The sequence below is a fragment of the Guptibacillus sedimenti genome, assembly GCF_028610665.1.
Lineage (GTDB): Bacteria > Bacillota > Bacilli > Bacillales > Guptibacillaceae > Guptibacillus > Guptibacillus sedimenti.
The window spans coordinates 1,421,062-1,536,404 of sequence record NZ_JAQQWV010000001.1; the positions used below are offsets into that span (position 1 = coordinate 1,421,062).

The 115,343-nt window shown below is 39.5% G+C and carries 124 protein-coding genes, 8 tRNA genes, 4 riboswitches and 1 other annotated feature (2 of these 137 only partly in view); of the genes, 112 read left to right on the forward strand and 20 right to left on the reverse strand.

The annotated features are described in order from the left end of the window. Positions 1-513: the 3' portion of a metal ABC transporter permease gene (locus PQ578_RS06945; protein ID WP_098444265.1), read on the forward strand. The gene continues 327 nt to the left of window position 1, outside the view; only the last 513 of its 840 coding nucleotides appear in the window; its start codon lies off the left edge, out of view; the stop codon is at positions 511-513. A 17-nt stretch (positions 514-530) separates the two neighbouring features. Beyond that, on the forward strand, positions 531-947 hold the full coding sequence (locus tag PQ578_RS06950; protein WP_098444264.1) for a Fur family transcriptional regulator: 417 nt from the start codon (positions 531-533) through the stop codon (positions 945-947). A gap of 12 nt (positions 948-959) precedes the next feature. Here PQ578_RS06950 and PQ578_RS06955 read toward each other — a convergent pair whose 3' ends face one another. Next, positions 960-1,538 carry a hypothetical protein gene (locus PQ578_RS06955; RefSeq protein WP_273832753.1) on the reverse strand — a complete coding sequence of 193 codons (579 nt, stop codon included), beginning with the start codon at positions 1,536-1,538 and terminating at the stop codon, positions 960-962. Between the two features lie 151 nt (positions 1,539-1,689). Here PQ578_RS06955 and PQ578_RS06960 point away from each other — a divergent pair, with 151 nt between their 5' ends. After that, positions 1,690-2,091, forward strand: a complete 402-nt coding sequence (locus tag PQ578_RS06960) for a DUF4190 domain-containing protein (protein WP_159783226.1) — start codon at positions 1,690-1,692, stop codon at positions 2,089-2,091. Positions 2,092-2,161: 70 nt separating this feature from the next. Here the strand turns inward: PQ578_RS06960 and ispG are convergent, their stop codons facing one another. Further along, complete coding sequence (gene ispG, locus PQ578_RS06965) at positions 2,162-3,280, reverse strand: flavodoxin-dependent (E)-4-hydroxy-3-methylbut-2-enyl-diphosphate synthase (protein WP_098444261.1); 1,119 nt, start codon at positions 3,278-3,280, stop codon at positions 2,162-2,164. A gap of 140 nt (positions 3,281-3,420) precedes the next feature. Further along, complete coding sequence (locus PQ578_RS06970) at positions 3,421-3,750, reverse strand: hypothetical protein (RefSeq protein ID WP_224883955.1); 330 nt, start codon at positions 3,748-3,750, stop codon at positions 3,421-3,423. A 184-nt stretch (positions 3,751-3,934) separates the two neighbouring features. Here PQ578_RS06970 and PQ578_RS06975 point away from each other — a divergent pair, with 184 nt between their 5' ends. From PQ578_RS06975 to PQ578_RS07020, 10 genes are all read left to right on the forward strand, one after another. After that, positions 3,935-4,810, forward strand: a complete 876-nt coding sequence (locus PQ578_RS06975; RefSeq protein ID WP_160918757.1) for a DUF1002 domain-containing protein — start codon at positions 3,935-3,937, stop codon at positions 4,808-4,810. A 71-nt stretch (positions 4,811-4,881) separates the two neighbouring features. Further along, entirely contained in the window at positions 4,882-5,538 is a 657-nt protein-coding gene (locus PQ578_RS06980; protein WP_160918758.1) for an NfeD family protein, read from the forward strand. Positions 5,539-5,654: 116 nt separating this feature from the next. Beyond that, positions 5,655-5,760, forward strand: a riboswitch (SAM riboswitch). Between the two features lie 96 nt (positions 5,761-5,856). Continuing rightward, positions 5,857-6,000: a YezD family protein gene (locus PQ578_RS06985; RefSeq protein ID WP_098444257.1), complete on the forward strand. Its 144-nt coding sequence runs from the start codon at positions 5,857-5,859 to the stop codon at positions 5,998-6,000. A 98-nt stretch (positions 6,001-6,098) separates the two neighbouring features. Then, entirely contained in the window at positions 6,099-6,821 is a 723-nt protein-coding gene (locus PQ578_RS06990; RefSeq protein ID WP_273832759.1) for a phosphoadenylyl-sulfate reductase, read from the forward strand. Next, positions 6,818-7,882 (forward strand): sulfate permease, encoded by a 1,065-nt coding sequence (gene cysP, locus PQ578_RS06995; protein WP_273832761.1) that lies wholly within the window; start codon positions 6,818-6,820, stop codon positions 7,880-7,882. Before PQ578_RS06990 ends, cysP begins: the two co-directional genes overlap by 4 nt. 25 nt (positions 7,883-7,907) lie before the next feature. After that, entirely contained in the window at positions 7,908-9,056 is a 1,149-nt protein-coding gene (gene sat, locus PQ578_RS07000) for a sulfate adenylyltransferase (protein WP_273832762.1), read from the forward strand. Between the two features lie 14 nt (positions 9,057-9,070). Further along, entirely contained in the window at positions 9,071-9,676 is a 606-nt protein-coding gene (gene cysC / locus PQ578_RS07005; RefSeq protein ID WP_273832764.1) for an adenylyl-sulfate kinase, read from the forward strand. Between the two features lie 51 nt (positions 9,677-9,727). Continuing rightward, entirely contained in the window at positions 9,728-10,513 is a 786-nt protein-coding gene (gene cobA, locus PQ578_RS07010; RefSeq protein WP_273832766.1) for a uroporphyrinogen-III C-methyltransferase, read from the forward strand. A 13-nt stretch (positions 10,514-10,526) separates the two neighbouring features. Next, entirely contained in the window at positions 10,527-11,270 is a 744-nt protein-coding gene (locus tag PQ578_RS07015) for a sirohydrochlorin chelatase (protein ID WP_273832768.1), read from the forward strand. Further along, a complete protein-coding gene (locus PQ578_RS07020; RefSeq protein WP_273832770.1) occupies positions 11,267-11,848 on the forward strand; it encodes an NAD(P)-dependent oxidoreductase in 582 nt (193 codons plus the stop codon). The genes PQ578_RS07015 and PQ578_RS07020 overlap by 4 nt, the downstream gene beginning before the upstream one ends. A gap of 89 nt (positions 11,849-11,937) precedes the next feature. Here the strand turns inward: PQ578_RS07020 and metH are convergent, their stop codons facing one another. The 5 genes from metH to PQ578_RS07045 form a co-directional block, all read right to left on the reverse strand. Then, positions 11,938-15,381, reverse strand: coding sequence for a methionine synthase (metH, locus tag PQ578_RS07025; RefSeq protein WP_273832772.1), 3,444 nt, complete (start codon positions 15,379-15,381; stop codon positions 11,938-11,940). Beyond that, positions 15,362-17,218, reverse strand: coding sequence for a bifunctional homocysteine S-methyltransferase/methylenetetrahydrofolate reductase (locus PQ578_RS07030; RefSeq protein ID WP_273832774.1), 1,857 nt, complete (start codon positions 17,216-17,218; stop codon positions 15,362-15,364). Before PQ578_RS07030 ends, metH begins: the two co-directional genes overlap by 20 nt. Further along, positions 17,215-18,408, reverse strand: coding sequence for a cystathionine beta-lyase (gene metC, locus PQ578_RS07035; protein WP_273832777.1), 1,194 nt, complete (start codon positions 18,406-18,408; stop codon positions 17,215-17,217). The genes PQ578_RS07030 and metC overlap by 4 nt, the downstream gene beginning before the upstream one ends. Then, positions 18,398-19,525 carry a methionine biosynthesis PLP-dependent protein gene (locus PQ578_RS07040; RefSeq protein ID WP_273832779.1) on the reverse strand — a complete coding sequence of 376 codons (1,128 nt, stop codon included), beginning with the start codon at positions 19,523-19,525 and terminating at the stop codon, positions 18,398-18,400. Before PQ578_RS07040 ends, metC begins: the two co-directional genes overlap by 11 nt. Positions 19,526-19,599: 74 nt before the next feature. Further along, a riboswitch (SAM riboswitch) is annotated at positions 19,600-19,710 on the reverse strand. Positions 19,711-19,804: 94 nt separating this feature from the next. Beyond that, positions 19,805-20,602, reverse strand: a complete 798-nt coding sequence (locus tag PQ578_RS07045) for a DUF1189 domain-containing protein (RefSeq protein WP_273832780.1) — start codon at positions 20,600-20,602, stop codon at positions 19,805-19,807. A 237-nt stretch (positions 20,603-20,839) separates the two neighbouring features. Between PQ578_RS07045 and PQ578_RS07050 the strand changes: the two genes are divergently transcribed. The 10 genes from PQ578_RS07050 to PQ578_RS07095 all read left to right on the forward strand — a co-directional run bounded on the left by PQ578_RS07050 (position 20,840) and on the right by PQ578_RS07095 (position 25,075). Then, positions 20,840-22,468 carry a Na/Pi cotransporter family protein gene (locus PQ578_RS07050; protein ID WP_273832782.1) on the forward strand — a complete coding sequence of 543 codons (1,629 nt, stop codon included), beginning with the start codon at positions 20,840-20,842 and terminating at the stop codon, positions 22,466-22,468. A gap of 120 nt (positions 22,469-22,588) precedes the next feature. Continuing rightward, positions 22,589-23,071: a DUF456 domain-containing protein gene (locus tag PQ578_RS07055; RefSeq protein WP_273832784.1), complete on the forward strand. Its 483-nt coding sequence runs from the start codon at positions 22,589-22,591 to the stop codon at positions 23,069-23,071. Positions 23,072-23,204: 133 nt separating this feature from the next. Beyond that, a tRNA-Asn gene (locus tag PQ578_RS07060) sits at positions 23,205-23,279 on the forward strand. Between the two features lie 3 nt (positions 23,280-23,282). Next, a tRNA-Met gene (locus tag PQ578_RS07065) sits at positions 23,283-23,359 on the forward strand. A 26-nt stretch (positions 23,360-23,385) separates the two neighbouring features. Next, positions 23,386-23,461 (forward strand) — tRNA-His (locus tag PQ578_RS07070). A 12-nt stretch (positions 23,462-23,473) separates the two neighbouring features. Then, positions 23,474-23,550, forward strand: a tRNA-Ile gene (locus PQ578_RS07075). 10 nt (positions 23,551-23,560) lie between these two features. Then, positions 23,561-23,653, forward strand: a tRNA-Ser gene (locus PQ578_RS07080). Positions 23,654-23,836: 183 nt separating this feature from the next. After that, positions 23,837-23,913, forward strand: a tRNA-Met gene (locus PQ578_RS07085). Positions 23,914-24,115: 202 nt separating this feature from the next. Then, positions 24,116-24,191, forward strand: a tRNA-Phe gene (locus tag PQ578_RS07090). 272 nt (positions 24,192-24,463) lie between these two features. After that, positions 24,464-25,075, forward strand: a complete 612-nt coding sequence (locus PQ578_RS07095; protein ID WP_098444242.1) for a superoxide dismutase — start codon at positions 24,464-24,466, stop codon at positions 25,073-25,075. 47 nt (positions 25,076-25,122) lie between these two features. On the opposite strand, the gene PQ578_RS07100 is transcribed toward PQ578_RS07095, so the two are convergent. Further along, complete coding sequence (locus tag PQ578_RS07100; protein WP_273832787.1) at positions 25,123-25,410, reverse strand: hypothetical protein; 288 nt, start codon at positions 25,408-25,410, stop codon at positions 25,123-25,125. Positions 25,411-25,511: 101 nt separating this feature from the next. Here PQ578_RS07100 and PQ578_RS07105 point away from each other — a divergent pair, with 101 nt between their 5' ends. The 16 genes from PQ578_RS07105 (at position 25,512) to PQ578_RS07180 (ending at position 41,753) form a co-directional block, all read left to right on the forward strand. Further along, a complete protein-coding gene (locus PQ578_RS07105) occupies positions 25,512-26,762 on the forward strand; it encodes an MFS transporter (protein ID WP_273832789.1) in 1,251 nt (416 codons plus the stop codon). A 113-nt stretch (positions 26,763-26,875) separates the two neighbouring features. Then, complete coding sequence (locus PQ578_RS07110) at positions 26,876-28,897, forward strand: peptidoglycan D,D-transpeptidase FtsI family protein (protein WP_273832791.1); 2,022 nt, start codon at positions 26,876-26,878, stop codon at positions 28,895-28,897. Positions 28,898-29,189: 292 nt separating this feature from the next. Continuing rightward, on the forward strand, positions 29,190-30,149 hold the full coding sequence (locus PQ578_RS07115) for a PstS family phosphate ABC transporter substrate-binding protein (protein WP_273832793.1): 960 nt from the start codon (positions 29,190-29,192) through the stop codon (positions 30,147-30,149). Positions 30,150-30,228: 79 nt separating this feature from the next. Beyond that, positions 30,229-31,161 carry a phosphate ABC transporter permease subunit PstC gene (gene pstC, locus PQ578_RS07120; RefSeq protein ID WP_098444237.1) on the forward strand — a complete coding sequence of 311 codons (933 nt, stop codon included), beginning with the start codon at positions 30,229-30,231 and terminating at the stop codon, positions 31,159-31,161. Further along, positions 31,161-32,039, forward strand: a complete 879-nt coding sequence (gene pstA, locus PQ578_RS07125; RefSeq protein WP_160918775.1) for a phosphate ABC transporter permease PstA — start codon at positions 31,161-31,163, stop codon at positions 32,037-32,039. The genes pstC and pstA overlap by 1 nt, the downstream gene beginning before the upstream one ends. 41 nt (positions 32,040-32,080) lie before the next feature. Further along, positions 32,081-32,902 carry a phosphate ABC transporter ATP-binding protein PstB gene (gene pstB / locus PQ578_RS07130; RefSeq protein WP_273832796.1) on the forward strand — a complete coding sequence of 274 codons (822 nt, stop codon included), beginning with the start codon at positions 32,081-32,083 and terminating at the stop codon, positions 32,900-32,902. Between the two features lie 21 nt (positions 32,903-32,923). After that, entirely contained in the window at positions 32,924-33,583 is a 660-nt protein-coding gene (gene phoU / locus PQ578_RS07135; protein WP_098444234.1) for a phosphate signaling complex protein PhoU, read from the forward strand. Between the two features lie 116 nt (positions 33,584-33,699). Next, on the forward strand, positions 33,700-35,682 hold the full coding sequence (locus PQ578_RS07140) for a glycoside hydrolase family 15 protein (protein WP_273832800.1): 1,983 nt from the start codon (positions 33,700-33,702) through the stop codon (positions 35,680-35,682). A 76-nt stretch (positions 35,683-35,758) separates the two neighbouring features. Beyond that, on the forward strand, positions 35,759-35,908 hold the full coding sequence (gene rpmG, locus PQ578_RS07145) for a 50S ribosomal protein L33 (RefSeq protein WP_048308894.1): 150 nt from the start codon (positions 35,759-35,761) through the stop codon (positions 35,906-35,908). 78 nt (positions 35,909-35,986) lie between these two features. Then, on the forward strand, positions 35,987-36,553 hold the full coding sequence (locus PQ578_RS07150; protein WP_224884000.1) for a 5-formyltetrahydrofolate cyclo-ligase: 567 nt from the start codon (positions 35,987-35,989) through the stop codon (positions 36,551-36,553). Further along, positions 36,550-37,320 carry a DUF92 domain-containing protein gene (locus tag PQ578_RS07155; protein ID WP_273832806.1) on the forward strand — a complete coding sequence of 257 codons (771 nt, stop codon included), beginning with the start codon at positions 36,550-36,552 and terminating at the stop codon, positions 37,318-37,320. The genes PQ578_RS07150 and PQ578_RS07155 overlap by 4 nt, the downstream gene beginning before the upstream one ends. Beyond that, a complete protein-coding gene (gene mobA / locus PQ578_RS07160) occupies positions 37,317-37,913 on the forward strand; it encodes a molybdenum cofactor guanylyltransferase (protein WP_273832807.1) in 597 nt (198 codons plus the stop codon). The genes PQ578_RS07155 and mobA overlap by 4 nt, the downstream gene beginning before the upstream one ends. Beyond that, complete coding sequence (locus tag PQ578_RS07165; RefSeq protein WP_273832810.1) at positions 37,914-38,933, forward strand: ThiF family adenylyltransferase; 1,020 nt, start codon at positions 37,914-37,916, stop codon at positions 38,931-38,933. A gap of 113 nt (positions 38,934-39,046) precedes the next feature. After that, positions 39,047-39,243 (forward strand) — a binding site (T-box leader). Between the two features lie 86 nt (positions 39,244-39,329). Then, positions 39,330-40,691: a Na+/H+ antiporter NhaC gene (gene nhaC / locus PQ578_RS07170; RefSeq protein ID WP_273832812.1), complete on the forward strand. Its 1,362-nt coding sequence runs from the start codon at positions 39,330-39,332 to the stop codon at positions 40,689-40,691. Between the two features lie 67 nt (positions 40,692-40,758). Then, positions 40,759-40,932: a hypothetical protein gene (locus PQ578_RS07175; protein WP_224884010.1), complete on the forward strand. Its 174-nt coding sequence runs from the start codon at positions 40,759-40,761 to the stop codon at positions 40,930-40,932. Between the two features lie 113 nt (positions 40,933-41,045). After that, positions 41,046-41,753 (forward strand): HAD family hydrolase, encoded by a 708-nt coding sequence (locus PQ578_RS07180; protein WP_273832814.1) that lies wholly within the window; start codon positions 41,046-41,048, stop codon positions 41,751-41,753. Positions 41,754-41,766: 13 nt separating this feature from the next. On the opposite strand, the gene PQ578_RS07185 is transcribed toward PQ578_RS07180, so the two are convergent. Further along, a complete protein-coding gene (locus PQ578_RS07185; protein WP_273832816.1) occupies positions 41,767-42,675 on the reverse strand; it encodes a hypothetical protein in 909 nt (302 codons plus the stop codon). Positions 42,676-42,782: 107 nt separating this feature from the next. Between PQ578_RS07185 and PQ578_RS07190 the strand changes: the two genes are divergently transcribed. From PQ578_RS07190 to PQ578_RS07260, 15 genes are all read left to right on the forward strand, one after another. After that, positions 42,783-43,835 (forward strand): M42 family metallopeptidase, encoded by a 1,053-nt coding sequence (locus tag PQ578_RS07190; protein WP_273832818.1) that lies wholly within the window; start codon positions 42,783-42,785, stop codon positions 43,833-43,835. 108 nt (positions 43,836-43,943) lie between these two features. Continuing rightward, positions 43,944-45,407, forward strand: coding sequence for a spore germination protein (locus tag PQ578_RS07195; protein ID WP_160918787.1), 1,464 nt, complete (start codon positions 43,944-43,946; stop codon positions 45,405-45,407). Between the two features lie 92 nt (positions 45,408-45,499). Then, positions 45,500-45,703, forward strand: a complete 204-nt coding sequence (locus tag PQ578_RS07200) for a YqgQ family protein (RefSeq protein ID WP_273832823.1) — start codon at positions 45,500-45,502, stop codon at positions 45,701-45,703. Further along, positions 45,696-46,445 (forward strand): oxygen-insensitive NADPH nitroreductase, encoded by a 750-nt coding sequence (gene nfsA, locus PQ578_RS07205; RefSeq protein ID WP_273832824.1) that lies wholly within the window; start codon positions 45,696-45,698, stop codon positions 46,443-46,445. The genes PQ578_RS07200 and nfsA overlap by 8 nt, the downstream gene beginning before the upstream one ends. A gap of 21 nt (positions 46,446-46,466) precedes the next feature. Then, the gene (locus tag PQ578_RS07210) at positions 46,467-47,444 is read left to right on the forward strand and encodes an ROK family glucokinase (RefSeq protein ID WP_420541536.1); all 978 of its coding nucleotides are present in this window, start codon (positions 46,467-46,469) and stop codon (positions 47,442-47,444) included. A gap of 293 nt (positions 47,445-47,737) precedes the next feature. Continuing rightward, complete coding sequence (locus PQ578_RS07215; RefSeq protein ID WP_273832829.1) at positions 47,738-49,606, forward strand: LTA synthase family protein; 1,869 nt, start codon at positions 47,738-47,740, stop codon at positions 49,604-49,606. Positions 49,607-49,775: 169 nt separating this feature from the next. Beyond that, on the forward strand, positions 49,776-50,963 hold the full coding sequence (locus tag PQ578_RS07220; protein WP_273832831.1) for a M14 family metallopeptidase: 1,188 nt from the start codon (positions 49,776-49,778) through the stop codon (positions 50,961-50,963). 50 nt (positions 50,964-51,013) lie between these two features. Beyond that, positions 51,014-51,130: riboswitch (TPP riboswitch) on the forward strand. A 109-nt stretch (positions 51,131-51,239) separates the two neighbouring features. Beyond that, positions 51,240-51,875, forward strand: a complete 636-nt coding sequence (gene thiE / locus PQ578_RS07225) for a thiamine phosphate synthase (RefSeq protein WP_273832833.1) — start codon at positions 51,240-51,242, stop codon at positions 51,873-51,875. Next, positions 51,872-52,069, forward strand: a complete 198-nt coding sequence (gene thiS, locus PQ578_RS07230; protein ID WP_273832835.1) for a sulfur carrier protein ThiS — start codon at positions 51,872-51,874, stop codon at positions 52,067-52,069. Before thiE ends, thiS begins: the two co-directional genes overlap by 4 nt. 4 nt (positions 52,070-52,073) lie before the next feature. Next, positions 52,074-52,835 (forward strand): thiazole synthase, encoded by a 762-nt coding sequence (locus tag PQ578_RS07235; RefSeq protein WP_224881188.1) that lies wholly within the window; start codon positions 52,074-52,076, stop codon positions 52,833-52,835. Positions 52,836-52,851: 16 nt separating this feature from the next. Then, positions 52,852-53,943, forward strand: coding sequence for a glycine oxidase ThiO (gene thiO / locus PQ578_RS07240; protein WP_273832839.1), 1,092 nt, complete (start codon positions 52,852-52,854; stop codon positions 53,941-53,943). 15 nt (positions 53,944-53,958) lie between these two features. Then, complete coding sequence (gene thiD, locus PQ578_RS07245) at positions 53,959-54,771, forward strand: bifunctional hydroxymethylpyrimidine kinase/phosphomethylpyrimidine kinase (protein ID WP_273832841.1); 813 nt, start codon at positions 53,959-53,961, stop codon at positions 54,769-54,771. Positions 54,772-54,902: 131 nt separating this feature from the next. Then, complete coding sequence (locus PQ578_RS07250) at positions 54,903-55,598, forward strand: ABC transporter ATP-binding protein (protein ID WP_273832844.1); 696 nt, start codon at positions 54,903-54,905, stop codon at positions 55,596-55,598. A gap of 3 nt (positions 55,599-55,601) precedes the next feature. Beyond that, positions 55,602-56,375, forward strand: coding sequence for an ABC transporter permease (locus PQ578_RS07255; protein ID WP_273832846.1), 774 nt, complete (start codon positions 55,602-55,604; stop codon positions 56,373-56,375). Further along, a complete protein-coding gene (locus PQ578_RS07260) occupies positions 56,375-56,680 on the forward strand; it encodes an MTH1187 family thiamine-binding protein (RefSeq protein ID WP_273832848.1) in 306 nt (101 codons plus the stop codon). The genes PQ578_RS07255 and PQ578_RS07260 overlap by 1 nt, the downstream gene beginning before the upstream one ends. Positions 56,681-56,741: 61 nt before the next feature. Here the strand turns inward: PQ578_RS07260 and PQ578_RS07265 are convergent, their stop codons facing one another. Both PQ578_RS07265 and PQ578_RS07270 read right to left on the reverse strand, forming a co-directional pair. Next, complete coding sequence (locus PQ578_RS07265; RefSeq protein ID WP_098444211.1) at positions 56,742-56,927, reverse strand: DUF2759 domain-containing protein; 186 nt, start codon at positions 56,925-56,927, stop codon at positions 56,742-56,744. A 143-nt stretch (positions 56,928-57,070) separates the two neighbouring features. Beyond that, entirely contained in the window at positions 57,071-57,556 is a 486-nt protein-coding gene (locus PQ578_RS07270; protein ID WP_273832850.1) for a hypothetical protein, read from the reverse strand. Between the two features lie 67 nt (positions 57,557-57,623). Here PQ578_RS07270 and PQ578_RS07275 point away from each other — a divergent pair, with 67 nt between their 5' ends. Both PQ578_RS07275 and PQ578_RS07280 read left to right on the forward strand, forming a co-directional pair. Further along, on the forward strand, positions 57,624-58,265 hold the full coding sequence (locus PQ578_RS07275; protein WP_273832852.1) for an MBL fold metallo-hydrolase: 642 nt from the start codon (positions 57,624-57,626) through the stop codon (positions 58,263-58,265). Positions 58,266-58,340: 75 nt separating this feature from the next. Next, a complete protein-coding gene (locus PQ578_RS07280; RefSeq protein ID WP_273832854.1) occupies positions 58,341-59,357 on the forward strand; it encodes an SAM-dependent methyltransferase in 1,017 nt (338 codons plus the stop codon). 23 nt (positions 59,358-59,380) lie between these two features. On the opposite strand, the gene PQ578_RS07285 is transcribed toward PQ578_RS07280, so the two are convergent. After that, a complete protein-coding gene (locus PQ578_RS07285; protein ID WP_098444207.1) occupies positions 59,381-59,626 on the reverse strand; it encodes a DUF2626 domain-containing protein in 246 nt (81 codons plus the stop codon). 248 nt (positions 59,627-59,874) lie between these two features. Between PQ578_RS07285 and PQ578_RS07290 the strand changes: the two genes are divergently transcribed. Next, entirely contained in the window at positions 59,875-60,258 is a 384-nt protein-coding gene (locus tag PQ578_RS07290) for a Spx/MgsR family RNA polymerase-binding regulatory protein (RefSeq protein WP_098444206.1), read from the forward strand. On the opposite strand, the gene PQ578_RS07295 is transcribed toward PQ578_RS07290, so the two are convergent. Further along, positions 60,259-60,330 (reverse strand) — tRNA-Gln (locus tag PQ578_RS07295). 263 nt (positions 60,331-60,593) lie between these two features. On the opposite strand from PQ578_RS07295, the gene PQ578_RS07300 reads away from it, so the two are divergent. The 12 genes from PQ578_RS07300 (at position 60,594) to PQ578_RS07355 (ending at position 66,792) form a co-directional block, all read left to right on the forward strand. After that, positions 60,594-60,788, forward strand: coding sequence for a hypothetical protein (locus tag PQ578_RS07300; RefSeq protein ID WP_273832862.1), 195 nt, complete (start codon positions 60,594-60,596; stop codon positions 60,786-60,788). After that, on the forward strand, positions 60,769-61,083 hold the full coding sequence (locus tag PQ578_RS07305; RefSeq protein ID WP_166001603.1) for a YbjQ family protein: 315 nt from the start codon (positions 60,769-60,771) through the stop codon (positions 61,081-61,083). Before PQ578_RS07300 ends, PQ578_RS07305 begins: the two co-directional genes overlap by 20 nt. A 46-nt stretch (positions 61,084-61,129) precedes the next feature. Beyond that, positions 61,130-61,966, forward strand: coding sequence for an alpha/beta fold hydrolase (locus tag PQ578_RS07310; RefSeq protein ID WP_273832866.1), 837 nt, complete (start codon positions 61,130-61,132; stop codon positions 61,964-61,966). Positions 61,967-62,066: 100 nt separating this feature from the next. Next, complete coding sequence (gene comGA, locus PQ578_RS07315) at positions 62,067-63,149, forward strand: competence type IV pilus ATPase ComGA (RefSeq protein ID WP_273832868.1); 1,083 nt, start codon at positions 62,067-62,069, stop codon at positions 63,147-63,149. Beyond that, positions 63,124-64,152 carry a competence type IV pilus assembly protein ComGB gene (gene comGB / locus PQ578_RS07320; RefSeq protein WP_273832870.1) on the forward strand — a complete coding sequence of 343 codons (1,029 nt, stop codon included), beginning with the start codon at positions 63,124-63,126 and terminating at the stop codon, positions 64,150-64,152. Before comGA ends, comGB begins: the two co-directional genes overlap by 26 nt. A gap of 14 nt (positions 64,153-64,166) precedes the next feature. Next, positions 64,167-64,496, forward strand: a complete 330-nt coding sequence (comGC, locus tag PQ578_RS07325; protein WP_273832872.1) for a competence type IV pilus major pilin ComGC — start codon at positions 64,167-64,169, stop codon at positions 64,494-64,496. Further along, positions 64,496-64,948 (forward strand): competence type IV pilus minor pilin ComGD, encoded by a 453-nt coding sequence (gene comGD, locus PQ578_RS07330; protein ID WP_273832874.1) that lies wholly within the window; start codon positions 64,496-64,498, stop codon positions 64,946-64,948. Before comGC ends, comGD begins: the two co-directional genes overlap by 1 nt. Further along, positions 64,902-65,252 (forward strand): hypothetical protein, encoded by a 351-nt coding sequence (locus PQ578_RS07335; RefSeq protein ID WP_273832876.1) that lies wholly within the window; start codon positions 64,902-64,904, stop codon positions 65,250-65,252. The genes comGD and PQ578_RS07335 overlap by 47 nt, the downstream gene beginning before the upstream one ends. Then, positions 65,245-65,658 carry a competence type IV pilus minor pilin ComGF gene (gene comGF / locus PQ578_RS07340; protein WP_273832877.1) on the forward strand — a complete coding sequence of 138 codons (414 nt, stop codon included), beginning with the start codon at positions 65,245-65,247 and terminating at the stop codon, positions 65,656-65,658. The genes PQ578_RS07335 and comGF overlap by 8 nt, the downstream gene beginning before the upstream one ends. After that, complete coding sequence (gene comGG / locus PQ578_RS07345) at positions 65,618-66,037, forward strand: competence type IV pilus minor pilin ComGG (RefSeq protein ID WP_273832880.1); 420 nt, start codon at positions 65,618-65,620, stop codon at positions 66,035-66,037. Before comGF ends, comGG begins: the two co-directional genes overlap by 41 nt. Positions 66,038-66,039: 2 nt before the next feature. Further along, positions 66,040-66,537 (forward strand): shikimate kinase, encoded by a 498-nt coding sequence (locus PQ578_RS07350; RefSeq protein ID WP_273832882.1) that lies wholly within the window; start codon positions 66,040-66,042, stop codon positions 66,535-66,537. A gap of 57 nt (positions 66,538-66,594) precedes the next feature. After that, complete coding sequence (locus tag PQ578_RS07355) at positions 66,595-66,792, forward strand: YqzE family protein (protein WP_273832883.1); 198 nt, start codon at positions 66,595-66,597, stop codon at positions 66,790-66,792. 12 nt (positions 66,793-66,804) lie between these two features. Here PQ578_RS07355 and PQ578_RS07360 read toward each other — a convergent pair whose 3' ends face one another. Both PQ578_RS07360 and PQ578_RS07365 read right to left on the reverse strand, forming a co-directional pair. Next, a complete protein-coding gene (locus tag PQ578_RS07360) occupies positions 66,805-67,605 on the reverse strand; it encodes a YqhG family protein (RefSeq protein WP_165996639.1) in 801 nt (266 codons plus the stop codon). Further along, positions 67,583-69,253, reverse strand: a complete 1,671-nt coding sequence (locus PQ578_RS07365; protein WP_273832887.1) for a DEAD/DEAH box helicase — start codon at positions 69,251-69,253, stop codon at positions 67,583-67,585. Before PQ578_RS07365 ends, PQ578_RS07360 begins: the two co-directional genes overlap by 23 nt. 209 nt (positions 69,254-69,462) lie before the next feature. Continuing rightward, positions 69,463-69,551: riboswitch (glycine riboswitch) on the forward strand. 212 nt (positions 69,552-69,763) lie between these two features. On the opposite strand from PQ578_RS07365, the gene gcvT reads away from it, so the two are divergent. Genes gcvT through gcvPB form a run of 3 tightly spaced genes read left to right on the forward strand, consistent with a single transcriptional unit; the run spans position 69,764 to position 73,688 of the window. Continuing rightward, entirely contained in the window at positions 69,764-70,864 is a 1,101-nt protein-coding gene (gene gcvT / locus PQ578_RS07370) for a glycine cleavage system aminomethyltransferase GcvT (RefSeq protein ID WP_273832889.1), read from the forward strand. 26 nt (positions 70,865-70,890) lie between these two features. Continuing rightward, positions 70,891-72,234 carry an aminomethyl-transferring glycine dehydrogenase subunit GcvPA gene (gene gcvPA / locus PQ578_RS07375; RefSeq protein ID WP_224881159.1) on the forward strand — a complete coding sequence of 448 codons (1,344 nt, stop codon included), beginning with the start codon at positions 70,891-70,893 and terminating at the stop codon, positions 72,232-72,234. Beyond that, a complete protein-coding gene (gene gcvPB, locus PQ578_RS07380) occupies positions 72,231-73,688 on the forward strand; it encodes an aminomethyl-transferring glycine dehydrogenase subunit GcvPB (protein ID WP_273832895.1) in 1,458 nt (485 codons plus the stop codon). The genes gcvPA and gcvPB overlap by 4 nt, the downstream gene beginning before the upstream one ends. A 64-nt stretch (positions 73,689-73,752) precedes the next feature. Here gcvPB and PQ578_RS07385 read toward each other — a convergent pair whose 3' ends face one another. Further along, complete coding sequence (locus PQ578_RS07385) at positions 73,753-74,124, reverse strand: rhodanese-like domain-containing protein (RefSeq protein WP_273832897.1); 372 nt, start codon at positions 74,122-74,124, stop codon at positions 73,753-73,755. A 266-nt stretch (positions 74,125-74,390) separates the two neighbouring features. On the opposite strand from PQ578_RS07385, the gene PQ578_RS07390 reads away from it, so the two are divergent. The 4 genes from PQ578_RS07390 to PQ578_RS07405 all read left to right on the forward strand — a co-directional run bounded on the left by PQ578_RS07390 (position 74,391) and on the right by PQ578_RS07405 (position 79,860). Next, positions 74,391-75,221: a lipoate--protein ligase family protein gene (locus PQ578_RS07390; RefSeq protein WP_420541520.1), complete on the forward strand. Its 831-nt coding sequence runs from the start codon at positions 74,391-74,393 to the stop codon at positions 75,219-75,221. 414 nt (positions 75,222-75,635) lie between these two features. Continuing rightward, positions 75,636-78,200, forward strand: coding sequence for a vitamin B12-dependent ribonucleotide reductase (locus tag PQ578_RS07395; RefSeq protein ID WP_273832899.1), 2,565 nt, complete (start codon positions 75,636-75,638; stop codon positions 78,198-78,200). A 181-nt stretch (positions 78,201-78,381) separates the two neighbouring features. Further along, positions 78,382-78,828 (forward strand): transcriptional regulator MntR, encoded by a 447-nt coding sequence (mntR, locus tag PQ578_RS07400; RefSeq protein ID WP_273832901.1) that lies wholly within the window; start codon positions 78,382-78,384, stop codon positions 78,826-78,828. A gap of 117 nt (positions 78,829-78,945) precedes the next feature. Then, positions 78,946-79,860, forward strand: coding sequence for a patatin-like phospholipase family protein (locus PQ578_RS07405; RefSeq protein WP_273832903.1), 915 nt, complete (start codon positions 78,946-78,948; stop codon positions 79,858-79,860). A 77-nt stretch (positions 79,861-79,937) separates the two neighbouring features. Here the strand turns inward: PQ578_RS07405 and PQ578_RS07410 are convergent, their stop codons facing one another. Together PQ578_RS07410 and PQ578_RS07415 are read right to left on the reverse strand one after the other, a co-directional pair. After that, a complete protein-coding gene (locus PQ578_RS07410) occupies positions 79,938-80,375 on the reverse strand; it encodes an SA1362 family protein (protein ID WP_273832905.1) in 438 nt (145 codons plus the stop codon). Next, positions 80,350-81,297 (reverse strand): DUF1385 domain-containing protein, encoded by a 948-nt coding sequence (locus tag PQ578_RS07415; protein WP_273832906.1) that lies wholly within the window; start codon positions 81,295-81,297, stop codon positions 80,350-80,352. Before PQ578_RS07415 ends, PQ578_RS07410 begins: the two co-directional genes overlap by 26 nt. Before the next feature lie 223 nt (positions 81,298-81,520). On the opposite strand from PQ578_RS07415, the gene PQ578_RS07420 reads away from it, so the two are divergent. The 30 genes from PQ578_RS07420 to spo0A all read left to right on the forward strand — a co-directional run bounded on the left by PQ578_RS07420 (position 81,521) and on the right by spo0A (position 106,923). Beyond that, positions 81,521-82,051 carry a YqhR family membrane protein gene (locus PQ578_RS07420; protein WP_273832908.1) on the forward strand — a complete coding sequence of 177 codons (531 nt, stop codon included), beginning with the start codon at positions 81,521-81,523 and terminating at the stop codon, positions 82,049-82,051. 94 nt (positions 82,052-82,145) lie between these two features. Further along, complete coding sequence (gene aroQ / locus PQ578_RS07425) at positions 82,146-82,565, forward strand: type II 3-dehydroquinate dehydratase (RefSeq protein WP_273832910.1); 420 nt, start codon at positions 82,146-82,148, stop codon at positions 82,563-82,565. 20 nt (positions 82,566-82,585) lie between these two features. Beyond that, a complete protein-coding gene (locus PQ578_RS07430; RefSeq protein WP_273832912.1) occupies positions 82,586-83,653 on the forward strand; it encodes a M24 family metallopeptidase in 1,068 nt (355 codons plus the stop codon). 19 nt (positions 83,654-83,672) lie between these two features. Further along, positions 83,673-84,230, forward strand: a complete 558-nt coding sequence (gene efp, locus PQ578_RS07435) for an elongation factor P (RefSeq protein WP_273832914.1) — start codon at positions 83,673-83,675, stop codon at positions 84,228-84,230. A 133-nt stretch (positions 84,231-84,363) separates the two neighbouring features. Then, on the forward strand, positions 84,364-85,086 hold the full coding sequence (locus PQ578_RS07440; protein WP_273832915.1) for an ABC transporter ATP-binding protein: 723 nt from the start codon (positions 84,364-84,366) through the stop codon (positions 85,084-85,086). Beyond that, the gene (locus PQ578_RS07445; protein ID WP_273832917.1) at positions 85,083-86,096 is read left to right on the forward strand and encodes an ABC transporter permease; all 1,014 of its coding nucleotides are present in this window, start codon (positions 85,083-85,085) and stop codon (positions 86,094-86,096) included. Before PQ578_RS07440 ends, PQ578_RS07445 begins: the two co-directional genes overlap by 4 nt. Before the next feature lie 15 nt (positions 86,097-86,111). Next, positions 86,112-86,771 carry a TetR/AcrR family transcriptional regulator gene (locus tag PQ578_RS07450; RefSeq protein ID WP_273832919.1) on the forward strand — a complete coding sequence of 220 codons (660 nt, stop codon included), beginning with the start codon at positions 86,112-86,114 and terminating at the stop codon, positions 86,769-86,771. A gap of 110 nt (positions 86,772-86,881) precedes the next feature. Then, positions 86,882-87,142 carry a DUF2619 domain-containing protein gene (locus tag PQ578_RS07455; RefSeq protein ID WP_160918824.1) on the forward strand — a complete coding sequence of 87 codons (261 nt, stop codon included), beginning with the start codon at positions 86,882-86,884 and terminating at the stop codon, positions 87,140-87,142. Between the two features lie 76 nt (positions 87,143-87,218). Beyond that, positions 87,219-88,154, forward strand: coding sequence for a stage III sporulation protein AA (spoIIIAA, locus tag PQ578_RS07460; RefSeq protein ID WP_273832925.1), 936 nt, complete (start codon positions 87,219-87,221; stop codon positions 88,152-88,154). A 1-nt stretch (position 88,155) separates the two neighbouring features. Then, positions 88,156-88,668, forward strand: a complete 513-nt coding sequence (spoIIIAB, locus tag PQ578_RS07465) for a stage III sporulation protein SpoIIIAB (RefSeq protein WP_273832927.1) — start codon at positions 88,156-88,158, stop codon at positions 88,666-88,668. 19 nt (positions 88,669-88,687) lie between these two features. Beyond that, positions 88,688-88,894, forward strand: coding sequence for a stage III sporulation protein AC (gene spoIIIAC, locus PQ578_RS07470; RefSeq protein WP_048308951.1), 207 nt, complete (start codon positions 88,688-88,690; stop codon positions 88,892-88,894). A 12-nt stretch (positions 88,895-88,906) separates the two neighbouring features. Then, positions 88,907-89,296, forward strand: coding sequence for a stage III sporulation protein AD (gene spoIIIAD / locus PQ578_RS07475; RefSeq protein WP_273833307.1), 390 nt, complete (start codon positions 88,907-88,909; stop codon positions 89,294-89,296). A gap of 25 nt (positions 89,297-89,321) precedes the next feature. Continuing rightward, positions 89,322-90,506 (forward strand): stage III sporulation protein AE, encoded by a 1,185-nt coding sequence (spoIIIAE, locus tag PQ578_RS07480; protein ID WP_273833309.1) that lies wholly within the window; start codon positions 89,322-89,324, stop codon positions 90,504-90,506. A gap of 10 nt (positions 90,507-90,516) precedes the next feature. Continuing rightward, complete coding sequence (gene spoIIIAF / locus PQ578_RS07485) at positions 90,517-91,119, forward strand: stage III sporulation protein AF (protein ID WP_224881127.1); 603 nt, start codon at positions 90,517-90,519, stop codon at positions 91,117-91,119. 5 nt (positions 91,120-91,124) lie between these two features. Beyond that, on the forward strand, positions 91,125-91,763 hold the full coding sequence (gene spoIIIAG / locus PQ578_RS07490) for a stage III sporulation protein AG (RefSeq protein ID WP_273832932.1): 639 nt from the start codon (positions 91,125-91,127) through the stop codon (positions 91,761-91,763). A 1-nt stretch (position 91,764) separates the two neighbouring features. Further along, the gene (locus PQ578_RS07495) at positions 91,765-92,322 is read left to right on the forward strand and encodes a SpoIIIAH-like family protein (RefSeq protein ID WP_160918829.1); all 558 of its coding nucleotides are present in this window, start codon (positions 91,765-91,767) and stop codon (positions 92,320-92,322) included. A gap of 333 nt (positions 92,323-92,655) precedes the next feature. Next, positions 92,656-93,144: an acetyl-CoA carboxylase biotin carboxyl carrier protein gene (gene accB / locus PQ578_RS07500; RefSeq protein WP_098444169.1), complete on the forward strand. Its 489-nt coding sequence runs from the start codon at positions 92,656-92,658 to the stop codon at positions 93,142-93,144. Positions 93,145-93,155: 11 nt separating this feature from the next. After that, positions 93,156-94,523, forward strand: a complete 1,368-nt coding sequence (accC, locus tag PQ578_RS07505; protein ID WP_273832936.1) for an acetyl-CoA carboxylase biotin carboxylase subunit — start codon at positions 93,156-93,158, stop codon at positions 94,521-94,523. A 10-nt stretch (positions 94,524-94,533) separates the two neighbouring features. Then, positions 94,534-94,929, forward strand: coding sequence for an Asp23/Gls24 family envelope stress response protein (locus PQ578_RS07510; protein WP_098444167.1), 396 nt, complete (start codon positions 94,534-94,536; stop codon positions 94,927-94,929). Positions 94,930-95,141: 212 nt separating this feature from the next. After that, positions 95,142-95,528: a transcription antitermination factor NusB gene (nusB, locus tag PQ578_RS07515; RefSeq protein WP_159783062.1), complete on the forward strand. Its 387-nt coding sequence runs from the start codon at positions 95,142-95,144 to the stop codon at positions 95,526-95,528. A 21-nt stretch (positions 95,529-95,549) separates the two neighbouring features. Next, positions 95,550-96,908, forward strand: coding sequence for an exodeoxyribonuclease VII large subunit (xseA, locus tag PQ578_RS07520; protein ID WP_273832941.1), 1,359 nt, complete (start codon positions 95,550-95,552; stop codon positions 96,906-96,908). After that, a complete protein-coding gene (locus PQ578_RS07525; protein ID WP_098444164.1) occupies positions 96,895-97,131 on the forward strand; it encodes an exodeoxyribonuclease VII small subunit in 237 nt (78 codons plus the stop codon). Before xseA ends, PQ578_RS07525 begins: the two co-directional genes overlap by 14 nt. Then, a complete protein-coding gene (locus PQ578_RS07530; protein WP_273832946.1) occupies positions 97,128-98,009 on the forward strand; it encodes a polyprenyl synthetase family protein in 882 nt (293 codons plus the stop codon). Before PQ578_RS07525 ends, PQ578_RS07530 begins: the two co-directional genes overlap by 4 nt. Positions 98,010-98,777: 768 nt before the next feature. Next, positions 98,778-99,386: a CNNM metal transporter family protein gene (locus tag PQ578_RS07535; RefSeq protein ID WP_098444162.1), complete on the forward strand. Its 609-nt coding sequence runs from the start codon at positions 98,778-98,780 to the stop codon at positions 99,384-99,386. Positions 99,387-99,404: 18 nt separating this feature from the next. Further along, the gene (gene dxs / locus PQ578_RS07540) at positions 99,405-101,297 is read left to right on the forward strand and encodes a 1-deoxy-D-xylulose-5-phosphate synthase (protein ID WP_224881115.1); all 1,893 of its coding nucleotides are present in this window, start codon (positions 99,405-99,407) and stop codon (positions 101,295-101,297) included. Positions 101,298-101,303: 6 nt separating this feature from the next. After that, on the forward strand, positions 101,304-102,110 hold the full coding sequence (locus tag PQ578_RS07545; protein WP_273832950.1) for a TlyA family RNA methyltransferase: 807 nt from the start codon (positions 101,304-101,306) through the stop codon (positions 102,108-102,110). Positions 102,111-102,277: 167 nt separating this feature from the next. Next, entirely contained in the window at positions 102,278-102,727 is a 450-nt protein-coding gene (ahrC, locus tag PQ578_RS07550; RefSeq protein WP_098444159.1) for a transcriptional regulator AhrC/ArgR, read from the forward strand. Between the two features lie 33 nt (positions 102,728-102,760). Further along, positions 102,761-104,458 (forward strand): DNA repair protein RecN, encoded by a 1,698-nt coding sequence (gene recN, locus PQ578_RS07555; protein WP_273832955.1) that lies wholly within the window; start codon positions 102,761-102,763, stop codon positions 104,456-104,458. 124 nt (positions 104,459-104,582) lie between these two features. Beyond that, complete coding sequence (gene spoIVB, locus PQ578_RS07560; RefSeq protein ID WP_273832957.1) at positions 104,583-105,878, forward strand: SpoIVB peptidase; 1,296 nt, start codon at positions 104,583-104,585, stop codon at positions 105,876-105,878. Between the two features lie 244 nt (positions 105,879-106,122). Next, positions 106,123-106,923: a sporulation transcription factor Spo0A gene (gene spo0A / locus PQ578_RS07565; RefSeq protein ID WP_165996585.1), complete on the forward strand. Its 801-nt coding sequence runs from the start codon at positions 106,123-106,125 to the stop codon at positions 106,921-106,923. 225 nt (positions 106,924-107,148) lie between these two features. Here spo0A and PQ578_RS07570 read toward each other — a convergent pair whose 3' ends face one another. After that, on the reverse strand, positions 107,149-107,388 hold the full coding sequence (locus PQ578_RS07570; RefSeq protein ID WP_273832964.1) for a DUF2627 domain-containing protein: 240 nt from the start codon (positions 107,386-107,388) through the stop codon (positions 107,149-107,151). 175 nt (positions 107,389-107,563) lie between these two features. On the opposite strand from PQ578_RS07570, the gene PQ578_RS07575 reads away from it, so the two are divergent. The 6 genes from PQ578_RS07575 to PQ578_RS07600 all read left to right on the forward strand — a co-directional run. Then, entirely contained in the window at positions 107,564-109,639 is a 2,076-nt protein-coding gene (locus tag PQ578_RS07575) for a sigma-54 interaction domain-containing protein (RefSeq protein WP_273832965.1), read from the forward strand. A gap of 116 nt (positions 109,640-109,755) precedes the next feature. Beyond that, complete coding sequence (gene yqiS, locus PQ578_RS07580) at positions 109,756-110,652, forward strand: phosphate butyryltransferase (protein ID WP_273832966.1); 897 nt, start codon at positions 109,756-109,758, stop codon at positions 110,650-110,652. Positions 110,653-110,683: 31 nt separating this feature from the next. Next, positions 110,684-111,781 (forward strand): branched-chain amino acid dehydrogenase, encoded by a 1,098-nt coding sequence (bcd, locus tag PQ578_RS07585; protein WP_273832968.1) that lies wholly within the window; start codon positions 110,684-110,686, stop codon positions 111,779-111,781. Positions 111,782-111,795: 14 nt separating this feature from the next. Then, positions 111,796-112,899: a butyrate kinase gene (gene buk, locus PQ578_RS07590; protein ID WP_273832970.1), complete on the forward strand. Its 1,104-nt coding sequence runs from the start codon at positions 111,796-111,798 to the stop codon at positions 112,897-112,899. Between the two features lie 84 nt (positions 112,900-112,983). Next, positions 112,984-114,405 carry a dihydrolipoyl dehydrogenase gene (gene lpdA / locus PQ578_RS07595; RefSeq protein WP_273832972.1) on the forward strand — a complete coding sequence of 474 codons (1,422 nt, stop codon included), beginning with the start codon at positions 112,984-112,986 and terminating at the stop codon, positions 114,403-114,405. 30 nt (positions 114,406-114,435) lie between these two features. Then, positions 114,436-115,343: the 5' portion of a thiamine pyrophosphate-dependent dehydrogenase E1 component subunit alpha gene (locus tag PQ578_RS07600; RefSeq protein ID WP_098444149.1), read on the forward strand. 85 nt of this gene lie beyond the right edge of the window; only the first 908 of its 993 coding nucleotides appear in the window; its start codon is at positions 114,436-114,438; its stop codon lies off the right edge, out of view.

The following is a 115,343-nucleotide window of genomic DNA, read 5'->3' on the forward strand; positions in this document are numbered from 1 at the left end:
CTAGGGGTTGTCTTTTTATCTTTAGCAGATGGATTTAATTCGGATTTGTTTAATTATTTATTCGGAAGTGTTATTGCTATTAGTCGAAGTGACTTAATGGCAGTTGCAATCATTAGTGTGATTGTCGTTATTGTCGTAACGCTATTATATAAAGAACTGTTTTTCCTTTCATTCGATGAAGAACAAGCAATTGTATCAGGAGTAAGGGCAAAATGGATCCATTTCATTTTTATTTTACTCGTGGCATTTGTAATTGCTGTTTCAATGCAAATTGTAGGGGTCTTATTGGTTTCTGCACTAATGACGCTTCCTGTGGCCGCCAGCATTCGAATTGCACGTGGATTTAAGCAGACGATTGCCTATTCAATCATTTTCGGTGAGATGGCTGTACTTGGAGGACTTGTACTGGCCTATTATCTTGATATCGCGCCAGGGGGAACGATCGTTCTTTTATCAGCTTTTATTTTACTGTTCGTACTTTTGGTAAAACGAATTAAACAATGGAAATCTTAACATGATGAGGTGGAAGTATGAATGTCTCTACAGCATTGCGTATTTTAAAAGAACAAGGCTATAAATATACGGAGAAGCGCGAAGATCTTGTGACGTTATTTGCTAAAGAGAAGAGGTATCTCTCCGCGAGAGATGTACTGAACCATATGCAGAGAAGTTATCCTGGGATGAGCGTAGATACGATTTACCGAAATTTGACGCTATTTACCGACCTGGCTATTTTAGAAGAGACGGAATGGAATGGTGAAAAGCGCTATCGACTTAGCTGTGCAACACAAAGTCATCATCATCACCTCATTTGCCTGGACTGCGGAAAAACACGTCATATTGATTCTTGTCCTATGGAAGCTATTCCAGTGGGGGATACAGGGTTTGAAGTAACTGGTCATAAATTTGAGGTGTATGGACGCTGTGACGAATGTCAAGCAAATTAAAAGCGGTAGAGCTCAGGCTCTGCCGCTTTTGTTGTGTAGTTGAATCCATTGACTTGCTTCATGCCACGACTCTAATCGGGAAACATTAGAAGGAACGGTTCCTTGATTATAAGGTGTATTAAAAAGAATAACAGGAATTTGACACTCCTCTGCAATGGCACAAGCATTATCATGTTTGTCTTCAAAAAATACGTCAACACCATGTTTTTTTATCGCGTCAATTTTATCATGTTTTCCAATAAGCTCAATGTGATGGAACGGAACAGAATTTGCAGCAAACCAATTTTTTGTTGTGTCTAGAAGGTGATTCCCTCTGGCACTGATGTAGAAAAGGTCGTACTTTCCTTCCCAAGATTTTAATATTGGATGAGCATCATCAGCGATTATTGCGTTAGCATAAATGTTTTTCTCATTTGCTTTTAACCACTTGAAGAATTCATCTTTATGAATGCCGAGGATATTCGCAAGATTATACTCTGTTAGATCATCAAGTGACAATTTCTTATTAAATGATGAGTTTAAGTATGGAAGGAATGTTTTAGGACTTGTGACTGTTCCATCAATATCAAGTCCGAGTCTTTTGATAGTCATGATAAAACCCCTTTTTGTGATCTCACGTATTATCATAACACAGAAGCAATGGCCTTGAGTTGGAAGGATCTTACTGAAGAATGAAACATAATCTTTGGTTTCCTTACGAATACTAAGCATGCTCCACAACAAGGCAAAGTGAGGGATGTATATGACAGAAGACAGACAAGATGAGGATCTGGACCTAATCGAGGAGCGAGAGGTACGCGCTGAAGAGGATTACTATGAAGAAGCAGCAGCGGAAGTAGCTCCCGGTGTAATGGACCGCCCTTATTTACAGTCACCTGAAAATGAACGTCCAACTTCTGAAGAGCATCATGAACACTTTGAAGCTAAAAGACAGGAACAAGAAAAAACGGGAGTAGGTATTGGTGTAGCAGCTCTTGCTCTGTCCGTTATTTCTTTGTTTATTCTTCCCGTGATTCTTGGAGCAGCGGGAATTGTCGTAGGATTTGTTGCTAGGAGAAAGGGACTGACAACGCTTGGATCATGGGCGATAGGTGTCGGTGCCGCTTCAATGATCATCAGCTTATTCTTCGCACCGTTCTTTTAGTTAAGTAACAGAAATAGAAAAGCCAGGCACTCTTTCGTGCCTGGCTTTTTGTGTTTACAGGAACAGTTTCTTAAGAGTTAGCTTCCGCTTTCTCTTTTTCTTCTGCCATTTTTTTGTAGTGTTCTTCTGCTATTTTATCTACTTCTTTTTTCAATTCTTCTACCATTGTTTCTTCAGGAACCTTGCGTATGATTTCTCCGTGACGGAAGAGAAGACCTTCACCTCTAGCGCCTGCAATACCAATATCAGCTTCACGTGCTTCCCCAGGGCCGTTTACGGCGCAGCCAAGCACAGCTACTTTAATTGGTGCTTTGATCGTTGAAATATATTCTTCAACTTCATTTGCAATCGAAATTAAATCAATTTCAATCCGTCCACATGTTGGACAAGAAATTAATGTTGCAGCGTTCGCAGCGAGACCAAATGATTTAAGAAGTTCTCTAGCTACTTTAACTTCTTCAACAGGATCAGCACTTAGAGAGATACGTGCCGTATTTCCAATACCTTTAGAAAGAATAACACCTAAACCAGCGGCACTTTTTACTGTACCAGCAAATAGCGTTCCAGATTCTGTGATCCCAAGGTGTAATGGATAATCAAACGAGCGAGCTGCGAGCTCATAAGCTTCTGTAGCAAGTTGTACATCAGATGCTTTCATTGAGACAATGATATCGTAGAAATCAAGGTCTTCAAGAATTTTAATGTGGTGAAGGGCACTTTCAAGCATACCTTCAGCCGTTGGGTATCCATATTTCTCAAGGATTTTACGCTCTAGTGAACCAGCGTTTACCCCAATACGAATTGGAATACCTTTTTCTTTAGCTGCCTTTACAACTGCCTCCACTTTTTCACGACGCCCAATGTTACCTGGGTTAATTCGAATCTTGTCAGCTCCACCTTCAATTGCTTTAAGGGCAAGCTTGTAATTGAAATGGATGTCAACGACAAGAGGAATATTGATTCTTTTTTTAATTTCTGGAATCGCATCTGCAGCTCGATCATCTGGACAAGCAACACGTACGATCTGACAACCAGCTTCTTCAAGACGATTAATTTCAGCTACTGTTGCTTCCACATCGTGCGTTTTAGTGGTTGTCATACTTTGAATAATAACTTCATCGTTACCGCCTATCGTTAAAGGACCTACTTTAACAGGTCTTGTTTTACTACGGTGGGTAATTTCATTCATGCGAAAATCGCTCCTTTTACATGTAGGATTGCTTACCTCATGATTTAGATCGCTTTTATATGCTTCCCTAGTAGGGAATAAGACTCATCTGTAATACTATCCCATTGTAGCAACTTTACAGAGCTATTGACAAGAAATAATCACTGAGCAGATGTGTTGGGATAAGTTGGTATCTTATATTCTTTTCCTATTTGTATCCCTGTAGGATGAATTTTGTTTAATGTTTCAAAATCGTGAACAATCGTTTCAATTGCTACAGGCACCGATCCATTTGCCTTTTCCACTAAAGAAAGAACGGTATCACCAGCGCTAATTTTGTAAACCACATAGGGAGCATCGTCTTTGGGTGGAGCGAGTACTTCTGCTGCTTCAGACTCCACTCTGGGTGAGGGGAGTGTCCCAGTTGTTAAATCATAGTAAGTGGTGTGAAGAATTAGGAGTAAAAGGATTCCCATTAGCAACTTTTTCATCGCTCTCACCTTCCTATCGTGTTTATTTCTTTTATATAAAGGTATGCTTGTCCTTCCATGATATGACAGGTTTCTTAATGAATTATCTTTTCTTTCGAGCAACTGTCGAGTAGAATACAAGGAGATGAGAAGTCTTAACATCTACTCATCGAGCAAGCCTTACGTTAAAAAAGGAGATCAAAACATGTTTAAAAAAGTAATGCCATTTTTTCTGTCAATGTTGTTGATCATGTTCATTGTGCCAATTGTAACGTTCGCTGATGCTAGCGTTGGTGATGTCATTGTGACACTTGGTGAAGATTTATCAGAAGAGCAAAAGCAAACGCTATTAGAAGAAATGAAAGCACCAGACGATGTCATGACCGTGACAGTATCAAATGAAGAAGAGCATAAATACCTTGGCAACTATATTAGTAAAGCCTTAATTGGAACGCGTGCCTTGTCTTCCTCCTCGATTACAATTGGTGAGAAAGATGCTGGGTTAAGTGTGGAAACAAAAAATATCAACTGGGTTACAGATGAGATGTATGCCAATGCTTTAATAACAGCGGGAGTAAAAGACGCTGATATCTACGTAACAGCACCAACGGAAGTATCCGGTACGGCAGCTTTAACTGGTTTGATTAAAGCGTATGAGTTAAGTTCAGATGAAGTCATTCCTGAGGAACAGAAACAGGTTGCAAATGAGGAATTAGTAACGACTGCTCAATTAAGTGATAGTATTGGTGCTGATAAAGCAACAGAGTTAATGACGAAAATTAAAGATGAAATTGCTACAAATCCCCCTGAGACAGAAGAAGACATGAGAACGATGATTAAACAAACGGCTAGCGATTCAGGAATTGAACTAACTCAAGAAGAACTAGATGGACTTGTGGCACTGTTTAATCGAATGAAGAATCTCGATATCGACTGGGATCAAATGAAGAGTCAGCTCGAGAATGCGAGAGAAAATCTTGATGAATTTTTAAACAAAGATGAAACACAATCTTTTATTAAGAAAATAATTGATTTCTTTATTGCGCTTATTGATGGAATAAAAGGGGTATTTCAATCGTAAAGTGACAATGGACTGAAACTTTCTTCTCTCGTTATACGTATTAAGAGTGGAAAGAAAAGGAGGGAGCGAGGATGGAAATCCTATCTTTGCCTGCAGTTGGTTTTCTTGTTGTCTTACTTAGCGTGCTTTTCTTATTCGGAGAGTTGCTTGTTCGAGTAAAAGGGATTTTTGGATTGATTGGAATCCTAATCCTTACATTCTATTTCAGTTACCATTTAACATCATTATCATCTATGGTTTGGATGGGTCTTGTGTTTGCAGTTGGTCTAGGATTAGTTATTCTAGACGGAAAATTATTGAATGACGGAACGTTTGGCCTGATTGGATTAGCAATGATGGTAACGGCAGTTGCTATACCTTCCCCAACTTTTCTATATGGACTGCTTGTTTCAAGTGGATTTTTAATTGGAACTGCGGCGTCCTTTCTGTTTTTAAGAGTATTTCCTGCCAGGTCCATGTGGACGAAGATGACGCTAAAAGATCGTCTTAGTAGTGAAATGGGGTACAACTCAATGAATGTGGAGTATAAAAAATTAGTTGGAGAAACAGCTATCGCCCTTACTCCGTTTCGCCCGAGTGGTACAATTGAAATGAACGATAAAAAGTATAGCGCGATTTCAGCAGGAAGCTGGATCGATAAGGATACGGTAGTTGTAGTAACCTCGGTTGATGGAACGCGCATTGTAGTGGAAGAAAAGAAGGTAGAAAGTAAACGTCATCCGATATAAAACTGAGCCTCGAGTCATAGATTCGGGGTTTTTTTCATATTCTTTACTAATCCGTTTATCCCGATCTCTAAACTAGGGTTGACAGATTGTTAGATAATAGTTAAGATTTAGAAAATAACTTATCAAGAGAGACCGAGGGACTGGCCCGATGACGTCCAGCAACCTGCCTTCGAGGCAAGGTGCTACTTCCAGCAAAATGGAGTCCATTTTGGAAGATAAGGTGAATTAAGGTAACCTAATCTGTCTTTCCAATTTGGGAAGGCTTTTTTAGTTGTTTAGCCTCTCCTATAGATTATGATGAGCAAGGGAGGTTGCAAGATGGGAAGCAAGGAGCAGAACTTTTCAGACGTTGCAGCGCGTATTGAACGAATGCTAAGCACGTTGAAGTATGGATCGATTACACTTGTCATTCAAGATGGAAAGGTGATTCAACTTGAAAGAAAAGAAAAAGAACGACTTTAATTTTAGCGCTGACTAGAGACACTAGAGGCGGTTCTAACCACGGTGGTTAGGACTGCCTCTTTTTTTAGGATAATTTGATTGCCATAGGAGGTTTTGTAATGGAATGGTTATATGAGAACTGGTCAGGCGAGGAGCCGGAATTCAATCAGGATTCAGATACAAAAGGAGCATTGGAAGTTCTTAATTGGGCCTATCAAACTTATAAAGAAGACATCGTATATGCATGTAGTTTCGGTGTGGAAGGTATTGTTCTCATTGATTTGATTTCTCATGTAAATGAGGAAGCTGAAATTGTTTTTTTAGACACCGGACTTCACTTTAAAGAAACGTATCAATTGATTGAGAAAGTAAAAGCAAGATATCCAAAGCTTAAGATAAAGATGAAGCAACCAGAAGAGTCTGTAGAAGAGCAAGCATTAAGTAAAGGGGAGGCACTTTGGGAGAAGGATCCAGGGCAATGCTGTAATTTACGAAAAATTGTTCCTTTACATGAAGAATTAGATGGCGTAAGTGCCTGGATATCGGGCTTAAGAAGAGAACAGTCGCCTCTAAGACAAAAAACGAATTATTTAAATCGAGATAAAAAATTTCAGTCCATAAAAGTTTGTCCACTCATTCATTGGACGTGGAAAGAAATTTGGCGCTACGTCTACGAGAAGGATCTACCATATAATCCCCTTCATGATCAAGGCTATCCCAGTATCGGCTGTGCCGTATGCACAGAAAGAGTTTTGAGTGGAAGCGATTCTAGAGCGGGGAGATGGGCAAGTCAGGAGAAAACAGAGTGCGGGTTGCATCTTGATTCCGCATCAAGCCGATGACGATTGTAGTGATTACAGTTGCGCTGTTCTTTGCCATGAATATTGGAGCAAGTGGCGCAGCTGCATCAATGGGGGTGGCCTATGGAGCTGGTGCCATAAAAAAAAGACGCACAGCACTAGCTTTATGTGCTTTCGGAATAGTAGCCGGGGCCATTTTTGGTGGAGGGAACGTCATTAAGACGATGGGCAGTGGAATTATTCCCACCTCAGTGCTTAGTTTAAAAGTGATTCTAATTATATTCATTTCAGCGACAACGGCACTTTTTCTAGCAAATATTATGGGGATCCCTTTATCAACGAGTGAAGTTACTGTTGGATCAGTTGTAGGGGTAGGCATTGCATACCGTGCATTGTTTTTTTCAAATGTTATGGTCATTATGCTTTTGTGGATTATTATTCCAGTAATTGCTTTTGTGACAGCCTTAATAGTAGGGAAAGGGTTGAAGGCTCTCAAAAAGCGTTTTCACCTTACAACAAAATGGCAAAAAACGCTTACTATCGTTTTAATTGCAGCTGGGTTTCTTGAAGCATTCTCTGCAGGAATGAATAATGTGGCCAATGCAGTAGGCCCTTTAGTCGGAGCGGGAGTTCTTTCCCTTTCTCACGGTGCCTGGTTAGGGGGAGCATTTGTTGCTTTAGGTGCGCTTGTCTTTGGAAGCCGCGTACTTGAAACGAATGGATACCGCATTACACGTTTTTCGCTAGGTGAAGGGTGTGCGATATCGGGAACGAGCGCTGGGCTAGTAATCGGTGCTTCAATGTTTGGGATTCCAGTCCCACTTACACAAATTACAACTTCTTCAATCATTGGAATTGGTACTGCAAAAGATGGTTTTCAACTCTGGCAAAAAGATGTCATCACGAAGATGTTAAAGGTATGGGCCGTTTCACCAGTTTTTTCACTAGTTATTTCTTACAGTATGATTAAGCTTTTTCTAGAAAGTGACCTTTACACGTTAATAGCAATCGGAAGCGTTATTCTTGCAACGGTAGGATCAGGAAGTTTGATTCGATCAATTCGTACACAAAAAAGAACCTTACAAGAAAAAGAAAGTTTATAATACATTTTATTTTGGAGGAATTATCATGACAACAATTCATGCACATGGTGGAAAATTAATCGATCGTTTTAACCCAGATAAAAAGATAGAAGGAATTCAAAAAGAAATAGAATTAGATAAAACCGCTTTAAGCGATCTGGAATTGATTGGAACTGGAGCATATAGTCCATTAACCGGTTTTCTTAATGAAAGTGATTACACATCAGTTGTTCATAATCTTAAATTAAAAAACGGTTTGCCATGGAGTATTCCTATTACGTTACCAGTAACGGATGACGTCGCTAAAAAAATCTCTCTTGGCGATGAAGTGAAGCTTATAAGCGAAGGAACCGTATATGGTACTGTGACCGTTGAATCGATCTATCAACCAGATAAGGTTATAGAAGCAAAACATGTTTATTTAACAGAGGATAAAGATCATCCGGGTGTCAAAAAAGTCTATGATCGACCTAATGTATACATTGGTGGACCTATTTCGCTTATTAAAAGAAGCGAAAAAGGTCAGTTCAATCGTTATCATTTTGATCCAGCTGAAACGAGAGCTTATTTTGAAGATCAAGGTTGGCAGACAGTGGTTGGATTTCAGACGAGAAACCCAGTTCATCGAGCCCATGAGTATATTCAAAAAACAGCTCTTGAAACAGTGGATGGGCTTTTCTTAAATCCACTTGTAGGTGAAACGAAATCAGATGACATTCCAGCAGAAATTCGCATGGAGAGCTACGAGGTATTACTTGAGAATTATTATCCTGCTGATCGTGTTCATCTCGGAGTTTTTCCTGCTGCAATGCGCTATGCAGGACCTAGAGAGGCAATTTTCCATGCAATTGTACGTAAAAATTTCGGGTGCACACATTTTATTGTTGGAAGAGACCATGCTGGTGTAGGTGATTATTATGGTACGTATGACGCACAGAAAATCTTCAGTCGATTTACAAGCGAAGAATTAGGGATCATTCCGCTCTTCTTTGAACATAGTTTCTATTGCAAGAAGTGCGATAGCATGGCTTCAGCGAAGACGTGTCCTCATGGTAAGGAGCATCACGTCATTTTATCAGGTACGAAAGTAAGGGCGCTTTTACGAAATGGTGAGCAACCGCCTGCAACGTTCAGTCGTCCTGAGGTAGTTGAGATACTTATTAAAGGAATGAGCAAAAATGCAGTTAAAGCATAAGGAGGAGATTTGTCATGACAGTAAACAATAATTTAACATGGCACGATACAGTAGTAACGAAGGAAATGAGACAGAAGAGAAACCAGCACAAAAGTGCTGTTCTCTTCTTTACGGGATTGTCAGGGTCGGGAAAATCTACTTTAGCGAATGACGTATCACGAAAGCTCCATGAATTAAATGTTCAAAGCTATGTACTTGACGGAGATAATATCAGACAGGGATTAAACAAAGACCTTGGTTTCAAAGAAGAAGATCGTAAGGAGAACATAAGGCGTATTGGAGAGGTATCAAAGCTCCTTGTTGATAGCGGTCAATTTGCAATTACTGCGTTTATTTCTCCTTACCAAAGTGATCGACAAGTTGTGCGAGAACTCCTTTTGAAGGATGAGTTTATTGAAGTGTATGTAAAGTGTCCTTTAAATGAGTGTGAGCTTCGAGATCCTAAAGGGTTATATAAAAAAGCTCGTAGTGGAGAAATCCCTCACTTTACAGGGGTGTCCTCTCCTTATGAAGAGCCTGTTAATCCTGAATTGATTATTGATACGTACAATGAAACAAGAGAGAGGTGCGCAGAAATCGTTCTTTCTTATCTAGTAGATCATCAGTTAATCACAACATGAGTATCAAAAAATAGGGTCTATTGACATAAATCGTATCGAGGAGGAAGTGAAATGGGGAAAGTTTTCCTAGTTGGAGCAGGGCCAGGTGACATTGATTTAATTACAGTAAAAGGTGTGAAATGCATTGAGCAAGCAGATGTCATCCTTTATGATCGACTAATTAACAAAGAATTATTAGAGTACGCCAAGGAAGGCGTTGAGCTTATCTATTGTGGAAAGCTACCAGACTATCATACCCTAAAACAGGAAACCATTAATCGTTTTCTCGTGAAGCATGCGCTAAAAGGAAAGGTCGTGACAAGATTAAAAGGAGGAGATCCTTTTGTATACGGGCGAGGAGGTGAAGAAGCTGAAGCTCTTTCGAACCATGGGATTCCGTTTGAAATTGTACCTGGTATTACTTCCGGGATTGCTGCACCTGCCTATGCTGGCATACCGGTGACACATCGCGATTTAAGTTCAACATTTGCGTTTGTAACAGGACATCGTAAAGATGGTGAAGAGGAAGAATTACGCTGGGAGAGCCTCGCAAAGGGAATCGATACCCTTGCCATTTATATGGGAGTGAAAAATTTACCGTATATATGCTCAATGCTTCGTAAGTATGGTAAGAAGAAGGAGACCCCGGTTGCCCTCGTCCATTGGGGTACAACTCATACTCAACAAACAGTTACAGGCACTCTTGAAACAATTACAGACGATGTGAGAAATGCAGAAATTCAAAATCCAAGTATGATTATAGTAGGGGAAGTTGTGAACTTAAGGGCGAAGTTAAACTGGTTTGAAAAAATGTCGCTGGATAAACAAACCACGAAGACTATCGTAAGTGCATTATAGGAGGTGAATGATAGTGAAAGCTGTTCTCTATATTTGTCACGGTAGCCGCGTAAAAGAGGGAAGGAATCAAGCTTTAGAATTCGTTAATAGATGTAAAGAAGAACTTTCGTACCCAATTCAAGAGACCTGTTTTCTTGAGCTTTCAGAGCCTGATATTTTCGGGGGAATCTCCGCATGCGTCGAAAAGGGTGCGCTCGAAATTGTAGTCATACCGGTTTTGTTACTTGCTGCTACTCATGTGAAGAAAGATATTCCGAATGAAGTAGAGCGTGTCTCTAAACAATTCCCGTGGGTAACTTTTCACATAGGGCGTCCACTAGGTATCCATGATAAGTTGATCTCTGTCATTGAAGAAAGAGTAATGGAAACGAATGTCTCCCCTCGAAAGGATGCTAGTGCGCTTCTTGTGGGGAGGGGAAGTAGTGATCCTGATACACTAAGCGATTTAGATCAAATCGCAAATCGAATACTTGAGAAGATACCGTTTCAAAAAGTGTCTGTGTGCTATCTTGCAGCAGCGAACCCAACCTTTGATGAGGGGATTAAACAGGCTCAATCAGACAACAATAGTCAGGTTTTTGTCATTCCATACCTTTTATTCACAGGGATACTAATGAAAGAAATGGAACAAAAAATAAGTAGGCTAGAAAAAAGTGGTCCAGATTTTTATCTTTGTCACTATCTTGGCTACCATAAATTATTGATAGATGTATTGAAAGAAAGGGTTGTAGAAGCATTTGAGGGAGGAAGCGGATGAGCGAATATCCTGTTTCTCTAAACTTGACAGAAAAAAGAATCGTTATAGTTGGGGGAGGTCGTATCGCACTGAGAAAGCTTAAAGGTTTACTTGGGTGCGGTGCTTTTCTTACAGTGGTTAGTCCTGAAATTAATGAAGAGATTAAAAATCTTGTGGATTTTGACACTATCACTTTCGTTGAACGAGAAGTTAGAGGTAGTGATTTACAAGACGCATTTTTGATTATTGTAGCGACAAACTCGTTTGAAGTGAATGAATTTGTCATTAATCAAGCGGGAGATAATCAACTAGTCAATGCTTCTCATCAGGCTGATCGAGGGAACGTGTCTTTACCTGCTACGTTAAAGCGAGGAAGACTAATTATTTCTGTTTTTACAGGTGGAGCAAGTCCACTGCTCGCAAGAAAAATCCGAGATGATCTCTCTTCTAAGTATGATGAGTCATATAGCCAACGTTTGGAGTATTTATATGAAAAACGGTTGGCAATAAAGAGCGAAAACATAAGCGAAAGCGAAAAGAGGAAAGTGTTGGAAAAAGCTATGAATCATGCATTAAACGAAGCACCTGAAATTGATTAGTCTAGACTTTTACATAATAGGTTTGTCATGATGGTATTGATGATGTAATAAGAAGTAAAAAGAGGAGCCCAGGCTCCTCTTTTTACTTCTTATAAAACGTTAAAGTATCTTCCTTCAGGGTGCGCAAAAACCATCGCAGTAACAGAAGCTTCTGGTTCCATCATACATCCATCTGTGAGCTCTACCCCAATATCTTCAGGTTGGATAAGTTTAAAAAGTTTTTTCTGGTCGTCTAGCTCAGGGCAAGCGGGGTAGCCAAAAGAAAAGCGCTGTCCCTGGTATTTAGCTGAAAAGCGATTTTGCATTGTAAAATCCGTTGGATCTGGGAATCCCCATTTATCACGCATCAACTGATGGACGTGTTCGGCAAGACCTTCAGCTGTTTCAAGCGCAAGGGCTTGTAAAGCATGACTTTCGAGATAATTCCCTTGATTTTTTAACTCTACTGAACGTTCTCGAATACCTCTTCCTGCTGTAACCGCAAAAAATCCAACATAGTCCATCTCGCCGCTAGATACTGAACGAAGGTAATCGGCAAGACACAAGAAAGGTTCTTTTTGTTGACGGGGAAATGAAAATCGTTCAATGATCGTTTGATGATCATTAGGAGAGTAAATGATGACATCATTTCCATCAGATTGTGCTGGGAAGAACTGATATTTTGCTGAAGGTTGTATCCAACTTTCATTTTTGGCTCGTGTTAAAAGCTGATCCACCACTTCTTTTAAATGAACGGCTTTCTCGTTTTTTTCTGCAAGTAGTCTTGATACTTTTCCTTTAAGGCCGAGATGATGACCGATTAGCATTTGCATGTTGATGTATGGTTCGATGTGTGCAACAGAGTAGTTTCTTAAAATATGAGACTCTAGATCGTAAGGTTGATAAACTCGTACATCAGTCGATACAGTAGAAACTGGTTTAATGGCAACCGCTGTTCCGCCGTTTGAAATCGGTTTTGTTTGCAACTCAGAAGAAGCTTTTTTAATCGCATGTTCTTCTACAAGTTTTCTTTTTTCTTCTTCGTTACTTAACTGATTTGAAAGGGCTAATCCTTCCATAGCGTCTTTTGCATAGAAAACAGGTCCGTCATATTCAGATGAAATTTTATTGTCAGTAAATTTTCGCGATAAGGCGGCACCACCTACCATAATGGGTATCGAGATTTTAGCTTGCTTCATATCTTGAGCAGTCAATACCATTTGCTGAGCAGATTTAACAAGTAGTCCAGAAAGACCGACAAAGTCTGGCTGGTGGTCTTGAACCTGTTTAATGAGGTCTGTTGGAGTAACCTTAATGCCAAGATCAACAACTTCAAACCCATTATTACTTAAAATAATTTCAACAAGGTTCTTGCCAATGTCGTGCACATCACCTTTTACAGTCGCTAAAAGTACTTTTCCTTTAGAACTAGAAGAATCTTCTTTTTCCATATGAGGTTCAAGGAAAGCGACAGAGGCCTTCATGACTTCTGCGCTTTGGAGTACCTCTGCAACAATTAATTGATTATCATTAAATAACTTTCCAACCTCTGCCATTCCTTTCATTAGAGGACCATTAATGATTTGAAGCGGCGAATGATATTCAATTAAGGCTTTTTCTAAATCTGGTAGAAGTCCTTCTTTGGTGCCTTCGACGACATATAAAGCTAGACGTTCTTGCAGTGTGAGTGTGGAAGTTTGCACTTTACTTTCTTTCTTTTTACCTCGATAGAATGCAGTGAAATCTGCTAATGTCTGATCATTTGTTTGAAAAAGGAGGTCGTTGGCAAGCTGGACTTCTTTATCAGAAATAGAAGCGTATCTTTCCAGTTTTTCAGTGTTCACGATCGCATAATCTAATCCGGCTTTTGTACAGTGGTACAAGTAGGCAGCGTTTAGTACTTCTCTCCCTACTGGAGGAAGACCAAAAGAGACGTTACTTATCCCGAGGATTGTCTGACATTCTGGCAATTGCGATTTAATGAGTCTAATCCCCTCGATGGTTTCGGAAGCTGAGCCAATGTATTGTTCATCACCTGTGCCGATTGGGAAAACGAGAGGGTCAAAAATAATATCAGATGCGTTAAGGCCGTATTTTGTAACAAGTAAGTCATGAGAGCGTTTCGCGATTTCGAGCTTGCGTTCTGCTGTAATCGCCATGCCGGTTTCGTCAATTGTGCCAACGACAATGGCAGCGCCGTACTTATGAATAAGAGGAACGACAGCTTCAAAGCGTTCTTCACCATCTTCAAGATTAATGGAATTAATGATCGCTTTCCCTTGTGAATAAGAGAGAGCTTTTTCGATAACTGCATCATCAGTAGAATCGATGATAAGAGGGGTTTTAACCTTATTTACAACATATTTCATGAAATTCTCAATATCTCTAAGTTCGTCACTATCTGGATTTGCCAGGCAAATATCGATCACCTGTGCACCTTTTTTTACTTGTGAACGCGCAATTTCAGACGCTTCTTCAAATTTCTCCTCTGCTATAAGACGTTTGAACTTACGCGATCCAATGACATTTGTTCGTTCTCCAACGAGTACAGGTCTAGTGCTATCATCGTATATAAATGGTTCAATTCCAGAAACAGCGTGAGGATGACTCACAGGAGCTTTTCTCGGGTGTAGTCCTTTTATAGCTTCTGAAATGGCTTTTATATGAGCAGGAGTTGTTCCGCAACAGCCACCGACAACGTTAAGCCAACCTTTTTCTACAAATCCTTGAATTTTAGCTGCTAAGCTTTCAGGCGTTTCGTGATAATTTCCTTCTTCGTCAGGAAGACCCGCATTGGGATAGCAGCTTACTGAAGTTGTGGCAAGATCAGAAAGGGAGCGGAGGTGATCTCTCATAAACTCTGGTCCTGTTGCACAATTTAGTCCAACGACTGCTGGATTCATATGTTCAAGCGATAAATAAAATGCCTCAATACTTTGACCAGCGAGTGTTGTGCCCATCGGTTCAATAGTCCCCGAGATCATTAAAGGAATGGTCCTCCCCAATTCCTGAAATACTTTCGAAATACCAATATAAGCAGCTTTTACGTTAAGCATGTCCTGACTGGTTTCAATTAATAGAAGATCCACGCCTCCGTTAAGTAAGCCTCTAGCCTGAATGGCATATGAGTTAGAAAGTGATTCAAAAGTCGTTCCGCCCGTGACGGATAATGTTTTGGTAGTTGGTCCCATGGCGCCTGCAACAAAACGTGGTTTATTCTGCGTAGTTAATTTAGCAGCAGCCTCCTTTGCAAGCCTTGCAGAGGTGTAGTTTAGCTTTTCTGCAAGATGACCGAGATCATATTCATCTAAGACAAGATCTGTTGCTCCAAAGGTGTTCGTCTCAATAATATCTGCTCCGCTAGCTAAGTACTCTTCATGGATAGAGGAGATAAGCTCTGGCCTAGTTAAGGATAAGTATTCATTACAGCCTTCATATTCTTCACCACCAAAATCAGTAGCTGTCAGATTAGCTTGTTGAATCATTGTTCCCATAGCTCCATCAAGAACAAGGATTCTTTTCGTAAGTAGATCTTCAAATGAGGTGTAGGCCATTTCGGTTCTTCCTTTCTTCTTCAAGGCGAGTTTTCTCGTTAATGTATCGCGTTAATTCTACGGTTAATTCATAACGCAAGAAGGGCGTGATTAAATAAATTCCATTAAACAAATCAAAAGCAGCATCAATTAGCGACTTCGCAATTGCAAGCCCTGCTTCAATTGATTGCGTTGAATCTTTAGCGTGTAACATATGATTGCGTATGGAATCGGATAGTTTAATTCCCGGTACTTCATTATGGAGAAATTCAGCATTTCGGTAGCTTGTAAGTGGCATGATCCCAATGTAAATGGGACAAGTTAAATGTTTCGTCGCTTCATAGACTTCTAGTAACTGTTCTTCACTGTAAATGGGCTGACTGATAAAATAATCCGCTCCACACTTCTGTTTTTTTTCAAGTCGTTCGACAGCGCGATCTAGATGGCGTACATTCGGATTAAAGGCGGCTGCTATTGAAAATGAAGTTTTAATTCCAAGTGATTTACCAGAATAAGAACGTCCTTGATTAAATTGTTTCATTAAACGAATTAGGTCAAATGATGAGACGTCGTAAACCGAAGTAGCGCCAGGGAAATCGCCGATTTTAGTAGGGTCGCCTGTTACGGCAAGAACTTGATTAATTCCAAGTGTATGAAGCCCCATTAAATGGGATTGTAAGCCAATTAAATTCCGATCACGACAGGCAACATGAACAAGTGGTCGAACATTATGCTGAGCTTTAATCGTAGAAGCCATGGCGGTATTGCAAATTCGCGGTGAGGCAAGAGAGTTATCAGCCAGCGTAATCGCATCAACGCCAACTTCTTGTAGCGCTTTTGTTCCCTCAAGATATTTATCAATCGATAATTTCTTTGGAGGGTCGAGCTCAACGATAACAGATCGCTGTTTTCTTGCTATTTCATGTAAGTGAGGGAGCCTTTCTTCCTCAAAATCGATGATCCCAGCCTCTTTTTCGTTAACGGTTACTTCTTTCGTTGTAATAGGTTTTAAACCCTTTAGTGCATTAGCTGCAGCAGCTATATGCTCAGGGGTTGTGCCGCAGCAACCACCAATAAGTCTAACGCCTTGTTGACGTAGGGCTTCTGCGCTTTGTTTGAAATAGTCTGGCGCGGTAGGATAAACAAGACGTCCCTCTTCATAATCAGGTAAACTAGCGTTAGGATAGGCAGAAAGAAAACGACCTGAGAGAGGCACTTGTTCTAATGATTGAATCATATGATAAGGGCCGAGTCTGCAGTTAACGCCTATTACATCCGCTCCGGCATTCTCAATCTGTTCTAAGGCAGCAGCAAGAGAAGTGCCATCTTGCAAAATGCCTGGCTCATGCATGGAAACTTGTGCAATTAAAGGCAAATCCGTTTCCTTTCGAGCTATTTTAAGTACGGTTATGATCTCTTCTAGATCGTAATACGTTTCCAATAAAAGACCATCGACTCCTTCTAATAGAAGGCAATATAGCTGTTCTCTAAAGCTACGCTTAATTTCATCAAGGGGAGTCGATCGTGTATTTATTCCTCGTATTCCTCCTATTGTCCCAAGAACGTAAGTAGAGTCTGTCGCAGCCTTTCGAGCGAGTTTAACGCCTTCCTTATTGATCTCTTTTACTAGATCTTCAAGTCCATATCGTGATAGCTTGCTATAGTTCGCGCCGTACGTATTGGTTTGAATCACATCTGAGCCGGCATGAATATAAGCTTGGTGAACATTTAATACTTGATCCGGATGTGAAAGATTCAGCGCTTCAAAACATTGGTCGATGCCGTATGAATAAAGAAGGGTCCCCATCGCACCGTCACCAATCAAAATTTTGTGCTCGAGATCTTCAAGTAAGCTCATCCTTTAGCACCTCCGGCTGTAGGAGCGTAAAGTTTAGTAATGGCAGCAAAACCTTGTTTAAAGTCTTGAAGCAAATCATCAGCATTTTCAAGCCCCACAGATAAGCGTAACAAGCCATCTGTAATCCCGCGTTTGTTTCGTTCGGCAGCTGACATAGATGCATGAGACATTCTCGCTGGATAAGAGAGAATCGATTCAACCGCACCAAGACTAACAGCGTAAACTGGAAGTTGCACGTTCTTTGTAAACAATCGAACCGCGTTTTCATCAGGTAGTCGAAAAGAAAGAACAGCCCCAGGACCCGCTGCTTGGTAAAGGTGAGTCGAATGTCCCTGATGGAAAGAGAACCCAGGATAATAAACTTCTTCTACAAGCGGCTCTTTAAGGAGTGCATGAGCAAGCCGGAAAGCCGATCTTGAAGATTGATCGAGCCGACAATGTAATGTTTTTAATCCGCGAAGAACTAACCAGGAATCATGAGCACTTAAAATGGATCCGAAAGAGTTTTGCAAAAAAGCAAGGTTTTCGCCCAGCTTTTCATTTTTAACTGCGGCAAGACCTGCAACAACATCGCTATGTCCTGCAATAAATTTTGTGGCACTATGAAGAACGATATCCGCGCCGAAGTCCAGTGGTCTTTGGAGGGCAGGTGTCATGAAGGTGTTATCAACGAACGTTAAACAATGATTCGCTTTCGCTAATTTAACGACGGCTTGAATATCAGTCACTTTAAGTAACGGATTAGAAGGTGTCTCGATGTAGATCACTTTTGTATTGGATTGAATCCCGTTCGCAACTTTATTTAAATCAGTCATATCGACAAAAGTATGACTAATTCCAAATCTGCAGAGAACATCGTGGATCATCCGATACGTCCCGCCATAAACATCTTCTGAAATCAAAACATGGTCATTTTGTGAAAGGAGCATAAAAGAAGTAGCGATAGCGGCCATACCAGAAGCAAATGCAAACCCTCTAACGCCACCTTCAAGGTCTGCAATCGTTTCTTCTAGAGCTTCACGGGTAGGGTTACCAGAGCGACTGTAATCATATTTTCCGGGCTGATCAAAATCCAATTGATGAAAGGTAGATGCTTGTTGAATTGGAACACTGACGGCTCCTGTGCTTTTATCAAATTTATGTTCGTTGTGAAGAAGTTTTGTTTGAAATGTATATGAATTAGTCGTCATGTCGCACACCATCCTCTTTGAAAATTGCTAGCGTTTGATCTAGATCTTTCACTAAATCGTTGATTTGTTCAATTCCTACTGAAAATCTGAGAAGTCGATTACAAACACCTTTCTCGAGTCTGATCTTTTCTGGGATATCGGCGTGTGTTTGTGTGGCTGGATAAGTAATAAAGCTCTCAACGCCTCCAAGACTTTCCGCAAAGGTAATCAGTTTCAAATTCCTTAGAAATGGATCAACCCATGCTTCAGACTGTAATCGAAACGACAGCATACCGCCTTTTTCAGGATAGAAGACGTCAGTTATTGCGTCGTGATTTCTTAAGTATGTTGCGATGGCTCGAGCATTCTCCTCATGTTGCTTTAGTCGAAGAGGTAATGTCTTCATTCCTCGAATGAGAAGCCAGGAGTCGAACGGAGAAAGAACCGCTCCAGCACCGTTTTGATATTGTTCAATCTCAGCACAGAGCTTTTCACCTTTGGCAATGACAAGTCCTGCAAGCACATCATTGTGACCCCCAAGGTATTTCGTTGCGCTATGAATAACAATATCAGCCCCTAGTAAAAGAGGGTTTTGTAGAAGAGGAGTGAATAACGTATTGTCTACGATTGACAATAAATTGTATGTCTTGGCAATCGTCACAATCTCTTCAACATCGGTTAACTTCATTAGGGGATTTGAAGGGTTTTCGATAAAGATTGCCCTAGTAGACAGAGTTATTAATGGTGCGATGCTATCAATATTTTGGCTGTCAAAATAGGTGAATGATATGTTGAAATGCTTTTCTGCGTGAGCAAATAATCGATATGTGCCACCATATAGGTCATCTGAAACGAGTATATGATCTCCGGTTTTAAATAAAGATATAATTGATTGGATGGCGGCCATGCCGGAACTAAATGCGAAGCCCTGGTCACCATGTTCGAGTTCATTTACTGCAGACTCTAGAATCGAGCGAGTAGGGTTTTTTGTTCTTGAATAATCAAACCCTGTTGATTGCCCAATTCCTTCATGCCTATAGGAGGTGGAAAAATAAACAGGAGGATTTACAGCGCCTGTTTGTGGATCTGATTTATTACCTAGTTGAACAAGTAGCGTATTGTAATGGTTATTTGTCATAATCAATCTCCTTTTCATTAAGTAAGGGCAATAAAAAAAAGCCCTCTATAAGAAGAAGACTTTGGTTGCTCTTCTTCTTATCTTCCAAGTTGAATTCAACTTGCTGGAGTTAGCACCTTTCCAGAAAATATCCGGTGGTTGCTGAAGCTTCTTCGGGCCAGTCCCTCTGCTTCTCTTGATAAGAATTGAAAGTATATGGAATTTTAATGTGTCGCTTTTTACATAATCTACATTACTTTAAAGCGAAAATCAAGTGATTTGATAAAATAATCAAAATTTTTACTCAGGTGAATTAGGTCTTTCGTTCGTTACACGTTTTTTCGGAAGAGGAATTTCCTTAATGGTTAAGTAGAGTAGCATGATGGCTACAAACCAATAGAGAAGAAATCCAAATGGGACGGTTGTTTTTACTAAAGCCATAATAGTAAAGAAAAGGGTTGGAATCGTAGCGGAATAAACCGATAGGACCCAGAGTTGTTTATAAGATGCTTTTCTACCCGCGAGTGACTTTAATAATAAACCGATTGTCGCTAGAACGGTAATTCCGATAAATTTGAGGCCAGTCTGGAATAAATAGACGACAAAGATTAAGAGTGGGATAAAGATCGGGAGCAAGTTATCTAAATTTTGCGTGAGTTCACTTACATCTTGTTTTGTAAAAGTCATTGAACTGAAATTACTATAATTAAACTCTTGTCTTGTCCCACTATCCATTACGATAATTCGATCTTTTAGGAACGCAATAGCCGATTCATAGGAATCAACATCGTCGGGCTTTATTTCATCTGTAGCATCAAAAATAAACGTGTTTCCATCTTCTTTTTTTATAAGTGGTTCAGATTGGTCACTTTTTAGTGTGCCATCTTCTAAAGTAAATTCAGGTAAATCTCCCATATGTGTTTTAAGGTCTTCGTAAGCATTGGTAAACGAAACCGCGGTAATAATCCCTATAGGTACAGAAGAAAGTAGCATTAGGAGAAACACATACAATATCGGCTTCCCTAGTTTTTGAAAACGGAATCGCGCCATCATTTTTGGAGAAAATAAGCTATAATACAGTTGTTTAAAAACGTTCAAATTGAAAATCTCCTTTCTGGTATGTGAGGGTAATCCCACTAAACCAGTTTATCTTATATAAGTAGATGGGAACAATAAACTAGCTGAAACTTTCTTGAAACAAAATTGATTTCATCATAATATCATTACAATTCTATATTAACTCTTTACAAAGAGGGGAGCGATGTAGATAATAGACAAGGGACTTTGTTGAGTATTGTCGAAAAAAATAAAACATGAGTGCAAGGGGTTGAAATGATGGAACTCAACGTTCAGGAGATGATCTTTCAGTTTGTGGGAGGTCTTGGTATTTTCCTGTTTGGACTAAAGTATATGGGAGATGGCCTTCAACGATCTGCAGGTGATCGATTAAGAGACATTCTTGATCGCTTTACGACGAACCCATTTATGGGTGTGCTAGCCGGGATCATTGTTACGATTCTCATCCAAAGTAGTTCAGGGACAACGGTTTTAACAGTCGGTCTTGTTAATGCAGGATTTATGACTCTCAAGCAAGCGATTGGTGTTGTAATGGGAGCTAACATTGGAACAACTGTTACAGCATTTATTATTGGTTTTCCTATTAAAGATTACGCTCTACCAATCATTGCTATTGGTTCTCTATTAATTTTCTTCTTTAAAAACAAGAAAATTAATTACGCAGGGCAAATTGTTTTTGGTTTTGGTGCGTTATTCTTTGGACTTGAATTAATGAGTGCAGGAATGAAGCCACTTAGAAGTCTTGAGGCTTTCCAAGAACTCACAGTGAGCATGAGTTCAAACCCGTTATTAGGCGTTGTAATTGGTACGGTATTTACAGTTATTGTGCAAAGTTCTAGTGCTACAATTGGTGTATTACAAGGACTTTATTCACAGAATGCGATGGATATTCAAGCTGCATTACCAGTTCTGTTTGGAGATAACATTGGAACAACAATTACAGCAGTTCTTGCTTCGATCGGTGCCTCTGTTGCAGCTAGACGCACGGCGCTGACTCACGTTATTTTTAATTTAATTGGTACGGCGATATTCTTAATTTTCTTGTTCGCCTATACACCATTTATTGAGTATCTTAGAGATTCGTTAAATTTGACACCAGAAATGACAATTGCATTTGGACACGGGATCTTTAACATTACGAATACTGTGATCCAATTCCCGTTCATTGCTGGACTTGCTTATCTTGTAACAAAAATTATTCCTGGTGATGATGCAACGATAGAATATAAACCGAAGCATCTTGATCCAGTATTCATCGAACGTTCTCCTTCTGTCGCTTTAGGACAGGCTAAAGAAGAAGTAATTCGAATGAGTGAATTTGCTTATAAAGGTGTTAAGGAAGCATCCAACTACTTAATATCTAAAGGTCAGAAGAGCGCAGAAAAAACCGCTCAATATGAAGAAGCCATTAACAATTTAGATACTAAGATTACAGACTACCTTATTCAGCTATCCGCAACTTCTCTGTCAGGTGATGAGTCAACACGTCACGGTATGTTAATGGACTCTGTTCGTGATATCGAGCGTATTGGCGATCATATGGAAAATATTGTTGAATTGGTTGATTATCAAATCAGCAATAAAGTAAAAATGACTGACGTTGCTATGCAAGACCTTGATGAAATGTTCAATCTAACCCTTTCTGCACTTCATGAAGCCTTTGATTCACTTGATAAGTGGGATATAGCGAAGGCACAGGAAGTTGTGAAACTGGAAGATAAAATTGATAAAATGGAACGAACACTTCGTAAACAGCATATCCTTCGCCTAAATGAAGGTGAATGTACTGGAAGTGCTGGAATCGTTTTTGTTGATATCATCAGTAACCTTGAGCGTATTGGTGATCATGCGGTAAATATCGCAGAAGCCGTTATTGGAGAAGAGTAAACGATAGAAGCAGAGGATTGCCTCTGCTTCTTTTTATTTTCACAGGGATTTTATATATTATATAGAAGGAAAATACTATTTACTATAAAATAGATTACAGTTAGAGGGGAGAGAGAAGGTATGGATATTTTATTTTGGTCTTTAATCGTTGCCTCATTTATTATCGCATTTGTTGGATTGATTTACCCAATTATTCCAGCGGTCTTATTTATTTATACTGGTTTTATTTTGTACGGTATATTTTATGATTTTGGTTCAATGACATTATCTTTCTGGATCATTCAGGTAATGCTCACGCTTTTATTATTTGCAGCAGATTATGCGAGTAATTTGTTTGGTGTTAAAAAGTATGGAGGCTCTAAAGCGGCGATTTGGGGGAGTACGATCGGTTTGTTAGTCGGCCCGTTTATTATTCCATTTGCGGGAATTATTCTTGGTCCATTTATTGGAGCGGTGGTAGCAGAGTTAGCGATTCATCGAAAACCATTTAAAGAGTCTGTGCAAGTTGGTGTAGGATCTTTACTTGGTTTCCTTGGGGGGGCAGTTATGAAAGGGGTTCTTCAGGCCATCATGATTACCGTATTTTTGGTCTACGTTTTGTAGATCTTGATGGTGAAATGAAAGAGTGATATAGTATTTTCATGATTGATTTGCAAAGTGATGAAATTTAATTCACAAAAAGCATTGACGCTTTAATTGATCATATGGTATATTAGTTCTTGTCGTTAAGAGATATTCCACAGTAGCTCAGTGGTAGAGCTATCGGCTGTTAACCGATCGGTCGTAGGTTCGAATCCTACCTGTGGAGCCATATGGCGGTGTAGCTCAGCTGGCTAGAGCGTACGGTTCATACCCGTGAGGTCGGGGGTTCGATCCCCTCCGCCGCTACCATATCATTTAAAGTATAACTAGTCATGGCGGTTGTGGCGAAGTGGTTAACGCACCGGATTGTGATTCCGGCATTCGTGGGTTCAATTCCCATCAGCCGCCCCACTATTTACATAAGGACCCTTAGCTCAGCTGGTTAGAGCTGACGGCTCATAACCGTCCGGTCGCAGGTTCGAGTCCTGCAGGGTCCACCATATGCATATCGGAGGAATACCCAAGTCTGGCTGAAGGGATCGGTCTTGAAAACCGACAGGGGCTTAGTCGCCCGCGGGGGTTCGAATCCCTCTTCCTCCTCCATTTTTCTATAATGGGTTACACAGTATCTTACATTCAAATTGTCGCGGGGTGGAGCAACGAGCGTTACTTCCAAGAACCAACATCGAGTTGTTTCGACGGATACACATCGAAGCTTAATCTTGTAGAGGAAGAAACAGTGCACAGCATATTGAAGCAGGTTAAGCATTATTACATTTATATCGTCGCGGGGTGGAGCAGTTCGGTAGCTCGTTGGGCTCATAACCCAAAGGTCGCAGGTTCAAATCCTGCCCCCGCAACCAATTTTAAATTCTGACTACGTCGAATTTACTTCTTCGAAAGAATTTAATGGTAGTGCCTTTGGTGCAACCAATTTTAAATTCTGACTACGTCGATTAAACCTCGAAGCTAAAATTTAATCGGAGTCCCCTAGGGGCAACCTAAACTCATAACAAGGTGTTATTACTATTAAAAGTAAATGTACAATACACGATATACATATTTGGCTCTGTAGCTCAGTCGGTAGAGCAGAGGACTGAAAATCCTCGTGTCGGCGGTTCGATTCCGTCCGGAGCCACCACTCAATAAAGATCCCACTCGTCATTTAATGACGAGTTTTTTTATGTTTTAAGTGTACTAGTTCCCACTGTTAATTAGTGATTTTTTTATTTAAAATGTTTAATTCCATATAATGAGGGGAAACTTTACCTGTGTTGCGGACATTCAAATGTTTATTATTTGAAAACGCATGACAATTCTGCTAATGTAAACTTGTGACGTCATCATGTTTAAGTGGCAATTTACGTTGCCCTAACAGCAAGTTACATATTATATTTGAGGAGGAGATTCACAATGGCTAAATTTGAACTACCAGAACTACCTTACGACTATAATGCACTAGAACCACACATCGATGAAGAAACAATGAAGATCCACCATGACAAGCACCATAACGCATACGTAACAAAACTAAATGGTGCACTCGAAGGTCATGAAGAACACGCATCAAAAAGCCTTGAAGAACTTCTTGGCAATCTAGATGCGCTTCCTGAAGGCATTCGCACTGCTGTTCGTAACAATGGTGGCGGACACGCTAACCACTCACTTTTCTGGCAACTTCTTAGCCCTAACGGTGGCGGAGAGCCGTCAGGTGATTTAAGCGAAGCACTTAAAAAGAAATTTGGTAGCTTTGAAAGCTTTAAAGAAGATTTCGCTAACGCTGCTGCTGGTCGCTTTGGCTCAGGCTGGGCTTGGCTTGTAGTAAAAGGCGGAGAGCTTGAAGTAACAAGCACCCCTAACCAGGATACTCCAGTTATGGAAGGTGTTACACCAATCCTTGGATTAGATGTTTGGGAGCATGCTTATTACCTGAAGTATCAAAACAAACGTCCTGATTACATTAGCGCATTTTGGAATGTCGTTAATTGGGATGAAGTTGCTAAGCGTTACGAAGCAGCTAAATAAAATAGGTTATCTTAGCCCTCGGCACTTTGCTGGGGGCTTTTCATTTCTCATTCAATCAGTGTATAAATAGGTCCTAATTGATAAAGGATATGATTTATTAAATAATCGGTGAAATCACAACCATTTTCGAAGTCGGTAGGTGAACCTACAAGTAGTTGTTGATCAGATAAGGTGATTGACACTTCTTTATTTCGATAACTAATAAGGAAATAGTGCGTCATCTTAGAAATGAAAAAAGAACATTTATCCTCATTTACTACAGTTTCAATGCTTTGAATTAGTTGGTTACGTAGCTGTTTAGTCAGATAATCTGTTCGATATAAAAAGTAATACATACATAGTCCCCTTTCAAACATAGTTTATCCTTTTTGATTCTTCCGCATAACGAGGAAGAATTAAGTCAAAATAAGGGTGGATGAAAAAAGGGGAGTTTCTAATGAAAGTGATAAAACATATGATTGGTGAGATAGAAGTAACAAAAGATCTGTTGTTATTGCTAACAATCGGTGGTTTATATGCCCTGAGCATTGCACTTTCAAATACGTTTGTGAATGTGTATTTGTGGAAGCAATCCGGAGAGTTTGCTGATATCGGTATATATAACCTTTCCGCTGTTATTAGCCAGCCACTTACCTTTATTCTTGCAGGCAGGTGGGCGAAGAAAATGGATAGAGTGATCGTCTTACGAATAGGCGTCATTTTTCTAGCCCTCTTTTATATAACGGTTCTTTCTTTAGGTCAAAATGCGAGTCATTTATTAGTCTTACTTGGATCCTTACTTGGAATTGGGTTTGGCTTTTATTGGCTAGCGTTTAATGTGTTAACATTTGAAATTACTGAGCCAGAAACGAGGGATTTTTTTAATGGTTTTCTCGGCTTACTAACTTCTTTTGCAGGTATGATTGGTCCGATTTTTGCGGGTGTGATTATTTCCAGTCTCGAAGCATTTACGGGGTATAAGGTGATTTTTGGAGTTTCACTATCCTTGTTTTTTGCAGCCGTCATCTTAAGTTTCTTTCTTGAAAGGCGATCTGCGAAAGGCAACTTTTCATTTACCCGAATTTTCCAAGAAAGAAAAGCGAATGCCGATTGGCTCAATATATTGCACGCGCATTTTTTTCAAGGGATAAGAGAAGGTACTTTTATTTTTATTATCGTCGTTCTTGTTTTTATAACGACGGAAAGTGAACTTGCTATCGGTACATTCGGACTTGTAAACTCGGCAGTGTCCTTTTTAGCGTATTACTTGGCGACCCGTCTAATAAAACCAAGGTTTCGAAAAAAAGCAATCTTATATGGGGGGCTGATTCTTTATGCATCGGTATTCTTACTTGTAACAGACCTAACATTTGCGCGATTGTTAATGTACGGTGTTTGTATCTCGCTTGCATATCCATTACTTCTTGTTCCGTACATTTCACTAACTTATGATGTCATTGGTAAAGCATGGAATGCTGCAGAAATGCGTATTGAGTATATTGTTGTTCGAGAGGTTTACTTAAACCTGGGTCGAATTGTATCAATCCTTTTATTCCTACTAACAGTGTCGCTGTTTAACGATGAAAAAAGTATTCCAATTTTGTTATTAATTGTTGGAGCGGGACATACGTTTATTTACCTATTCGTAAGAAAACTTCAAACGACTTCAGCAACCGTGACAGAACCGTCTCCTGACCCATTACAATAGCTCATTAGTCCCTTTACTTTTTTATTATCACTAAGTATAGTAAGGAGAAGAGAGATCAGAGACACCTGTCTGAAACAGGTGTCTATATTTGTTTAAGGGGAAGGGAGTTTATTGTGAAAGCTAAGAAAAAGAAAAATCATGTACCTTTTAGACTAAATATATTATTTTTATCGGTTTTCCTTTTGTTTTCTACCTTAATTCTTCGACTGGGTGTTATTCAGATTGTAAATGGAGAAGAATACGAGCGTGTTTCTGAACAAACTGAAAACGTGACTGCAGAGTCAACTGCACCTCGTGGGAAAATGTATGACCGTTACGGACGAGTTCTTGTAGATAATAATCCGCAGTTTGCTCTTACATATATTCGAACACAGAATACAAAACAAGCTGAAAGGCTTGAACTAGCTCAAAAATTAGCTGAATATATTGAGATGGATACTGAAGATGTTATAGATCGAGATTTAAAAGATTATTGGATTGTTACGAATCCAGAAAAAGCGAAGGCGAAGTTAACCGAAAAAGAATGGGAAGAGATGGAGTCTAGTGAAGCTTATCAGCTACAAATTGAACGCATTAGTGATAAAGATCTAGAAGAAATTAAAAACAATCCACAAGAGCTTGAAGTTGCTGCTATAAAAAGAGCAATGGACACTGGTTATGCTTTGTCGTCTCAGACAATTAAAATCGGTTTAAATGAAGATGAAATTGCTAAAGTGAGTGAAAATCTTGGTTCTTTACCAGGCATAGAGATACAAGCAGACGCCACAAGAGAATATCCTTATGGAAACACCCTTCAAACCATTTTTGGGAGAGTCGGACCTATTCCTAAAGATGAATTGAGTTATTATGGATTAAGAGATTATGAGCGAAATGACAAAGTTGGCATTAGCTATCTTGAAAAAGAATACGAAGAGTACCTTAAAGGTCAAAAAGAAAAGCAAACTTACGTCACAGATAAATCAGGTGAGCCAATAGGCGAGCCAAAAGTGATTGAAGGACAAAGAGGAAATGATTTGGTACTCTCATTAGACATTGATCTTCAAAAAGAAGTTGAGAAAATTCTTGATGAAGAGCTTAACGATGCAAGGCAATATGGAGCAACGAGAGGCTATGTTGTGATGATGGATCCAAATACTGGGGAAATCTTGTCGTTTGCAGGGAAAGAATATAATAATGGCGAGTTCAAAGATCGCACTTTTGGTGTGATTGGAGACTCTTATGCGATGGGATCAACAGTTAAAGGAGCAACGGTTTTAACAGGTTATCAGTATGGAGTAATTAATCCAAATACAACTCTTGTAGACGAAGTCTTATACTTTAAGGATGAAGGTAAAAAGTCATCTTATACGGCTAATGCAATGGGACCTATTTCAGATCTTGTTGCTTTACAAAGATCCTCAAACGTATATATGTGGAAAATTGCGATGAGCATGGCTGATTATGACTACGCTCCTTATGAAAGTAGTGGTTATGACCCGGCAGCTTATAATGAGCTAAAAGAATCATTCTCTCAGTTTGGTTTAGGAGTGAAAACAGGAATTGACTTGCCTGGCGAAAGTTCAGGGTTAAATGGTGGGATAAGTGAATTCGGTAAAATTCTAGATTTTGCGATTGGACAGTACGATACGTATACACCAATGCAAATGGCTCAATATACTTCTACAATTGCAAATGGAGGTTATCGTATTGAACCCCATCTATTAAAAGAAGTTCATGAACCTTCTGAAAAAGATGGTTTGTCTGATACGATTCTGTTCCAAAATACTCCGGAAGTGTTAAACAAAATTAAAATGAGTGAAGAAGAAGTGGCTCATGTCCAAAAGGGAATGTGGATGGTTATGAATACTGAAAATGGTACTGCAGGCACACACTATCCTTACTTCCAAAGTGATGACTATCAAGCAGCTGGAAAGACTGGGACAGCTCAGATTGGAGATGGGTATAATTTAACTCTAGTTGGCTATGCCCCTTATGACAATCCAGAAGTTGCGATTTCGGTTGTTGTGCCAGAAGTGAATGATTCTTCTTCTGGTTCCGTGAACAAAAAAATAGGTGGTCGAATTCTTGATGCCTATTTTGAACTGAAAGATGAAGCTAAGAAACCAATTGGGTATGAAGAAAAAGAAACTGAATAAGCAAGAATAAAAAAACCGCTGAAAAAGCGGTTTTTTTTTATATTATAAGGACAAATTAACAACAGAATCATCCTGGATGAAATGTAATTTAAAGCTAATAGAAGGGAAAAATCTATCATTTCCCCAAAAAAAGAGAAATTAAAACGTTTTCCGACAAGCATTTACAATCTCTTTACAATTGGTTTATACGACATTAATATCTGGGCTGTATTCTAAGAATTGTGATTGAGAGGCCAGTACACAAACAACCTGGTTAGTCACAAGTACAAACATCCATTTAGGGGGAAATAACATGAAGTTCAAAGGCATTATGCTTATGGTAGTTATGTCGATGGTAATGATTTTCGCAGCAGCTTGCGGAAATAACTCTGGTAACACAAACAGCGGCGGAGAAGCTTCAGGTGATGAAGTATCTGGCGAAGTTCTAATGGACGGATCTTCTACAGTATTCCCAATTATGGAAGCAGTTGCTGAAGAATACGCTTCTGTACAACCTGATGTAAAAGTTAGTGTAGGTGTTTCAGGTTCTGGTGGTGGATTTGAGAAATTCTCTGCTGGTGAAACAGACATGAGTAACGCTTCTCGTCCAATCAAGGAAGAAGAAACAGCTGCACTTGAAGAAGCTGGTATTGACTTCACAGAATTTGAAATTGCAAAAGACGGTCTTTCTATCGTTGTTAACTCTGAGAATGATTGGGTAGATCAGCTTACAATTGACGACCTAAAGAAAATCTGGTTAGGTGAAGCAACAATGTGGAGCGACGTCAACCCTGAATGGCCTGAAGAAAAAATCGAATTATTTAGCCCTGGTACAGATTCTGGAACGTATGACTACTTTAATGAAGTAGTACTAGAAGATGAGCAAATGGTGAAAGAAGCAACACTTTCTGAAGATGATAATGTACTTGTAAATGGTGTAACTGGTTCTAAAAACGGTATGGCATTCTTCGGTTATGCTTACTACCTAGAAAACAAAGATAGCCTTAACATTGTTCCAATTGTTAATGGTGATGGTGAAGCGGTAGAGCCGAATGCAGAAACTATTCAAGACGGATCTTATGAACCACTTTCTCGTCCACTATTCACGTATGTGAAGCATTCAGCTGTAAAAGATAACCCGGCAGTTTACGATTTCACTAAATATGCACTAGAAAACGCTGGTGAAATGGCAGAAGCAGTTGGATATGTAGCTCTTCCAGAAGAAAAGTATACAGAAGATATGAACAAACTAGAAGAAATCGCTGGTAAGTAAGAATAAAATGAAACAGATTGGTGAGGAGTTACGGCTCCTCACTTTATCCTGTTTTGCTCTTTGTGAGGGGGAGTAATAAATGCAAAGCTCTGTTCGTCAGATGATTAAAGACAAAAAAGAGAAAAATCAATCACGAGCGAAGTTTATGGAGAAACTTGTACCGGGCTTATTGCTTTTATGTGCAATTATCTCTGTATTAACAACGCTTGGTATTGTTTTTACATTGATTGTAGAAACAATTACGTTTTTCAACCGTGTTTCAATTATTGAATTCTTTACGAATAAAGATTGGTACCCGTTTTTTGGAGACAACCCTGATTATGGAATTTGGCCACTGATTTCTGGAACATTAATGATTACCGGGATCGCCATGCTCGTTGCCATTCCGTTAGGATTAGCAGCAGCCATTTATTTGAGTGAATATGCAAGTGATAGCGTTAGAAGAATCATTAAGCCGATTCTGGAAGTATTAGCAGGTATTCCTACGATTGTATATGGTTTCTTTGCTTTAACTTTTGTTACACCAGTTCTACAAAATATTATTCCGAGTCTTCCTATTTTCAACGCATTGAGCCCCGGTATCGTTGTAGGGATTATGATTATTCCTATGGTTGCATCTCTCTCCGAGGATGCGATGAGTTCTGTACCGAACGCAATTCGAGAAGGTGCACTCGGACTTGGCGCTACACGATTTGAGGTTGCTGTGAAAGTAGTTCTACCAGCTGCATTATCAGGGATTATTGCATCCTTTGTACTTGCGATTTCAAGAGCAATCGGTGAAACAATGATCGTAACAGTCGCAGGTGGTGCAACACCAAAACTTACTCTAGATGTAACGGAGTCTATACAGACAATGACATCTTATATTGTGCAGGTAAGTCTGGGGGATGCTGGTTATGGAACAACAATTTACTACAGCATTTATGCTGTTGGGATGACGCTCTTCCTTTTCACACTTATCATGAACCTTATCGCGCAATATATTTCTCGTAGATTCAGGGAGGAATACTAATGCAATTAGTAGATCAGGCAAAAGTAAAAAGTAAAATGCAAACCAGATTAGCACAAAATAAGATTCTTAAAGGAATCTTCTTTGGTGCAACAATGCTAGCACTCGTAGTGCTTGTTATCTTGTTATATCGGATATTCACTCAAGGAATTGGTTACTTAAATCTTGAGTTCTTTCAAAATTTCGCGTCTCGTTTCCCTGAAAAAGCAGGGATTAAAGCAGCGTTTTTCGGTACTTTATGGATGATGGCAGTAATAGCTCCGGTGGCACTTACAATTGGAGTTGGAACCGCGATTTATCTTGAAGAATATGCAAAGAAAAATAAGTTTACAACGTTTATTCAAATAAATATTTCAAATTTAGCAGGTGTGCCCTCGATCGTTTTTGGTTTACTTGGACTTACTGTATTTGTTCGGATGTTGGAAATGGGGCGCAGTGTTCTAGCCGGTGGTTTAACGATGAGTTTATTAATTTTGCCAATAATCGTTGTTGCTGCTCAAGAAGCTGTACGTTCGGTTCCAAAAGAGCTTCGAGAGGCTTCTTATGCCATGGGTGCTACGAAATGGCAAACAATCAAAAAGGTTGTATTACCAGCTGCGATCCCTGGGATTTTAACAGGAGGAATTCTTGCGCTATCACGCGCAATCGGTGAAACAGCGCCACTTCTTATGATTGGTGCATTAACGTTTGTAGCTTACTTGCCTGAGAATTTCTTGTCCGGCTTCACCGTTATGCCAATCCAAATTTTCAACTGGACAAGTCGACCTCAGACAGAGTTCCATGATGTTGCAGCAGCTGGAATTATCGTTCTTCTTGCGATGTTGCTCATTATGAATTCAATTGCTGTCTTAATTCGAAATAAGTTTTCTAAAAGACTGTAGCTACGTAAAACTCTCATCAATGAGTAAAGGGGATTTTGAAAATGAAAACAGTTATGGATGAAAAGAAAGTCGTAAAAGCTCCGCGGTCAGAAGAACAGACAAAAGAAAAAGATTCTGTATATAGCATTCAAAATTTTAATTTATGGTACGGAAAAGACCAGGCTCTAAAAGATATTAAATTCGAAATTCCAGAAAAACAGGTAACAGCAATTATCGGGCCATCCGGTTGTGGTAAATCCACGTTTATTAAAGCTCTTAATAGAATGGTTGAAATGGTGCCAATTGTAAAAATGTCTGGTGATATTAACTATCGTGGGAAAAACATTTTTGAGAACAAATACAAAGTAGAAGATTTGCGTACAAAAGTTGGAATGGTTTTCCAAAAGCCGAATCCATTTCCAAAATCAATCTATGAAAATGTCGTTTATGGTCCCAAAATTCACGGCATTAAAAACAAAAAAGTACTTGATGAAATTGTCGAAAAAAGCTTAAAAGGTGCAGCGCTTTGGGAAGAAGTAAAAGATCGTCTTAGCGAAAATGCTTACGGTTTATCTGGTGGTCAGCAACAGCGCCTTTGTATCGCTCGCTGTCTAGCAATTGAGCCTGATGTTATCTTGATGGATGAGCCAACATCTGCGCTTGACCCAATCTCTACTCTTAAAGTAGAAGAACTTGTTCAAGAATTAAAGAAAGATTTCAGTATTATTATCGTAACGCACAACATGCAACAAGCAGCTCGTATCTCTGATAAAACGGCCTTTTTCTTAAACGGTGAAGTCGTAGAGTTTTCTGATACGAACCAGTTATTCTCTAATCCTACAGATAAGCGAACAGAAGACTATATTACAGGCCGTTTCGGTTAATTATTTCGGGGGTGAGCATTTATGGTAGTGAGAGAAAATTTCCAAGAACAATTAGATGAAATAAAAACTAAGCTTCTTGAGCTAGGCTCTTTAGCGCAGGTGGCGGTTGACGATGCGATTACTGCATTAAAGAATCAGGATGTTGATAAAGCACTTGAAATCATTGATAATGATTATAAAATTAACCGCCTTGAGGAAGAAATTAATGAAACAGCGATTTGGTTAATTGCGAAAGAGCAGCCGCTTGCAACTGATCTAAGAAGACTTATTTCTGCATTGAAAATAACAACGGATGTTGAGCGCGTTGGCGATCTTGCTGTTAATATTGCTAAGTCAATTATTCGAATCGGGGACAAACCTTTTGTTAAACCGATTGAAGAAATTCCAGCATTAGCTCAAAAAGCGAATAATATGTTAAAGGAAGTACTTGCTTCCTTTTATGATGAAGATGTGAATCAGGCAATGGCTGTGGCGGATGCTGATGATGAAATTGATAACATGTACGGACGTCTGGTAAAAGAACTACTTGAGTTGATGACAGAACATCCTGAAAGTGTTAGCCAAATTCAACAGCTTTCTTTTATCTGCCGCTATGTAGAACGTATTGGAGACCATTGCACAAATATTTCAGAAAGCGTGATCTACGTTGTGAAGGGGAAGCGCTACGACTTAAATGCTTAATCAAAAAACCACACTCTAAAAATGAGTGTGGTTTTTTAATCTATTTAGAAAGGTTAAGTAATGACCTGTCCACTTCTGCAATAGACTAGTGTAGGAGATGGATAGGGGGGAGCAAAATGCCAAGACATTTAGTCATTGGAAACGGTCAACTGCTTATCAATATGGATCAATTTCTACAAATTCGAGATATTTATTACCCTTATGTAGGTCAGCAGAATCACGTTCAGGGTCATGCAAATCGAATCGGGGTTTGGGTAGATGGGAAGTTTTCATGGCTCCACTCATCGGAATGGGATATCCAGCCAAATTATGATCAGGATACGCTCGTGACGTATAGTACTGCGGTACATCCTCATCTTGGAATTAAACTGGTTTTTGAAGAAGGCGTACATCAACGTGAAATGCTAATGATTCGTAAAATTACGATTGTTAATTTAGAAAATCAAAGTCGCGATGTAAGACTATTTTTTCATCAAGATTTAAATATTTATGAAACAGAAGTAGGCGACACAGCTTACTTTTGTCCAGATACAAAGTCTGTGATTCATTATAAACGCTACAGGTATTTTCTGTTCAATGGCGAGCTAGATGGAGAGGGAATTGAACAGTACACGACAGGAGTAAAGCGATTTCAGGCTGCTGAAGGCACGTGGCGTGATGCTGAAGATGGTCATTTACACGTTAATCCAATTGCGCAAGGTTCAGTTGATAGTACTTTTTCACTCGAGACAAAGTTGGAACCGCATCAACAAAAAACAGCTTATTACTGGATGACAGTAGGTAGAACTAAAGAAGAAGTCAGTAGCATTCATGAATATGTGAGCGAGATTGGTACTCAATTAACGGTTGAAAAAATTCGTATGTATTGGAATCGATGGGTAAACAAATCCGTGCTTCCGGAGACTGATTTAGGTCCTAATATCCTATCTCTTTATAAAAGAAGTCTATTAATTGTGCGAACGCAAACAAATCAAAATGGTACGATTATCGCAGCGAATGACTCAGATATTTTGCATTATAACCGCGATCACTATAGCTATATGTGGCCTAGAGATGGTGCGCTAATTGCTTCTGCCATGTCTAAAGCAGGGTATCATGGAATGGTTACAAACTTTTATCGCTGCTGTGCAGAACTTCTTTCAAAAGAAGGGTATTTACATCATAAATACAATCCTGATGGCTCTGTAGGGTCGAGCTGGCATCCTTATGTCGATCGTTTAAAGAAAACTCAGCTTCCGATACAAGAGGATGAAACGGCTCTTGTTCTCTGGGCGTTCTGGGAACATTACCAATCAACAGGTGATATTGAATTTGCTCAATCGCTTTATAAGTTTTTAGTTCGACCTGGTGCAAAATTTCTGTTGCAATTTATGGATGAAACCCTCGACCTGCCACTTCCTTCTTATGATCTTTGGGAAGAAAGGTTTGGTGTTTTTAGTTTTACAGCGTCCGCTTGCTATGGTGGTCTTATGGCTGCTCATTCGTTTGCAAGGTTGTTCGGAGAAGATGATCGTGCTGAGAGCTATTATAAAGGGGCAGAGCGGATTAAAAAGGGGATAGAGGAACATCTCTATGACGAAACACGTTCCTGCTTCTTAAGGGGGCTTTATCGAAATAATGAAACAGGTGAAATAACGAAAGATTATACAATCGAAAGCAGCCTATTTGGATTATTTGCATTTGGGGTTTTTCCTGCTAATGATCCTCGTATGGTTCGAACGATGGAAGAGATTGAAAAAAGACTTTCTGTAAAAACGAGCATTGGCGGCGTAGCGCGTTATGTTAGCGATTATTATTTTCAACAATCGCAAAATGTTGAAGAAGTACCCGGTAATCCTTGGGTAATTTGTACTCTGTGGATCGCTAAATGGAAAATTTCCCGTGCCCAAACCCTGAAACAATTACGTGATGCGAAACATCACATAGATTGGGTATATAAACAGGCTCTTTCAAGTGGTATACTACCAGAGCAGGTACATCCGTATACAGGAAAACCATTATCAGTAGCGCCCTTAACATGGTCGCATGCTACGTTTGTGGATGTTGTGAAAGATTACCTTGAAAAGTATGAAGCACTTTCCACAACAAAAACAACTTGATTGAATGAGATTTGTTTGTTATCATAATAAAGTATGTTGTTAAATGAACAGTTTGATAGGATTTGGAGGGATATTCATGCGCGTACAAATTACATTGGCTTGCACTGAAACAGGCGATCGTAACTACATCACGACGAAGAACAAACGTACTAACCCTGATCGTCTTGAACTTAAAAAATACAGCCCAAGACTTAAAAAGCAGACGTTACATCGCGAAACAAAGTAAGCAGTAGGTTATCCTACTGCTTTTTTATTTGCTCATTTTCCCGTAAACTAGTAAGTAAGAAAAGTAGGAGGAATGATGATGCAATCAAAACACGAGTGGCGAACAAATATGAAAATAAAATTAAAAGAAATAACTGCTGCTGATAAAGGGAAGCTTGATCAACAAATACTTGATCGTCTATATACATATAAACCGTACACAAATGCAGAAACGATCGGCTTAACGGTGGCAATGAAAGGTGAAATAAATACAAAAAAAATTATAGAACGAGCATGGAGTGAAGGGAAAAGAGTAGCAGTACCGAAGTGTAATCCAAAAACCAAACAGATGACTTTTTATTATTTAACGGAATGGGATCAATTAGAAATAGTATATTTTGGTCTAGAAGAACCACGTCCCGAAAAAACAGAAATGTGTCCTCCTGACGAAATAGAACTTTTGCTTGTACCAGGCCTCATTTTTGATCGAAATGGGTTTAGAATTGGTTTTGGTGGTGGCTACTATGATCGCTATTTGAAGAACTATTCAAACTCAACCGTTTCGCTTGCTTACCAATTTCAAGTTGTCGAAAATGTGCCAACCGAAACGTTTGATTTGCCTGTAGAGGCAATAATCACGGATGAACAGATTGTTAACGTTAAATGAGTATTTATTTTTTTATATGTGCTTTGACAGGTTTTCTAGGTTACAAAGCTAAAGCCCTTTCGAAAAGAGGAGCAGTTGCTGCTACAGGAATAGGGTGCGCCATTGCACTTGGTTTTGCATGGAAAGGGCTTTTGCTTCTCGGTCTCTTTTTTCTATCTTCAACGATTTGGAGTAAGTATAAAACGGAGTTGAAAGATAACGTAGAAGAAATTGTAGAGAAAGGTTCGTCAAGAGATGAATATCAGGTCCTTGCTAACGGTGGGATCGCCGCCTTTGCTGGAGTAATGATGGTTATTTCCCCTGGAGAAGCATGGTTGTTACTTTTTCTAGGAGCGATTGCAACTTCTAATTCTGATACCTGGGCATCTGAACTTGGCGTTCTATCGGCGCGAAGACCGCTTCATATAAAAACATTGAAATTCGTTCAACCAGGCACTTCTGGAGCAGTTAGTATGCTTGGTTTATTAGCATCTATTCTAGGAGCGGGTTTAATTGGTGTTGTTGGTGCTTTCGTTTTTGACTTATCTTTTCAAGCAATAGCCTTTGTTACGCTCGCAGGCTTTGTCGGTTGTTTAAGCGATACGTTATTTGGAGCAACCTTGCAAGAAGAGTTTCAATGCCAAAGGTGTGGAACAAAAACCGAGCGCCATATTCATTGTGAAAATAAGACCGACAAAATAAAAGGCTTAAAAGGCTTGAATAATGATGTAGTCAATTTCGTCTCGTCTATTATTGGCGCACTCGTTGGAGGTGCAGCGTTGTTATGAAAATAACTGGTATATTGCTAGCAGGAGGGGAGTCTCGAAGATTTGGGTCTCCAAAAGCATTTGCTACTTATTGTGACAAACCATTTTATCAAGTGGTGTTAAATCAGCTTCATCCTGTAGTAGATGAAGCCATGATCGTAACCAAAATGAATTTATTAAAGCAGTTTAACATGCAGGTAGCTGAAAATATAAGAGTAATAAAAGATGAGGAAGCTTTCGAGGGGATGGGTCCGTTAGCAGGGATCTATTCTGGGATAAATCAATCGAACGGGGATTATTATCTTACCGTAGCTTGTGATATGCCGTTTGTAACAGATGGTTTATTTTCGCTTTTAATAGAAGAGCAATTAATTCATCGCGATGCAATGGCTATTATACCTGTCAGTTCAGGAAGGCGCCAACCTCTTTGTGCTCTTTATCATTCTTCATGTCAGCCTGTTATCGAAGAACTACTCATATCAGGGAAAAGAAGAATGAATGATCTTCTCCAATCAATTGATGTCCATTTTGTAGAAGTTGAAAATCGAGAAAGACAATTTTTAAATGTAAATACACGTGAAGAATTTAAACTTGTTCAAGGGGAGATAGATTAAATGGATGACTTTAAAAGATATTCTAGACAAATGCTTTTTTCTCCTATCGGCGAGGTTGGACAAAAGAAATTCAGTCAGTCGCGAGCTCTTATTGTCGGAATGGGTGCGCTCGGCACTGCTATAGCGAATCATCTTGTTCGAGCAGGCTTCGGCTACATAAGAATAGTCGATCGAGATTATGTAGAAAAAAGTAACCTTCAAAGACAGATGCTATTTGACGAAGAGGATGTTGCAGCGGCATTACCTAAAACAGTTGCTGCTAAAAATAAATTAACAAAAATGAATTCCGCTGTTGAAATCGAAGCCATTACAGCCGACGTAAATCCAAGTAACATTACTGAATTTATTGACAGTATGGATTTTGTAATGGACGGTACGGATAACTTTTCGACGCGATTTCTTCTAAATGATGCTTGTTTTAAAAATAAAATTCCATTTGTTTATGGGGGAGCTGTTAGTTCGAGGGGGATGACAGCTCTATTTGTCCCAGATGAAACTCCTTGCCTACGGTGCTTTATTCAGGGAGGAGAAGGAACGACAGGTGAAACGTGTGATACGATCGGTGTTATCTCTCCGATTGTAGATATTATCGCATCGTATCAAGTGACTGAAATTATGAAATATATAGCAGGAGATCATGAAAAGCTCCATCGTAGTCTACTGACTATGGATATTTGGCAGAATCACAGTTATGCTATGAAGTTTGCTTCTCCAAAGAAAGATTGTCCAACTTGTCAAACGAACGAGTATCCTTCTTTAAAGACAGGAGTAATGCAGGATATAACCTCTTTATGTGGGAGAGAAACGATTCAGATTCAGCTTGAAAGTCATTTTGATCTAAAAGAATGGGCAGAAAAACTTGAAAAAACGACAAAAGTAAAGAAAACTCCTTTCCTACTTAAAGCTCAGTTGGAAGAAGGGGAGAGGCTTGTGTTATTTCCAGACGGTCGGGTTCTTGTTCAAGGAACAGAAGATAGCGGAAGAGCAAAAGCACTTTATGCAAGATATATTGGAATGTAAAAAAAGCATCAGCCACATGGCTGGTGCTTTTTTACATCCCTCATTTTCTTGACAGAAGTATGGATTCAAGTATAAAATAACGATGTTACTTAAACGCACAAAAGCATAAAAGTACAAAAGTGAAGATTCAGACAAGTAACTTCTTTAGAAGAGCAGCAGAAGAGATCTGGTGGTTGCTGTAAACCAGAGCGTCTAGAAGTGAAATTACATCTGATGAACTAGTACGCGGCATCCCCGCCGTTAAAAGGGAGATAAGTGGGCAGCTAATGTTGTCAATAAGGGTGGTACCGCGAAGAACTTCGTCCCTTCAATTAAAGAAGGGCTTTTTTTAATGGAAAAATACAGATAGAGCAAAACTAATCGATAAGAACACATAGATTAAGGGAGAGAAAGAAAATGAAAAAAGTATCATTTCCAATCGCGCTTGTTGTTATTGGTTTACTAATGAGTTGGATGTTATTTAGTATTATTGGGTTAAAGGTGGAGCCTCATATTCCTCTCCTTGCGGGCGTAGTTGGCATGGGAATAATGGGACTTTTACTCGGTATGAAGTGGGAGGCAATTGAGAAGGCTCTTTTAGAGAGCATTACAACGGGGTTAAAACCGATTTTAATACTTTTTGTCGTTGGTATGATGATTGCTGTCTGGATGCAAAGTGGAACGGTACCAACATTATTGTATGGAGGACTTCAATTTATACAACCTGAATGGTTCTTAATAAGTGCGTTAATTGTTACAATTATCGTATCAACCTTTACGGGGAGCTCTTTTACAACGATAGGTACAATTGGAGTTGCGATGATGGGGATTGGTGCTGCAATGGGAGTAAGTCCCGCGCTAGCAGCAGGAGCTGTTATTTCTGGTGCATGTTTTGGTGATAAAATGTCTCCTCTTTCTGATACAACTAACTTCGCACCTGCAGTGGCAAAAGTAGATTTGTTTACGCATATTCGACACATGATGCGAACAACAATTCCAGCGATTATCTTAACGGTTATTTTCTTTTTTATTATGAGTAAAAACTTATCTTCTTCTGTTGATCCGGAGGATCTAAACAACGCAATGGTGGTTCTAAAAAGCGAGTTTCATATATCGCTATGGACGTTAGTCCCACCACTCCTTGTGCTTATACTTGCAGTTAAAAGAGTGCCGGTTCTCGTTACTTTATTTGCAGGGTTACTTGCAGGGATTATTGTTGCAATGGTAACACAAGGCGTTTATTCAGCCTCCTTGATCATAGGAACTATGCAAAATGGTTTTGCGAGTGAAACGTCCAGTGAGCTCGTAAATGGAATTATAAATAGAGGTGGACTACAATCCATGATGTGGAGCGTGTCCCTTATTATTTTAGCACTTGCACTTGGTGGTGTACTTCAAGCTATGGGCATAATTCAATCGCTCATGAGCGGTTTAACAAAGCTGCTAAACAGGCGAGGGCATTTAATTTCTGCGACGGCGACCTCAGCCATTGGGGTGAATTTATTAACGGGTGAGCAGTATTTGTCAATTTTACTTCCAGGGCAAACGTTTGAGCCTTTTTATGACAAAGCAGGAGTAGATCGTAAATACCTTTCCCGCACACTTGAAGATGCTGGAACATTAATAAATCCATTAATTCCCTGGGGTGTTTCGGGAGCCTTTTTTGCAGATACGCTAGGTGTACCGGTAATGAGCTATCTTCCATTTGCCATCTTCCTTTGGTTATCTCCATTATTTACAATAATATTGGGCTACTCGAATAATAAGAAGCTTGGATAGGAACTATGGATAAAAACGCCATTACCTGCAAACAGTAGAGGTATAGTACAGTTTCAGGAGGCGTATGATGAAAATAACGAAAGTACTCGTTCTTTTATCTTTAGTCGTGGTCATTTATGAATATCGCTATCGTTTATTAAATGGACTATTAGGTGTGGCGGTAATTAGACGCTTCATCGTAGGCAATTCATTAAAATTTCCTGGTTTACGAAACAAACTTTTTAGCTCGTTTTTATCCTAACCTCTACCTTTAAAGGTGGAGGTTTTTCCTTTCTTCTAAAAATAGAAAAGAGTAAAATAAGAACCATGATAAGAAAGTAAAGATTTGATCCTACTCAGATTGGAGGCGATTTTGTGAAATGGACACACATCTATTTTGATTTAGATAATACGCTGTACGATCATGAAAAAGCTTTTGAAAAAACCATTTTGGATTGTGCAGAAAACATGTTACATAAGAAAAAATCATCTCTTCCAGTTCATAAATGGTTTACTGTTTTCAAATGTAACTGTGATAAATTTTGGGGATTTTATGAAGAAGGAGAGTGGTCAAGAGAGCGTTATCAGATTAATCGCTTTTGTAAGACGAATGAATTTTTTGATTTAACATGCTCCGAACAAGAGGCAATTGATTTTCAAGAAGAATATCAGTCCAAAGTGGCCTCTTTCGCTGAGTTATATCCAGAAAGTGATTCTATATTATCATTACTGAAAAATAGAGGGGTTGAACTAGGCATCATTACGAACGGTGAGGAGGAAACCCAAACAGCAAAGATTGAAGCGTTACAACTGTTACAGTGGATCCCTCGAGAAAACATCTATATTTCAGAAGTTGTAGGGTTGGAAAAACCCGAAACTTCTATCTTTCACTACGTTTTAGGTAGTACTGGTCGATATTTATACATAGGCGACACCTTTGAACATGACATTAAACCTGCATTAAAAGCAGGCTTTGATGTAATTTATTTCAATTCTCGAAACGAAAAGGTTGATCAGCATCTTGAGGGTAAAGTCCCTGAAATCGTTACTTATTATGAATTGAAGAAGATTTTATTTGATTAGCAGACTCTTTCCTTTAGTTAGTTGAGTCATCTTTACGCTCGAGTAAGGGCTCGTTAAGGTATTGGATTAATTGAACGTTTTTTCCACTTTTTGTTTGAAGTAGGATAAGTAGATAAGGGGATTGTTTATGAATGAGTATGACTGGAATGGTGCTTCCTATAGGTGGTTCAGTAGAACTATCAGGGAGCAAGATGCCTAGAAAATAGTTCTTATATAACCCTTCCCATATTCCTCCAATAGCATCAGTAGTTTGCTTTTGAGATAAGCCAGGAAGTGCTTTATTTTCATATTGATCTAATGAAGTGAGTGATAAAATCGTATAATCTTCAGGATGTAAGTTATATTCAGCTACCATAGATTTGAAAACCAATTGAGCTTGCTGATCTATAGCATGATCAAGAATGTATTGCCATTCTTTTTCTTCTTCACTTGAAGCTTGTTTGAATGATTCTAATGGAGTCATTGGCGAATCAATCACGTATAGCTGGTCGTAGCTCATTTGTTGAGCGCTTTTTATCACATCATTTGGGTAGTGTATTTCGCCATAATGGTAAGTGATGGCCTCAAAATGACCGCTATCTTCACTCGTGATTCCTTTTTTTTGCCGAATGGTTGCCGTATTCTCTTTCCAAGTCGACATGGAGTCGATTAAGCGTCCCTCTTCATAAAGAAATGATAAATCTTGACGTAAATAGGCCGTTTCCGAAAGAGTTGACTCAGTCTTCCAGTTCAATGTGTATTCATCTTCATCTTCCTGCGTTAAAATAGTGAGAGATGTACTAGCTGAATCAAATGAAACGTCCGGGTCGGGAGGGAAATACGTAAATGATTCCCTGACAGGATTACTACTTGTATTTACAAGGATGAGCGCAAAAAAACCAATCATTCCCAGCATGATAACGTAGTGAATTCTTTTGATCATCCGGAGCCCTCCGATTCATTAAGCTTGTCATCATATGTATGAGATAGAGAACAAAAATATGAAGATCGTTTTCCCCTACTACAAGCTAATTTGAAAGGATGATTGCAATGAAAGACTTATTCCATGCAAAAGAGCTTCTACAAACGACGAAAGAATTAGTTAGTATTCCTAGTCCATCAGGCTACACGGATGAAGTGATTAGTTGGGTGGAAGGAAGAATGCAAGAACTTGGTGTAGAAACGAAGCGAAATCATAAAGGTGGGCTAATTGCTACGATAGAAGGTGCTGATTCGTCCCGACAGCGCATGTTAACAGCTCACGTGGATACGTTAGGCGCGATGGTTAAAGAAATCAAGAGTGATGGTCGCCTACGTCTATCTTTAATTGGTGGCTTTCGATTTAATGCGATAGAAGGAGAATACTGTGAAATCATTACAGGAGATGGTAAGCGTTTTACTGGCACAATACTTTTACACCAAACCTCTGTCCATGTTTATAAAAACAATGGAGAGATCAAGCGAGACGAACAAAATATGGAGGTGCGCCTGGACGAACGTGTTGCTAACCCAGAAGACGTTAAGAAATTAGGAATACGGGTCGGCGATTTTACATCTTTTGATCCTCGGGTGCAGTTAACAGAGAGTGGGTTTATTAAGTCCAGACATTTAGATGATAAAGCAAGCGTTGCCCTGCTTCTTGCAAATATAAAAAAACTAAAAGAAGATAACAAAACGCTTCCTCATACAACACATTTCTTAATTTCTAATAACGAAGAGATTGGTTACGGTGGAAATTCCAATATTCCTGAAGAAACAGTAGAATACATAGCCGTGGATATGGGGGCACTTGGTGATGGGCAATCGTCAGATGAATACACCGTTTCCATTTGCGCGAAAGATTCGAGTGGTCCTTATCATTATCGCCTCAGAGAGCATTTGGTCAGCCTTGCAGAAGAACACCATATTGAGTACAAGCTAGATATTTATCCTTACTATGGCTCAGATGCATCAGCAGCGATCCGTGCAGGTGTAGATGTCCGTCATGCTCTAATTGGTCCTGGTATTGATGCTTCCCATGCTTATGAGCGCACCCATGAGGATTCAATGCTTCATACAGCTCATTTAATTTATCGCTATCTTTTATCACAGATGATTGACTGAAGTAAACGCCAGCCTTCTCAAAGAGAAGGCTGGCATTTCTTTGCCCAATTATTTGATAGGTATGTAACGAATGAGATTGGTGAATGATGGAAACGAGGAGGGGGACCAATGTCTCAAAAAAAGATTATTCATCCAGTTAGTCATTCATTTGAAAAAAATATAGATTTTCTTCATAAAGAATTAGGAGTCGGTAAAAGCTTTGATGTGATTCAACTTGATCTCGACTATGCAGGTCGGAAAATGGCGATGTTCTTAATTGATGGTTTTGTAAAAGATGATATTCTGCATTATTTAATGAAATTATTATCAAGACTTGAGCCAGAACAACTTGATCCAGATCCGCTTGAAAAACTCATGAAAGTTCATATTCCTTATGTTGAAATTGATCGACAGAACGACCTTGATGTCGTCATGGACCTTGTTCTAGCGGGTCCAACGGCTCTTGTTGTAGAAGGCATGAGCGAAATTATCATGATCGATGCAAGAACCTATCCAGTTCGTGGACCACAAGAGCCAGATTTGGAACGTGTAACGAGAGGGGCTAGAGATGGATTTGTTGAAACAATTGTATTTAATACGTCATTAACTAGGAGAAGAGTTAGGGACAAAACATTAAGAATGGAATATATGCAGGTTGGTAGAAGGTCTAAAACAGATATTTGTATTAGTTACATTGAGGATATTGCGGATCCAGAAATTGTTAAGAGAATCAAGGAATCGGTTAGTAATATCGATACAGATGGTTTACCGATGGGTGAAAAAACAATTGAAGAGTTTATTTGTGGTAGGCATTTAAATCCGTATCCTCTTGTTCGGTATACAGAGCGACCAGATACTGCTGCCATTCATCTTTATGAAGGTCACGTTTTGATTTATGTTGATGGCTCCCCTAGTGTGCTTATCACACCAACGACATTTTGGCATCACTTGCAGCATGCGGAAGAGTATCGCCAAAAACCGCTTGTAGGCGCTTATTTGAGGCTTGTCCGTTTTATTGCTGTATGGATCGGGATTTTCATCTTACCGCTCTGGTATTTATTTGCTACAAATCCAAGGTTATTAGGATCGAATATGCAATTTATTGGCGTTGATCAAGGGGGGACCCTGCCGTTATTTGTTCAATTTTTACTTATTGAAATAGGAATTGATATTCTTAGAATGGCAACGATTCATACACCAACGTCTTTAGCGACAGCGCTTGGTCTTGTATCAGCTATATTAATAGGACAAGTAGCTGTTGAGGTAGGATTATTTATTAATGAGGTTATTTTATATCTTGCTCTTGCCGCTTTAGGTACCTTTGCAACGCCGTCTTATGAATTGAGTCTTGCCAACCGATTGTTTCGACTACTATTACTAGTCGTAACAGCAGCCTTTGGAGTCATCGGTTTTGTTGTCGGCTTTACTCTTTGGATGGTCCTACTTATTCGTACAAAATCATTTCATATTCCATACCTGTGGCCATTTATTCCTTTTTCATATCGTGCCTTTCGCGATGTTATTTTCCGAGCGCCGATGCCTCTTAAAAATCGAAGGCCAACAGTTCTTCATACAAAAGATCCAGATCGTTAAGGGACACGTTCTTTACTAAAGAATGTGTCCTTTTTTGTGCTTATTTATTTTTTTTAAGAGTATGGATTGCTATAATAGCAATGGTGAGGAAAATGAAAACATTTTATGATATACAACAACTTTTAAAACGCTATGGCATGATCGTTTATACTGGTAGTAGACTTGGAGATCTTGGATTAATGGAAGATGAGGTACAAGAATTATATGATATGAAGATTCTCGAAAAAGAAGATTACCTCGTCGCCAGAATGATCTTACGAAATGAAATCAACAAGGAGAGAGACAAAAATGAATGAAACCATTGAAACGATGCTCGCTCATCGATCTATTCGAGCGTTTAAAGATACGCCACTAACAGAAGAACAAATTAATATACTTGTCAAAGCGGCACAGTCTGCGTCAACGTCAAGTTATATTCAGGCATACTCTATTATCGGTGTGAAAGATAGAGAGAAGAAAAAACAATTAGCAGAGCTCGCAGGGGGACAGAGTTACGTTGAAGAGAATGGCCATTTCTTCGTATTCTGTGCCGATTTTAACCGTCATCATGCTACGGCAGAAATGCACGGAACTGATGTTACAGAAACGGTTCAATCTACTGAAAAATTCATGGTAGGGTTAATCGACGCAGCTCTTGCAGCACAAAATGCAAGCGTGGCTGCTGAATCAATGGGTCTTGGAATTTGTTATATTGGTGGTATTCGAAATGATCTAGAAAAAGTAAATGATTTATTGAATCTACCTCAATACGTGATTCCATTGTTCGGTCTTTGCGTAGGATATCCTGATCAGGAACCTGATATTAAACCGCGTTTGCCTCTAGAAAACATTTATCACGTAGATGAATATGAACAAAATGAAAAAGTTTTTAAAGATGAGTTAACCAAATATGATGAAGTAATTTCATCTTATTATACAGATCGAACGGCTGGACAGCGCACAGGTGGTTGGACAGCGATGATGGCTCATAAATTAACGAGTCCTGTTCGAACGTACATGAAAAAGTTTCTGGAAAAGAAAGGTTTTCCTTTAAAATAAAATCAAGGTTATGAAAGGTTGATGATGATGAAAGAAGAAAAATGGTTTATAGGTGTGGATCTTGGAGGCACAACAATCAAGCTTGCTTTCCTTGATTTTTACGGAGAAATTAAAAAGAAATGGGAAATTCCGACGGATAAATCAGAAGCGGGTCGACATATTACGATGCATATTGCAAGAGCAATCGACGATAAAATGGAAGAAATGGAGATAGCCAAAGAGAAATTTGCTGGAATTGGCATGGGGGCTCCAGGGTTCATTGAGATGGAGACAGGCTTTATCTACCATGCTGTTAATATCGGATGGCGGAACTTTCCTTTAAAAGATAAGCTAGAAGTTGAAACAGGATTACCGGTTATTATTGATAATGATGCTAATATTGCTGCACTTGGAGAAATGTGGCGAGGTGCAGGTGATGGTGCTCGTGATTTGCTTTGCGTAACGCTTGGAACTGGAGTAGGCGGTGGCATTATTACAAATGGTACGATTATTCATGGAACGAACGGAATGGCGGGAGAGATTGGACATATTACCTCTGTTCCTGAAGCGGGTGCTTCATGTAACTGTGGTAAAACGGGTTGTCTTGAAACCGTTGCTTCTGCAACTGGTATTGTTCGGATTGCAATGGAAAACCTTACATCTAATCAAGAAAGCATTCTTTATCGTACATATAAGGAGCAGAATCAGCTTACTTCTCGTGACATTTTTGAAGCTGCAGAAGCGGAGGATCCTTACGCTGAAGAAGTAGTTGAAAAAGTTACGTTCTATCTTGGTTTGGCTATTGCTAATTTAGCAAACGCCTTAAATCCATCTAAGATTGTCATTGGAGGTGGCGTTTCTAAAGCGGGGGAAGCTTTGTTGAAACCATTAAAGCATCAATTTGAAAAATATGCTTTACCGAGGGTAAAAGAAGGCGCAGATTTCGCAATTGCTACTCTTGGCAATGATGCTGGTGTTATAGGTGGGGCCTGGCTTGTTAAAACTAAATTAGTTAAATAGTCCTAGTTGTTCGCGTTTATCCCTGTCATGATAGGGGTAAAGAAGAGATCAGTGGAGTCTGATCTCTTCTTTTTTTATGATTATTTTGCACAGACGAAACTTTTTGGACAACTTATTCGTTATTACTAATGGCCGCACAAAATAGAATCAAAAAATTGTTGAAAGAAATACTAAAATAAGGACAAAAGTTAGTTGATTAAATTTCGAAAACATACTATCATAGCGATTATGTATGGTCGTAGAAAGATATGGTAGCTTTTCCTTATATCCAACTAAGGAGGTACTAAGAAAACATGAAAAAGCTACAAAATAAGTATTCGTTTTTTCTAGTCGTAGCATTTTTGCTGTGGTTAAAAACGTATTTGGTGTATGAATTTGCGTTTAACATTGAACCTGAAAATAAAATGGAAGGGTTTATCTTATTGTTAAACCCGATTAGTTCTGTCTTGTTATTCCTCGGTTTTGCATTATTTGCCTCACCTAAGTATCGCAACAGAGTATTGCTGATCATTAATTTTGTCGGGTCATTTATTTTATTTGCAAATGTTGTCTACTATCGAGAATTTACAGACTTTATTACGATACCGCTTCTCTTTCAAACGAATAACATGGGTGAACTTGGTAACAGTATCGCAGAGCTAGTAAGCGGTTATGATTTCTTGTTATTTATAGATATCATTCTTCTCTCAGCTTACCTATTTGTACGTAAAACTAAAACCTACGCAGTCAAGAAAAAAGAAATCGCTATTGTATTTGCGAGTGCCATCGCCCTTTTCGCTATTAACGTCGGCCTTGCTGAAACAGAGCGTCCTCAACTCTTAACTCGGACGTTTGATCGTGAAATGCTTATTAAATATATCGGTACTTACAACTATCATGTTTATGATGCTGTTCTACAATCGAAAGCAAAGGCACAACGAGCATTTGCCGACGGTAGTGAAATTGTTGATATTGAAAACTATGTGAAAGCGAACCATGTTGAACCAAACCCTGAAATGTTCGGTAAAGCAGAAGGCAAAAACATTATTCTCGTCTCTCTAGAGTCCACGCAAAGTTTCGTGATAAACGAAGAGGTTGATGGAAAAGAAATTACCCCTTTCCTTAATGATCTTATTGATGAGAGTTATTATTTCCCTAATTTCTATCATCAAACAGCACAAGGGAAAACTTCTGACTCTGAGTTTATTCTTGAGAATTCTCTTTATGGACTACCGAGCGGTGCGGTGTTCTTTACGCACTCAGGAAATGAATACAATGCGTCTCCAGAAATTTTAAGTGAAAATGGCTACTATAATGCCGTTTTCCATGCCAATAATAAAAGTTTTTGGAATCGTGACGTAATGTATGATGCCCTTAAATATGATAAGTTCTATGATATTAATGACTTTACAGTCACACCCGATAATTCAATCGGATGGGGATTGAAAGATGAATATTTCTTTGATCAATCCATTAAGTATTTAGAAACAATGCCAGAACCTTACTATGCTAAATATATTACCCTTACGAATCATTTCCCTTTCACTCTTGAATCAGAAGATGAATATATTCCAGAGTGGACTTCAGACGATGGTACTGTAAACAGATTTTTCACAACGGTTCGCTATCAGGATGAAGCTGTTAAAAAGTTCTTTGAGCGCATGAAAGAAGAAGGACTATATGAAGATTCAATCTTTGTTATGTATGGGGATCACTATGGTATCTCTGAGAACCATAATAAAGCAATGGGTGAGTTTCTAGGGAAGGAAATCACACCATTTGAATCGACAGAACTACAAAAGGTTCCTCTTATTATCCATATCCCGGGCCAGGAGGGAGAAGTAATGGATCAAGTAGGTGGACAAATTGATTTGAAGCCTACAATCATGCACCTTCTCGGAATTGAAACAAAAGATATGATTAAGTTTGGTAATGATCTGTTTGCAGAAGAACAGGATAATTTCACGATCCTTCGTGATGGAAGTTTCATTACAGAAAATAACCTTTATACGAAAAATGTTTGTTATGATAAGGACACCGGTGAAGAAACGGATAAAGCTGCCTGTGAACCATACATGGAAAAGGCAAAAACAGACCTTGCTTACTCAGATAAAATTGTGTACGGCGATCTGCTTCGTTTCTTAGGAAAGCATGGAGAGCAGCAAGATGCCGAGGTAAAATAAACCACAAGAAAAAAACCACGCTTTTAAAGTGTGGTTTTTTTCTATGCATCTAAACATAGAAGTGGAGATAATAAACATCTTCTTTTGAGAAAAGCTTTATTCACGAAGCATAGGCCACCCTTCTAGTCATATTATTGTAAGAGGGAGATGACTTGTGGGAGGGTGAATGATGAAAATTAGAGTGAAAAGTGGGGACAGCCTTTGGAAATATAGTCGTGTCTTTCAAATACCGCTACGCCTGATTTTAGATAGCAACAATCTTGAAGATCCTGATCAGTTGATGGTTGGAGAACAAATGCAGATCCCTGGTTATGTAACAAAAAGTTATACGATTAAACAAGGAGATACATTATGGAAAATAGCGGGTTGGTATGGTGCACCTTTAGACGGTGTTTTATTGTTAAATGATCAAAATCCATTTTCACTAAAGCCGGGTGATAAAGTGAATATTCCCATTCGTGTCACTTGGTCACTGATAAACCCAAACCAAGCTTATGATTATGGGACGCTTGTGAAGGATATCCGCAAAATCCTTGGTGTCTACCCATTTATTAAAAGAGGTCTAATTGGTGAGACAGTAATGGGAAAACCAATTCCGGAATTAGTGGTAGGAACTGGCGCGAAAAAAGTTCACATGAATGGCTCATTCCACGCAAATGAATGGTTAACGACAACTTTAATCATGAAATTTATCGATGATTATGCACGTGAATTAACAAGTAGCCAGCAGCTTAGCGGTGTCTATCTTCCCCCGCTTTATGAATCCACTTCTTTGTCACTCGTTCCAATGGTCAATCCAGATGGAGTTGATCTTGTCATTAATGGTTTACCTGAAGAGGAACCGTATCGTTCTCTTGCAAATGAGATTAATAATGGGAGTGACCAATTTAGTCGTTGGAAGGCGAACATTCGAGGTGTCGATTTAAATAATCAATACCCGGCCAAATGGGAAGTAGAAGCTGAGCGTAAACCAACAAAGCCATCTCCAAGAAATTACCCGGGAAAAGCCCCACTTACTGAACCGGAAGCAATTGCAATTGCTGATTTAACTAGAAGAAAGAAATTTGACAGAGCGCTAGCATTCCATTCACAGGGTGAAGTGATTTTTTGGGGATTTGAAGGGCTTGAACCCCCTGAGTCGGAAATTCTTGTAACAGAATTTTCTCGCTTAAGTGGCTATGTACCCATTCGGTATGTTGATAGTTTTGCAGGTTACAAGGATTGGTTTATACAGGATTTTAGAAGACCTGGTTTCACTGTTGAAATCGGGAAAGGAGAGAATCCTTTACCAGTTAGCCAATTTAACGATATTTATCAAAATACAATAGGGATCTTTCTGTCTACCCTATACATGTAGTGAGCTTGAACTCTAAGAGCTTTTTTGTCATAATAAAAGTAATTTCATATTTCTGAGACTAGGGGTGCCTTCAAGTTAGGGAAGGCTGAGAAAAAGAAACCGTTATTTCTTTTACCCTTGAACCTGATCTGGTTGATACCAGCGTAGGGAAGTCGGTAGCGGTGTTTTTATACTACCCCCATTCCATACGCGGAATGGGGGTTTTTCACGTTCTAACGTCTTTTATCTCATTTTGTAGAAATGTGAAGTAAGTCATAGCTATGGAGGGAACCAGTCATGAAGCAGTTTCAATTATATGTGATTACAGGAGAGGAATTTCATCCAGATCGAGATTTGGTCGACGTAATGGAGGAAGCCATAAGAGGTGGAGCGGATATCATTCAGCTACGTGATAAAACAAATTCAAAAAAAGTAGTGCTTGAAAAAGCTCTAAAGTTAAAAGCGTTAACAAAAAAATACAGTATACCGTTTATCGTTAATGATCATCTTGATGTCGCTCTAGCTGTTGATGCAGACGGCATTCATTTAGGACAAGATGATTTGCCTTTAGAAACGGCAAGAAAAATCATTGGACCAGGTAAAATAATCGGAATCTCAACTCATCGAATTGAAGAAGCGCGTGCTGCAGAAAAGGGAGGAGCTGATTACATCGGGGCAGGTCCAATTTTTCCTACTAACAGTAAAAGCGACGTGGTAGACCCTGTTACTACTGAATATATCAAGGAAGTGATTTCTGAAATTTCCATTCCATTTGTCGCCATTGGGGGTATAAAACTACACAATGTTTCAGACGTCTTACGTGCGGGGGCGAAACGGATTTGTGTGATCAGCGAAGTAGTAGGAAGTGACGATGTGAAAGGAACATGTGAATCATTTCATCAAGTGATCAAGAGTGAGGTGATCGAGAAGTGAGATTGCAAATAAATGGCGATGAGCACGATCTAGATGTGGTTACGTTGAAGGATGTTGTGAAGCATTTTGGTTTGCAAGAAGGTCTGGTTGTAACAGAGGTAGATGGGACAATAGTTGATCGATCGAACTGGAAAGATATCAATGTACAAGATGGCATGAAAATTGAGCTTGTTCACTTTGTAGGTGGAGGTTGAGTAAATGACTAACAAATTAACAATAGCTGGTAAACAATTATCATCGAGGCTTTTTCTAGGGACAGGAAGATACCCGAATCCATATGTTCAAAACAAGGCGATTGAGGTTTCTGAAGCGGAAGTTTTGACGTTTGCGATTCGAAGAGTGAATCTTTCAGCACCAGACGAAGATGCGATCCTTCAACACATCGAAAAACCATTTCAATATTTACCGAATACTTCAGGTGCTACATCAGCAGAAGAAGCGATTCGAATCGCTCGTTTAGCAAAGGCATCTGGACTAAGTGATTGGATTAAGATCGAAGTGAGCCAAGATGAAAAGATGCTCATTCCTGATCCAATCGAAACTCTAAAAGCAACAGAAATCTTAGCGAACGAAGGGTTTATTGTATTGCCGTACACATCAGATGATCCCGCACTCTGTTATCGATTACAAGAAGCGGGTGCTTCGGCAGTGATGCCAGGTGGGTCTCCCATTGGTACGGGTCTAGGTATTTTAAATCCTTATAATATTGAACGGATTACTGAGAAGCTTACAGTGCCGGTGATCGTAGATGCTGGCCTTGGAAGTGCTGCTGATGTTACACAGGCAATGGAACTCGGCGCAGATGGCGTGCTGTTAAATACAGCGATAGCTAAAGCGAGAAACCCCGTTATGATGGCAGAGGCTGTCAAACATGCGATTCATGCTGGAAGGTTGTCCTATAGCGCAGGTAGAATTTCTAAAAAGAAGTATGCGACGGCTAGTAGTCCGATACAAAGCTAAGAAAGGGGGGGGCGATATGGCTAGAATCACGATTATTGGTGGTGGAGTGATCGGTTTATCCATTGCATTTGAATGTCAAAGAAGAGGACATAACGTTACTGTGGTCGAAGCGCAGCAATGTGGTGGACAGGCTTCTGGTGCAGCAGCAGGAATGCTTGCTCCGTATTCTGAAATTGAAGAAGACCCTGACGATTTTTTCCGACTATGCCAAAAGAGCTTGCAGATTTTTCCTGAATGGCAAGAAGAGGTCAAACATCATTCGGATATTGATTTTGAGTACAATGAAAGCGGTAGTTTGTATTGTATCTATCATGAAGCCGACCTTCTTTCTCTTGAAACAAAACAGGCATGGCAAAGAAAGTTTAACGTTGAATCGACGATTTTAAGTGCTGAAGAAGTAAGGGTTAAAGAACCAGGGCTCTCTAGAGATGTTGTTGCCGCTTTATGGTGTCCTGAAGAGTCTCATATTTATGCCCCTGGCTATGTGGCGGCTCTTTTACAAGCCTGCCGTAATCTAGGTGTTTATGTCATCGAAAATGTAGGAGATGCAACGCTGGAAGGTAATGTTGTTGTAACTAAGCAGGAGCGAATTGACAGTGATCAGGTTGTTCTTGCAGCAGGGGCCTGGTCAATGTATTGGGAAAAAGAGCTAGGTTGCACATTGCCCGTATATCCGATCCGCGGACAAATTTGTGCATATGAAGCTCCACCTTTAAACCACATTGTTTTTACAAGCCAGGGGTATTTGGTAGCTAAAGCGAATGGTTCCGTTGTGGTCGGTGCGTCAGAGGATATTGCTGATTTTGATACGAACGTAACAGAACATGGGATTGGTCGTCTCGAAAAGTGGAGTAAGAAGGTGATGCCTGTGCTCGAGAAGATGGACCCATTTCATAAATGGGCAGGGTTAAGGCCAGCTACACAGGATGGTTTTCCGCTTATTGGAAAGTTGGTTGAGAAACCGGGGGTTACTGTGGCGACCGGACATTATCGAAATGGAATTTTACTAAGCCCAATTACGGCGAAAATCGTAGCGGATGAAATAGATCAAGTTCCCCAACAAGTTGCAATTGGTCAATTTCGTCCTGATCGTTTTCAGGCTATCTAATAAGGAGAGGGTCTAATGTATAAAGCACTGACGATTGCTGGTTCAGATAGTGGTGGCGGAGCTGGGATTCAAGCTGATTTAAAAACGTTTCAAGAGCGCAACGTGTTTGGAATGAGTGCGATTACAGCACTTACAGCTCAGAACACGCTAGGCGTTCATCATGTGTTCCCGCAAACGGTCGAAGCGGTGCAATCACAGCTTGATGCTGTTCTCTCAGATATTGGGGCGGACGCAGTAAAAACCGGGATGCTTTTTTCGAGTGAAATCATTCTTGCGGTTTCGGAAAAGATAAGGGACTACAATGTCTCAAATCTTGTTATTGATCCTGTGATGATCGCAAAAGGTGGGGCGTCTCTTTTGCAAAATGAAGCAAAATTGGCTATGAAAGAAAGGCTTTTTCCGCTAGGGGCTGTTATTACGCCTAATCTTCCTGAAACAGCTGAATTACTAAATTGTAAAGCTATTACTTCTATCAAGGGTGTGGAGGAGGCGGCAAAGGCCCTACATGCAAGTGGTGCAAAAGCTGTTCTTGTTAAAGGTGGACATATGACGAGTAATACTGCTGTGGATGTTCTGTATGTAAACGACCGCTTTTACCATTATGAATCAGAGCGTATTGAAACAAAACACACTCACGGAACTGGTTGCACGTATTCAGCTTGTATTGCAGCTGAGCTTGCTAAGGGGAGGCCGATCCCCGAGGCTGTAGCTATTGCAAAAGAATATATTACGGCTGCTATAAAACACGCCCTCCCAATAGGAAAAGGGATTGGGCCAACAAACCATGCTGCTTATCGACAAATACAAACTTCCATCGTGAAAACTTAACCCTGTTTCTGCAGGGTTTTTTTTGTGAATAAGTTTGCCATTCGAATGAGGAGGGGAAAAATACATAGACTAAGCATGGAACTTTGAGAATGGTGTTAATGAAGCAATTCGTTTTCAAGAAAGGAAGTTCAATGAATAAACTAATCGAAGTAGAAAATGTATCCAATGAACGTGTAACGGATGTTCAATTTTCATTAATGGAAGGCAGTTTAACGACAATCATCGGACCCTCAGGTGCAGGGAAGAGTAGTTTATTACTTCTGTTAAATAGACTAGAAGATCCGGATGAGGGTGAAATCCACTTTAAAGGGAAAAAAATTAGCGATTTTCCTATATCAGAGCTACGTAGAAACATTGGAATGGTGTTTCAACAGGCTCATTTATTTGATGGAACGGTAGAAGATAATTTAAAGTTTGGTCCTTCTCTTCAAAAAAAGTGGGAGCCCAATGATGGGGTTAAGTTATTGGAAAAAGTACAGTTGTCTGAAGAGTTTTTAACGAAAGAAGTAGAAAATTTATCTGGTGGCGAACAGCAGCGAGTGGCATTTGCAAGAACGCTTGCTAATAATCCTGAGGTATTGTTATTAGACGAAGTGACCAGTGCACTTGATATGCGGACAGTGGATTTGATGGAAGATTTGTTACATAAGCTCGTGAATGAAGAAGGGAAGACAATTTTGATGATTACACATGACCTTAAGCAAGCAGAAAGACTTGGTAGCTATACCCTATTTATGAATGAAGGTAGGGTTGAAGAGCAAGGAAAAACAACCGAATTGTTTTATCAACCAAAATCCGCTACGTTAAAGCACTTTCTCGAAGGATAATTTATGACGAACATATCGAATCTTTCATTGCTTACAATGATTCTATTTGTCATGATTCCTGTTTCGCTTTCTTATTTGTTTTCGCTCGGAATCGGCAAATCAGCTATATGGTCTTCTATCCGCGGCGTTGTTCAATTGTTTTTTATAGGTTATGTTCTCACATTTCTCTTTTCTATTCCAGATTGGCAGGGGGTAGGATTATGGGTAGCTGTCATGCTAGTCATTGCTTCTCTTCAAGCATCAAAGAGAGGAAAAGGGATTCCGTACGCTTTTCTCCTGTCGTTCACTTCACTTATTCTTATTGAAGTGTTTGTTTTGTCATTATGGATCGTATTTGATATTATTCCTTTTCGATCCGAACAGGTTATTCCGATGAGTGGAATGATTATTGGTAATAGTATGGTGGCAACTGGTCTTGCATTTGAGAGAATGAAGAACGAGTTTCACGATAGTAAAGGAGAAATTCTTGCAGCATTATCGCTTGGAGCAAATGCTTCACAAGCTTCTCAAATGATTATTAGAAAAACGATTCGCGCAGCGATGATTCCTAATGTGGATGGATTAAAAACGATTGGACTTGTGCAATTGCCAGGGATGATGACAGGACTAATTCTTGGTGGGGCTTCTCCAATTGAAGCCATTCGCTATCAGATCGTTATTTCGATTAGCATCTTTTCATCTGTGTCCATTTGTGCGATGATTATTTCATTGGTGACGTATCGCTTTTTCTTTAATCGAAAAATGCAGTTACTTGAAGAAAAGGGAGGAAAAAAATAATGGCAATTGTAGATGTTACAGTGATTCCAATTGGAACGGAAACACCAAGTGTTAGTAAGTATGTAGCGGACGTACAGAAGGTTCTAGAATCGTTCTCTGATCGGATTACATATCGTTTAACACCTATGAGTACTCTTATTGAAGGAGATATTTCTGATCTACTTGATGTTGTTAAAGCGATTCATGAAGCGCCCTTTCAAGCAGGTATTGAGCGTGTAGCCACGAATCTACGAATCGATGATCGTCGTGATAAAAAGGTGAAAATGGAAGATAAACTCGAATCAGTTAAAAGACATTTAAAATAAAAGTAACATGACGTATCATGTGCTTCTAAGACATAAAAAAACAGCCGAAATGGCTGTTTTTTTAGTGGCCTCCGCCGCCACCAGATCCGAAAAGAATATCGATCATTGTAGCAACAGTAAAGGCGCCGAATACAAGCACTGTTAATCCTGCAAAGGCAAGGCCCATAAAGTTCTTTTCACGAAGGGAACGAAAAACACCCCATACGCAAAATAAAGTAACGATTGCAAAAATAATTGCTAATCCCATTTGGAATACCTCCCTATCCATGCACTCATTATCAGTATACCCGTAAAATGACTGTTGCATGGTTGAATCGTAAATTTTTCTTGAATGGTATGTACGATAAGTCCTTTCTTATTTTAACCGTTTTCTTTTCGTTTGTCGAGGTGTTATTCACTCGAAAATGTAAGTTCAATGTTGTAAGCTCGAGCGATACCCTGCATTAATTTTATGTGCATTCGATCAATATAAAAAACCTGATCATCCCGACAAATGAAATGTTCTTCCATTTGTAAAAGCGCCATTTTTTTTTGTTGGTCGTCACCTTTAAGTATCTTGAACCACGCAACCATTTCTTTGTAGAGATAATGTTCGTTGTTTTGAGAATTGAAGCCGTAGTCTGTGAAAGAAAGTTTACAATCAGATGCTTGAGAAAGATGAATGAGTGGATGAACGTCTTCGAGAACACCTTTGGACTGATAGTAGTTCTGAAGTGCTTCAGCTTCGATTCGATCTGAAATGATAACAAGTTGTTTATCACGGTCCATAACGTTAGCAAGATCAGCCGTTCTTTTAACAATTTGCGCTATGAACCCAGGTAGTTTATTAACAGGTGGTTTCATTTCAACACCATACACGAAGTTCAGTAGAAACATCTCCTTTTAATCGCTCTTTTTTATAGTGTAGAATAAGAAGCATAATCTTTCAATGGAGGCGAATGTTATGGAATGGAAACAAATGGCTGTTGGTCCTGTGCAAGCAAATGCAGCACTCATATGGAATGAAAATAAAGAAGCTCTTGTTATAGATCCAGGAGCTGAGGGAGGACGAATCAAGAGAAAGATCGAAAAGCTGGAGTTAAAACCATTGGCTATTCTTTTAACTCATGCTCATTTTGATCATATCGGTGCCGTTGATTTACTAAGAGAAACTTATCAAGCTCCAGTCTATTTGCATGCATATGAATCAAATTGGCTTTCAGATCCTTCTTTAAATGGTTCAAAACTTTTTCCAGTTGTTGATAACATTTCTGGTAAACCTGCTGACCATCTCATTGAGGGAGAAGGAGATATGACAATCGGTTCATTTAATTTTACGGTTCTAGAGACACCGGGACACTCACCTGGCAGCGTATCATTTTATTTCCAAGACGGGAATATCGTCTTTTCCGGTGATGCTCTGTTTGCCGGAAGTATAGGAAGAACAGATCTTCCAGGCGGGAATCAAAAACAATTGCTTAAGAGCATACATAATCGCCTACTTGTGCTACCTGAACATACGATTGTAGCATCTGGACATGGAGCTGCTACAACTATTGAAACTGAGATGACTGAAAATCCATTTCTAAATGGCTTTTCTTTATAAGCAATGGCGTTAAAAACTGTCATTAAAAATGAAATTGAACAGAGCCCAAATAGTTCAATCACTTTCGAGCGATTTATGACATTGTCTCTTTATCATCAAAAGTATGGGTATTATCAGAAGAATGCACCAAAGACGGGGAAAAGAGGTGATTTCATTACCTCAACAAGTGTAGGTAACGTTTTTTCTCGCGTAATGGCCCGAGTGCTTATAAAAGAAATACAAAAGAACGAGTATGCACCGGTTATTGTCGATGCGGGTTCAGGTGATGGTAACTTCATTTCTTCCTTTCTTGATGAAGTAAAAACGGTGGACCATAAGTTTTATGAAAAGTTAACTTATTTTGTACTGGAATCCAGTCCTTATCATCAGCAATTAATTGCTGAGCGCACAAAGCGTCATAACGTGCTGATTTATCCTTCACTTTCTACAATTAAGAAAGAGCTGCCAAAGTTAAATGGCATCCTATTCTCAAATGAATTGCTTGATGCGTTTCCTGTACGTGTTATTGAAAAACAACAGGAACTGGTAGAAGTCTGTGTTGGTTTGAATGATTATGATTGTTTTGAGGAGGTGTACATTCCCTGTACAGATCCTGAGATTCTGAACTGGTTAGCGTGTCACGAGCTTCAGGTTAATGATGGACAACGGATCGAAATTCCGCTTGCCATGGGAGAATGGTTGAATGAGGTAGGGATTTGGCTATCTCATGGAAAAGTCTTTACGGTAGATTATGGATATACAAATGAAGAATGGGAAAACCCTGGAAGAAGAGGAGGCAGTCTTAGGGGGTACCAAAATCATCAGCTCATAGAAAATGTTTTACAGTTCCCTGGGGAAATGGATATCACAACTCATGTTCATATTGACGCTATTCGAAACATTGGTCTAAGTCACGGGATCCAGTGGGTGGATTGTCTCCCACAAGGACAATTTCTTTTAAAAGAGGGGTTGCTTCAATTTCTTCAGCAAACGACTCCGGATAACCCTTTTTCTAGAGAACATAAACAAAATCGAGCGGTAAGATGGCTTGCTCAGTCAAATCAATTTTTAGTAATGATTCAAGAAAAGTGCCCAAAAAAAGACGATGCGTAAGCATCGTCTTTTTTGCGTTCGGATTAATGTCCGCCTGATCCAGGCGTCATCATGAACACTGACCAGTAGGAAAAACCGACCATAAACAAAGTTAAGTATACACCAAAAATATACAAATAAGTACGTTCTGTTAAGTTTAGATAACTTAACGCTAAAAACATGCCGGCCTGGCCAAGGAACAGCAATCCTAATACTGGCATCTCACCAACAAAGCCCATGAGTGAGAAAATGCCGGTCCAGAAAGCTAAAACTCGGTACATTCTAGGCATAAAAGTTCCTCCCTTGCTCGTTCATTCCCCATACATATCGTATTATATATGAGTTCTTGTGGAAAAGTAAATGCTAGTCTCATGGCAAAATAATGACTTTCCTTATTTAACCTTGAAAAGGGTTCCAATTTATTATCCCAAATCGTTCACAAAAATACAAATCTTTTTCTTGTACAATATTTGTTTAAGTGTTGTATAATGTGGGTAAAGTTAGTTATCAACGGAAAACGAATCGGGGAGGATTTAAATTGGAAGATAAATTATTGTTTTATACTTATCCAAGTTGTACATCTTGTAGAAAAACAAAAGCATGGTTAAAAGAAAATGGTGTTGATTTTGAAGAGCGTCATTTATTTAAAGATACACCTTCAATTGATGAATTAAAAGAAATCATTACCTTATCTACAGATGGTATTGAAGAAATTCTTGCGAGAAGAAGTACTTCATTCAAAAAGCTAAATGTTGAAATTGATGATCTTACCCTTACTGAAATGCTTGAACTAATGCATAATGAACCAAAGCTTCTAAGACGGCCTATCGTGACTAACGGAAAGAAATTAATTGTAGGTTACAATAAGTCGGGTTTGCAAAATTTAAAACAACGTAAAAAGAAGCTTGCTGTCGTTTCTTAACTGGGCTAGCTGGATTCGAACCAGCGCATGACGGAATCAAAATCCGTTGCCTTACCGCTTGGCTATAGCCCAATGGTTTCGTGCTCTAGTAGTATGAGCAGCGGTTTAGATACTTATACTTATTTTTAGCAGAAGGCAAAAAAATCACCTTCATTATAGGAATGTCCGGGGAATTGATTGAATAAGATAACATCATAATCCATGTCACAGCGATATGCGGAAACGACTCTGCGTATCGCTTTTTCTTGTGGTATTCACTTGGCAAAACAGGACAAGAAAAATCACACGAAATAAGGTATTCTTAAGTTAGATGGAGAAAGATGGTGATAGGCGCAATGAAAATATTATTGTTAATAGGTGCTTCAATCTTTCAAGTCCTGATTGTCGTTATGTTTTTTATCAATGCTTCATGGGTTCCGCTCGTTATGGTTGGATATGCGCTTTCACTTGCTTTCTTGATTTATTTGCTTATTAAAGATCGAAGGAATAGGGAAAAGGAGGAACAGTTTGATGATAATCGTAACTACTGATCAAGTCGCGAACAAAAATATTAAGGAAGTGATTGGTTATGTTAGAGGAAGCACTGTTCAGTCTAAGCACGTAGGGAAGGACATTCTTGCGAGTCTTCGGACAATTGTTGGTGGTGAAATTACTGAGTATACCGAAATGATGACAGAAGCTAGACAGAGAGCAATTGCGAGAATGGTAAAGGATGCAGAAAGTAAGGGTGCTAATGCAATCGTTGCTTTTCGGTTACAGTCTTCAGCCGTTATGGCGAGTGCATCAGAAATCATTGCCTACGGTACGGCTGTCATTCTAGAGTAGCCTTTCATTTCTGTATTAATGATAAGTACCGTTTGGGGGAGTCTTGATGTGGAAACAACATTTCGTTAAAACAGAACGAGGTAAGTTTGAGGTTTTTGTGAAAGGTAATGGTCCACCACTTTGCGTGACCCATCTTTATTCTCAATTTAATAACAGTGGTGATTATTTTGCAGATGCATTTACAAAAAACTATACCGTATATTTAGTGAATCTTAAAGAAGCAGGAAACACAGATTCTGTAAACTCACCGCACGAATTTTTTATGATTGAAACGGTATTTGATCTTGAAAGTATTCGCGAAAAGATGAAAATTCGAAAATGGGTTTTCGCTGGGCATTCCACAGGTGGAATGCTTGCTTGCGTATATGGAATTCATGCATCAAATTCACTAAAAGGCTTAATCATTGTAGGAGCTGCTGCTAGGGAATATGCTTCTTCTTCTCCTGCTTGTATCTATCATGTCGATCATCCTCATCATGAGCTGATGCAGCAACTCATTGAGCGGTTAAAAGATCCTGATCTTGAGCAAATTGAACGAAAAAAAATAACTGAGGAAAGGACGAAACTTTCTCTTTATCGACCAGAGCTATATAAGATACTCTTTTCAAAACCTATACATAAAAAGATGGCGGCAGCTCGAATGAATTTTTTCGCAAGAGAAATTTTACAGTTTGATGTAACAAAACAGCTTACTGCCATCACAACCCCTACTCTTATTGCTTGCGGCAGATATGATGTCCAATGTCCGCTTTCTTATTCCGAAGAAATGGCGAGTACGATTCCTAATGCAAAATTGGTTGTTTTTGAAGAAAGCAATCATTACCCATTCCTTGAAGAAAAGTGTTTGTTTGAATTAAGTATTCAAGAGTTTTCACTTAAATAAATATATATTTAAAATTACCGAGAAGGATTTTCCAGTTACCTGGCGAATCCTTTTCTTTACGATTTTAAAATCGTGAACTTAGACGAAAGGAAGGTGTGTTTTGCTGAATATTGAAGAAAAGGGGAAAGACATTATCAAACAAGCAATGGAAGTGGGGGCATCTGATGTACATTTTCATCCAAAGGAGAAAGGTGCAGCCATTCAATTTCGGGTGGATAATCGTCTTTATGATGCTTTATGGTTGCCAATGAGTATCGCTGAAAAGCTATTGTCTCATTTTAAATTTTTGAGTGGAATGGATATTGGTGAAAAACGTCGTCCTCAAAATGGTGCAATGGATATGATTCTTTACCCAAGAAAACTTCATCTCCGTCTCTCTACAATTCCAACTCCTTACCACGAAAGTCTCGTTATTCGTATTTTGCCACAAGATGAAACTCACTCCTTTAAAGAACTTTTTCTTTTTCCCTCAATTGCAAATCGACTTCTTCAGATTGTTAGTTGTAACAGTGGTTTATTTATGATTACAGGCCCTACTGGATCAGGTAAAACGACAACCATGTATTCCTTACTTCAAACGTTAAGTGTAAAACGACATCGCCGTGTTCTCACAATAGAAGATCCGATCGAAAAGAGAAATCCTGATTTTATACAAATGGAAGTGAACGAGAAGGCTGGACTTTCGTATTATGAGGGTTTTAAAGCTGGTTTAAGGCATGATCCTGATATTCTTGTTGTAGGAGAGATACGTGATGAACAAACTGCTCAACTCGCGATAAGAGCTAGTATGACTGGCCATTTGGTTGTCTCCACACTCCATACTGGAAGTACACTTGAATGCATTCCAAGATTACTCGAGTTCGGTATCCCACTTCATAACATCACCCAGACGTTAAGAGGCGTTGCAACTCAGCGGTTAGTTCCTTTAAAGTGTCCCTATTGTGATGTGTGTTCTCTTGAATGTCTTAAAAGGAGAACTCGTAGAAAGCTTGCTGTTGTTGAAATCCTCGCAGGTCTCCACCTTCAGAAAGCCCTCGATTTTCCAGAGCTTTTAACCATACCAGGTCAATCCACAATTAAAGATTACATTCTTAGAGCCTATGCCTTAGGCTATATTCAAAAAGAAACCGTAGAGAAGGAGTTGGGATTATTTAACCGTGAGACGATCCAAATGGAAGCTTAATCGAAAAGCAGACTTTCTTTGTCGGGTAGGGAAGATGCTTGAAGAGGGGTATTCGCTCTCAAAATGTCTGGAGGTTTATGCTTTATATCAAAATGATCATATTCGAGCCAACATTGAAATGATTATTGTGAGGTTAAAAGGTGGCGACTCTTTTCATGATGTTTTAGCTGATTTTCACTTCCCAGGAGATATATTATCTTACTTGTATATGTCTGAACAGCGTGATTTTGCGACAGGCATATCTGCATCTGGACAGTTAATGAAAACGAGAAGTGAATGGCAAAAACGTCTACGCAGTACGCTTGCTTATCCAATCTTTCTATTTTGGATGACGGCCATTATGTTATTTGTGGTAGGAAAGTACTTATTGCCTCAATTTAATACGTTGTACCAAACGCTCGATGTTCCTCTCCCATTTATTTCGAAGTTTTTTATGGAGCTTGTTCGGTTTATGCCAGCTATTGTTGTAGGTGTTATTGTACTTTCCATTGCAATTTATCTTTCTACGTTAGTGAAAAACAAACCTAGTTCTGCAGTACAGAAAATGATTATTTATAGTAAAGTACCATTCGTACACCTCTTTATCCCTCTCTACCTCACTCATCATACCTCCCTTCACTTAGGTTTATTACTTCAAAGCGGTCTTTCCATTGCCGAGGCTTTTTCGCTGTTAACAAAGCAATCGCATTTTGTTTTTTTTCAAGAGGAAGCTAATCGGGTTTCACTGTCGTTGATGCGCGGGGAAAAGTTAGAAGCTTTATTTGATCACGCTAGTTTATATGTACCTGAGTTCAAAGAAATTTTAATGCATGGACAAGTAAGTGGTAATCTCGGCAGGGAGCTTATTCTGTATGGGGAGGTGGTTGGCGAACGATTTGAAGAGCTTGTCAAGAAGGGGTTTATGATTTTGCAGCCTGTTAGTTTTGTTGGTGTTGGTCTTGTCGTCATGTTGATGTTTATGTCTATTCTTATGCCGATGTTTTATTATTTGCAAAACATTTAAGGGGGAAGTTATGAATGAAATTAAGAAAATGGATAAGCTTATTTAAACAAGAAAAAGGATTTACGCTCATTGAAATGATGATCGTTATTATGATTATTTCCGTTCTTCTTTTAATTGCTGTCCCTGGTTTAACGAAAAATAACGAAGTCGTTGAAGAAAAAAGTTGTGAAGCAACGATAAAAGTCGCTCAAACACAGGTAGCAGCATACAAAGCGAATAAAAAAGAATTTCCAACTACAATCGCTGATCTTGTTACAGATGGCTATCTCGATATGGATGAAACCACTTGTCCCGGAGGAGAGGCATTAACGATCACCGATGGAAAAGTGATTTTAGCCGAGTAATGAAAAGGTTTCATTTCGTAATAAATTCTTTTGGCTATACCTTAATTGAGATGATGATCGTACTTTCTCTATTGTCGATTCTCTTAACCCTGGTTTTTCTCCACATTACGCCTACGCAAAATGCTTCTGTAACAAAACATTTCCTAGAAGAGATTCAATCGGATCTTAGGTATACTCAAGAACTCGCTTATGTAAATGGTTCTTCTTATCGGTTTTTGATTTCGCCAAGTAAAGGTATTTATAGTATCCAAGGTAATGCATCGACGGTAGTGAGAACAAACGAGATTCCAGATCACATCACAATCGATGAAGGAACAATGGGGTATCAAATTGTTTATGGCGGTAATGGAAATGTTCAAAAGGCAGGTACCCTTTATATGAAGGCGGGTAAGGAGGAGTATAAGCTTGTTGTACAGGTGGGAGCAGGTCGCTTCTATATTAAAAAATTGTAATGGTTACTCGCTACTTGATGGTTTGGTAGCCCTTTCTATACTTACTCTTTTATCTTCCGGTGCATTGCCAATTTATGTACAACTTTATGAAGAGCGAATGAGCATTCAAACGAGAAAGGAAGCGATACATTTGCTCGATCAATATTGGAATGACTTTGTATTAAACAATGTAGTACCTCCCAAGCAAGAAATCGTGGAAGGCACTGAATTTTACTTAACTGAAACACCGAATGGGTTGTGCATTTCTTACAATGAGGAGAAAAAGGATGAATTATTGATATGTAGAAGCTTGCCTCATGAGTAGTGAAAATGGGATTACGTTACTTGAACTAATGCTAACCTTGACCATATTACTGGCTATTATATGGACGCTTCCTTTACTTATGAGCGCGGCCATCCAAAATTCAGGAGCAGATTTTCAGCAAGAAGAAGCACGCTTGTTTTTTCACTTGTTTTCTAAAGAAGTTCGAGAAGCCACTCAAATTATACTTAGTAAGGGAAGTATTGAACTAACGAAAAAAGATGGAGCGATCGTTAAGTATGAACGGTATGGATCTTCCATACGTCGCCGCGTCAATAATACCGGTCATGAAATTGTCTTACAAGACATTAGAGATTTTACAGTTCAAATCTCCGGTAGGAGAGTAATGATCGAGGTGGAGCTAAATAATGGGAACACGGAGAAACAAGTTAGTTTTCAAATGTCTTAAGCAACTGGATGACCAAGGCTATATGACTGCTATGATGATGCTAATTAGCACACTTCTTCTTGGGTTCATTTTTCATTTATGTCATGTGACAATGAACGAACGAGCATTTCTAGATCGTGAAGAGGAACAATTCAAAAAGCATTCCTTGCTAGTGTTAGGAATGAAAGATACAATTTCATATATACAAAAAACCGATGTCGAAACTACTGAGAAAACATTTATTTATGAAGAAGGCACGGTTCACGCCGCGATCCAGTTTTCTCCTTCAGAAGTTATTTACATCACGCTAAATGGAACAACTCAAAATGCAACGAGGGTTTTTGCGCTGTTCCAATACAATCAAACATTGAAGGAAGTCGTAGAATGGAGTGAGGGATAAACATGAAAGCGATCTACTTAACAGGTTTTATGGGATCAGGGAAAACAACTGTTGCTGAAGAGTTATCAAAAGCGTTAGCTCTTCCTTCAGAGGATACGGATAAGCATGTAAGGAAAATGCAAGGAAGAGAAATTCCAGTTATCTTTGAAAGTGAGGGGGAGAAAGCGTTTCGATCATATGAGACAGCGTCTCTCAAAGATCTCCCGACTGAAAATATTATTATTAGTACAGGAGGTGGGATCGTCTTAAGTGAAAAAAATCGCTCTTTTATGAAGCAGAATGGCATAATGATCTATTTACACTGTGAGCCTGAAGAAATTGTTAAGCGGTTAGAAGGCGATACTTCAAGGCCATTGCTTGCTGGAGATAACAAGCAAAATAAGATTAACACTATATTCACGGAAAGGCTGCCGTTATACCGTGAAGCAGATTATGAAATTGAAACGACGAATCGTTCGGTACAAGACATTGTCGCCGAAATATGTCAACGCATAGGATAAAAAAATAAGTATTTGGACACCCTTAATAATGAAGACAATGATAAAAGGGTGATCAAGATGTCATCGAATGATTTAGTGAAATATATGACACAACAAGTTGTCGCATATATCGATCAACCAAAAGAAGAAAGACAGCAGCAGCGTGCTGTAAGAAAAGCAAAAAAGCAGCCTTTTTTGTTTCGATGGTTTGGCATCATTCCAATGTCGGTATCGATGTTCATGAAGAAAAAGAAGCGTGAAAGCTCGGACAGTTGAGTCCGAGCTTTTTTAAGTGGGATACGGTTGTGATTCGATACCGGGAACAAGGTGAAAAATACCTCCATTAATAATTTCTGCAGTAATGATTGGCTCATACTGTTTCCTTAGTGCCTCTTTTTCTACTTCATATCGTTGATCATTCGTATTGCCCTCGTAAAATTGATCAAGAAGGTGCTGGTCAGAGGCCCACCTTATCCTTGCCTCTTCGGCCCACTGTACGTCTTCTTTTGTGAGCAGCATTTCTACAACAGATTCGAGTCTTTTTAATCCACTTTCTGGTTTTATGATAGGTGTTACGGTAAAAGCATAGTCAGGAATTTTTGGGGTAAGCGACTTTTCTAGTAACAAATTGTGAAAGTCATCGACTACCGCTCCACTAACAAGGTGAAGACCGAGTGAAAGAAGACGGTGTTTTTTTCTATCACATTGATAGGAAATTTTTATATTAAGACAAAGCCAGGGATGAAGAGGATATTGCTGTTGCTGATTCGTTTGTACATCCTCATATAGACGAATGGAAGAGGCGAGTTTTTTGGTGGAGGAAAAGATTTGATGCAGTCTTGGTGCTCCAAAATGAACAAACTCACCTTTCTCTTCAATAGTTTGATTTGTAATTAACGTAAGCGTCATCGGTCGTGGCGTTCCGCCTGTCTTTTCAAGGTAATGCCAATAAAATGGTCGGTTCATTAACTCTTTATCAAGTTCAATGGTTAGTTGAACATCGAGGAGGCCAGGTTTTTCGTGTAGAATACGACAATCATTCGCGAGAAAATACGAACGCAAATAGTTATGAATATTTTCTTGGTGCATCTGAATCCTCCTTTTGATAATTGATTAGTTCTTTAATATTATCCATCTTAATTTTTATTTCTCCTTCACTTTCGGAATGAAGGAGAATGTCAGAAATATGTTTTTCAATATCACGCATCCCGAGGCGAGTTAAGATCTCATCTAGTTGACCTATGACACTTTCAAACAGCTGGATCTTTTCGTATAACAGGGTAAGTATATGTTCTTCAACCGTATGTTTTGTTGCAAAATTATAAATGTGAACATCGCCTTCTTGGCCAAGTCGGTGAATGCGGCCGATCCGTTGCTCAATCCTCATAGGATTCCATGGAAGGTCATAGTTAATGACGTGCTGACAAAATTGAAGGTTGATCCCTTCGCCACCAGCTTCTGTGGCAATAAGAACTTTAGCGTGATTTTTAAATAACTCTCTCATCCAATCTTTCTTTCCGCGTTTAAACCCACCTCGAAAAGGAACGGAAGTAATACCGTGCTCCTTTAAAAACCATTGTAAATATAGCTGTGTCGCCCGATATTCCGTGAAGATAATGACTTTTCCTTCAATTGATTGTATTAGTTCAAGGGCTTTTTGTGCTTTTGAATTTGTTGGTACACCTTCAATTTTTTTAATTAAGGAGTGGATGAAGGTTTGTGTGACTTCATCAAGAGAATCTTTTTCAAGCATTTTTTTTAACGTCATATAGGCAGCTTCACGACTTGAGCAAATTTCTCTTAATAAGGTAATAATCGAAAATTGACTACGGGTTGAAATCGGTTCCTTCTTTAATGCTTCAACTGAACGATAAAGATCTTCTTCTTCAGGTGAGAAAGTAATCGGTACCGTTTTTACAATTCGTTCAGGCCAATCCATACCAGTATCCTCACGACGATTCCTTACCATTACTTTTTGTATTAGTGTGCGAAGTCTCTCTTCGTCTTCAGCATTTTTTTCTTTTCCTTTGTAATCCTTTTCGAAATTCTCAAAGCTGCCGAGATGACCTGGTTTTAGTAATGATACTAGGTTGAAAACTTCATCAAGACGGTTTTGAACGGGAGTAGCTGTTAATAGAAGGCAGAACTTCTTAGGCAAATGTTGGACAAATTCATAGTTTTTTGTTCGGTTGTTTTTTAAACGATGCGCTTCATCGATGATGACCATATCATAATGTTGCTCATAAACAATTGACCGATGGGGCTCACGTTTTGCTGTATCAATCGAGGATACGACAACATCACACTGATCCCAAACATAGCTTTTTCGTTGAACGACAGCAGGTATATAAAACTTTGTGTTAAGCTCGATAGCCCATTGAGACACTAACGAGGCTGGGACAAGAATAAGAACTTTTTTTACTAACCCACGAATCATATATTCTTTAATTATAAGACCAGCTTCGATTGTCTTTCCGAGACCAACCTCATCTGCTAGAATTGCCTTTCCATTCATCTCCTCAACGACTCGCCGTGCAGCTTCGAGTTGATAAGGGTGAGGTGTTAAGTCAGGCAGGTAAGTAGGAGCTTGTAATCCTTTAAACGATGGGATAGCCCGATGTTGTTCAGCTTCGATAGCCAGTTTAAAAAGCTCCCAATTAGCCCATGGTCCATCCTCTTCAATTTGTTTGAGAAAGTTGTTTGTCCACTCTTGATCGAATTGTAATTCAGTCCTCAAAATGAAAACCCTTTCTTTAAAACTGTTATTTACGAATGAAATAAGTTTAATGTATAATATTGTTCGTGTTTAATATATTAGTTAAAATACTTTTATTATTAAAAAGATTGTTGCCAACGCTCCTATGGTAGTGGTAGGATTGAAATCGAAAGCATTAATAGTATGAATCAATCCGTACAATCCAATACCTTAAAACTGAAAATAAGCGAATGAAGGCAAGAGGAGAGACTGCTAGATGCAGCGCCGAAGGAGCAAGCAAAGTTGTGAATCTCTCAGGCAAAAAGACTCTTGTTAGACGCACCTCTGGAGAGAGCTTCTTTAAGCCGCCAAAGATGTAATCCTCACGCTTTAATGTGAGGAGAAACTTTCAGGTCAAAAGGACAGAGAAAACACGCTACTGACAGCGGGTTTTCTCTGTCCTTTTTTTAATGGCTGGACATGGTTTGGTTTGCATAGTTGGTTAGGGTTAAATGAAACGATTTTGATTTCGATGTTATAGGAGGGAACAAGATGAGCGAGTTATTGAAAACCCCGTTATTTGAAACGTATAAGTCAATGGGTGCTAAAACGATTGATTTTGGTGGATGGGCACTTCCTGTTCAATTTTCTAGTATTAAGGAAGAGCATGAAGCTGTGAGAACAAGAGCTGGATTATTTGATGTTTCTCATATGGGAGAAATTGACGTCAAAGGTGAAAAAGCTCTTGATTATCTTCAGAAGATGATGACAAATGATGTTAGCAAACTGAAAGTAAATGGAGCCCAGTATACTGCGATGTGCTATGAGGATGGTGGTACGGTAGACGACCTTCTCGTTTACAAACACTCGGAGGAACATTACTTATTAGTCGTAAACGCAGCGAATACCGTGAAGGATTTTGACTGGCTTCAGGAGCACATCATTGAAGGTGTATCCCTTAATAATATCTCGAATGAGATGGCTCAACTAGCGATTCAAGGTCCAAAAGCGGAGGTCATTCTGCAACGTCTCACAAATACAGATCTTTCATCAATTGGTTTCTTTAAGTTTCAGGCTGATCTTAAGATTGCGGGAATTAAAACGTTAGTTTCTCGAACTGGTTATACAGGTGAAGATGGATTTGAACTATATACCGCTTCAGAAGATGCCCCTGCTCTCTGGAAGGCGATTTTAGCTGCCGGTGAACCTGAAAATATCTTACCTTGTGGATTGGGAGCTCGAGATACTCTTAGATTTGAAGCTAAGCTGGCTCTTTACGGACAGGAGCTAACGAAGGATATCTCTCCGCTTGAAGCGGGAATCGGTTTTGCTGTTAAAACTAGTAAAGAGGCTGATTTTATTGGTAAATCTGCTCTCCTTCGTCAGCGTGAAACTGGTCTGGATCGAAAACTAGTTGGTATTCAAATGATTGGGAGGGGTATTCCTCGTACGAACTACTCTGTTTATAAAGGGGAACAACTTATTGGAGAAGTGACAACAGGTACACAATCGCCAACTTTAAAAAAGAACGTAGGTCTTGCGCTAATTAAGAAAGAGTATACAGAAATAGATACTGAGCTAGATGTGGAAATTCGCAATAAGCGTGTACAAGCAAAAGTTATTCCATCACCATTCTATAAACGTCAGAAATAAACGGATACTGAGGAGGAAATGAACATATGAAACATCGCTATTTGCCAACGACTGACCAGGACAGGAAAGAAATGCTTGAAACGATTGGGGTGGACTCTGTTCAGGATCTTTTTGAGGATATTCCAGAAGCCATTCGTTTTAAAGGCGAACTAAAGGTGGAAAAGCAGCTTTTTGAATCGGAATTGATTCGTTACATGTCAAAGCTATCATCCCAAAATGCGAATACTCTGGAAAATGCGTCTTTCCTCGGTGCTGGCGTTTATGATCATGCCATTCCTTCTGTCGTAGATCACGTTATTCGTCGATCTGAGTTTTATACGGCCTACACGCCGTACCAACCTGAAATTTCTCAAGGTGAATTGCAAGCTATTTTTGAGTTTCAAACGATGATTAGTGAATTAACAGGAATGGAAGTAGCGAATTCCTCGATGTACGATGGTCCTACGGCTCTAGCTGAAGCGGGTCTGCTAAGTGCCGGACAAACAAAAAAGAAAAAAATCATCGTATCTAAAACGGTTCACCCAGAAGCGCGTGCCGTCATTGATACTTATGCTAGAGGGCAACGCTTATCCGTTGTAGAAGTCGATTCGAGCAATGGAGTTACAGACTTAGATAAGTTGAAGCAAGAAATTGACGAAAATACTGCTTGTGTGATGGTTCAGTATCCGAACTTTTTCGGGCAACTTGAACCATTGCCAGATATTGAAAAGCTTGTACATGAGCAAAAAGCAATGTTCGTCGTTTCAAGTAACCCACTGGCGCTTGGCCGCTTAACGCCACCTGGTGAGTTGGGTGCGGATATTGTTGTGGGAGATTGTCAGCCGTTTGGTATCCCAGCTCAATTTGGGGGGCCTCACTGTGGATATTTCGCAGTGACAAAAAAACTAATGCGGAAAGTTCCAGGACGTTTGATTGGACAAACAACTGATGAGAATGGACAGCGTGGTTTTGTACTTACGTTACAAGCAAGAGAACAGCATATTCGTCGGGATAAAGCAACGTCCAATATATGTTCAAACCAGGCACTAAATGCGCTAGCTTCCTCAGTTGCTATGAGCGCGCTCGGAAAGAAAGGCGTACGCAAAATGGCAGAGCAAAATATAAAAAAAGCTCATTATGCAAAAACGCGTCTTGAAGAAGCTGGTGTAGAGACTGTGTTTAATGGCGTCTATTTCAATGAATTTGTTATTAAGGTTAACGGCCCAATCAAGGAATTGAATCGCAAGTTATTAACCAAAGGAATCATCGGTGGGTATGATCTTGGTCGCGATTATCCTGAACTTAACAATCACATGCTTGTCGCAGTAACAGAAAATCGTACAAAAGCGGAAATTGATATGTTTGTAGAAGAAGTGGGGGGAGCGAAATGAGTAAAGACCAGGCGTTAATATTTGAGCTAAGTGAACCGGAGCGTATTTCATACAGTCTTCCTGAACTTGATGTTCCTGACATTGATTTAGATGAATGGTTACCGGAGGAATTTAATCGCAAAACTGAACCGGAGCTACCAGAAGTTTCGGAGCTGCAGCTAATGCGTCACTATACCGCCTTATCGAAACGTAATCATGGGGTGGATTCTGGATTTTATCCGCTTGGATCATGTACGATGAAGTATAATCCAAAAATTAACGAAGATGTGGCAAGGTATCCTGGTTTTGCTTTTGTTCATCCGCTTCAAGAAGAGGAGACGGTTCAGGGTGCGCTAGAAATGATGTACAACCTGCAGGAAAACCTTGTCGCTGTAACAGGTATGGACGAAGTGACCCTACAACCTGCTGCAGGTGCTCATGGCGAGTGGACAGGATTAATGATGATTCGTGCCTATCATGAAGCAAATGGGGATTTCAATCGTACAAAAGTCATTGTCCCAGACTCTGCCCACGGTACAAATCCCGCCTCTGCCACCGTTGCTGGTTTTGAGGCAGTGACCGTTAAATCAAATGATAAAGGGCTTGTTGATCTTGAAGATCTAAAGCGTGTTGTAAATCATGACACCGCAGCTCTTATGCTTACAAATCCCAATACCCTTGGTCTGTTTGAAGAGCAAATTACCGAGATGGCGACAATTATTCATGATGCCGGTGGAAAACTCTATTATGATGGTGCGAATATGAATGCCATTATGGGGGCAGCTCGCCCGGGGGATATGGGCTTTGATGTAGTGCATTTAAATTTACACAAAACCTTTACTGGACCACACGGTGGAGGAGGACCTGGTTCTGGACCTGTGGGCGTTAAATCAGATTTAATTCCATATCTTCCGAAACCAGTTCTTGTAAAAGAAAATGATGCGTATCGTTTTGACTATGATCGTCCTCAATCGATTGGACGAGTGAAACCTTATTATGGAAACTTTGGTATTAACGTCCGTGCTTATTCGTACATTCGTACGATGGGGCCAGAAGGACTAAAGCAAGTATCTGAAAACGCAGTTTTGAACGCAAATTATATGATGAGACGTCTTCAAGATGCTTTTGTTTTACCGTATGAACAGCATTGTAAGCACGAATTCGTTATTTCTGGTAAGAAACAAAAGAAACTTGGCGTGCGAACGTTAGATATGGCCAAGCGTTTGCTTGATTTTGGGTATCATCCACCTACGATTTATTTCCCTATCAATGTCGAAGAGTGTATGATGATTGAACCTACAGAAACTGAATCAAAAGAAACGCTTGATGAATTCTGTGATGTACTGCTTCAGATTGCTAAAGAAGCAGAAGATAACCCTGAAATTGTTCAGGAAGCTCCTCATACAACTGTCATTGGTCGACTGGATGAAACGACCGCCGCTAGAAAACCAATATTGCGATACCAAAAAGCGTAGTCTGCCTATCAGCGTAATTGAATACTTTTCGGAAATAAAAAAGCAGCTGCCACGCAGCTGCTTTTTACTTCTTCTTTACTTTTCCGCCCCATTTTTTGAAGCCGCCTTTTAACTGATAAAGGTCCTTGATCCCGTGCTTTCTAAGGATGCTTGCAGCACGAGCGATAATAATTCCGTTGTAATCATACATATAGACTGGCTGGTCTTTGCGAATTTCTTTAATACGCATTTTGAGTTGACTAACAGGAATATTTCTTGCGCCAAGAATATGGCCGTTATCAAATTCGTTGGGTTCACGAACATCAATCAGTTGGGCTTTACGATAGCCCGCTCGGAATTCTTCCTCCGTTAACGTTTTCAAATTCCTTTTCTGTATGTAGCGAGTAATGACAACATACACAATGATCGCGACGAGTAATGCGATAATCCATTCCATATAGTTTGTTACACCCTTTCAAGTAAAATCGACAACCTTAAGTTTACACGTCTTTTCCCCTTTCCGCAAAAGAAAAAAAGAATAAATAAAAAATTCACCTGAAGGTTACCGAATTAAATGCGAAATATTATTTTGGTTAGAAATAAAGTCCGTCACGTATCGACCTTTCTTTTATAAAATAAGAGAGTGTTCATTGGTCATCCATTTTCACCTCTGCTAGAATAGGAGAGGTGTTAGAAATTAACTGTGATAAAGGAGTACCGATAATGAAGCAATGGGCATTTATTGATTCGGGAGAACGTTCTCCAGCATATAACATGGCACTAGATGAAGCGTTGTTGAAATGGCACAGTGAAGGGAGCATACCTCCCGTCATTCGATTTTACGGGTGGAATCCTCCAACCCTATCAATCGGTTACTTCCAACGTATTGAAAAAGATATAAATATGGAAGCCGTAGAGAACTATGGGTTGGGCTTTGTAAGAAGACCTACAGGTGGAAGAGCCGTTCTTCATGATAAAGAGGTTACATACAGCGTTATTGTATCTGAAGATTATCCTGATATGCCAACTACGGTAAGGGAAGCATACCGTGTTATTTCTGAAGGCCTATTGATTGGTTTTCAACAACTTGGTTTAAATGCTTACTTCTCTGTTCCTGAAACTGAGAAAGAAAAAGAGGAACTTAGAGCTCCGAGGTCTGGTGTATGCTTTGATTCTCCCTCGTATTATGAACTTGTCGTGGAAGGACGGAAAGTGGCTGGGAGTGCTCAAACGCGCCAAAAAGGTGTCATCCTCCAGCATGGATCTATTTTGCTAGATATTGATGAAGATAAATTGTTTGATTGCTTTAAATTTAAAAATGATCGTATTCGTGAACGGATGCAAAGAGGATTCAGAAACAAAGCGGTCGCTATTAATGCACTTCGCGATACACCAGTATCAATTTCAGAAGCGATTAAAGCCTTTTATGAAGGATTTCAAAAAGGCCTTAACATTGAGTTAGTCCCATTTGAGCTATCAGAAGAACAAGAAGCTTACGTGAACGATTTGGCAATGGACAAGTATGCAAGTAACGAATGGAACTTTAGTAAATGAGCACCTGCCATGGGTGCTTTTTCCTATTGACTATAGAGGAACAAATGTTCTAAAGTTATTCTTGTTGCATTAACGAAACGCATTCTTTATTTAAAGATAGGCTAAGACCAAAAGACAGAATGTGGATAAATGTGCAATAGACAAAATTCCTCTTTTTTCTCTGTTCTTGTAATTCAACCTTGATTTATCGAGTTTAATCTCGTATTTTCACTTAATTTGAAAGTTGACAAATTAAACGAACATCCGTCGTTTTACTATATGTAGTATTGGGTAAAGAATTCTGAACACTATATATGGTTTAAAATGATTGTCTGCATGATGGACATGTGCTACTATTAATCAAGACGATTTATCACAGTTACATACATCTAGAGTTGCTCTTATATGTATAAATGTCGAAACGGAGGGGTTTATATGACAATAAAAACCAATGAAAAAAGAAGGTCCATTAACATCGCACAGTTAAATAAAGATATTGAGATGTTCGCGCAGGTTCATCCTATTACAGAAGATATGCACCTTACCCACAAAGGTGTAAGTCGTCTTGTTATGCTGGATCGCTATGCCTTTAAAGATACTGAAAAAAAGACGTTACAAAAAGGTGATTTTGTTGTCTTAACGATTAAGGAAGATCCAAAGTTCCCAGCAAGAGGTCTTGGATATATTGAAAAACTTGATCTAGCTTCAAAGAAAGCGACTGTTGCTGTGCATGAAGACTATGTCGGTGTACTGGATACTGAAGAAGAGAGAGAAACTGGCTTAATTGTACGTTCATTGGACGTTATTGAGAAGCCCCTTGAAGTTTACTATGAGCAAATTGCACGACGGAACGCTCGGGGCTTGGCAGATGTTGAGAAAACGGATGGTGAAAAGAAATATTGGGAAGATCGTTTCTATAATGAACTTTCATCAATGAACTTTGTCCCAGCAGGACGAGTACTATATGGCGCAGGTGCAGATACGGAAGTAACTTATTTCAATTGTTATGTTATGCCGTTTCCACAAGATTCAAGAGAAGGCATTTCGGAGCACCGCAAACAGGTAATGGAAATTATGAGTCGCGGAGGCGGGGTAGGAACAAATGGCTCAACGCTTCGTCCGAGGAACACTCTTGCAAGAGGAGTTAATGGAAAGTCATCGGGGTCCGTTTCATGGCTTGATGATATTGCAAAGCTTACACATCTCGTAGAGCAGGGCGGATCACGTCGCGGTGCACAGATGATCATGCTTGCAGATTGGCATCCTGATATTATTGAATTCATCATTTCAAAAATGCAAAACCCACGTATCCTTCGTTTTCTTGTGGAAAACACAAAAGACGAGCAAATTAAAAAGCTTGCAGAAGATAAACTAAAATTCACGCCTCTTTCTGATGCTGAGAGATCGATGTACCAAAGCATTCTAAATTATCGTAGTATCCCTGGTACTGGTGGTTTTGAAGAAAAAGTGATGCAAGACGCACAGGATAAATTAGCGACTGGTGGTACGTATTCCGTTCATAATCCAGACTTTTTAACTGGAGCAAATATTTCTGTTTGTCTTACGAAGGATTTCATGGATGCAGTCGAAAATGATGCTGAGTATGAGCTGCGCTTCCCTGATGTAGAAAACTATACGAAAGAACAAATGAGTTTCTACAATGAGAACTGGCATGAATCAGGTGATGTTCGTGATTGGAAAGAACAAGGATTCCCTGTAAGAACGTATCGTAAAGTTCAGGCAAAAGAGCTATGGGATCTTGTCAATATTTGTGCAACATATTCGGCAGAACCAGGAATCTTCTTTATTGATAATGCTAATGAAAAAACAAACGCTACATCTTATGGCCAAAAAGTGGTAGCAACGAATCCTTGTGGAGAGCAACCGTTAGCGCCTTATTCAGTTTGTAACCTTGCGGCTGTAAACCTTGCTGAAATGGCAAATAAAGAGACGAAAACAGTTGATTTTGAAAAATTAAAAGAAACTGTTGAAGTAGGCGTAAGAATGCAAGATAACGTTATTGATGCAACGCCTTATTTCTTAAAAGAAAATGAAAAACAAGCTCTTGGTGAGCGCCGTGTGGGTCTAGGAGTAATGGGGCTTCATGATTTATTGATCTATTGCGAAACAGTGTACGGTTCAGAAGAAGGCAATAAGTTAACTGATCAAATATTTGAAACGATCGCGACAACGGCTTATCGTGCTTCAGTTGACTTAGCTAAGGAAAAAGGCAGTTTCCCATTCCTTGAAGGTGAAACAGCAGAGGAAACAAATCGGTTACGTGAAGCTTTTGTTAACACTGGCTATATGCAACAAATGCCGAATGACTTACGAGACAGCATTATGGATTATGGTATTCGTAACTCACATCTACTAACTGTAGCGCCTACGGGTAGTACAGGGACGATGGTTGGCGTTTCTACCGGTCTTGAGCCATACTTCTCGTTCTCTTATTTCCGCAGTGGTCGCCTCGGTAAATTTATCGAAGTGAAAGCAGACATACTTGCAGAATACTACGAGAGAAATCCAGAAGCAGATCCCGAGAAGTTGCCAGAATGGTTTGTGTCCGCAATGGAACTTGCGCCTGAAGATCATGCTGATACGCAATGTGTGATTCAGCGCTGGGTAGATAGTTCAATCTCTAAAACGGTAAACGCGCCAAAAGGGTATTCCGTAAAGCAAGTAGAAGCTGTTTATGAACGTCTTTACAATGGTGGTGCTAAGGGAGGCACCGTTTATGTAGACGGTAGCCGTGATTCTCAAGTTCTAACACTTAAAGCTGAGGATAATTCATTTGAGCAGCTTGAATTTGAGGATGGGATGCAAGAAAAGAAACAAGTTGTTCTTGTTGATACAATCACTGACCTTCGTTCAACTGATGTAACAATCGGGTCTGAAGTAGGAAATACGTGTCCGGTCTGTCGGAAAGGGCAAGTAAAAGAAATCGGTGGATGTAATACATGTGATAATTGTAGTGCACAACTGAAGTGCGGACTTTAGGATCAGGGAGCGAAGGATAAGCGGAAACGTTTATCCTTCATCTTTTTGTGATCTCCTTTAGCTACTTCACAAAGGTTTGCCTCTTAATAAAAGCATATGGAACCTTTCCTTGTATCCGCCCATACTATGGTGTATGCTTTTATTAACTGGCTTAAATGGAATAAAAGATGGAGGGAATCCAATGGCCACTACTCCAAGTATGGAAGATTATATTGAACGTATTTATGCACTAATAGACGGAAAAGGGTATGCTCGCGTATCAGACATTGCGGAAGCACTAGAGGTACATCCCTCCTCGGTAACAAAAATGATTCAAAAATTAGATAAAGGTAAATATGTCGTTTACGAAAAGTATCGCGGCTTCATGCTTACTCCCAAAGGGAAAAAGCTAGGCAAGCGACTCGTTGATCGCCATGCTTTGCTTGAACAATTTCTAGGTGTTATCGGGGTTAATGAAGAGAACATATACGAAGACGTTGAAGGGATCGAGCATCATTTAAGTTGGGATGCTATTGATCGAATTGGAGATTTAGTCCAATATTTTGAAGAAACGAGTGGACGAGTGGATGAACTTAGGGAAGTCCAGCGGAAAAATGAAGAAGCTCACGAGGAACAATCCGAGGTTTAATTGGATTGTTCTTTTTTCATCAATAAAGACTTTATCGATATGAAACAATATCTTTTTTCTGTACTAAATTTTAGCTTATAAGCTTAGGCTTTAATAAGGTTGGAAGGAGGTAGGGATGTGTATATTGACGGAGTGTTTTCAGGTGGGGGAGTAAAAGGAATTGCACTTGTGGGAGCACTTCAAGCTGTGGAGAAAAAAGGGCTTTCATTTAAGAGAACAGCTGGAACGAGTGCTGGTGCTCTTATTGCTGCACTGATCATTGCAGGGTATAACGGGCATGAGTTAGAAAACACATTGCTTGATACAGATTTGACTTCGCTATTAGAGAAAAATTCAGGTTTTACGTTCCCGCTTCTTCGCTGGTTGATGTTATATTGGAATCTTGGTCTTTATTCTGGAAAGGACCTAGAAATTTGGGTGGGGGGATTATTGAAAAAGAAGGGGATTTCAACATTTGGAGATCTGCCTGAAGGTTCCCTTAAGATTATCGTATCAGATATTACGAAAGGAAGGCTTGTTGTATTACCTGATGACCTTGCCCATTATGGATTCGTGCCAGAGCAATTTTCAGTTGCTAAAGCAGTGCGTATGAGTGCAAGTTTGCCATTCTTTTTTAAGCCTCAGCCTCTCTATTCCATTAATGGAAAAAAACATTACATGGTAGACGGAGGGATATTGAGTAATTTTCCACTGTGGGTTTTTCAACCGCCTGATCATAAAAAACCGCTTCGCCCAGTGCTGGGGTTTCAACTGAGTGCAAACTTTAATCAAATTCCTGAGAATAAAATATCAAATGCCGTTGACATGTATCAGGCTCTCTTTGAAACAATGAAACGAGCTCATGATGCACGATACATTGAAGATCAAAAAGCTCAAAATATCGTATTTATTCCGATTAATCAGGATATTACAACTGCATTTAAATTAGAGAGACATGGACAGAAGAAATTAATCATGTTAGGTAAGGAGCGAACTTCTCAATTCCTCAATACGTGGCGGAAAATGCCTGAAATACAAAGAAAGGATGGCTGAATATCAGCCATCCTTTCTTATTTAAAGACTTAAATTCAAATGAAAACTCTTGCTAAAAGCACGGTGCTTCGCTTTTTTTAAAAAAGAGCTCTGTTTTTCTTCTTGCCTTTACGTCCTTCAATGACCGTAAAAGGATTTTCTTTCTTGTCTTCTTGTAATGAACGCTTCTTAGGCGTAAGTCGTTTAGATGGGATGACCCGCAGGTGAGTGGCATTTCTTCTAGGTGTAGCTTTTTTCTTTTTAAATTTTGAAGATTGTTTTGCAGCTCTTTGATAGGCAGTTGATTGTTGCCCCATTTTTTTTGCCATCAATTTTTTTGCAATAAAGATGATCACGACGGCAATTGCTGCAGTGATAAGAAGCTGCTTGAAAAGTCCGCTTGGATCTGTGAGTATTTTCCATAAAAAACCAATAGCTGCAAGACCTATTAATAAATAAATCAGAGGTTGAACAACACGGCGCGACAAATGATTCACCTCCTGTTCATCTTTACACAACTTTTGTGCTTGAATCATCTTCCTCTCGTAATTTATCTCGAGAAAGTAGTTCTTTAAATGAGTGGATTGCTACATCTACTTGCTTATCATCAGGATTCTTCGTCGTTAGGAGCTGTACCCATAATCCTGGATAGCCAAGCCCTTTCAAAACCGGGATGTCTCTCACTTTGTTCGTTAGCTGAAGAACTTCAAAAGAGACACCAAGGACAACTGGTATTAATGCAACACGATATACTAACCTGACCCATAAAGGGTCAGTGGGAACTAATAGATAAATAAACACTCCGATGACGACTGTGAAAAGAATAAAGCTACTTCCGCATCGGTAATGCAGTCGTGATTGTTTCTGGACATTATCGATTGTAATGGGTAATCCAGCTTCATAAGCATTAATTACTTTGTGCTCTGCACCATGATATTGAAACACTCTTTTAACGATAGGTGTGAGTGAAATGAAATAAATATAGCCGAGCAGTAGAATCAGTTTAATGAAACCTTCTATTAAATTCTGAACCACGTGACCTGGAAATATAAACTCCAGTGAAGCTGCAGCTAATGCTGGTAATAAGGTGAAAATGGTTTTCACAAAAGCGAAAGAAATAACGCCTATAGCAGCAGCACCTAATAAAAGAGTTAGTTTAGAAGGCTCATCTTTTCCAAGGACTTCCTCATCTTCAGAAGGATCAACATCGTAACGCTCGCTCGAGAAATTTAAGTGCTTCGTCCCATTTCCACTAGCATCAATGATTGCGACAACTCCGCGTATGAAGGGAATCTTCTTAAGTTTTGTTCGTATTGGTTTCGGCTGTTTGGGAACTTCTAGATAATCAATCGATCCATCCTTTCGCCGAATAGCAGTTATAGATGTATGTTTCCCCTGAAACATGACGCCTTCCACAACCGCTTGCCCGCCATATGCAGGCTTGTTAGTATCTGACAATATCTCTCACCAACCTATAGTATGAAGTAGAATGTTTTGAAACGATTATACTCTTGTTTAAATGTACTTAATACCATTCTACAAGAAATAGGCAAAAACCTCTAGATGGGAGATGTTAATAATCATTTTCCCCAACGTTAGTGATTTTAATCTCTCCAATACACATATTTTCTAATAAATAATTTCGTGTACAGTAGGAAATGCTAGGTATGAGGTGAATCTAATGGAAAAAGAAAAGCAGCAGGACTCAAAAGAAAACGAGCAGCTTGAACAGAATAAGCAAGAAGAACCTCTTTCTTTCACATCAAAAATTGTTACCATCGGAATAGCGGGGGGACTGTTTTGGGGACTTATTGGGTATTTGACTTATTTATTTAAGTTCACGAAAATACCGCCTTCGTTAATTCTTTCACCGTGGGCACTTGGAGAGTGGAAGAATGAACAGCTAGGTCAATGGATAGGTATCCTTTCAATTGGACTTGTTTCCATTCTCGTTGCATTTTTATATAAAATAACGCTTGTGAAAATCAATAATATGCTGGCAGGGCTTGCTTATGGGGTTGTACTATGGATCATTGTATTCTACTTGCTTAATCCAATGTTTATTGACTTGCCGACAATTACAAAACTAGATCGCAATACAGTTATTACAACTATCTGCCTCTATTTACTCTATGGAGTATTCATTGGCTATTCGATCTCATTTGAGTATCATGAGAACCAGCAAAAGGGCACTTCCTATTCAAACAAATGAAGCTATGGTAGAATGTTCATGGAACATTCTCTTTTTTTTATGCATCATCTGAGTTAGAGAGAACTGCCGAATCGTCATGAGTAAGGAGACTGGCATGAAAACATTCTATGTGCTTAACGGACCTAATTTAAATCGACTGGGTAAACGTGAACCTGACATTTATGGGAACGAAACGCTTGAAAATGTGGAACAGCGATTATCTCAATTAGCTAGTGAAAATGAGGCAACTGTAATTTTTCGTCAATCAAATCACGAAGGCGATCTAATTGATTGGATTCATGAAGCAGAGAATGCTTCGGGTATTATTCTAAATCCAGGCGCCTTCACTCATTATAGTTATGCAATCCGTGATGCAATTGCTAGTGTTCCTGTTTCAGTGGTAGAGGTACATATTTCAAATGTACATAAGCGAGAGCCTTTTCGACACACGTCTGTCATTTCCCCTGTCACTACAGGCCAAATTGTAGGATTTGGATTAGTGGGTTATGAACTAGCATTGCAGTCATTTTTATAATTCTAAAGGAGGACGAAGTTGTGGAACGTATTGAGAATCTACGTCAGTCATTTAAAGAGTATGATATTGATGCGATGTTAATTACTTCAGCAAGCAATCGCAGATATATTTCGCAGTTCACCGGAAGCTCAGGAGTTGTCCTGATAACTGAGAAAGAAGCAAAGTTTATAACAGACTTTCGCTATGTTGATCAGGCACAGGAGCAAGCAAAGGGTTTTGAGATTGTACAACACAAGGGTCCTATTGTAGAAGAAGTTGCAAAGTTAGCTAATGCACTAGGAGTAAAGAAGCTAGGTTTTGAAGAAACGCAAGTTACATACCAGGTCTTTAAAGCATATGAAGCCAAAATTGAAGCTAGTCTTGTACCTATCAATGGCCTTCTTGAAAAACATCGTATGATTAAAGATTCTAGTGAATTAAACATATTAAAAGAAGCTACTGAAATAGCGGATGCTGCTTTTCAACATATTACAAACTATATCAGAACGGGTATAACAGAGCTTGACGTATCCAACGAGCTTGAGTTTTTTATGAGAAAAAATGGCGCAACCTCATCTTCTTTTGATATTATAGTTGCGTCGGGTATTCGCTCAAGCCTTCCCCACGGTGTTGCAAGTGATAAAGTCATTGGAAAGAACGAACTAATCACACTTGATTTTGGCGCTTATTATAAAGGATATTGTTCTGATATAACACGTACAGTGGCTGTTGGAGATCCTGGAGAAGAGCTAAAAGGTGTTTACCACACGGTTCTTGAAGCTCAGCTTAAGGCAATGGAAGAAATTAAGCCTGGAATGAGCGGCAAAGAAGCAGATGCAATATCCAGGGATCTCATTGCTGCAAAAGGTTATGGTGACTACTTTGGTCATACATTGGGGCATGGTGTTGGTCTAGAAGTACACGAAGGCCCAGCGCTTTCAACAAAATCTGATACAGTGTTAGAACCGGGTATGGTTGTTACCGTTGAACCAGGTATTTACCTCTCTGGTAAAGGCGGAGTACGAATAGAAGATGATACAGTCATCACCGAGACAGGAAATGAGACATTGTCTCATTCCACAAAGGAATTGCTGATTCTCGGCGAATAATGAAAGTGAGGGACTACTTATGATTTCTGTTAACGATTTAAAAACTGGTCTTACAATTGAAGTGGATAATGGGATCTGGACAGTAATGGAATTTCAGCACGTAAAACCTGGTAAAGGAGCAGCTTTCGTAAGAACAAAGCTACGCAACCTTCGTACTGGTGGAATTCAAGAAAAAACGTTTCGTGCTGGAGAAAAGGTTTCAAAAGCTCATATTGAAAATCGTAAAATGCAATATCTTTATGTAAGTGGAGATATGCACACATTTATGGATACAACAACATATGAGCAAGTGGAACTTCCTACAGAGCAAATTAATTATGAACTAAAATTCCTGAAGGAAAACATGGAAATTTCGATTCGTACTTATGGTGAAGAAACCATCGGTGTGGAATTACCAAATACTGTTGAACTCGTTGTTACTGAAACTGAGCCTGGTATTAAAGGTGATACAGCTTCAGGAGGAACAAAGCCTGCAACTGTTGAAACTGGTTTAACGGTTCAAGTGCCGTTCTTTGTGAACCAGGGAGACATTCTCATTATTGATACTTCTAAAGGTGAATATGTATCAAGGGGATAGTGAAGTGATTTTTAAAAACCGCTCTGTATGAGCGGTTTTTTTGTTTACTTTAAAAATGAGTGATTACTCACTTTACAATGAGTGATTTTATGATAAAATATAGTGAGTAATCACTCATTTTAGGAGGGGTCACATGCCCAAAGGTGCAATTGAAGCAAATGTTACGAAGAACTACGGCAAAACTACCATTTTAGATCATGTTAATCTTTCACTAAAACGCGGTGAGATATTCGGTCTCTTAGGACCATCCGGCTCTGGTAAGACAACCTTAGTGAAACTCTTATGTGGTATTGAAGAGGCTTCTGAAGGTGAGGTGAAGGTGCTCGATACGAAAATGCCCAATCTTAGTATGATGAAGAAAGTTGGTTATATGGCGCAGGCGGATGCTTTGTATGGTGAATTAACCGCTTATGAGAACCTGAAGTTTTTTGCAACTCTAAGCGGTGTCCATCGACGTGATCAAAAAGAACGGATTATAGAGGTAATGCAGCTCGTTAATTTAGAAAATGAACTTCAAAAGAACGTAGAAGATTTTTCGGGTGGAATGAAGCGACGCTTATCCCTCGCCATTGCTTTGTTACACAATCCTGATATTTTACTGTTAGATGAGCCAACTGTTGGAATTGATCCTTCACTTAGACAAAAAATTTGGTGGACATTTGAAAAACTAAGAAGCAATGGAGTCCTCATATTGGTAACAACTCATGTAATGGATGAAGCTGAAAGATGTTCAAGGCTTGGTATGATCCGAAATGGTCAATTGATTGCAGTCGGCACACCGGACGAATTAAAAAAACAAACTGACTCAGTAACAATCGAGGAAGCGTTTCTTTCATTTGGAGGAGGGGTCGAATGAGGATAATTGCAGTTGTAATAAGGATATTGAGGCAGTTTATAAGTGATAAACGAACGATGGCTTTAATGATTGTGGCACCTATTATTATTTTAACCATGCTATCTCTTGTCTTTAACGGAGATGATCTGGAATTGAAACTAGGCGTACGAAACACCCCTGAATCGATCGTTGAACAAATGGAAAAACACGCTAGTGTAAAACCCATTGCTTCAGATGAAACTGTTGAATCTACTTTAAAAAAAGATTATGATGCTGTGATTGATTTTGGGAACGGTGCGAAAAAGCTATATCTTGAGGGGAGCGATCCTTCTATTAATCGAGCAGTCATAAATATGGTTCAAAGTAGTTCAATGGGAAAAAATCAAGAAATGGATTTGGAAGTGTCCTATTTGTTTGGTTCGAACAATATGAGTTCATTTGATCACTTTGGACCTGTTTTAGTAGGCTTCTTTATATTCTTCTTTGTGTTTTTAATTGCTGGAGTCTCTTTCTTGAGAGAGAGGACACAAGGGACGCTTGAACGAGTTTTGGCTACCCCAATAAAAAGGTGGGAACTTGTGACAGGTTATGTAATTGGTTTTGGATTATTTACTATGCTTCAATCCGCCATAATAGCATTATATAGTATTTATGTGATTGATCTCATGATGGAAGGAGCTTTTCTTTACGTCTTGTTGATTACACTTATGCTAGCGTTAAGTGCACTAACGTTGGGGACCTTACTCTCCTCATTCGCAAAAAATGAATTGCAAATGATTCAGTTCATTCCTCTTGTGGTCGTTCCCCAAATCTTTTTCTCTGGGCTGTTTAATCTTGATACGATTTCAAACTATCTTAGCTGGATTGGCCCGTTAACTCCTTTGTACTATGGAGCTGATGCCTTGAGAAGTGTTATGATTAAGGGACAAGGATTAACTGATATATGGATTGATTTACTTGTTTTACTTGGATTTTCAATCGTTTTTATGATTTTAAACATTTACGCACTAAAAAAACATCGACGAATTTAGAATCAGGGGGAGCATATGAAGAAGGAAGAGAATAACATGGAATGGCTTTTTGATGAAGAAGTGAGTGATTCCGGAGATTTAACTGAGAAGCAAAAGCGCATCGTAAAAGCAGCGGTTGAGATGTTTCAGGAAAAGGGATTTTCTGCTTCATCAACTAGCGAAATTGCCAGACGTGCTGGTGTAGCAGAAGGAACGATATTTCGCCACTATCGCACGAAAAAAGATTTGCTTCTAGCTATCGTTACACCTGTCATGAGTCATCTTGTTGCTCCTTTTATCGTTAAAGATTTAGATAAAGTACTAGAACAAGACTATGAGCACTATGAAGATTTTTTAAAGGCGGTTGTAAGAAATAGACAAGCATTTATTCGTAAGCACTTACCGATTGTGAAAATCCTTATTCAGGAAATTCCTTTTCATGAAGAACTTCGCACACAATTTATCGAGCATATAGCGAAAGATTTATTTGATCGATTTGGAAAAGTAGTCGTTCACTTTCAAGAAAAAGGAGAATTGATTGAAATCCCCTCTTCCTCTGCAATTCGACTTTCATTAACCGCCATTCTCGGTTTTTTTCTAGCAAGATATATTATGGTTCCGGACCGTGATTGGGATGATGAGAAAGAAATTGAAATAACTGTTCAATTCATATTACATGGTTTAAAAGCAAGATAACCACCCACTTTAGGGTGGTTTTTTTTGTGTTCTTTTAAGAACTGGTCCATAACTTAGTCTTCTGAAATAGTCGGTGTCATCATAAGTTGTACTGATTAGGGAGGGTTAAGATGATTCATTCCGTTCTTGTAATGGGTTTACTTCGCATACTCTCAGGTGTTATTGAGCTAATTGCAGCTGTATTAATTCTAGTTTTTCGTGATCTTAAAACCGCAATGTTGATCAATGCATTTTTAGCCATTGTCGGGCCTATTATCCTTGTCGTTACGATGACAGCTGGACTAATTGGTCTAGCAGGAGATCTATCAATCACAAAAATTCTATTCATTGTAATTGGTGTAGGCTTTATTTTAATTGGCACTCTCTCATAGATTTGATAGAGACATATTTTGATCGGAATAGGAATAGTAGTGTAGAGAGAAACAAGCAGTGGGAGGAGGGACATTCGTGGAAGAAGCTCTTCGTGTGCTTCCAGAAAACGTAAAGAAAATACTGCGTCAATACACAGAAATGGAAAGATCAACGATTGAAGAAATTCGAATGCGCATTAACCGTCCGCTTGAAATAATGATCAATGGAAAACCGAATTTTCCTCTCTTAAACGGTCAAACATACTTCATTTCAAAAGATGATAGTTCACAAATGATAAATAAACTTAGCCATTATTCCCTGTACGCGTTAGAAGAAGAATTAAAAAAGGGATTTGTCACGATTGAAGGCGGGCACCGCGTCGGTCTTGCAGGAAAAGTCATTACGATAAACGGACATGTTAAAGCGATCCGTGACATTGCATCTTTTAACGTAAGAATTGCAAAACAAAAGCTTGGAATAGCTGTACCGCTTGTATCATATCTTTATGCAGGGGGATGGGCAAATACAATTATCTTAGGACCGCCACAGTCCGGTAAAACGACGATGCTTCGTGACCTAACTCGAATTATGGCTGAAGGTGATAACGTAAGAAGAATTCCATCAGCCAAAGTTGGTATTGTTGATGAGCGATCTGAAATTGCTGGTTGTGTTCTAGGGATTCCTCAACATCGACTTGGTGACCGTGTTGATGTTTTGGATGCTTGTCCTAAAGCAGAAGGAATGATGATGATGATCCGATCCATGAGTCCAGAAATATTGATCGTTGATGAAATTGGTCGAAAAGAAGATAGTGAAGCTATATTTGAAGCGATAAATGCAGGAATTAAGCTTGTTGTCACTGTTCATGGAACGAGTATGGATGATTTACACCGTAGACCAAGTATGCAAGGTTTAATCAACTCTGGATCTTTTGAACGAATAGTCGAACTGTCACGGAAAGATGGTCCGGGAACAATTCATGCGATCAAAGATAAAACGGGTAAGGAAATTCGACGTAAAAAGGTGATCTAGCATGAAGCTACTAGGAGCAGTGCTTATTATTTTAGCGAGTACGTGGGCAGGTGTGGAATGGTCAAGAACTGTGAGCGAACGATCTCGACAATTGCGGCAGTTAAAAGCAGCACTTCAGTCATTGGAAGCTGAAATTGTGTATGGAATGACACCACTCAGTGTTGCCTGTAGTCACATTTGTAGACAGGTAGGTCACCCTATTTCTTGGTTTTTCGATTCATTTCGGAAAAAGCTCGATGCTGGACAAGGCACAGCTTATGAAGCATGGATGGAAAGCATGGACGAGGTTTGGAAGTATACGGCTTTTAAACAAGAAGAGAAAGAAGTAATGAAACAACTTGGTGCCACAATAGGACAACACGATCGAGAACATGAACAAAAACAAATTAAACTTGCCTTGATTCATTTGGAAAGAGAAGAACGAGAAGCGAGAGACAATCAAATGAAGTATGAGCGGATGTTTAAGAGTCTTGGGGTTCTTGGGGGGATTCTTCTTGTCATACTATTGATTTAGTCATTGGGAGGAAACGGAAATGAATCATGATGTAAATACAATATTCCAAATTGCGGGTATCGGTATCATTGTAGCCATGCTTCATACCATTCTCAAGCAAATGGGGAAAGAGGAGTACGCCCATTGGGTTACTTTAATTGGTTTTATTGTTGTCCTTTATATGGTGATCACGATCATTGACGATCTTTTTCAGAAAATACGAGGGGTCTTCCTTTTCCAGGGTTAGGGGGTGACTGCGATTGATATTTTACAAATCGTTGGATTGGGATTAATCGCTACCTTCCTTGTTATTGTTGTCAAAGAACAAAAGCCTGTGTTTGCCTTTACGATTACGGTTTTCACAGGCGCTTTGATTTTTCTTTATTTAATTGGAGAAATTCAACATATTATTCGAATGTTAGAAAGCCTGGCGTCAAAAGCAAATGTCGAAATTGTCTATATTGAAACGGTATTAAAGATTATAGGAATTGCGTATATTGCTGAATTCGGTGCCCAAATTGTGAGAGATGCTGGTCAAGGCGCGATTGCTTCGAAGATTGAACTTGCTGGTAAATTATTAATCTTAGCGATGGCCATACCGATTCTCACACTGATTATTGAAACGGTGCTTAAACTTTTACCATCATAAGAGGGAGGAGCAGGACATGCCTCACATGAAAAAAGCGATGTTGATGCTACTATTCCTCTGCTTCACCTTATTGCAATTTCAATCTACAGTACTTGCTCAGGGCGAAGAAAATGAGCCGCTAACAACTCAAATTGTAGACAAGCAGTTAAACACACTTGGATTACAAGAGATTCAGGCCTATTGGGACGAAGTGATCGAAGAGTATGGCGGTTTTTTACCTGAAAGTCAGAAAGGTTCCTTCGTGGAATTTATAAAAGGAGAAAAACAATTTTCTTTAAAAGCTTATTTATTAGGTTTATTGAAATTTCTTTTTCATGAATTACTTGTCCATGGCAAATTGCTTGGTAGCTTAATATTGTTAACTATTTTCAGCATTCTGTTACAAAACATGCAAAATGCCTTTGAACATAAAGCAGTAAGCACAGTGGCGTATGGCATTATCTATATGGTTCTAATTATTCTTGCGCTTAATAGTTTTCACGTGGCAATTGAATATACAGAAAGCGCGATAGCGAATATGATGGGGTTTCTCTTAGCGTTAATTCCGCTACTATTAGCATTGATTGCTTCTGTTGGTGGCGTGGCTTCTGTAGCTTTTTTTCACCCAATCGTTCTGTTTTTAGTTAACACTGGTGGATTGCTTATCCAGAAGTTTGTACTACCAATGCTTTTTCTGTCGGCAGTTCTTGCGATTGTAAGTACGATTAGTGAGCAGTACAAAGTTACCCAGCTTTCTAATTTAATACGAAATATAGCGATCGGTACACTAGGAGTATTTTTTGCAGTATTTTTAGGTGTGATTTCAGTGCAGGGTGCCTCAACCGCCGTAGCAGATGGTGTAACGATTCGTGCGGCTAAATTTGTAACTGGTAATTTTATACCTGTTGTAGGGCGGATGTTTACGGACGCAACAGATACCGTACTAAGTGCATCGGTGCTTTTGAAAAATACGGTTGGACTAGCTGGGGTTGTCATTTTACTAATGATATGTGCCTTCCCTGCACTAAAAGTTTTATCACTAGTGCTGATTTATAACATTGCGGCAGCAGTCATTCAACCATTAGGAGGAGGACCAATTATCCAGTCTCTTAATGTAATATCAAAAAGTATTTTGTTTATTTTTGCAGCTCTTGCCATTGTTTCATTGATGTTTTTCTTAGCGGTAACAATTATTATAGCATCTGGAAATATTACGCTAATGGTGCGTTAGGAGGTTTGAAGTGGCAGTTATTACGGGATGGATCACGAATATCATTGTTCTTATTTTACTTGCTACCGTGCTTGAATTGTTGTTGCCAAATTCCAATATGCAGCGATATGTCAAAATGGTCATCGGATTAATGTTAATGGCTGTTATTCTATCGCCTATTCTAACAATCTTCACAAAAGACTTTGATTCAATGTTAAGATCAGCAGCTCTCACAGATATGACTCCGGATGTAAGGATGGAAAATCAGATAGAATCAAAGAAAAGTGAAATACAAGCATCCAATGCTGCATATATTGAAGAACAAATGGCTGTCCAAATGAAAAGCCAGGTTGAAAAGGAGTTGAGAGACCAGTTTAACCTTGAAATTACACATGTAGGTCTTGAGCTAAAAGATGCAGAGGGAGAAAAGAATATTGAACAAATTGCAGTAACGGTAAGTAAGGTAGTAGAAAAAGATGTTCAGGACGTCGAAGCCGTATCGGTATCATTTGAACTTTCGGAAGAAGAGGTTCAATCATCAGATGCACAGTCAAAGAAAGTCGCTTATTTTCTAGCTGATGAATGGGGATTATATCCAAATCAGGTTGGCGTTCAGGTGAAGGGAGGAGAGTAGGTAACATGGATGAAAAACCAACAAGCTGGCTAGATCAATTGAAAAAACCGAAGAAGAAAAAAGGAATCCCGCTTTATTATTTAATGATTGCAGCAGGGCTTGGTGTCATCTTCATGTTTTCCGGTAGTTTCTTCTCGACGCCTGACCCGGGCCAGCAAGTGTTCAGTGAGCAGGAAAGCTCATCGGAAAGTGAAGCAGCTTTTAGTCAAAAAAAGTCCAGTCCCTCGTCAATGTCAGAATATGAAAATATGTATGAAACTCAATTAAAGGAAGCGTTAGACGAAGTGGCTGGAGTGTCAGATGCCACTGTCATTGTTAATTTAGATTCTACAGAGCAAAAAGTTGTGGAGAAAAACAGCACTTCTACTGATAAATATACTTATGAATCTCCAAACGATGGAGGTTCGAGAAAGATTGAAGAACAATCAAGCGATGAACAAGTCGTTATTGTCCAGAATGATAATGGTCAAGGACCGATCGTAGTAAGTACGAAGAAACCGGTTGTAAGAGGTGTAGTTGTCGTGGCAGTCGGAGCAGAAAACATGGAAGTAAAAAAAATGATTGTCGATGCAGTGACGAGACTACTTGATGTGAAAAGTCATCGGGTGATGGTTTTGCCGAAAAAACTAAAGGGGGAATCATAAAATGGTCTTAAAAAAGCAAACGGTATGGTTATTGACAATGCTAAGTTTAATTATTGTTTTATCAGCTTATTACATCATGACACCTGGTTCGGACAATGTGGCATATGTAGGAGATCAGGAGCAAAGCGAGGAAGGAGCGAAAGGAGAAGAAGCAAAAGAAACGAATGGTGTTGAAGATAAATCTGTTTCGATGAATGTTTCTGGTGATGAAGTCTTTGCTGCGCTAAGGCTTGAAATTCAAGAAAAGCGAGATGCAGCGATTGAAGATTATACGGCTGTGATAGCAAGTGAAGCATCAGCAGACTTGCGAAATGAAGCACACGAACAGCGTCAAGAATTAATGGCATTGTCTCAAAAGGAATCAGTTCTAGAAAATGTGATCAAGTCAGAAGGGTATAGCGATGCAGTGGTTTATACCCTTGAAGACGAGAAAGTAAGAGTAATTGTTAAAGCGGATCAGCTATCAAATGAAGAGGCAAATAACATTATGGTATTAGCAGAAGAACAGTTAGGGGAAGGTCATAGAATCGCTGTAGAATTTCAGCCTGTGGCAAAGTAGAGATGGAGATTACTCCATCTCTTTTTTTTTATAATTAGGCGCGTTTTCTAAAATACTAGTGAAAACGATTTCTTTATTTGTTACCCTTAGTGGAGGAGGTCATGCAAAGTTGACTTCTACCAAGTAACCGTAAGATATGATATGATAAATAGGCTTAGGACCAGCTGTTATATAATGGTCTTAACCATGAGGTTTGATTGACTGTAAGTTTTACGGGAGATACTAATGGTCATTATTATTATGCTATAATCGCTATAGGTTGGAGAGTGTCTTCTATACAGAAAACCTCCTTACTATCTAAAATTAGCAAAAAGACGACAGGGAGTGGAAATCTTGTTAAAAGTTCAAGAAATTCGCGAATTGATCAAACTAATTGATCAATCAAGCATTGATGAATTTGAATATGAAAGTGATGGATCTAAGATTGTATTAAAGAAAAATGAAGTGCAATATGCAGAAGCACCTGTTCAACAACCTGTACAGCAAACCATTGCACAACAGCCTGTTGATCAAACGATGCCGGCTTCTTCTCCTGTTAAAGAAGAACCTAAAGCGGCTGAAAAAGAAGAAGTACAAGATGAATCATTACATAAAATCGAATCACCAATGGTTGGAACGTTCTATGCTCGTCCGAATCCAGAATCGGAACTTTACGTGAAAACTGGAGAGAAAGTTTCAGAAGATAGCGTAGTCTGCATCATTGAAGCAATGAAGCTTTTTAATGAAATAGAAGCAGAGGTAAATGGAGAAATCGTTGAAATGCTAGTTGAGGATGGACAGCTAGTTGAATACGGACAACCTCTGTTTTTAGTGAAAGCATAGGTGATGATGGTATGGAGATTAAGAAAGTACTTGTAGCCAATCGAGGAGAAATTGCCGTTCGAATTATCCGTGCTTGTGAAGAGCTTGGCATTGAAACGGTTGCTGTGTATTCTCAAGCCGATAAAGAAGCCCTGCATGTTAGGTTAGCAGATGAAGCTTATTGTATTGGACCAACTGCTTCAAAAGACAGCTATTTAAACTTCACCAATATTATGAGTATTGCAACTGTAACCGGTGTTGATGCGATTCATCCTGGTTATGGATTTCTTTCGGAAAACGCAGACTTTGCAGAGTTATGTAGAGAGTGCAATATTACGTTCATTGGACCAAGCCCTGAGGCGATTAGTCGTATGGGTACCAAGGACGTTGCTAGAACAACGATGAAGGAAGCGGGAGTTCCGATTGTGCCCGGTTCTGAGGGGATCGTAAAGGATGCAGACGAAGCGGTAGCTCTAGCTAATGAGATGGGGTATCCTGTCATTATTAAAGCGACCGCTGGCGGTGGTGGTAAAGGTATTCGGATTGCTAAGGATGAAAACGAATTAGTAAAAGGAATTAACATTACCCAGCAGGAAGCATCGACTGCATTTGGTAATCCTGGTGTCTACATTGAGAAGTTTATCGAAGATTTTCGCCATGTGGAAATTCAGGTCCTTGCTGATAATCATGGCAATGCAATCCATCTTGGGGAGCGAGATTGCTCAATCCAAAGACGTTTGCAGAAGCTTGTAGAGGAGACCCCTTCCCCGGCTCTTGATGAAACCATCAGAAAAAAAATGGGCGATGCTGCCGTTCGTGCTGCGAAAGCCGTTCAATATTCTGGTGCAGGAACTGTTGAGTTTATTTTTGAGCCAACAGGGAATTTTTATTTTATGGAAATGAATACACGTATTCAGGTTGAGCATCCTGTGACAGAAATGGTAACGGGTATTGATTTAATTAAAGAGCAAATTCGAGCAGCTTCTGATGAAACGTTGCGGTACACTCAGGAAGATGTAACGTTCAAAGGATGGGCAATTGAATGTCGCATTAATGCAGAAAACCCTGACAAGAAATTTATGCCATCTCCAGGGAAGGTCGACATGTACCTCCCTCCAGGTGGGTTTGGCGTTCGTGTAGATTCTGCTGTCTATCCTGGTTACGATATTTTGCCTTTCTATGATTCAATGGTGGCAAAGCTCATTACTTACGCTGATACAAGAGAAGAAGCGATTGCTAGAATGAAGCGAGCTCTTGGAGAGTTTGTGGTGGAAGGTGTCAAAACGACCATTCCATTCCATATGCGTTTAATGAGTCACGAGAAATTTGTAAGCGGTGATTTCAATACTAAGTTTCTTGAGAAATACGATTTAACAGAACAATCAACGAATTCTAAGTGAGGTGTTCAATATGAATGAACTTCAATCATTTGAAATGGAAGAGCACGATACTGGACTTGGAAAAGTCGAAATATCACCAGAAGTTATTGAAGTAATCGGTAGTATTGCTGCTTCAGAAGTTGACGGTGTTGCAGAAATGAGAGGGAATTTCGCTTCAGGTGTTGTGGAACGCTTTGGACGAAAAGATCATCGAAAAGGTGTCAAGGTAGAGCTTGATGAGGATGGCATTATCTTGGATGCATACGTTGTAGTAAGCTATGGTTTATCCATTCCTGAAGTGTGTGAAAAGGTACAAGAAAACATTCGACAGGCGCTTCTAACAATGACTGCGCTAGAAATTAGCGCAGTTAATGTGAGCGTTGTTGGAATTACGTTTGATAAAAAAGAAACCGAAGACGAAGAATAAGCAGCGGGGCATGTCCCCTCTGCTTGTTTTTTTTTGCTTTTTTTACGAATGTGACTCCACTCATGAATGAAATAAATTTTACGCATTCGAGCAACTTTCATGAACCTTCCTAAGTTTATGAAAACAATTGGACATTGCAAAACCTGTATTTGTCTTCAACATTATGCTATTATTTATTGGTATAGCAATATAAGCGTAAAGGGAGTATAGCAATGAAAAGAAGACATGCAAGAGAAAAAGCCATCCAGGTATTGTTTCAAATAGATGTAACAGACACCGATCCACGTGAAGCCCTGCAACACGTATTAAATGAGGGAGAAGGTGACGAGTTTCTATCTGAGCTTGTCTTCGGAACGCTTGAGAATCTCGAAAAGATTGATGCAGTCATTAAAGAGAACCTTGTTAACTGGACCTTTAGCCGCATTGGTAATGTAGACCGTTCTGTTCTTCGAATGGCTTCGTATGAAATAGTAATGAGAGATGATATACCAGTAAATGTTAGTTTGAATGAAGCCGTTGAACTAGCAAAATTGTTCGGTGGAGAAGAATCGGGACGCTTTGTAAATGGAGTCCTCTCTAAAATTATACAAAAAAGCTAATTCAATGAGGAGGGGAACGTTGTGAAAGCGGATCGCTATATATCGGTTACAGCCCTTACGAGACACGTGAAGCGGATGATTGATAATGAGCCAGCACTTCAAGATGTCTGGTTACGTGGTGAACTATCGAATGTGAAGCTTCACAATCGAGGGCATCTTTATTTTACTGTAAAAGATGATAAGTCGCGTGTTCAAGCAGTGATGTTTGCTGGAAACAATCGACATATGAAATTCAAGCCGGAAAGCGGGATGAAAGTCCTTATTCGAGGCGAGATATCAGTGTTTGAACCGTATGGTCAATATCAGCTCTATGCAAAAGAAATGCAGCCTGATGGAATTGGAAATTTGTATTTAGCTTATGAAGAATTGAAACGAAAACTCGATTTTGAAGGATTGTTTTCGGAAAACCTCAAACAGCAAATACCCCGATATCCTACAGAAATTGGAGTGGTTACTTCCCCAACTGGAGCCGCTATTCGAGACATTTTTACAACGATCAAAAGACGTTATCCTGCTGCTAGGATAACGGTGTTTCCCGTTCTTGTTCAGGGGAATCATGCTAAGGGATCAATTGTTCAGGCGATCGAGATGGCAAATGCCATGAAAATGATTGATGTGCTGATTGTTGGACGTGGTGGAGGATCAATTGAAGAGTTATGGGCGTTTAACGAAGAAGAAGTTGCCAGAAGTATAGCAAATTCAAGAGTGCCAATAATATCAGCTGTGGGCCATGAGACCGATTTTACAATTGCTGATTTTGTATCAGATCTAAGAGCACCAACTCCAACTGGAGCAGCTGAACTGGCAGTACCCAGCGTAGTAGAATTAAAAGAGCGGGTTGACCAACGAGTACATAGGTTAATGAGAGTCATGCAAGAAAAGTTAGCTACGGATCGAGATCGGTTGTCAAACCTCCAGAAGTCATATGCATTTCGTTACCCTGATCAATTATTGAAACAAAAGGAACAAGAGCTTGATTTGCAAGTTGAACGAATGCAACGAAATATGAAGCGATTGCTATCATATACAACAGAGCGAGTAGAACGAAATCATAAGCAGCTAGTGAAGCAGCATCCACAAAAACTTCTTAAAGAAGCGAATCAGGAGCTTGAAGAGCTTAAGCATTCTTTAAATAAAGAAATGCAGCGTGTTCTACTAGGAAAACAACGTGATTTTTCGCTTGCTGCAGGGAAACTGAATGCTTTAAGTCCATTAAAAGTAATGGAGCGTGGCTATAGCCTTGCATATAAAGAAGAAGAACTCATTAAATCTGTTCATCAGGTACAACCTGGAGATATTCTAAAACTTGAAATGACAGATGGAAAAATTGATTGCCATGTATGGGGATTAGAGGAGAGTGATTCGAATGGAGAAAAATGAGAACGTAACATTTGAAGAAGCGATGGAAAAGTTAGAGCAAATTGTCGGAGCATTGGAAGAAGGTAACGTGCCTCTTGAAAAAGCGATTTCACTCTTTCAAGAAGGAATGAATTTATCAAATGTATGTCATGAGAAACTGCAATCCGTTGAGGGGAAAATGGATCAAATCGTTGAAGAAAACGGTGAAATTAAACGATTTTCTGTCCAGGAGGATGAAGCGTGACTTCAGATCTCAGTTCCTATATGAACGAATGTAAGAAACTGTTGGATGAAGAACTTCCCGCATACATTGACCGCTTGGAGATGCCGGAATCATTGAAGGATGCGATGTTGTATTCGATTCACGCAGGTGGAAAACGCATCCGTCCAATATTAATGCTCGCTACCGTAGAAGCATTTGGTCACTCCATTAAAGAAGCCATTCCAGTGGCGTGTGCGGTTGAGATGATTCACACGTACTCATTGATTCACGATGACTTGCCTGCAATGGACGATGACGATTTACGTCGAGGTAAACCAACAAATCATATCGTTTTTGGAGAGGCGACTGCAATTCTTGCTGGGGATGCGCTATTAACTCAAAGCTTTGAACTTATTGCAGATTCCAATTTAACAAGTGAACAAAAAGTTGACTTAATTAAATTATTATCACACGCTGCTGGCCCTTCCGGAATGGTAGGAGGACAAATGGCGGATTTAGACGGGGAGAAGCAAGAGTTAACGCTAGAACAACTTGAATACATTCATCATCATAAAACAGGAAAACTTCTTGTATTCTCTATTATGGCTGGGGCAATAATTGGTCATGCAACAAGTCATCAACGTGAACATCTACGAGCTTTTGGCGAACACATAGGTCTTTCCTTCCAAATTAGCGATGATATTCTTGACGTTGAAGGAGAAGAAGGGAAGATCGGAAAACTTCCTGGTAGTGATGAAACGAACGAAAAAAGTACTTATCCAAAGCTTCTCACGCTAGACGGAGCAAAAGAAAAACTCAATCATCATTTTAAAGAGGGATTAGCCCATCTAACTGCTGCTAACGTAGAAAAAGACAGGTTACAATCTATTGCGAAATTTATTGTAGAGCGGGACCACTAACACATAATTGAGCATAAAACTAATTTGTGGTATAATAAATTAAGACTGAGTGGTGCAGTATTCTAGTCAGTTCGCCATTTCTGAAGGCGGGCCTAAAAATCCGCCATAGGGCACATCGATGAAGTTCCTGGTGTTGGCTTGAGTCGCCCAGACTTGGGTCGATGCTGGGAGTTAAGGTCGCAGGGCGATCCACAAAGGCATGTGGGCGTTGACCCTGCTTCCGCGGAGGCCCATTCTTGTAGCAGAGCGGTTAACGCTGCCTGCTATGAATTGGGGTATGAACCTGTTGCAGCTGCATGGGAACGCAGTTGAACAGCGTAGCCTGCCTTGAGTGGAGCTAGAGGGGATTATGGATTATTGGAAATTTGCAGCTCGGCCGGCCGCTTTTTTCCTACCACCCATATGAAATCTGCTCTGCAAAAGAGGCTAGGAAATGTGTGGAACTGTTGAGGAAAACTCCTAGACTGTTCCGAGTGACACTTAAAGGGGATTATAGTGCGGACTAAGTGGTAATCCAGTCTAGCGCATGGTGACTACGCTAAGATTGATGTAAAGGGAAACCGCCTGAACGGCGACGTTGAGGTATCAATCTGGGAAAACCTACTGGACCTAAGCCGCAGTCTTTACTCTTTAAGTGACCACTCTGCGATACATAATACAGCAGGGGTATTCAACTGACAGGGAACAGGGGGAAACGAACTGACCCCTTGATGTCCTGTTAGTTGGATACCTATTTTTATGTGATTATATAATGGACAAGGAGTAGATATGAAAGCTTCCGTATCAAAATCCATAAACTGGAGTTTAGCTATTGCCGTTATCACACTTGTGTTAGCGGCTATTTTTTCAATTATATCAACAGCGGTATTAAGTGGAGTTTCATGGGCAATTGGTATGATTGTCGTTCTATTAATCGTTCTAATTGGGATATTCTTTGATACAATTGGTGTAGCTTCTACTGCCGCAAACGAAGTGCCATTTCATGCGATGGCCGCAGAACGTCTTACTGGTGCGAAACATGCGATCTTTGTGACACGTAACGCAGATCGTGTTGCAAGCTTCTGTAATGATGTAATTGGTGATATATCGGGTATTATAAGCGGTACAGCCTCTGCAACCGTTGTCGTCCAATTAACACTTCAGCTTGGACATAGCGATGGATCTTTGTTTCAATATATAATATCAGTAGTATTTACAAGCGTCATTGCTGCGTTAACGGTTGGAGGAAAAGCGCTCGGAAAAACGTTTGCCATCCACTTTTCTACAGGTATCATCTTTCAAGTAGGTAGATTTTTATACTATGTAGAAAAAACATTTAAGATCAAGATGGTGGACAAACAATCCAAAAAGAAAAAGGGAAACCGTAAATCGAAATAAGAAGGGGAGGACATTCCCATGGATTTAGAAAAGATTGAAAATCCTAAGTTTCTAAAGAATTATGATATGAACGATATGACCGAGCTTGCTGAAGAGATTAGAAGCTTTTTAATTAACAAACTATCCGAAACTGGTGGACATCTTGGACCTAATCTTGGCGTAGTAGAACTTACAATCGTGCTTCATAAAATTTATGATAGTCCAAAAGATAAATTTATTTGGGATGTTGGTCATCAGGCTTATGTCCATAAAATCCTCACTGGACGAGCTTCGAGATTTGATACGCTACGTAAATATAAAGGTCTTTGTGGTTTTCCAAAACGAAATGAAAGTGAGCATGACGTCTGGGAAACTGGGCACAGCTCTACCTCATTATCAGCAGCAATGGGGATGGCGGCTGCTCGAGATATGAAAGGCTCTGACGAAAGTGTAGTTGCGATTATTGGAGATGGGGCTCTTACAGGTGGGATGGCGCTTGAAGCTCTTAATCATATCGGACACGAACAAAAAGATATGCTCGTCATCTTAAATGATAATGAAATGTCCATTGCTCCAAATGTAGGTGCTCTTCATAACATTTTAGGAAAGCTCCGCACAGCTGGCAAATATCATAAAGCGAAAGATGAACTTGAGTATTTACTTAAAAAAATCCCTGCGTTTGGCGGAGCGCTAGCTTCAACGGCTGAGCGCGTGAAAGATGCTTTGAAATATTTGTTGGTTTCAGGAATTTTCTTTGAGGAGCTTGGCTTTACTTACCTTGGACCAGTAGATGGTCATGACGTTGAAGCGTTAATGGAAAACATTAAATATGCTAAGAAGACAAAAGGACCGGTCCTTATTCACGTACTTACGAAAAAAGGAAAAGGCTATCAACCTGCAGAAAGCGATCAAATTGGCGTTTGGCACGGTGTGAGTCCTTATAAGATTGAAGCAGGTGAACAAATTAAACCGAAGGTCGCAGCGCCTGGATATAGTAAGGTAGTTAGTGAAACAGTGCGAAAGCTTGCAGAGAAGGACGATCGCATCTCAGTCATTACGCCAGCAATGACAGTAGGCTCTAAGTGGGAAGCATTTGAAAAACAATTCCCAGAAAGGCTTTTTGACGTTGGTATAGCTGAGCAGCATGCTACTACAATGGCTGCAGGACTTGCAACTCAGGAATTAAAACCGGTTTTATCGATTTATTCTACGTTTCTTCAAAGAGCTTATGATCAGCTTGTTCATGACGTTTGCAGACAAAACTTGAATGTTTTCCTAGCGATTGATCGTTCTGGACTTGTAGGAGCAGATGGTGAAACGCACCAAGGTGTTTTCGATATCTCATTCCTTAGACACTTACCTAATATGGTTCTTATGATGGCGAAAGACGAGAATGAATTGCAGCATATGGTTTATACTAGTTTGAAGTACAATCAGGGACCAATTGCTGTACGCTATCCTAGAGGGAACGGGATTGGTACAAAGATGGATCAAGAATTAAAGGAAATTCAAATTGGTAGTTGGGAAGTTATTCGTGAAGGTACGGATATTGCTCTCTTGTCATTTGGCCCTACGTTACAAGATCTGTTGAGTGCTGCGGATAAATTAGAAAAAGAAGGTATTTCAGCTCGTGTGATTAACGCTCGCTTCATAAAACCTTTAGATGAGAAAATGATCGCAGATCTCATGCAAGAAGGGTTACCGATGCTTACAGTTGAGGAAGCTATACTCCAAGGTGGATTTGGTAGCGCCATTCTAGAATATGTTAATGACAGTGGCTATCAGCATGGTGGTATTCAACGAATGGGAATCCCCGATGCTTATATCGAGCATGGCAGTGTAAGTGAGTTATTAAAAGAAATTGGATTAACTTCAGATGATATTGCTGAGAAAGCAAAGAAAATGATTCCAGCAAAACAAAAGAGGGCATAAAAAAGCATGGCAAAAAAAGAAAGACTAGATGTACTCCTTGTAAACCGAGGTTTAATTGATACGAGAGAAAAAGCAAAAAGAGCAATTATGGCAGGTCTTGTCTTTTCAGAGACGGAAAGGATGGACAAACCTGGCATGAAAGTGCCAGAAGATATTCTTCTTCAAATTAAAGGAGATACGCTACGTTATGTTGGACGTGGGGGTTTAAAGTTAGAGAAGGCCATTGACGTCTTCTCTCTCGATCCCGAAAACAAAGTGGTTTTAGATATTGGTTCTTCTACTGGTGGTTTTACAGACTGTGCACTTCAAAATGGCGCTTCCCTCGTTTATGCACTTGATGTAGGTTACAATCAATTAGCCTGGAAACTGCGAGTAGACGATCGTGTGGTTGTAAAAGAAAGAACGAATTTTCGATATGCTGTCAGAGAGGATTTTGAACAAGGACTCCCTGATCTTGCCACAATAGATGTCTCATTCATCTCTTTAAAATTAATCCTACCTGTATTAAAAGGGATTTTGAAAGAGAAAGGTGAAGTTATCGCCCTCGTCAAACCGCAATTTGAAGCAGGCCGTGGCGAAATAGGCAAAAAAGGAATTGTACGTGATAAAAAAATTCATCATCGTGTACTGAAAGACATGATGGATTTTGCTGAACTAGAAGGATATCAAGTAAACGGTATATCATTTTCACCAATAACTGGTGGCGAAGGAAATATCGAATTTCTATTATATCTTGGCTGGAAACAGGAGAGCAAAGTCGAAAATGTTCCTTCTGCAGAAGAAGTTGTTGAAGAAGCACATCAGAAATTATAAAGGATACACGATGTGTGTCCTTTTTCTCGTTTAACATTCTATCACGTTTACTGAATTCGGAACGTTGGACTTTTCTTTTAGTAAGTGAATATTTATGAGGGTCTATACAAAAAAGGTTTGGGACTATATAATAAGGCTGTCAGATTTTACTTGCCGGAGGTTATACAATGAATAAGGGACAACGCCATATCAAGATACGGGAAATGATTGCCAATCAAGATGTTGAGACACAGGATGAGCTCGTCTATTGTCTTAAAAGTGCAGGATTCAACGTTACGCAAGCAACTGTTTCAAGAGATATTAAAGAGCTTCATCTTGTTAAAGTTCCAACAATCGACGGCAGATATAAATACAGTTTGCCAGCAGATCAGCGCTTTAACCCGCTGCAAAAATTAAAAAGAACTTTAACAGACGCGTTTATTAGTATTGATCATGCGGATCATCTTATTGTAATGAAAACGCTTCCTGGTAACGCTAATGCTATCGGTGCTCTAATCGATAATCTAGACTGGGAAGAAATTATGGGGAATATAAGCGGAGATGATACGATTCTAATTATATGTAAGAGCGCCGATGCGGCCCCGATGTTATCACAACGGTTTATTGATATGCTGTAGAATATGAATGAGGATCTTTAAAGGTGGGAGAATATGTTAGCGGAACTATCCATTCGTAATTTTGCGATCATAGAAGCGATTACCGTTTCATTTGAGCGTGGGTTAACCGTTCTTACTGGAGAAACAGGTGCTGGTAAATCCATCATTATTGATGCCATAGGGCTATTAGTTGGTGGGAGAGGATCAGCTGAATTCGTCCGTTATGGAACGAAAAAAGCAGAAATTGAAGGGTTATTTCATATTGATACAAACCATCCAACGGTGCAAAAACTTGAAGATGTCGGAATCGAGTTTACAGATGACATGGTGGTACTGCGCCGTGATATTTCACATACAGGTAAAAGCATCTGCCGAGTAAATGGAAAATTAGTGACGCTTGGAATTTTGCGAGAGATTGGTCAAACGCTTATTGACATTCACGGTCAGCATGAACATCAGGATTTAATGCAATCTGATAAGCATCTTACTTTGCTCGATCAGTTTGGGGAACGGTCAATTGGTCCGGCTCTTTTTGAATACAGGGAAATTTTTCAAAGATACAAAAAAATCCAGCAGCAAATGAAAAATTTAACTGAGAATGAACAGCAGATGGCTCATAGGCTGGATTTAATTCAATATCAACTTGAAGAAATCACGAAAGCTGAGCTTTCTCCTAATGAAGATGATCAGTTAATGGACGAAAAATTACGATTGGGTAATTTTGAGAAACTATATACTGCTCTTCAGGATGTTTATGATTCCCTACATGGAGATAATAAAGGACTAGACTGGGTAGGGCTTGCGATGTCACAACTAGAGTCAGTTGCGGACCTTGATGAAGAACTACAGGGATACCATGAAGAAGTAGCCAATCAATTTTATCTACTTGAAGAAACGGCAGGTAAATTAAATACATATCGTGATCAACTTGAATTTGATCCCGCACGATTGGATTTTGTAGAAGAACGACTAAACGAAATCCAATTATTAAAGCGAAAGTATGGAGAATCGGTAGAAGACATATTGGAATATGCAGCTTCGATAGAAGATGAAGTAGATGAATTATTAAACAGAGAAGATCGCGTAGACGAGCTACAGGCTGACTTAAAAGGGATTAAGGCTGATTTAACTGTAGAGGCTAATAATTTGACCGGTCTGCGAAAAAAAGTTGCTAGTGAGCTTGTTGGATCAATTCACCATGAGCTTAGAGATCTTTATATGGAAAAAACAGAATTTGCAATTCATTTTAATGACCGTGATGAAAGTAAGAAAGAATTTTTCCATCGATCCGGACAAGATGATATTGATTTTATGATCTCTACCAATCCAGGCGAGCCGCTTAAGGAACTTTCTAAAACGGCTTCTGGTGGTGAGTTATCTCGTATCATGTTAGCGTTGAAGTCCATCTTCTCAAAACATCAAGGTATTACATCAATTATATTTGACGAAGTAGATACTGGTGTAAGTGGAAGGGTTGCTCAAGCGATGGCTGAGAAGATACAGCGTCTTTCCGCCGGGTCCCAAGTACTTGTTATTACTCACCTTCCTCAAGTTGCAGCAATGGCTGATCATCACCTTTATATTTCAAAAGAAGAAACGGGTGAAGGTCGAACAAAGACAAGTGTTGGAAATTTAAGTACAGATGAACAAATAGAAGAACTTGGAAGAATGATTTCTGGCGCCGAAATGACAGAGCTTACAAAGAAACATGCAAAAGAATTGTTATATCAAGCAAACCAAATTAAATCATGATATGTAATGCTATCCAACTGAGGGTAGCATTTTCATTTTTAGAGGTTATAATAACGGCCACTCAAGGCAAAATTATAGATACAGCCATGTTGGAGGTGTGAGCAAGAGCGAGGAGAGTGAAGGATTGAAGATAGAGATGTTTCGAAAGCTGTTAGGAGTAGTTCTCCTTGGAGGTTTAATCGTACTTGGTTTTTCAAAACCAATACAGTTATTTTTATCAATTCCAGATGAGATTATCATGTTTGAAGGAGATCAAACAACAATATCCTCTGTTACTACTGCCGTTGCAACGCTTGGAAGCTCTGAAGTGGCAAGTCTTGACCCATCGGGGAAAGAAATTGCGGTTAACGGCGCCAAAAGCGGTTCTGATATTCTGGATTTAACTGTTGGAAATATTCCAATTAAAAAAGTTAATGTGAAAGTTCTTCCTGATTTTAAAGTTATACCTGGTGGGCAATCAATTGGTGTAAAATTAAACACTCGTGGTGTACTCGTTGTTGGTCACCATTTAATTCATACGAATCAAGGAGATCGGTCACCAGGAGAAATTGCTGACATTCAAGTAGGCGATATTATCACTAAGATAAATGGTCAAGCCGTTCAAAAAATGAGCGACATTGGCTCAATTGTAAAAAAAGCAGCAAATAATGGCCAAGCATTAGAAGTGACGATTGTAAGAGAAAACGAAGAACTTAGTAAGAAGTTGGTTCCTGTTAAGGATAAACAAAATGAAGCATACAGGATTGGGTTATATATACGTGACTCTGCAGCAGGAGTTGGCACGTTAACGTTTTATCATCCAGATACGAAAAAATATGGTGCTCTAGGACATGTTATTTCTGATATGGATACGAAGAAGCCGATTGTTGTTAATCGGGGAGAGATTTATCCCTCTTCTGTAACATCAATTGAAAAAGGTAGCAACGGTCACCCTGGTGAAAAGCTAGCAAGATTTTCTAAAACGGATCAAAAGCTTGGTACAATTACGCGGAACAGTCCTTTCGGTATTTTCGGAGAAATGAACCAGGAAGTAAAAAAAGGCCTGTATGATAAGCCGATGCCGATTGCGCTATCTCATCAAGTGAAGGAAGGTCCCGCTAAAATTTTAACAGTGGTAAAAGGTAGTGAGGTAAAAGAATATGATGTAGAAGTTATCAGTTCAATTCCTCAGAAGTTCCCTGCTACAAAAGGAATGGTTATTAAAGTAACTGATCCTCAGTTGTTAAATGAAACGGGCGGGATTGTACAAGGGATGAGTGGAAGCCCCATTATTCAAGATGGAAAAGTAATTGGAGCGGTTACTCATGTGTTTGTTAATGATTCCACTTCAGGCTATGGCGTTCATATTGAATGGATGTTAGAAGAAGCTGGTATTAATATTTATGAAGAAAGTCGTAATGAAAAGCGAACAGCGAGCTAAAAAAGCTCAATGTTCGCTTTCTTTCATTTTCAAACCATGGTATACTTTGGGTGAAGAAAATTCGACAAAATTGAAAGATTATTCAGAAAATGTAGTTATGTGTAGTAAATTGAAGTATGCTAGAGAATGATGAAGAATAAATATTGTTTTTAAATGTTTTTAGAAATTTTAGAGGGAATTTACAACTTCCGTTGAATTTCTATACTACTACGGTAACCAAACTTGTGGAAGGAGAGACGGAGCCGTGCAAAAAATAAAAGTATGTCTAGCTGATGATAATCGTGAATTGGTGAATTTAATTGAGGAATATATGTCACGACAAGAGGATATGGAGGTAGTCGGAACCGCTTCCAATGGACAGGAATGCTTAGAAGTTCTTGAAGATCAAGAACCTGATGTACTTGTACTTGATATTATTATGCCGCATTTAGATGGCCTGGCTGTTCTCGAACGTTTAAGAGAAATGAATTATACTTGTAGCGTTATTATGCTCACTGCCTTCGGGCAGGAAGACGTAACGAAAAAAGCAGTAGATTTAGGAGCATCCTACTTTATTTTAAAACCGTTTGATATGGATAATTTAGCAAGTCATGTAAGACAAGTGAGTGGTAAGAAAACAACATTTACAACAAGTAATGGATCGTATAAGCGTCCTCAGCGTGAAAGTCGCCCTAGAAACCTTGATGCGAGCATCACGAGTATTATTCATGAAATCGGGGTACCGGCACATATTAAAGGTTACATGTACTTAAGAGAAGCGATTACGATGGTTTATAATGATATTGAACTATTAGGTTCAATCACGAAGGTCCTATATCCTGATATTGCGAAAAAATTCAATACAACTTCATCCAGAGTTGAACGTGCGATTCGTCATGCGATTGAGGTTGCCTGGAGTAGAGGTAATGTAGAGTCTATTTCAAACTTGTTTGGCTATACTGTGAGTATGTCTAAAGCTAAACCAACAAATTCTGAGTTCATTGCAATGGTTGCTGATAAGCTTCGGATTGAGCACAACATGGATAATTATTCTCATACCAGGTAATTCGTAGTCAAACATAAATCAAGTTATCTCTATTTGAGAGTTGATGAAAGCTTAACAAAACGTTTCAAATTAAATATGGAAAAACAAAGCCCCTTCTTTTGTGAAGTGGGCTTTGTTTTTATGTCTGGGAGATGCCGCGTTCGTAAACGTGCGGTAGAGGTTACTGAAGGGAAAGTTAATTGCAATGTGAACCTGTACTTTTACGAAAGATCTTTCAATGAAAGATTACTGTTTTTTAGAAGAGAATCTTGGCTGTACTTTATTTCGCTTGCGATCACGGTAGAAAATAAATCCACCAACGAAAGCAATGCCAGCGATAAGGAAAATGAGTCCGAGAATAAATTGAACAACAAGAGAAGTGAACGGTGGGTTTACTACACCGAAAAGAACATCTCTCATTAATTTGATACCGATAACGCCGGTGATTCCTGGAATTAATACGACAAGCAAAGCAACTAACCTCATTACTGGTGCACCCTTTCTACACATCACTAGTGCTATTGTAACGAAGTAGGAATGAAGTGTCCATCAGTGTTTGCAACTTACAAAAAACGATAAAAACAACCGTGCATAATTTGTCAAAATTTAAAAAGAGATGTATGATTAGTATGAAATATATTGCATGTATAGGGTGCAGGTGATGAAAAAGTTGCGAACATGTATGATTGTAGGTGCTGGAAGAGGCGGATTGGCGCTTTTGCAGATTTTGCAGGAAACTAAAATGATGAAAGTTATTGCGATGGTGGATTGTGACCAAGGCGCACCTGGTATTCTTAAAGCTCGTAATAGTGGGATAGCTGTATTTGAAGATTGGAAAGTAGCATTAAATCAATTTGAAATCGATGTCATTGTAGAAGCTACCGGGGATGAAGCGGTTTTTGAAGAAATAAGAGACAGGCGAGAAAAACATACTGTCCTGATTCCAGGATCGGTCGCTAATATTGTTTTAAAACTTATTGAAGAAAAAGAAATATTAATTGATACGTTACGACATCAATCCAAACAACAAGAAATTATTTTAGATTCAACACATGATGGTATGATTGCTGTGAATGTGCATGAGGAAGTGACCTTATTTAATCGAAGTGCTGAGAAAATAACTGGAATTAGCAAAGAGCTCGCGGATGGAAAAATAATTGGGTCTCTTATGGCTTCAAGTAGACTTCCACGCGTTCTTTCATCTGGAAAAGCGGAAATTAATAAAGAACAGTTACTTCCTAATGGTAAGAAAATTATTACCACGAGAATTCCGATGTTTAATGATGAAGGAAAACGCATAGGCGCTCTGGCTGTTTTTAAAGATATGACTGCAATTGAACAGATGGCGCAAGAGGTAACAAATTTAAAAAGTGTTCAATCAATGCTGGAAGCGATTATACAGTCTTCTGACGAGGCAATTTCAGTAGTGGATGAAACTGGGAAAGGGCTTATGATCAACCCTGCCTACACAAGATTAACTGGTCTTCAACGGGAAGAAGTAATTGGAAAGCCGGCGAATACGGATATTTCTGAAGGTGAAAGCATGCACATGCGTGTACTCAGAACGAGAAAACCAGTGCGTGGCGTGCAAATGAAAGTCGGTCCCGCAAAAAGAGAAGTTGTTGTTAATGTTTCACCAGTTATAGTGGATGGTCTCTTAAAAGGAAGTGTCGGTGTGATTCATGACATTTCAGAACTACACTCTTTGAACAATCAACTTCAACGAGCGAGACAAATAATCAGAACACTTGAAGCAAAGTATTCCTTTGAAGACATTATCGGGGAGTCAGAGGAAATGACTTTCTCTGTACAACAAGCGAAACTCGCAGCCTCTACGCCAGCAACGGTTCTTCTTCGTGGTGAATCGGGAACTGGTAAGGAACTATTTGCCCATGCCATACATAATGCAAGTGATCGTAAATACAACAAATTTGTCAGAGTGAACTGTGCTGCTATTTCTGAATCCTTATTTGAAAGCGAACTTTTTGGTTATGAAGATGGCGCATTTTCAGGTGCTAGGCAGGGTGGTAAACGAGGGCTTTTTGAGGAGGCGAATGGCGGGAGTATATTCCTTGATGAAATAGGGGAGGTATCTCTAGGGACTCAGGCAAAGCTTCTTCGCGTTCTTCAGGAGCGAGAAATAGTTCGAGTAGGCGGAGCGAAGCCAATTTCAATTAATGTAAGAATAATTGCAGCAACAAATGCGAAACTGGAAAAAAGAATAATCGATGGTTCATTTAGGGAAGATTTATACTATCGATTAAATCGACTACCGATTCAAATAGCTCCTTTGAGACAAAGGAAAGAAGATATTACCGCCCTTGCTAAACATTTGCTTACTAAAATTAATCAAGATTATGGGAGAAATGTTAAAGGGATAACGGACGGGGCTGTTGACTATTTAAAATCTTATGATTGGCCAGGTAATGTTAGGGAGTTTGAGAATGTTTTGGGAAGAATTGTGATTCATATGGATGTCTCTGAAACGATGATTGATTCGCACCATCTCCCATCATTGTTAAGTGAGCAAAAAGACGCTGATGTGCTGTTCGTCGAACGAACACCTGACAAAATGTTGTCTCAGCTAGTCGATGAATTTGAAAAAAAGACAATTCGTCAAACTCTTGCCCATTATGAGGGAAATAAAACTGCGACGGCAAAGGCATTAGGTGTGTCACTTCGTAATCTATACTACAAGATGGAAAAACACGGTATTGAAAAGTCTGGCATGCAATAAATTGCGTGGTGTGCAGGATGTTGCGTGGTCCATCAGCTCAAAACCCTGTTACGACAATAATGTAGAATTGGCACGGAACTTGCATAATAGTATGATGGCGTAGAGGGAGGACATCAATGAATTTAGATCAACTTGTAATGGAAGTATCCAAACAACCTAACAAAACGATTGCACTTGCTGCTGCTGCAGATAAAGAAGTGATTGAAGCGGTTCATAAAGCTATTCAGAAACAACTGGCTTCATTCATTCTTTACGGTGATAAGCAAGATATCAAGCGAATGTTAACTGATGAAGGTTTAATTGAATCATCATCTCTTCAAATTGTGCATGTGGAGTCAGATCAAGAGGCTTCGAGAATGGCTGTTCAAGCCGTTCGAAATGGAGATGCCGATGTTTTAATGAAAGGAATGGTCTCCACTTCAGTCATTTTAAAAGAAGTTTTAAATAAAGAATATGGCTTGCGAAAAGGAAAGGTTCTTTCGCACGTAGCCGCATTTGATGTTCGAGGATATGAACGACTGATTTTTGTAACAGACTCTGGTATGAATATTGAGCCGGATTTAACGCAAAAGGTCGAAATTGTTAATAACGCGGTATCGATTGCGAGAAGTATTGGCATTGAGCGCCCCAAAGTTGTGCCGTTAGCCGCAGTAGAAGTTGTTAATCCAGCTATGCAAGCGACGCTTGATGCATCGGCGCTAACTCAGATGAATAGAAGAGACCAGATTTCTGAATGCGTGATTGATGGACCACTCGCATTGGATAACGCTATTTCAATAGAAGCAGCAGAGCATAAGGGGATACAAAGTGAAGTAGCTGGGAAAGCAGATATCCTTCTTGTTCCTTCAATAGAAGTAGGGAATGCATTGTATAAATCACTTGTCTATTTTGCAAATGCAAAAGTTGGAGGAGTCATCGCTGGCGCTAAAGCGCCAATCGTTTTAACTTCTCGCGCAGATAGTTCAGAAAGCAAAGTTTATAGTATCGCGCTTGCAGTAAGTTCAGCTAAATAAAATTAGAGGATAACAGAGAGGGAGATTACTGATGGAACTTTTTACTTATATGGAGAAATACGATTATGAACAAGTGGTTATTTGTCAAGATAAAGCTTCAGGATTAAAAGCGATTATTGCGATTCATGATACAACCCTAGGACCGGCTCTCGGTGGAACAAGAATGTGGACATACGCTTCTGAAGAAGCTGCATTTGAGGATGCACTTCGTTTAGCCAAAGGAATGACGTACAAAAATGCTGCAGCAGGTTTAAATCTCGGTGGAGGAAAAACAGTTATCATCGGTGATCCTCGTAAAGACAAAAATGAAGCAATGTTCCGTGCATTTGGACGATATATTCAGGGATTAAACGGTCGTTACATTACTGCTGAAGACGTGGGTACTACTGTTCAAGATATGGATACTATTCATGAAGAAACAGAATATGTAACTGGTATTTCACCAGCGTTTGGTTCTTCTGGTAATCCTTCTCCTGTAACAGCTTATGGTGTTTATGTAGGAATGAAGGCGGCAGCAAAAGAAGCGTTTGGTACAGATTCTTTACAAGGCAAAACAGTAGCTGTTCAAGGTGTAGGAAATGTTGCCTATAATCTTTGCAAACACCTTCATGAAGAAGGAGCTTCTCTAGTTGTTACAGATATCAACAAAGAATCAGTTGATCGTGCAGTAGCTGACTTTGGTGCAAAAGCAGTAGATCCAGACGACATTTACGATGTAGACTGTGATATTTTTGCACCATGTGCACTTGGTGCAATTATCAATGACGATACAATTGGCAAAATTAAAGCAAAAGTTATTGCAGGAGCAGCAAACAACCAGCTTCGCGAAACAACACACGGTGATCAGATTCATGAGATGGGTATTGTTTATGCGCCAGACTATGTTATCAATGCTGGTGGTGTTATTAACGTTGCAGATGAGCTTTATGGATATAATCGCGATCGTGCAATGAAGCGCGTTGATGGCATTTATGACACTATTTCAAAAGTTATCGAAATTTCTAAACGCGATGGTATTCCTACTTATGCAGCGGCAGACCGTCTTGCTGAAGAAAGAATTGAGCAAATGAAGCAGTCTAGAAGTCAATTCTTAACGAACTCTCAGCATATTTTAGGTCATCGTAGATAAACGGAGGGTTTGGAGTGACAGATAAAGTATATAGACTTCTGGTAATCAACCCGGGATCAACTTCAACAAAAATAGGTGTATTTGATAATGAACGTGCTGTATTTGAGAAATCATTACGGCACGATACAGATGAAATCAATCAATTTAAAACAATCATCGATCAATATGAATTTAGGAAAAATACCATTCTTGAAGCGTTAGATGAAGAAGATATTAATATTTCGAGATTATCTGCGGTTGTAGGACGCGGTGGTTTATTACGTCCTATCGAGGGTGGAACTTACTCAGTTAATGAACGCATGCTTGAAGATCTTCGTAATGGTTATTCGGGTGAACATGCTTCGAATTTAGGTGGGATTATTGCTTTTGAAATTGCTGAACAGCTCAATATCCCATCTTTTATTGTTGATCCAGTTGTTGTTGATGAGCTTCAAGATGTGGCTCGCCTTTCTGGAGTGCCAGAAATCGAACGTAAAAGTATTTTTCATGCATTAAACCAAAAAGCAGTCGCTAGACGAGTAGCTTCTCAATTAAATAGCAAATACGAAGATCTTAACCTTATCGTGACTCACATGGGTGGCGGGATAACTGTTGGTGCACATCAAAAAGGAAAAGTTGTGGATGTAAATAATGGCTTACACGGTGAAGGTCCATTTTCACCAGAACGTGCGGGAACAGTTCCTGTTGGTGATTTAGTCGCCATGTGTTTTTCAGGAGAGTATTACGCTGATGAAATTATGAAGAAGCTTGTTGGACAAGCAGGTTACGTTGGGTACCTTGGCACTAACGATGCCGTTAAAGTGGAACAGCGAATTCAAGCTGGAGATGAGAAAGCAAAACTTATTTTTGATGCCATGGCGTATCAGGTAGCCAAAGAGATTGGAGCGGCTAGTGCTGTTCTTGCTGGAGAAGTGGATGCGATAGTTTTAACTGGTGGTCTAGCTTATGGAAAACAATTTGTCTCTCAAATAACAGAGCAAATCAAGTGGATTGCTGACGTTCTCGTTCATCCTGGTGAGAATGAGCTACAGGCGCTCGCAGAAGGTGGATTACGCGTGTTAAGAGAAGAGGAAATAGCGAAAATTTATCCTGTCTCTTCTGTGGAGTCAATGGTTTAGAGATTCTAACGCATTTTTATAAAATTCATGTGCAGTGACTCTTTTAAAAAAGGGGAATAAAACGTTTTATAAAGGAGAATTTGAATGGCTGAAGAATATGATCTCGTCATAATGGGTGGAGGTACTGGGGGCTATGTAGCTGCTATCCGTGCGTCCCAACTAGGTCTAAAAACGGCAATCGTTGAAAAGCGTGAACTTGGGGGTACTTGTTTGCATCGCGGCTGTATTCCAAGTAAAGCGTTACTTCGAAGTGCTGAAGTATATGCCACTGCTAAGCATGGAGAGAAATTTGGCGTGATGGCAAAGGAAATTGCGTTAGATTTTAAAAAGGTTCAAGAACGTAAGCAGGGAATTGTTGATCAGCTTCATAATGGCGTGAAGCACCTTATGAAACAAGGGAAAATAGATGTATTTGAAGGATTCGGTCGAATTCTTGGACCATCCATTTTCTCTCCAATGCCTGGTACGGTTTCAGTTGAAATGAATAACGGGGAAGAAAATGAAATGTTGATTCCTAAAAACGTTATTATTGCAACGGGCTCGAAGCCGCGTACGCTTCCTGGACTTGAGGTAGATGGCGAGTATGTTATGACCTCAGATGAAGCTCTTTGTATGGAAAGCCTCCCGTCCTCCATTATCATTGTCGGCGGTGGCGTTATTGGAATTGAGTGGGCGTCCATGCTTGTTGATTTTGGTGTAGAGGTGACTGTCCTTGAGTATGCTGATCGTATTGTGCCAACCGAAGATAAAGATATCTCCAAAGAAGCACACAAATTGATGAAGAAAAAGGGGATCAAGCTTTTCACTGGCGCAAAAGTGATGGGCGAGTCGTTAAAAAAGGATCAGGGTGTATCCATTCAAGCGGAACATGAAGGAGAAACGAAAACGTTCTCTGCAGATAAGATGCTCGTGTCAGTAGGACGTGAAGCAAACGTGAAAAACATCGGTCTTGAGAATACAACAATTGAAGTAGATAAAGGCGTTATTCAAACCAATGAATATTTCCAAACTAAAGAATCTCATATATACGCGATTGGTGATGTAATTGGTGGTATGCAGCTTGCTCACGTTGCTTCACATGAAGGAATTACTGCAGTAGAACACCTAGCTGATCAAGATCCTGACCCAATCAATTACACACAGGTTCCAAGCTGTATTTACAGCAGTCCAGAGATGGCAAGTGTAGGTTTAACGGAATCGCAAGCGAAAGAGCAAGGTCATAACGTTAAGGTTGGAAAGTTCCCTTTTAAAGCAATAGGAAAAGCACTTGTTTTCGGAGAATCTGATGGATTTGTGAAAATTGTAGCTGATGCGGACAATGAGGATCTTTTAGGAGTACATATGATCGGCCCTCATGTAACCGATATGATTTCTGAAGCGGGTCTAGCCAAAGTTCTTGATGCGGCCTCTTGGGAAGTAGCGCATACAATTCATCCTCACCCTACACTGTCTGAAGCAATCGGTGAAGCTGCACTTGCTGTGGATGGGAAAGCAATTCATTCTTAATAAAAGGTTTATTTAAGGAGGTAAAACATTATGGCTGAAAATCGTCATGAAGCATTAGGACTTTCAGATGAAAGAGTGCTTGAAATGTTTGAAACTATGTTAATGGCTCGTAAAATCGATGAGCGCATGTGGTTACTTAATCGAGCTGGTAAAATCCCTTTCGTTATTTCCTGTCAGGGACAAGAAGCGGCTCAGGTTGGATCTGCATTTGCAATGGATCCAGAGAAAGATTTTGTTGCGCCTTATTACCGTGATATGGGCGTAGTCCTTTCTTTCGGCATGACAGCAAAAGATCTGATGCTCTCAGGTTTCGCTAAAGCAGAAGATCCAAACTCAGCAGGTCGTCAAATGCCGGGTCACTTTGGACAGAAGAAGAACAACATCATCACTGGCTCTTCACCTGTAACAACTCAGGTGCCTCATGCAGTTGGTTTTGCTCTCGCGGGTCGCATGGAAGGGAAAGACCTAGTAACGTTCTGTTCATTTGGAGAAGGCTCATCCAATCAGGGAGATTTTCATGAGGCGGCTAACTTTGCTGGCGTCCATAAGTTACCAGTGCTCTTCGTTTGTGAAAACAACAAATACGCGATTTCAGTACCAGTTTCAAAGCAGTTAGCTTGTGAGAAAGTTTCTGATCGCGCGATTGGTTATGGAATGCCTGGTGTAACGGTTGATGGAAATGATCCGCTTGCTGTTTATGAAGCTGCGAAAGAAGCGGTAGAAAGAGGGCGCCGAGGCGATGGCCCAACATTGATTGAGACTGTATCTTATCGTTTAACACCTCACTCAAGTGATGACGATGATCGTGCTTATCGTACGCGTGAAGAAGTTGAAGAAGCGAAGAAAAAGGATGCTGTTATTACGTTTGCAGCTTATTTAAAAGAAGTAGGCGTTTTGACTGATGAAATTGAAAAAGAAATTCATGAGCGTGTTCAAAA

Bases quoted from the DNA above. Each gene is read 5' to 3' on its own strand.
- PQ578_RS07235 (WP_224881188.1), top strand. From the start codon at position 52,074: ATGACTAACAAATTAACAATAGCTGGTAAACAATTATCATCGAGGCTT.
- PQ578_RS07140 (WP_273832800.1), top strand. From the start codon at position 33,700: ATGCCAAGACATTTAGTCATTGGAAACGGTCAACTGCTTATCAATATG.
- PQ578_RS07185 (WP_273832816.1), bottom strand. From the start codon at position 42,675: ATGATCAAAAGAATTCACTACGTTATCATGCTGGGAATGATTGGTTTT.
- PQ578_RS07285 (WP_098444207.1), bottom strand. From the start codon at position 59,626: ATGCCTAGAATGTACCGAGTTTTAGCTTTCTGGACCGGCATTTTCTCA.
- PQ578_RS07220 (WP_273832831.1), top strand. From the start codon at position 49,776: ATGAAAATTAGAGTGAAAAGTGGGGACAGCCTTTGGAAATATAGTCGT.
- spoIIIAG (WP_273832932.1), top strand. From the start codon at position 91,125: ATGGATGAAAAACCAACAAGCTGGCTAGATCAATTGAAAAAACCGAAG.
- comGD (WP_273832874.1), top strand. From the start codon at position 64,496: ATGAAAAGGTTTCATTTCGTAATAAATTCTTTTGGCTATACCTTAATT.
- PQ578_RS07385 (WP_273832897.1), bottom strand. From the start codon at position 74,124: ATGGAATGGATTATCGCATTACTCGTCGCGATCATTGTGTATGTTGTC.
- spoIIIAC (WP_048308951.1), top strand. From the start codon at position 88,688: ATGAATCATGATGTAAATACAATATTCCAAATTGCGGGTATCGGTATC.
- cobA (WP_273832766.1), top strand. From the start codon at position 9,728: ATGGGGAAAGTTTTCCTAGTTGGAGCAGGGCCAGGTGACATTGATTTA.
- efp (WP_273832914.1), top strand. From the start codon at position 83,673: ATGATTTCTGTTAACGATTTAAAAACTGGTCTTACAATTGAAGTGGAT.
- PQ578_RS07305 (WP_166001603.1), top strand. From the start codon at position 60,769: ATGATAATCGTAACTACTGATCAAGTCGCGAACAAAAATATTAAGGAA.
- PQ578_RS07525 (WP_098444164.1), top strand. From the start codon at position 96,895: ATGGAGAAAAATGAGAACGTAACATTTGAAGAAGCGATGGAAAAGTTA.
- cysC (WP_273832764.1), top strand. From the start codon at position 9,071: ATGACAGTAAACAATAATTTAACATGGCACGATACAGTAGTAACGAAG.
- aroQ (WP_273832910.1), top strand. From the start codon at position 82,146: ATGAAAACATTCTATGTGCTTAACGGACCTAATTTAAATCGACTGGGT.
- comGC (WP_273832872.1), top strand. From the start codon at position 64,167: ATGAAATTAAGAAAATGGATAAGCTTATTTAAACAAGAAAAAGGATTT.
- nhaC (WP_273832812.1), top strand. From the start codon at position 39,330: ATGAAAAAAGTATCATTTCCAATCGCGCTTGTTGTTATTGGTTTACTA.
- PQ578_RS07575 (WP_273832965.1), top strand. From the start codon at position 107,564: ATGAAAAAGTTGCGAACATGTATGATTGTAGGTGCTGGAAGAGGCGGA.
- PQ578_RS07020 (WP_273832770.1), top strand. From the start codon at position 11,267: ATGAGCGAATATCCTGTTTCTCTAAACTTGACAGAAAAAAGAATCGTT.
- PQ578_RS07545 (WP_273832950.1), top strand. From the start codon at position 101,304: ATGGCAAAAAAAGAAAGACTAGATGTACTCCTTGTAAACCGAGGTTTA.
- recN (WP_273832955.1), top strand. From the start codon at position 102,761: ATGTTAGCGGAACTATCCATTCGTAATTTTGCGATCATAGAAGCGATT.
- PQ578_RS07270 (WP_273832850.1), bottom strand. From the start codon at position 57,556: ATGTTTCTACTGAACTTCGTGTATGGTGTTGAAATGAAACCACCTGTT.
- thiO (WP_273832839.1), top strand. From the start codon at position 52,852: ATGGCTAGAATCACGATTATTGGTGGTGGAGTGATCGGTTTATCCATT.
- PQ578_RS07390 (WP_420541520.1), top strand. From the start codon at position 74,391: ATGAAGCAATGGGCATTTATTGATTCGGGAGAACGTTCTCCAGCATAT.
- PQ578_RS06975 (WP_160918757.1), top strand. From the start codon at position 3,935: ATGTTTAAAAAAGTAATGCCATTTTTTCTGTCAATGTTGTTGATCATG.
- pstB (WP_273832796.1), top strand. From the start codon at position 32,081: ATGAAAACAGTTATGGATGAAAAGAAAGTCGTAAAAGCTCCGCGGTCA.
- PQ578_RS07210 (WP_420541536.1), top strand. From the start codon at position 46,467: ATGATGATGAAAGAAGAAAAATGGTTTATAGGTGTGGATCTTGGAGGC.
- gcvPB (WP_273832895.1), top strand. From the start codon at position 72,231: ATGAGTAAAGACCAGGCGTTAATATTTGAGCTAAGTGAACCGGAGCGT.
- PQ578_RS06990 (WP_273832759.1), top strand. From the start codon at position 6,099: ATGGAATGGTTATATGAGAACTGGTCAGGCGAGGAGCCGGAATTCAAT.
- nfsA (WP_273832824.1), top strand. From the start codon at position 45,696: ATGAATGAAACCATTGAAACGATGCTCGCTCATCGATCTATTCGAGCG.
- dxs (WP_224881115.1), top strand. From the start codon at position 99,405: ATGGATTTAGAAAAGATTGAAAATCCTAAGTTTCTAAAGAATTATGAT.
- PQ578_RS07510 (WP_098444167.1), top strand. From the start codon at position 94,534: ATGAATGAACTTCAATCATTTGAAATGGAAGAGCACGATACTGGACTT.
- PQ578_RS07310 (WP_273832866.1), top strand. From the start codon at position 61,130: ATGTGGAAACAACATTTCGTTAAAACAGAACGAGGTAAGTTTGAGGTT.
- ahrC (WP_098444159.1), top strand. From the start codon at position 102,278: ATGAATAAGGGACAACGCCATATCAAGATACGGGAAATGATTGCCAAT.
- PQ578_RS07115 (WP_273832793.1), top strand. From the start codon at position 29,190: ATGAAGTTCAAAGGCATTATGCTTATGGTAGTTATGTCGATGGTAATG.
- PQ578_RS07095 (WP_098444242.1), top strand. From the start codon at position 24,464: ATGGCTAAATTTGAACTACCAGAACTACCTTACGACTATAATGCACTA.
- PQ578_RS07360 (WP_165996639.1), bottom strand. From the start codon at position 67,605: ATGCACCAAGAAAATATTCATAACTATTTGCGTTCGTATTTTCTCGCG.
- PQ578_RS06955 (WP_273832753.1), bottom strand. From the start codon at position 1,538: ATGACTATCAAAAGACTCGGACTTGATATTGATGGAACAGTCACAAGT.
- PQ578_RS06980 (WP_160918758.1), top strand. From the start codon at position 4,882: ATGGAAATCCTATCTTTGCCTGCAGTTGGTTTTCTTGTTGTCTTACTT.
- PQ578_RS07155 (WP_273832806.1), top strand. From the start codon at position 36,550: ATGAGTATTTATTTTTTTATATGTGCTTTGACAGGTTTTCTAGGTTAC.
- comGF (WP_273832877.1), top strand. From the start codon at position 65,245: ATGAGTAGTGAAAATGGGATTACGTTACTTGAACTAATGCTAACCTTG.
- rpmG (WP_048308894.1), top strand. From the start codon at position 35,759: ATGCGCGTACAAATTACATTGGCTTGCACTGAAACAGGCGATCGTAAC.
- PQ578_RS06985 (WP_098444257.1), top strand. From the start codon at position 5,857: ATGGGAAGCAAGGAGCAGAACTTTTCAGACGTTGCAGCGCGTATTGAA.
- lpdA (WP_273832972.1), top strand. From the start codon at position 112,984: ATGGCTGAAGAATATGATCTCGTCATAATGGGTGGAGGTACTGGGGGC.
- PQ578_RS07260 (WP_273832848.1), top strand. From the start codon at position 56,375: ATGGCAATTGTAGATGTTACAGTGATTCCAATTGGAACGGAAACACCA.
- mntR (WP_273832901.1), top strand. From the start codon at position 78,382: ATGGCCACTACTCCAAGTATGGAAGATTATATTGAACGTATTTATGCA.
- mobA (WP_273832807.1), top strand. From the start codon at position 37,317: ATGAAAATAACTGGTATATTGCTAGCAGGAGGGGAGTCTCGAAGATTT.
- PQ578_RS07040 (WP_273832779.1), bottom strand. From the start codon at position 19,525: ATGACAAATAACCATTACAATACGCTACTTGTTCAACTAGGTAATAAA.
- pstC (WP_098444237.1), top strand. From the start codon at position 30,229: ATGCAAAGCTCTGTTCGTCAGATGATTAAAGACAAAAAAGAGAAAAAT.
- PQ578_RS07395 (WP_273832899.1), top strand. From the start codon at position 75,636: ATGACAATAAAAACCAATGAAAAAAGAAGGTCCATTAACATCGCACAG.
- metC (WP_273832777.1), bottom strand. From the start codon at position 18,408: ATGACGACTAATTCATATACATTTCAAACAAAACTTCTTCACAACGAA.
- PQ578_RS07050 (WP_273832782.1), top strand. From the start codon at position 20,840: ATGGAACTCAACGTTCAGGAGATGATCTTTCAGTTTGTGGGAGGTCTT.
- PQ578_RS07250 (WP_273832844.1), top strand. From the start codon at position 54,903: ATGAATAAACTAATCGAAGTAGAAAATGTATCCAATGAACGTGTAACG.
- spoIIIAE (WP_273833309.1), top strand. From the start codon at position 89,322: ATGAAAAAAGCGATGTTGATGCTACTATTCCTCTGCTTCACCTTATTG.
- PQ578_RS07495 (WP_160918829.1), top strand. From the start codon at position 91,765: ATGGTCTTAAAAAAGCAAACGGTATGGTTATTGACAATGCTAAGTTTA.
- PQ578_RS07105 (WP_273832789.1), top strand. From the start codon at position 25,512: ATGAAAGTGATAAAACATATGATTGGTGAGATAGAAGTAACAAAAGAT.
- PQ578_RS07355 (WP_273832883.1), top strand. From the start codon at position 66,595: ATGTCATCGAATGATTTAGTGAAATATATGACACAACAAGTTGTCGCA.
- comGG (WP_273832880.1), top strand. From the start codon at position 65,618: ATGGGAACACGGAGAAACAAGTTAGTTTTCAAATGTCTTAAGCAACTG.
- PQ578_RS07190 (WP_273832818.1), top strand. From the start codon at position 42,783: ATGAAAGACTTATTCCATGCAAAAGAGCTTCTACAAACGACGAAAGAA.
- PQ578_RS07535 (WP_098444162.1), top strand. From the start codon at position 98,778: ATGAAAGCTTCCGTATCAAAATCCATAAACTGGAGTTTAGCTATTGCC.
- spoIIIAB (WP_273832927.1), top strand. From the start codon at position 88,156: ATGAAGCTACTAGGAGCAGTGCTTATTATTTTAGCGAGTACGTGGGCA.
- PQ578_RS07420 (WP_273832908.1), top strand. From the start codon at position 81,521: ATGGAAAAAGAAAAGCAGCAGGACTCAAAAGAAAACGAGCAGCTTGAA.
- PQ578_RS07440 (WP_273832915.1), top strand. From the start codon at position 84,364: ATGCCCAAAGGTGCAATTGAAGCAAATGTTACGAAGAACTACGGCAAA.
- PQ578_RS07200 (WP_273832823.1), top strand. From the start codon at position 45,500: ATGAAAACATTTTATGATATACAACAACTTTTAAAACGCTATGGCATG.
- PQ578_RS07150 (WP_224884000.1), top strand. From the start codon at position 35,987: ATGCAATCAAAACACGAGTGGCGAACAAATATGAAAATAAAATTAAAA.
- PQ578_RS07215 (WP_273832829.1), top strand. From the start codon at position 47,738: ATGAAAAAGCTACAAAATAAGTATTCGTTTTTTCTAGTCGTAGCATTT.
- PQ578_RS07175 (WP_224884010.1), top strand. From the start codon at position 40,759: ATGAAAATAACGAAAGTACTCGTTCTTTTATCTTTAGTCGTGGTCATT.
- PQ578_RS07195 (WP_160918787.1), top strand. From the start codon at position 43,944: ATGTCTCAAAAAAAGATTATTCATCCAGTTAGTCATTCATTTGAAAAA.
- sat (WP_273832762.1), top strand. From the start codon at position 7,908: ATGACAACAATTCATGCACATGGTGGAAAATTAATCGATCGTTTTAAC.
- nusB (WP_159783062.1), top strand. From the start codon at position 95,142: ATGAAAAGAAGACATGCAAGAGAAAAAGCCATCCAGGTATTGTTTCAA.
- PQ578_RS07450 (WP_273832919.1), top strand. From the start codon at position 86,112: ATGAAGAAGGAAGAGAATAACATGGAATGGCTTTTTGATGAAGAAGTG.
- PQ578_RS07445 (WP_273832917.1), top strand. From the start codon at position 85,083: ATGAGGATAATTGCAGTTGTAATAAGGATATTGAGGCAGTTTATAAGT.
- PQ578_RS07455 (WP_160918824.1), top strand. From the start codon at position 86,882: ATGATTCATTCCGTTCTTGTAATGGGTTTACTTCGCATACTCTCAGGT.
- PQ578_RS07030 (WP_273832774.1), bottom strand. From the start codon at position 17,218: ATGAGCTTACTTGAAGATCTCGAGCACAAAATTTTGATTGGTGACGGT.
- PQ578_RS07570 (WP_273832964.1), bottom strand. From the start codon at position 107,388: ATGAGGTTAGTTGCTTTGCTTGTCGTATTAATTCCAGGAATCACCGGC.
- bcd (WP_273832968.1), top strand. From the start codon at position 110,684: ATGGAACTTTTTACTTATATGGAGAAATACGATTATGAACAAGTGGTT.
- pstA (WP_160918775.1), top strand. From the start codon at position 31,161: ATGCAATTAGTAGATCAGGCAAAAGTAAAAAGTAAAATGCAAACCAGA.
- PQ578_RS07280 (WP_273832854.1), top strand. From the start codon at position 58,341: ATGACATTGTCTCTTTATCATCAAAAGTATGGGTATTATCAGAAGAAT.
- ispG (WP_098444261.1), bottom strand. From the start codon at position 3,280: ATGAATGAAATTACCCACCGTAGTAAAACAAGACCTGTTAAAGTAGGT.
- PQ578_RS07055 (WP_273832784.1), top strand. From the start codon at position 22,589: ATGGATATTTTATTTTGGTCTTTAATCGTTGCCTCATTTATTATCGCA.
- gcvPA (WP_224881159.1), top strand. From the start codon at position 70,891: ATGAAACATCGCTATTTGCCAACGACTGACCAGGACAGGAAAGAAATG.
- PQ578_RS07265 (WP_098444211.1), bottom strand. From the start codon at position 56,927: ATGGGATTAGCAATTATTTTTGCAATCGTTACTTTATTTTGCGTATGG.
- thiE (WP_273832833.1), top strand. From the start codon at position 51,240: ATGAAGCAGTTTCAATTATATGTGATTACAGGAGAGGAATTTCATCCA.
- PQ578_RS06960 (WP_159783226.1), top strand. From the start codon at position 1,690: ATGACAGAAGACAGACAAGATGAGGATCTGGACCTAATCGAGGAGCGA.
- cysP (WP_273832761.1), top strand. From the start codon at position 6,818: ATGACGATTGTAGTGATTACAGTTGCGCTGTTCTTTGCCATGAATATT.
- accC (WP_273832936.1), top strand. From the start codon at position 93,156: ATGGAGATTAAGAAAGTACTTGTAGCCAATCGAGGAGAAATTGCCGTT.
- PQ578_RS07275 (WP_273832852.1), top strand. From the start codon at position 57,624: ATGGAATGGAAACAAATGGCTGTTGGTCCTGTGCAAGCAAATGCAGCA.
- PQ578_RS07410 (WP_273832905.1), bottom strand. From the start codon at position 80,375: ATGATTCAAGCACAAAAGTTGTGTAAAGATGAACAGGAGGTGAATCAT.
- yqiS (WP_273832966.1), top strand. From the start codon at position 109,756: ATGAATTTAGATCAACTTGTAATGGAAGTATCCAAACAACCTAACAAA.
- PQ578_RS07300 (WP_273832862.1), top strand. From the start codon at position 60,594: ATGAAAATATTATTGTTAATAGGTGCTTCAATCTTTCAAGTCCTGATT.
- PQ578_RS07100 (WP_273832787.1), bottom strand. From the start codon at position 25,410: ATGTATTACTTTTTATATCGAACAGATTATCTGACTAAACAGCTACGT.
- PQ578_RS06970 (WP_224883955.1), bottom strand. From the start codon at position 3,750: ATGAAAAAGTTGCTAATGGGAATCCTTTTACTCCTAATTCTTCACACC.
- PQ578_RS07165 (WP_273832810.1), top strand. From the start codon at position 37,914: ATGGATGACTTTAAAAGATATTCTAGACAAATGCTTTTTTCTCCTATC.
- gcvT (WP_273832889.1), top strand. From the start codon at position 69,764: ATGAGCGAGTTATTGAAAACCCCGTTATTTGAAACGTATAAGTCAATG.
- PQ578_RS07350 (WP_273832882.1), top strand. From the start codon at position 66,040: ATGAAAGCGATCTACTTAACAGGTTTTATGGGATCAGGGAAAACAACT.
- PQ578_RS06950 (WP_098444264.1), top strand. From the start codon at position 531: ATGAATGTCTCTACAGCATTGCGTATTTTAAAAGAACAAGGCTATAAA.
- metH (WP_273832772.1), bottom strand. From the start codon at position 15,381: ATGGCCTACACCTCATTTGAAGATCTACTTACGAAAAGAATCCTTGTT.
- phoU (WP_098444234.1), top strand. From the start codon at position 32,924: ATGGTAGTGAGAGAAAATTTCCAAGAACAATTAGATGAAATAAAAACT.
- thiD (WP_273832841.1), top strand. From the start codon at position 53,959: ATGTATAAAGCACTGACGATTGCTGGTTCAGATAGTGGTGGCGGAGCT.
- PQ578_RS07255 (WP_273832846.1), top strand. From the start codon at position 55,602: ATGACGAACATATCGAATCTTTCATTGCTTACAATGATTCTATTTGTC.